This is a genomic window from Vibrio sp. 9-16B-A1, assembly GCF_056726165.1.
Map to the genome: position 1 here is coordinate 1 of NZ_JBSDZD010000001.1, position 115,070 is coordinate 115,070.

At 48.8% G+C, this 115,070-nt stretch carries 111 protein-coding genes and 3 pseudogenes; 68 read left to right on the forward strand and 46 right to left on the reverse strand.

Translation table 11 applies throughout. The annotated features are described in order from the left end of the window. Positions 1–179: 179 nt before the first annotated feature. Positions 180–791, reverse strand: coding sequence for a hypothetical protein (locus ACVB80_RS00005; RefSeq protein ID WP_481079200.1), 612 nt, complete (start codon positions 789–791; stop codon positions 180–182). Positions 792–1,426: 635 nt separating this feature from the next. Next, positions 1,427–2,461 carry an IS110 family RNA-guided transposase gene (locus ACVB80_RS00010; protein ID WP_481079201.1) on the reverse strand — a complete coding sequence of 345 codons (1,035 nt, stop codon included), beginning with the start codon at positions 2,459–2,461 and terminating at the stop codon, positions 1,427–1,429. 225 nt (positions 2,462–2,686) lie between these two features. Between ACVB80_RS00010 and ACVB80_RS00015 the strand changes: the two genes are divergently transcribed. The 4 genes from ACVB80_RS00015 to ACVB80_RS00030 all read left to right on the forward strand — a co-directional run bounded on the left by ACVB80_RS00015 (position 2,687) and on the right by ACVB80_RS00030 (position 7,012). Next, positions 2,687–3,487: a phosphotransferase enzyme family protein gene (locus tag ACVB80_RS00015; protein ID WP_481079202.1), complete on the forward strand. Its 801-nt coding sequence runs from the start codon at positions 2,687–2,689 to the stop codon at positions 3,485–3,487. A gap of 141 nt (positions 3,488–3,628) precedes the next feature. Further along, positions 3,629–4,711: an ABC-three component system protein gene (locus tag ACVB80_RS00020; RefSeq protein ID WP_481079203.1), complete on the forward strand. Its 1,083-nt coding sequence runs from the start codon at positions 3,629–3,631 to the stop codon at positions 4,709–4,711. Beyond that, a complete protein-coding gene (locus ACVB80_RS00025; protein ID WP_481079204.1) occupies positions 4,701–5,189 on the forward strand; it encodes an ABC-three component system middle component 2 in 489 nt (162 codons plus the stop codon). The genes ACVB80_RS00020 and ACVB80_RS00025 overlap by 11 nt, the downstream gene beginning before the upstream one ends. A gap of 32 nt (positions 5,190–5,221) precedes the next feature. Further along, entirely contained in the window at positions 5,222–7,012 is a 1,791-nt protein-coding gene (locus tag ACVB80_RS00030) for an AAA family ATPase (RefSeq protein WP_481079205.1), read from the forward strand. A 151-nt stretch (positions 7,013–7,163) separates the two neighbouring features. Here the strand turns inward: ACVB80_RS00030 and gcvP are convergent, their stop codons facing one another. The 3 genes from gcvP to ACVB80_RS00045 all read right to left on the reverse strand — a co-directional run bounded on the left by gcvP (position 7,164) and on the right by ACVB80_RS00045 (position 11,831). After that, the gene (gene gcvP / locus ACVB80_RS00035) at positions 7,164–10,028 is read right to left on the reverse strand and encodes an aminomethyl-transferring glycine dehydrogenase (RefSeq protein ID WP_481079206.1); all 2,865 of its coding nucleotides are present in this window, start codon (positions 10,026–10,028) and stop codon (positions 7,164–7,166) included. Positions 10,029–10,129: 101 nt separating this feature from the next. Next, a complete protein-coding gene (gene gcvH, locus ACVB80_RS00040) occupies positions 10,130–10,510 on the reverse strand; it encodes a glycine cleavage system protein GcvH (protein WP_481079207.1) in 381 nt (126 codons plus the stop codon). 25 nt (positions 10,511–10,535) lie between these two features. After that, positions 10,536–11,831 (reverse strand): serine hydroxymethyltransferase, encoded by a 1,296-nt coding sequence (locus tag ACVB80_RS00045; protein ID WP_481079208.1) that lies wholly within the window; start codon positions 11,829–11,831, stop codon positions 10,536–10,538. A gap of 346 nt (positions 11,832–12,177) precedes the next feature. On the opposite strand from ACVB80_RS00045, the gene ACVB80_RS00050 reads away from it, so the two are divergent. From ACVB80_RS00050 to ACVB80_RS00070, 5 genes are all read left to right on the forward strand, one after another. After that, positions 12,178–12,801 (forward strand): helix-turn-helix domain-containing protein, encoded by a 624-nt coding sequence (locus tag ACVB80_RS00050; protein WP_481079209.1) that lies wholly within the window; start codon positions 12,178–12,180, stop codon positions 12,799–12,801. Between the two features lie 266 nt (positions 12,802–13,067). Beyond that, positions 13,068–14,195, forward strand: a complete 1,128-nt coding sequence (gene gcvT / locus ACVB80_RS00055) for a glycine cleavage system aminomethyltransferase GcvT (RefSeq protein ID WP_481079898.1) — start codon at positions 13,068–13,070, stop codon at positions 14,193–14,195. Positions 14,196–14,319: 124 nt separating this feature from the next. Then, a complete protein-coding gene (locus ACVB80_RS00060) occupies positions 14,320–15,354 on the forward strand; it encodes a S1 family peptidase (RefSeq protein WP_481079210.1) in 1,035 nt (344 codons plus the stop codon). 115 nt (positions 15,355–15,469) lie between these two features. Continuing rightward, complete coding sequence (locus tag ACVB80_RS00065) at positions 15,470–16,483, forward strand: S1 family peptidase (RefSeq protein ID WP_481079211.1); 1,014 nt, start codon at positions 15,470–15,472, stop codon at positions 16,481–16,483. Between the two features lie 142 nt (positions 16,484–16,625). Then, complete coding sequence (locus ACVB80_RS00070) at positions 16,626–17,591, forward strand: S1 family peptidase (RefSeq protein WP_481079212.1); 966 nt, start codon at positions 16,626–16,628, stop codon at positions 17,589–17,591. 53 nt (positions 17,592–17,644) lie between these two features. Here the strand turns inward: ACVB80_RS00070 and fruA are convergent, their stop codons facing one another. Genes fruA through fruB form a run of 3 tightly spaced genes read right to left on the reverse strand, consistent with a single transcriptional unit; the run spans position 17,645 to position 21,507 of the window. Beyond that, complete coding sequence (gene fruA / locus ACVB80_RS00075; protein WP_481079213.1) at positions 17,645–19,387, reverse strand: PTS fructose transporter subunit IIBC; 1,743 nt, start codon at positions 19,385–19,387, stop codon at positions 17,645–17,647. 16 nt (positions 19,388–19,403) lie between these two features. Then, positions 19,404–20,360, reverse strand: a complete 957-nt coding sequence (gene pfkB / locus ACVB80_RS00080) for a 1-phosphofructokinase (RefSeq protein ID WP_481079214.1) — start codon at positions 20,358–20,360, stop codon at positions 19,404–19,406. Between the two features lie 10 nt (positions 20,361–20,370). Continuing rightward, entirely contained in the window at positions 20,371–21,507 is a 1,137-nt protein-coding gene (fruB, locus tag ACVB80_RS00085; protein ID WP_481079215.1) for a fused PTS fructose transporter subunit IIA/HPr protein, read from the reverse strand. Between the two features lie 248 nt (positions 21,508–21,755). On the opposite strand from fruB, the gene cra reads away from it, so the two are divergent. From cra to ACVB80_RS00105, 4 genes are all read left to right on the forward strand, one after another. Next, on the forward strand, positions 21,756–22,733 hold the full coding sequence (gene cra / locus ACVB80_RS00090; protein WP_481079216.1) for a catabolite repressor/activator: 978 nt from the start codon (positions 21,756–21,758) through the stop codon (positions 22,731–22,733). Positions 22,734–22,795: 62 nt separating this feature from the next. Beyond that, complete coding sequence (locus ACVB80_RS00095; RefSeq protein ID WP_481079217.1) at positions 22,796–23,272, forward strand: DUF3015 family protein; 477 nt, start codon at positions 22,796–22,798, stop codon at positions 23,270–23,272. Between the two features lie 61 nt (positions 23,273–23,333). Next, positions 23,334–25,079, forward strand: coding sequence for an Lnb N-terminal periplasmic domain-containing protein (locus ACVB80_RS00100; protein ID WP_481079218.1), 1,746 nt, complete (start codon positions 23,334–23,336; stop codon positions 25,077–25,079). A gap of 138 nt (positions 25,080–25,217) precedes the next feature. Then, the gene (locus ACVB80_RS00105) at positions 25,218–26,132 is read left to right on the forward strand and encodes a GFA family protein (protein WP_481079219.1); all 915 of its coding nucleotides are present in this window, start codon (positions 25,218–25,220) and stop codon (positions 26,130–26,132) included. Here ACVB80_RS00105 and ACVB80_RS00110 read toward each other — a convergent pair. The 3 genes from ACVB80_RS00110 to ACVB80_RS00120 form a co-directional block, all read right to left on the reverse strand. Continuing rightward, positions 26,121–26,525 (reverse strand): nitrous oxide-stimulated promoter family protein, encoded by a 405-nt coding sequence (locus ACVB80_RS00110; RefSeq protein ID WP_481079220.1) that lies wholly within the window; start codon positions 26,523–26,525, stop codon positions 26,121–26,123. The two genes, ACVB80_RS00105 and ACVB80_RS00110, sit on opposite strands and share 12 nt — an antisense overlap. 1 nt (position 26,526) lies before the next feature. Beyond that, positions 26,527–28,500, reverse strand: coding sequence for a diguanylate cyclase domain-containing protein (locus ACVB80_RS00115; protein ID WP_481079221.1), 1,974 nt, complete (start codon positions 28,498–28,500; stop codon positions 26,527–26,529). An 82-nt stretch (positions 28,501–28,582) separates the two neighbouring features. Beyond that, the gene (locus ACVB80_RS00120; protein WP_481079222.1) at positions 28,583–29,497 is read right to left on the reverse strand and encodes a DMT family transporter; all 915 of its coding nucleotides are present in this window, start codon (positions 29,495–29,497) and stop codon (positions 28,583–28,585) included. Between the two features lie 85 nt (positions 29,498–29,582). On the opposite strand from ACVB80_RS00120, the gene ACVB80_RS00125 reads away from it, so the two are divergent. After that, positions 29,583–30,401 carry an AraC family transcriptional regulator gene (locus ACVB80_RS00125; protein ID WP_481079223.1) on the forward strand — a complete coding sequence of 273 codons (819 nt, stop codon included), beginning with the start codon at positions 29,583–29,585 and terminating at the stop codon, positions 30,399–30,401. A gap of 179 nt (positions 30,402–30,580) precedes the next feature. Here the strand turns inward: ACVB80_RS00125 and pyrC are convergent, their stop codons facing one another. Continuing rightward, complete coding sequence (gene pyrC, locus ACVB80_RS00130; RefSeq protein ID WP_481079224.1) at positions 30,581–31,609, reverse strand: dihydroorotase; 1,029 nt, start codon at positions 31,607–31,609, stop codon at positions 30,581–30,583. 261 nt (positions 31,610–31,870) lie between these two features. Between pyrC and ACVB80_RS00135 the strand changes: the two genes are divergently transcribed. After that, the gene (locus tag ACVB80_RS00135) at positions 31,871–33,694 is read left to right on the forward strand and encodes an MOSC N-terminal beta barrel domain-containing protein (protein ID WP_481079225.1); all 1,824 of its coding nucleotides are present in this window, start codon (positions 31,871–31,873) and stop codon (positions 33,692–33,694) included. A gap of 5 nt (positions 33,695–33,699) precedes the next feature. Beyond that, positions 33,700–34,587 carry a LysR family transcriptional regulator gene (locus ACVB80_RS00140; RefSeq protein ID WP_481079226.1) on the forward strand — a complete coding sequence of 296 codons (888 nt, stop codon included), beginning with the start codon at positions 33,700–33,702 and terminating at the stop codon, positions 34,585–34,587. Between the two features lie 58 nt (positions 34,588–34,645). On the opposite strand, the gene ACVB80_RS00145 is transcribed toward ACVB80_RS00140, so the two are convergent. Next, positions 34,646–36,439, reverse strand: a complete 1,794-nt coding sequence (locus ACVB80_RS00145; protein WP_481079227.1) for an amidohydrolase — start codon at positions 36,437–36,439, stop codon at positions 34,646–34,648. Between the two features lie 221 nt (positions 36,440–36,660). Then, positions 36,661–37,491, reverse strand: coding sequence for an ammonia-dependent NAD(+) synthetase (nadE, locus tag ACVB80_RS00150; RefSeq protein ID WP_481079228.1), 831 nt, complete (start codon positions 37,489–37,491; stop codon positions 36,661–36,663). 125 nt (positions 37,492–37,616) lie between these two features. Between nadE and ACVB80_RS00155 the strand changes: the two genes are divergently transcribed. Both ACVB80_RS00155 and ACVB80_RS00160 read left to right on the forward strand, forming a co-directional pair. Continuing rightward, a complete protein-coding gene (locus ACVB80_RS00155; protein ID WP_481079229.1) occupies positions 37,617–38,138 on the forward strand; it encodes a nicotinate-nicotinamide nucleotide adenylyltransferase in 522 nt (173 codons plus the stop codon). Next, entirely contained in the window at positions 38,128–38,619 is a 492-nt protein-coding gene (locus ACVB80_RS00160) for a hypothetical protein (RefSeq protein WP_481079230.1), read from the forward strand. Before ACVB80_RS00155 ends, ACVB80_RS00160 begins: the two co-directional genes overlap by 11 nt. Before the next feature lie 84 nt (positions 38,620–38,703). Here ACVB80_RS00160 and ACVB80_RS00165 read toward each other — a convergent pair whose 3' ends face one another. Further along, positions 38,704–39,312: an AraC family transcriptional regulator gene (locus tag ACVB80_RS00165; RefSeq protein WP_481079231.1), complete on the reverse strand. Its 609-nt coding sequence runs from the start codon at positions 39,310–39,312 to the stop codon at positions 38,704–38,706. Positions 39,313–39,584: 272 nt separating this feature from the next. Between ACVB80_RS00165 and ACVB80_RS00170 the strand changes: the two genes are divergently transcribed. Further along, the gene (locus ACVB80_RS00170) at positions 39,585–40,685 is read left to right on the forward strand and encodes a 1-acyl-sn-glycerol-3-phosphate acyltransferase (protein ID WP_481079232.1); all 1,101 of its coding nucleotides are present in this window, start codon (positions 39,585–39,587) and stop codon (positions 40,683–40,685) included. Positions 40,686–40,800: 115 nt separating this feature from the next. Here the strand turns inward: ACVB80_RS00170 and ACVB80_RS00175 are convergent, their stop codons facing one another. After that, positions 40,801–41,397 carry a hypothetical protein gene (locus ACVB80_RS00175; protein ID WP_481079233.1) on the reverse strand — a complete coding sequence of 199 codons (597 nt, stop codon included), beginning with the start codon at positions 41,395–41,397 and terminating at the stop codon, positions 40,801–40,803. A gap of 78 nt (positions 41,398–41,475) precedes the next feature. Here ACVB80_RS00175 and ACVB80_RS00180 point away from each other — a divergent pair, with 78 nt between their 5' ends. Then, the gene (locus ACVB80_RS00180) at positions 41,476–41,742 is read left to right on the forward strand and encodes a DUF1496 domain-containing protein (RefSeq protein ID WP_481079234.1); all 267 of its coding nucleotides are present in this window, start codon (positions 41,476–41,478) and stop codon (positions 41,740–41,742) included. Between the two features lie 55 nt (positions 41,743–41,797). On the opposite strand, the gene ACVB80_RS00185 is transcribed toward ACVB80_RS00180, so the two are convergent. After that, entirely contained in the window at positions 41,798–42,106 is a 309-nt protein-coding gene (locus tag ACVB80_RS00185) for a YfcZ/YiiS family protein (protein WP_481079235.1), read from the reverse strand. Positions 42,107–42,634: 528 nt separating this feature from the next. On the opposite strand from ACVB80_RS00185, the gene ACVB80_RS00190 reads away from it, so the two are divergent. After that, entirely contained in the window at positions 42,635–43,096 is a 462-nt protein-coding gene (locus ACVB80_RS00190; protein ID WP_481079236.1) for a TetR/AcrR family transcriptional regulator, read from the forward strand. Between the two features lie 54 nt (positions 43,097–43,150). On the opposite strand, the gene ACVB80_RS00195 is transcribed toward ACVB80_RS00190, so the two are convergent. The 8 genes from ACVB80_RS00195 to ACVB80_RS00230 all read right to left on the reverse strand — a co-directional run bounded on the left by ACVB80_RS00195 (position 43,151) and on the right by ACVB80_RS00230 (position 50,090). Then, complete coding sequence (locus ACVB80_RS00195) at positions 43,151–43,912, reverse strand: hypothetical protein (RefSeq protein WP_481079237.1); 762 nt, start codon at positions 43,910–43,912, stop codon at positions 43,151–43,153. Positions 43,913–44,098: 186 nt separating this feature from the next. Continuing rightward, on the reverse strand, positions 44,099–45,247 hold the full coding sequence (gene yiaY, locus ACVB80_RS00200; RefSeq protein ID WP_481079238.1) for an L-threonine dehydrogenase: 1,149 nt from the start codon (positions 45,245–45,247) through the stop codon (positions 44,099–44,101). A gap of 312 nt (positions 45,248–45,559) precedes the next feature. Next, complete coding sequence (locus tag ACVB80_RS00205) at positions 45,560–46,333, reverse strand: heme ABC transporter ATP-binding protein (protein ID WP_481079239.1); 774 nt, start codon at positions 46,331–46,333, stop codon at positions 45,560–45,562. After that, the gene (locus ACVB80_RS00210; RefSeq protein ID WP_481079240.1) at positions 46,330–47,367 is read right to left on the reverse strand and encodes a FecCD family ABC transporter permease; all 1,038 of its coding nucleotides are present in this window, start codon (positions 47,365–47,367) and stop codon (positions 46,330–46,332) included. Before ACVB80_RS00210 ends, ACVB80_RS00205 begins: the two co-directional genes overlap by 4 nt. Positions 47,368–47,377: 10 nt before the next feature. Then, positions 47,378–48,220: a heme/hemin ABC transporter substrate-binding protein gene (locus ACVB80_RS00215; RefSeq protein ID WP_481079241.1), complete on the reverse strand. Its 843-nt coding sequence runs from the start codon at positions 48,218–48,220 to the stop codon at positions 47,378–47,380. Positions 48,221–48,241: 21 nt separating this feature from the next. Then, positions 48,242–48,655 (reverse strand): ExbD/TolR family protein, encoded by a 414-nt coding sequence (locus ACVB80_RS00220; protein WP_481079242.1) that lies wholly within the window; start codon positions 48,653–48,655, stop codon positions 48,242–48,244. Continuing rightward, positions 48,652–49,332: a MotA/TolQ/ExbB proton channel family protein gene (locus ACVB80_RS00225; protein WP_481079243.1), complete on the reverse strand. Its 681-nt coding sequence runs from the start codon at positions 49,330–49,332 to the stop codon at positions 48,652–48,654. The genes ACVB80_RS00220 and ACVB80_RS00225 overlap by 4 nt, the downstream gene beginning before the upstream one ends. Positions 49,333–49,334: 2 nt before the next feature. Next, entirely contained in the window at positions 49,335–50,090 is a 756-nt protein-coding gene (locus ACVB80_RS00230) for an energy transducer TonB (RefSeq protein WP_481079244.1), read from the reverse strand. Positions 50,091–50,200: 110 nt separating this feature from the next. Between ACVB80_RS00230 and hutW the strand changes: the two genes are divergently transcribed. The 3 genes from hutW (at position 50,201) to hutZ (ending at position 52,688) form a co-directional block, all read left to right on the forward strand. Continuing rightward, the gene (gene hutW / locus ACVB80_RS00235) at positions 50,201–51,559 is read left to right on the forward strand and encodes a heme anaerobic degradation radical SAM methyltransferase ChuW/HutW (protein WP_481079245.1); all 1,359 of its coding nucleotides are present in this window, start codon (positions 50,201–50,203) and stop codon (positions 51,557–51,559) included. 10 nt (positions 51,560–51,569) lie between these two features. After that, complete coding sequence (gene hutX, locus ACVB80_RS00240; protein ID WP_481079246.1) at positions 51,570–52,073, forward strand: heme utilization cystosolic carrier protein HutX; 504 nt, start codon at positions 51,570–51,572, stop codon at positions 52,071–52,073. Positions 52,074–52,163: 90 nt separating this feature from the next. Then, positions 52,164–52,688, forward strand: coding sequence for a heme utilization protein HutZ (hutZ, locus tag ACVB80_RS00245; protein ID WP_481079247.1), 525 nt, complete (start codon positions 52,164–52,166; stop codon positions 52,686–52,688). Between the two features lie 69 nt (positions 52,689–52,757). Here hutZ and ACVB80_RS00250 read toward each other — a convergent pair whose 3' ends face one another. Continuing rightward, complete coding sequence (locus tag ACVB80_RS00250) at positions 52,758–53,666, reverse strand: chemotaxis protein (RefSeq protein WP_481079248.1); 909 nt, start codon at positions 53,664–53,666, stop codon at positions 52,758–52,760. A gap of 324 nt (positions 53,667–53,990) precedes the next feature. On the opposite strand from ACVB80_RS00250, the gene ppiC reads away from it, so the two are divergent. From ppiC to ACVB80_RS00275, 5 genes are all read left to right on the forward strand, one after another. Beyond that, entirely contained in the window at positions 53,991–54,269 is a 279-nt protein-coding gene (gene ppiC, locus ACVB80_RS00255) for a peptidylprolyl isomerase PpiC (RefSeq protein WP_481079249.1), read from the forward strand. Positions 54,270–54,305: 36 nt separating this feature from the next. Next, on the forward strand, positions 54,306–55,826 hold the full coding sequence (locus tag ACVB80_RS00260; protein ID WP_481079250.1) for a recombinase family protein: 1,521 nt from the start codon (positions 54,306–54,308) through the stop codon (positions 55,824–55,826). Positions 55,827–56,441: 615 nt separating this feature from the next. Further along, the gene (locus ACVB80_RS00265; protein ID WP_481079251.1) at positions 56,442–56,957 is read left to right on the forward strand and encodes a hypothetical protein; all 516 of its coding nucleotides are present in this window, start codon (positions 56,442–56,444) and stop codon (positions 56,955–56,957) included. After that, complete coding sequence (locus ACVB80_RS00270; RefSeq protein ID WP_481079252.1) at positions 56,954–57,262, forward strand: hypothetical protein; 309 nt, start codon at positions 56,954–56,956, stop codon at positions 57,260–57,262. Before ACVB80_RS00265 ends, ACVB80_RS00270 begins: the two co-directional genes overlap by 4 nt. After that, the gene (locus ACVB80_RS00275) at positions 57,259–57,684 is read left to right on the forward strand and encodes a hypothetical protein (RefSeq protein WP_481079253.1); all 426 of its coding nucleotides are present in this window, start codon (positions 57,259–57,261) and stop codon (positions 57,682–57,684) included. Before ACVB80_RS00270 ends, ACVB80_RS00275 begins: the two co-directional genes overlap by 4 nt. A 193-nt stretch (positions 57,685–57,877) precedes the next feature. Here the strand turns inward: ACVB80_RS00275 and ACVB80_RS00280 are convergent, their stop codons facing one another. Then, on the reverse strand, positions 57,878–58,186 hold the full coding sequence (locus ACVB80_RS00280) for a hypothetical protein (protein WP_481079254.1): 309 nt from the start codon (positions 58,184–58,186) through the stop codon (positions 57,878–57,880). 51 nt (positions 58,187–58,237) lie between these two features. On the opposite strand from ACVB80_RS00280, the gene ACVB80_RS00285 reads away from it, so the two are divergent. The 13 genes from ACVB80_RS00285 to ACVB80_RS00345 all read left to right on the forward strand — a co-directional run bounded on the left by ACVB80_RS00285 (position 58,238) and on the right by ACVB80_RS00345 (position 69,335). Next, complete coding sequence (locus ACVB80_RS00285) at positions 58,238–59,374, forward strand: hypothetical protein (protein WP_481079255.1); 1,137 nt, start codon at positions 58,238–58,240, stop codon at positions 59,372–59,374. Between the two features lie 174 nt (positions 59,375–59,548). Beyond that, positions 59,549–59,884: a hypothetical protein gene (locus tag ACVB80_RS00290; protein WP_481079256.1), complete on the forward strand. Its 336-nt coding sequence runs from the start codon at positions 59,549–59,551 to the stop codon at positions 59,882–59,884. Further along, entirely contained in the window at positions 59,859–60,209 is a 351-nt protein-coding gene (locus tag ACVB80_RS00295) for a hypothetical protein (protein WP_481079257.1), read from the forward strand. Before ACVB80_RS00290 ends, ACVB80_RS00295 begins: the two co-directional genes overlap by 26 nt. Before the next feature lie 50 nt (positions 60,210–60,259). Beyond that, positions 60,260–60,733 (forward strand): hypothetical protein, encoded by a 474-nt coding sequence (locus ACVB80_RS00300; protein WP_481079258.1) that lies wholly within the window; start codon positions 60,260–60,262, stop codon positions 60,731–60,733. Continuing rightward, on the forward strand, positions 60,730–61,518 hold the full coding sequence (locus tag ACVB80_RS00305; RefSeq protein WP_481079259.1) for a hypothetical protein: 789 nt from the start codon (positions 60,730–60,732) through the stop codon (positions 61,516–61,518). The genes ACVB80_RS00300 and ACVB80_RS00305 overlap by 4 nt, the downstream gene beginning before the upstream one ends. 57 nt (positions 61,519–61,575) lie before the next feature. After that, positions 61,576–61,983: a hypothetical protein gene (locus ACVB80_RS00310; RefSeq protein WP_481079260.1), complete on the forward strand. Its 408-nt coding sequence runs from the start codon at positions 61,576–61,578 to the stop codon at positions 61,981–61,983. Positions 61,984–62,645: 662 nt separating this feature from the next. Then, positions 62,646–63,104, forward strand: coding sequence for a hypothetical protein (locus tag ACVB80_RS00315; RefSeq protein WP_481079261.1), 459 nt, complete (start codon positions 62,646–62,648; stop codon positions 63,102–63,104). Between the two features lie 136 nt (positions 63,105–63,240). Beyond that, the gene (locus ACVB80_RS00320) at positions 63,241–63,915 is read left to right on the forward strand and encodes a hypothetical protein (protein WP_481079262.1); all 675 of its coding nucleotides are present in this window, start codon (positions 63,241–63,243) and stop codon (positions 63,913–63,915) included. Positions 63,916–64,059: 144 nt separating this feature from the next. Then, positions 64,060–64,245, forward strand: coding sequence for a hypothetical protein (locus ACVB80_RS00325; protein WP_481079263.1), 186 nt, complete (start codon positions 64,060–64,062; stop codon positions 64,243–64,245). Between the two features lie 1,105 nt (positions 64,246–65,350). Beyond that, on the forward strand, positions 65,351–66,094 hold the full coding sequence (locus ACVB80_RS00330) for a hypothetical protein (RefSeq protein ID WP_481079264.1): 744 nt from the start codon (positions 65,351–65,353) through the stop codon (positions 66,092–66,094). 144 nt (positions 66,095–66,238) lie between these two features. Beyond that, a complete protein-coding gene (locus ACVB80_RS00335) occupies positions 66,239–66,748 on the forward strand; it encodes a hypothetical protein (RefSeq protein ID WP_481079265.1) in 510 nt (169 codons plus the stop codon). 101 nt (positions 66,749–66,849) lie between these two features. After that, entirely contained in the window at positions 66,850–68,352 is a 1,503-nt protein-coding gene (locus ACVB80_RS00340) for a hypothetical protein (protein WP_481079266.1), read from the forward strand. Further along, on the forward strand, positions 68,349–69,335 hold the full coding sequence (locus tag ACVB80_RS00345; RefSeq protein ID WP_481079267.1) for a baseplate tail-tube junction protein: 987 nt from the start codon (positions 68,349–68,351) through the stop codon (positions 69,333–69,335). Before ACVB80_RS00340 ends, ACVB80_RS00345 begins: the two co-directional genes overlap by 4 nt. A 131-nt stretch (positions 69,336–69,466) precedes the next feature. On the opposite strand, the gene ACVB80_RS00350 is transcribed toward ACVB80_RS00345, so the two are convergent. After that, complete coding sequence (locus tag ACVB80_RS00350) at positions 69,467–70,534, reverse strand: DUF3541 domain-containing protein (protein WP_481079268.1); 1,068 nt, start codon at positions 70,532–70,534, stop codon at positions 69,467–69,469. Positions 70,535–70,702: 168 nt separating this feature from the next. Here ACVB80_RS00350 and ACVB80_RS00355 point away from each other — a divergent pair, with 168 nt between their 5' ends. Next, positions 70,703–71,278: a sugar O-acetyltransferase gene (locus tag ACVB80_RS00355; protein ID WP_481079269.1), complete on the forward strand. Its 576-nt coding sequence runs from the start codon at positions 70,703–70,705 to the stop codon at positions 71,276–71,278. Between the two features lie 2 nt (positions 71,279–71,280). Here the strand turns inward: ACVB80_RS00355 and ACVB80_RS00360 are convergent, their stop codons facing one another. The 6 genes from ACVB80_RS00360 to ACVB80_RS00385 form a co-directional block, all read right to left on the reverse strand. Beyond that, a complete protein-coding gene (locus ACVB80_RS00360) occupies positions 71,281–71,841 on the reverse strand; it encodes a hypothetical protein (RefSeq protein ID WP_481079270.1) in 561 nt (186 codons plus the stop codon). A gap of 2 nt (positions 71,842–71,843) precedes the next feature. Further along, positions 71,844–72,383, reverse strand: a complete 540-nt coding sequence (locus ACVB80_RS00365) for a YaeQ family protein (RefSeq protein ID WP_481079271.1) — start codon at positions 72,381–72,383, stop codon at positions 71,844–71,846. A gap of 130 nt (positions 72,384–72,513) precedes the next feature. Continuing rightward, positions 72,514–73,302 (reverse strand): sensor histidine kinase, encoded by a 789-nt coding sequence (locus ACVB80_RS00370; RefSeq protein ID WP_481079272.1) that lies wholly within the window; start codon positions 73,300–73,302, stop codon positions 72,514–72,516. 10 nt (positions 73,303–73,312) lie between these two features. Beyond that, positions 73,313–74,602 (reverse strand): response regulator c-di-GMP phosphodiesterase, NosR family, encoded by a 1,290-nt coding sequence (gene nosR, locus ACVB80_RS00375; protein WP_481079273.1) that lies wholly within the window; start codon positions 74,600–74,602, stop codon positions 73,313–73,315. A gap of 9 nt (positions 74,603–74,611) precedes the next feature. Then, complete coding sequence (locus tag ACVB80_RS00380; RefSeq protein ID WP_481079274.1) at positions 74,612–76,246, reverse strand: HAMP domain-containing sensor histidine kinase; 1,635 nt, start codon at positions 76,244–76,246, stop codon at positions 74,612–74,614. A gap of 27 nt (positions 76,247–76,273) precedes the next feature. Next, positions 76,274–77,092, reverse strand: coding sequence for a phosphate/phosphite/phosphonate ABC transporter substrate-binding protein (locus ACVB80_RS00385; RefSeq protein WP_481079275.1), 819 nt, complete (start codon positions 77,090–77,092; stop codon positions 76,274–76,276). Positions 77,093–77,253: 161 nt separating this feature from the next. On the opposite strand from ACVB80_RS00385, the gene ACVB80_RS00390 reads away from it, so the two are divergent. Beyond that, positions 77,254–77,445: a hypothetical protein gene (locus ACVB80_RS00390; RefSeq protein ID WP_481079276.1), complete on the forward strand. Its 192-nt coding sequence runs from the start codon at positions 77,254–77,256 to the stop codon at positions 77,443–77,445. Between the two features lie 52 nt (positions 77,446–77,497). Here the strand turns inward: ACVB80_RS00390 and ACVB80_RS00395 are convergent, their stop codons facing one another. Beyond that, positions 77,498–78,574, reverse strand: a complete 1,077-nt coding sequence (locus ACVB80_RS00395) for a mechanosensitive ion channel family protein (protein WP_481079277.1) — start codon at positions 78,572–78,574, stop codon at positions 77,498–77,500. Between the two features lie 113 nt (positions 78,575–78,687). Between ACVB80_RS00395 and ACVB80_RS00400 the strand changes: the two genes are divergently transcribed. From ACVB80_RS00400 to ACVB80_RS00410, 3 genes are all read left to right on the forward strand, one after another. Further along, the gene (locus ACVB80_RS00400; protein WP_481079278.1) at positions 78,688–79,161 is read left to right on the forward strand and encodes a GNAT family N-acetyltransferase; all 474 of its coding nucleotides are present in this window, start codon (positions 78,688–78,690) and stop codon (positions 79,159–79,161) included. A 262-nt stretch (positions 79,162–79,423) separates the two neighbouring features. Further along, positions 79,424–82,195, forward strand: coding sequence for a CHASE domain-containing protein (locus tag ACVB80_RS00405; protein ID WP_481079279.1), 2,772 nt, complete (start codon positions 79,424–79,426; stop codon positions 82,193–82,195). Further along, positions 82,185–83,048 (forward strand): YdcF family protein, encoded by an 864-nt coding sequence (locus ACVB80_RS00410; RefSeq protein WP_481079280.1) that lies wholly within the window; start codon positions 82,185–82,187, stop codon positions 83,046–83,048. The genes ACVB80_RS00405 and ACVB80_RS00410 overlap by 11 nt, the downstream gene beginning before the upstream one ends. Positions 83,049–83,128: 80 nt before the next feature. Here the strand turns inward: ACVB80_RS00410 and ACVB80_RS00415 are convergent, their stop codons facing one another. From ACVB80_RS00415 to ACVB80_RS00425, 3 genes and pseudogenes are all read right to left on the reverse strand, one after another. Further along, on the reverse strand, positions 83,129–83,284 hold the full coding sequence (locus ACVB80_RS00415; RefSeq protein ID WP_481079899.1) for a DUF333 domain-containing protein: 156 nt from the start codon (positions 83,282–83,284) through the stop codon (positions 83,129–83,131). Positions 83,285–83,296: 12 nt separating this feature from the next. Beyond that, positions 83,297–83,425, reverse strand: a pseudogene (locus ACVB80_RS00420) (putative hemolysin); the annotation flags it as partial. A gap of 33 nt (positions 83,426–83,458) precedes the next feature. Next, positions 83,459–83,812, reverse strand: a pseudogene (locus ACVB80_RS00425) (putative hemolysin); the annotation flags it as partial. Positions 83,813–84,050: 238 nt separating this feature from the next. Between ACVB80_RS00425 and ACVB80_RS00430 the strand changes: the two are divergent. From ACVB80_RS00430 to ACVB80_RS00450, 5 genes are all read left to right on the forward strand, one after another. Beyond that, on the forward strand, positions 84,051–84,983 hold the full coding sequence (locus ACVB80_RS00430) for an exopolyphosphatase (protein ID WP_481079281.1): 933 nt from the start codon (positions 84,051–84,053) through the stop codon (positions 84,981–84,983). Between the two features lie 100 nt (positions 84,984–85,083). Further along, the gene (locus ACVB80_RS00435; protein WP_481079282.1) at positions 85,084–85,602 is read left to right on the forward strand and encodes an NUDIX hydrolase; all 519 of its coding nucleotides are present in this window, start codon (positions 85,084–85,086) and stop codon (positions 85,600–85,602) included. A 109-nt stretch (positions 85,603–85,711) separates the two neighbouring features. After that, the gene (locus ACVB80_RS00440) at positions 85,712–86,530 is read left to right on the forward strand and encodes an AraC family transcriptional regulator (RefSeq protein WP_481079283.1); all 819 of its coding nucleotides are present in this window, start codon (positions 85,712–85,714) and stop codon (positions 86,528–86,530) included. 14 nt (positions 86,531–86,544) lie between these two features. Further along, positions 86,545–87,246, forward strand: coding sequence for an AzlC family ABC transporter permease (locus ACVB80_RS00445; RefSeq protein ID WP_481079284.1), 702 nt, complete (start codon positions 86,545–86,547; stop codon positions 87,244–87,246). Beyond that, a complete protein-coding gene (locus ACVB80_RS00450; RefSeq protein ID WP_481079285.1) occupies positions 87,243–87,560 on the forward strand; it encodes an AzlD domain-containing protein in 318 nt (105 codons plus the stop codon). Before ACVB80_RS00445 ends, ACVB80_RS00450 begins: the two co-directional genes overlap by 4 nt. Positions 87,561–87,593: 33 nt before the next feature. Here ACVB80_RS00450 and ACVB80_RS00455 read toward each other — a convergent pair whose 3' ends face one another. The 3 genes from ACVB80_RS00455 to ACVB80_RS00465 form a co-directional block, all read right to left on the reverse strand. Beyond that, entirely contained in the window at positions 87,594–89,984 is a 2,391-nt protein-coding gene (locus tag ACVB80_RS00455; RefSeq protein WP_481079286.1) for a VolA/Pla-1 family phospholipase, read from the reverse strand. A gap of 18 nt (positions 89,985–90,002) precedes the next feature. After that, the gene (locus tag ACVB80_RS00460; protein ID WP_481079287.1) at positions 90,003–91,259 is read right to left on the reverse strand and encodes an outer membrane protein transport protein; all 1,257 of its coding nucleotides are present in this window, start codon (positions 91,257–91,259) and stop codon (positions 90,003–90,005) included. A 280-nt stretch (positions 91,260–91,539) separates the two neighbouring features. Further along, positions 91,540–92,319, reverse strand: coding sequence for a M48 family metallopeptidase (locus tag ACVB80_RS00465; protein ID WP_481079288.1), 780 nt, complete (start codon positions 92,317–92,319; stop codon positions 91,540–91,542). Positions 92,320–92,468: 149 nt separating this feature from the next. Between ACVB80_RS00465 and ACVB80_RS00470 the strand changes: the two genes are divergently transcribed. The 6 genes from ACVB80_RS00470 to ACVB80_RS00495 all read left to right on the forward strand — a co-directional run bounded on the left by ACVB80_RS00470 (position 92,469) and on the right by ACVB80_RS00495 (position 96,922). After that, positions 92,469–92,915: a hotdog fold thioesterase gene (locus tag ACVB80_RS00470; protein ID WP_481079289.1), complete on the forward strand. Its 447-nt coding sequence runs from the start codon at positions 92,469–92,471 to the stop codon at positions 92,913–92,915. Further along, entirely contained in the window at positions 92,899–93,135 is a 237-nt protein-coding gene (locus ACVB80_RS00475; RefSeq protein WP_481079290.1) for a DUF3389 domain-containing protein, read from the forward strand. Before ACVB80_RS00470 ends, ACVB80_RS00475 begins: the two co-directional genes overlap by 17 nt. Positions 93,136–93,212: 77 nt before the next feature. Further along, the gene (locus ACVB80_RS00480; protein ID WP_481079291.1) at positions 93,213–94,916 is read left to right on the forward strand and encodes an SgrR family transcriptional regulator; all 1,704 of its coding nucleotides are present in this window, start codon (positions 93,213–93,215) and stop codon (positions 94,914–94,916) included. A 124-nt stretch (positions 94,917–95,040) separates the two neighbouring features. Continuing rightward, positions 95,041–95,355, forward strand: coding sequence for an MFS transporter (locus tag ACVB80_RS00485; RefSeq protein WP_481079292.1), 315 nt, complete (start codon positions 95,041–95,043; stop codon positions 95,353–95,355). After that, on the forward strand, positions 95,352–96,575 hold the full coding sequence (locus ACVB80_RS00490) for an HlyD family secretion protein (protein ID WP_481079293.1): 1,224 nt from the start codon (positions 95,352–95,354) through the stop codon (positions 96,573–96,575). Before ACVB80_RS00485 ends, ACVB80_RS00490 begins: the two co-directional genes overlap by 4 nt. 95 nt (positions 96,576–96,670) lie before the next feature. Further along, positions 96,671–96,922, forward strand: a complete 252-nt coding sequence (locus tag ACVB80_RS00495) for a hypothetical protein (protein ID WP_481079294.1) — start codon at positions 96,671–96,673, stop codon at positions 96,920–96,922. 47 nt (positions 96,923–96,969) lie between these two features. On the opposite strand, the gene ACVB80_RS00500 is transcribed toward ACVB80_RS00495, so the two are convergent. Then, complete coding sequence (locus ACVB80_RS00500; protein ID WP_481079295.1) at positions 96,970–98,100, reverse strand: HlyD family secretion protein; 1,131 nt, start codon at positions 98,098–98,100, stop codon at positions 96,970–96,972. Next, positions 98,100–98,498, reverse strand: a complete 399-nt coding sequence (locus ACVB80_RS00505; RefSeq protein ID WP_481079296.1) for a DUF3302 domain-containing protein — start codon at positions 98,496–98,498, stop codon at positions 98,100–98,102. Before ACVB80_RS00505 ends, ACVB80_RS00500 begins: the two co-directional genes overlap by 1 nt. Before the next feature lie 152 nt (positions 98,499–98,650). On the opposite strand from ACVB80_RS00505, the gene cutA reads away from it, so the two are divergent. Next, positions 98,651–98,968, forward strand: a complete 318-nt coding sequence (gene cutA / locus ACVB80_RS00510; protein ID WP_481079297.1) for a divalent-cation tolerance protein CutA — start codon at positions 98,651–98,653, stop codon at positions 98,966–98,968. 37 nt (positions 98,969–99,005) lie between these two features. Here the strand turns inward: cutA and ACVB80_RS00515 are convergent. Next, positions 99,006–99,125, reverse strand: a pseudogene (locus ACVB80_RS00515) (DUF2238 domain-containing protein); the annotation flags it as partial. Between the two features lie 103 nt (positions 99,126–99,228). Between ACVB80_RS00515 and ACVB80_RS00520 the strand changes: the two are divergent. The 4 genes from ACVB80_RS00520 (at position 99,229) to ACVB80_RS00535 (ending at position 107,283) form a co-directional block, all read left to right on the forward strand. Continuing rightward, positions 99,229–100,824 (forward strand): recombinase family protein, encoded by a 1,596-nt coding sequence (locus ACVB80_RS00520; RefSeq protein WP_481079298.1) that lies wholly within the window; start codon positions 99,229–99,231, stop codon positions 100,822–100,824. Between the two features lie 725 nt (positions 100,825–101,549). After that, positions 101,550–106,061 (forward strand): hypothetical protein, encoded by a 4,512-nt coding sequence (locus tag ACVB80_RS00525; RefSeq protein WP_481079299.1) that lies wholly within the window; start codon positions 101,550–101,552, stop codon positions 106,059–106,061. 141 nt (positions 106,062–106,202) lie between these two features. Continuing rightward, positions 106,203–106,997: a hypothetical protein gene (locus ACVB80_RS00530; protein ID WP_481079300.1), complete on the forward strand. Its 795-nt coding sequence runs from the start codon at positions 106,203–106,205 to the stop codon at positions 106,995–106,997. 91 nt (positions 106,998–107,088) lie between these two features. After that, on the forward strand, positions 107,089–107,283 hold the full coding sequence (locus ACVB80_RS00535) for a hypothetical protein (RefSeq protein ID WP_481079301.1): 195 nt from the start codon (positions 107,089–107,091) through the stop codon (positions 107,281–107,283). 53 nt (positions 107,284–107,336) lie between these two features. Here the strand turns inward: ACVB80_RS00535 and ACVB80_RS00540 are convergent, their stop codons facing one another. Together ACVB80_RS00540 and ACVB80_RS00545 are read right to left on the reverse strand one after the other, a co-directional pair. Then, positions 107,337–108,017 (reverse strand): hypothetical protein, encoded by a 681-nt coding sequence (locus tag ACVB80_RS00540; protein WP_481079302.1) that lies wholly within the window; start codon positions 108,015–108,017, stop codon positions 107,337–107,339. Beyond that, positions 108,010–108,831, reverse strand: a complete 822-nt coding sequence (locus ACVB80_RS00545) for a hypothetical protein (RefSeq protein WP_481079303.1) — start codon at positions 108,829–108,831, stop codon at positions 108,010–108,012. The genes ACVB80_RS00540 and ACVB80_RS00545 overlap by 8 nt, the downstream gene beginning before the upstream one ends. Before the next feature lie 125 nt (positions 108,832–108,956). Between ACVB80_RS00545 and ACVB80_RS00550 the strand changes: the two genes are divergently transcribed. From ACVB80_RS00550 to ACVB80_RS00570, 5 genes are all read left to right on the forward strand, one after another. Further along, on the forward strand, positions 108,957–109,481 hold the full coding sequence (locus ACVB80_RS00550) for a hypothetical protein (protein ID WP_481079304.1): 525 nt from the start codon (positions 108,957–108,959) through the stop codon (positions 109,479–109,481). A gap of 4 nt (positions 109,482–109,485) precedes the next feature. Further along, positions 109,486–109,986, forward strand: coding sequence for a hypothetical protein (locus ACVB80_RS00555; protein WP_481079305.1), 501 nt, complete (start codon positions 109,486–109,488; stop codon positions 109,984–109,986). A 71-nt stretch (positions 109,987–110,057) separates the two neighbouring features. After that, on the forward strand, positions 110,058–110,876 hold the full coding sequence (locus ACVB80_RS00560; protein WP_481079306.1) for a DUF5677 domain-containing protein: 819 nt from the start codon (positions 110,058–110,060) through the stop codon (positions 110,874–110,876). 604 nt (positions 110,877–111,480) lie between these two features. Then, positions 111,481–112,980: a KAP family P-loop NTPase fold protein gene (locus tag ACVB80_RS00565; RefSeq protein WP_481079307.1), complete on the forward strand. Its 1,500-nt coding sequence runs from the start codon at positions 111,481–111,483 to the stop codon at positions 112,978–112,980. 638 nt (positions 112,981–113,618) lie between these two features. Next, entirely contained in the window at positions 113,619–114,338 is a 720-nt protein-coding gene (locus ACVB80_RS00570) for a hypothetical protein (RefSeq protein ID WP_481079308.1), read from the forward strand. Positions 114,339–115,070: the final 732 nt, after the last annotated feature.

Below are 115,070 nucleotides of genomic sequence, written 5' to 3' on the forward strand. Positions count from 1 at the left end.
GCACATCGCTAAGAATCTCTTTCTTATCTATCTGTGAAGGTGTGTTTTTGGCGAAATTCATTAGATCAGATAGGGCGATGTGCGTCTACTCATTGTTTTGAAAGGAAATTATGAGGGGATTCGTAAGAACAAAGCGTTAGCTGCTCGCACAAAAAATTGAACGTTGTGCGAGCTTATGATTATAGTTTCGAACGTAATTCTGAGCCTAAATTATTTAAGAACATCATATTGGGTTCTAATAAATCGTAGAAGTGAGTTGCAAATTTAGTAATCTTTTCTCCCTTGGTCCATTTTGAAGGTTCTAAATCCGCTAAGGTTTGATTGACTTCACCTGAATGCTTAAGGCAATTGTTCAGTAGTTTGAGTTCTTTGAACTTATCGAAGTGTAAAATTGACTCAACGTCAATTCCAACAGTATTAAAGTGTTCAATAAGTTTATCTGTAATATAAAGCTCTTTAATTTTTGTATTGCTGAATAACTTCGAGGCTTTAGCGGCTTTAGCGATTCGAATCTCAATGGTTTTATAAAGCCCAATAATAGCCAGCTCTTCAGCTAACTCCTGAGCCTCTTGAGCATAGTTTATGTCATCACTTAAAAATTCTAGCTGAATTTGCTTTTGATCTTCAGTCAGGGTTTGGTCATTCTCAATAGACTTTGCTGTTTTGATGGTATTTTGTTCTACATGCTGTGTGTAAACACTTGATCCAGAAAGAAGGTCCATCATTACGTTCATATCTAAATCAGTAAGCAGCATAATCTGCATTTTTTCTAAACTTTGTTTTTGGAACATTACTAACTCCTTATCTGTTACTAATATATGTGGTCAATATTGCTTTCTTTCAAGTAGTTAGGCGTGATGTAGCTAACAAATTGCAAAAGCGGACGCGTGTACAATCGGCGTGTTTGATTGCCAATGAGATTGGCAGCTAACACATATGAGCCTTCTCCCTGTCAATAGGAAATAGCAAACCCTTGGCTGCGCCAGCAGCCAATACAATTCGAACAACAAAGCCGTTTACTTCGCTTTGTCATCTGAGTTGTTAAGCATTGCTTACCACAAACACATATAGAAGGTCTCTTACTGCGGTCTCACCGCTGCCTGTCAAACGAGTAACAGGGCCATTAGACATTCATCGGTTAACCCAAGTTGGCGCTATTCAAACAGAAGGCTCAACCTCGCGTTTGGCAAGGATTGTCCAGTTATTTTCAGGCTCAAGTTGGGTGTAAGCAACTTTGCTGTTCGTGTTGAGTAATGCGCAACAACGGGGTGGCTAATCAAAGCAAAAGGGCTTGGACAACCAAACGTAGCAGGCCAAAAGCAGGCTCGAGTCCGGAAAGGACTGTCCTATTGGGTAATGGTCAGCAAGACGTTTCTACTCAGCACCAGTTAGACGTTGAGCTCACCCCGTTGTGCGACTTATTCAGTCAAAATCGTTGTTCATCAAAGACGGTTTTGTTCCTCAGCATAAAGTAAACACAGCGCCCGGGTTTATGGGCCAAAGCTGAGAGTGCTTTGGCTTTGCTCATGCGCCTTTGTAAACGTTGGACGTACTGTTTTGATTTGTCATTGCCCCGAAGGTGAAGCACAGCGGCTTCAGAGAATGCCCATTTGAGATAGGCATTACCAATTTTGTTGCCATTGGTTCCTTTTTGTTTGCCTGCCGACTCGGCTTTGCATTTCACTAAACGGGAATATGAGGCAAATTTTTGTACCGTTGGAAAGCGCTGAATATCACCAATCTCATACAGGATGGTGAGTGCCAGAATACGCCCAATTCCCGGTACAGTTTTCAGCAGCTGATAGTCCTGGGCATTATGTTGTTTGGCGTTTTGCTCGATAAAGTGCTCCACACGTGCCAGCTCATGGGTGTAAAAGGCAATGACGTTCAGGTCTAACTCGATATTGCGATTGACCGCGGGTTGTGGAAAGCGGTTTTTAACGGCTTCTCTGGCATACGGGTAGCGCAGTTGCAGATTAGGGGCGGGCAAATTGTACTGACTAAAAGTGTTGGAAACGTGGGCCTTCAAATCAGCTCCATGCCGCATGATTTTGGTTCTGCGGCGGAGTAAATCGCGGGTTGCGCGCATCGCTTTCGGGTAGGTGTAGGCCAGTGGAAAGTTTCCGCCTCTTAACAGAGATGCGATTTTGTACGAGTCGATACGGTCATTTTTGGTTTTTCCACCGTGAATGGCCTTCATATACAGAGCATGGCCGAGGACAAAATCAAAGGCGTAATCGAGGCATAAATCGCTGACCCAATACCAGCAGTGCATGCATTCCACACCCACGACAATTTGGTCCTGGTACGGTGAGAGTAGTTCGAGCAACGCCTCAGGGTTGGCATCAATCTTCTTGTGAAGGATGGTATTGCCAAGTGAATCAAGGATGCAGACATACAGAATGCGAGCATGCAGATCAATGCCACAGTAATAGTTATGCAGTTGGTTATAAAATCTCATTGAGTCTTCTCCATTTTGGTTTCGTCGCCTTCCAGCTTAGCCGATAGGTTAAGCTGGAGGAGAAGGCTCAATGAGTATCAAGTTGTCATAGCTGACAGCTAACCCGTGGTATTTTTTGTTCCGGATCACTGCGGTGTTTACCGTGGCTTAGTTGAGTTTCGGGGCATTAGCAGCCGTTAATTGGATGGTTTAAGTAAAATACAAATCACGCACATAAGGATATTAATGGAAGAACTTCAAGGTGGGCGCGAAGGTCAGATTTTCCGCTCTGAAAACAGGATTTATCGGCCACGCGGTAAGTGGTCTGAAACTGTACAAAGTTTGTTGTCACATATTGCTGATAACGGCTTTAATGCAGCACCTAAGCCTTATGGCTTCGACGATAAAAATAACGAAATTTTGTCTTATGTCGAAGGAGACGTTTTCAACTATCCGCTGAAAGGCGATATCGCTACGACTGAAGCACTGACGTCTGCGGCTAAACTGCTTCGCTCATACCATGACGCCTCCAGTTCGTTTCTTTCAAAGCATTTGAACGAATCTCTGGAGTGGATGCTGCCCAGTCGGGAGCCAATGGAAGTTATCTGTCACGGAGACTATGCACCATACAATGTCTCACTGATTGGTTCAGAAACCGTGGGTATTATCGATTTCGATACTGCGCATCCAGCGCCAAGAATTTGGGATATCGCTTATGCGGTGTACTGCTGGGCTCCCTTCAAAACACATGAATATGATGCAATGGGTGACTTAGAATTGCAATCTATACGAGCCAGGCAGTTTTGTGATGCTTATGGTTTGCCTGAAGAAGACCGTCAGGCTTTAGTGAAAGCAATGATGACCAGAGTTCAGGCCCTGGTAGACCATATGCACAATGAAGCCGCTAACGGTAACCAGGCATTTATCCAAAACATCAAAGATGGGCATCATTTGGCTTATTTAGCAGATATCCAATATCTCAGCAGTCATGAGCAGTATATTGCCGATGTCTTAGTGGGCAAAAAGTGCTTTGCCTCTACGACATGAGCTATAGGCAAGAGTATGATAAAGAGCACACTGTTTGTGGTGTCATTGTTACTAGTTGCATTTAAATTTGGTAGACTATTGGGTATCTAATGATACCTATTGCAAGCAAAGCGACATGATGTCGTATCGGTTTAAATGCAAATGTCACAATTTAATTTAGCTCAGGTCATGGCTGGTTCTCCAGTGCCTCCTATACAACGAATTAAAATTTTTTCTCCAGATGAATGGGAAGAGTTTGTTGAGGAGTGGTTAACGGTTAAGAAAGAAGAATTTCTTGATACGGACAGATTAGGTGGTGCTGGTGATAAAGGACGTGATGTCGTTGGTTATGTTACATGTCCAAAGCAGTATGCTGATTCTTATGTTTGGGATAATTTTCAGTGTAAGCACTATGATCATCCGTTAATGCCTAGTGATGTCTGGGCGGAGTTCGGTAAACTCTGTTATTACACTTACATAGGTGATTTCCCTGTTCCAAGAAACTATTTCTTTGTAGCTCCTCAAGGTTTGGGAACTTCATTGTCGGATTTACTTCGTAGACCTAGCGCTCTAAAAAAAGAACTTAAGGCGAATTGGGACAAGTACTGTAAACATAAAATAACTAAAACAATAAGTGGTGGTATTTCACTCGAAGGGGAATTACTAAAATACATTGACGAGTTTGACTTTTCTATTTTCTATAAAGTGAAGCCACTTACTCTTGTTGAAGAACATGCTAAATCGCGTTATCACGCAACAAGGTTTGGTGGGGGTTTACCTAATCGTCCTAATTTTGGTGATGTTCCCGCAGATATTGCGTCAAGTGAGTTGGTATACATTTCCAAATTGCTAGACGCTTATAGTGAAGCAGATGATGCTGAGTACTTGAAGGTTAGTGACTTACCTAAAGGGAAAGCAACGAATAAGCACTTTAAACGCGCTCGTAAAAATTTTCATAAAGCTGAACAACTTAAGCAATTCTCTAGAGATACATTACCCCCAGGTATATTTGAAAAATTCCAAGGAGAAATTTCATCTGGAGTCGTCGATATAGTAGAAGAAGATCATGAGAACGGTTTCGTGAGAGTGAAAACTGTAGAAAAGGAAGCTCGTCGATTGGCTATAACATCAAATCCTCTGACACTTTGCAGTGATGGTGAGGATAGGGCTGGTATATGTCATCACCTAGCAAATGATAGTAGTGGAGACAATGAGTTTGTATGGGTAGTTTCTGATGACGAATAAGACTAATCTCGCGTTTAATAATCATGTTGAATATGGCTTACGTGCGTTAGCGATATTGAAGTACCTCTATCCTTCATATGGTGATCTCGATAAGCTAGCTTGCATTGACTACATTGTTGTCCACTCTGGCGACTTTTCCAATTCATTAAATAGTTTACATGCCCCTATACCTCATAGAAGTAGTGAACTTTACATCAGGCGTTCATTAATGAGAGATGGCTTAAAGTTACTGTGTCAATATGGTTTGGCGTCAATTATTAACGATGAAACTGGCTTGCAGTATGTGCTTACGGAAGAGGGAGAGCCGTTCTTAGATATGCTTGGTTCTGAGTATGTAGAACATGTTCAAAAACGAGCCAAGTGGGCAGTCAGTGAGTATGGGATGCTTGATAGTGAGAGTTTAAGAAGAAGAATCCAACAGTCGTTTAATGGTACGGATGCTGAGATCGCATTCAGAACACACATTTTGAGAGGTTAGTTTTGACGTATTTGTATATTAGTGAGCTTCGATTGAGCAGTGCCGAGAATGCAGATGCCTCAATTAAGTTTGATAAGGGCGTTAACATAATTACAGGGCCTTCTAATACAGGTAAAACTTTCATTTTCGAGTGTTTGGAGTACATGTTAGGCAGAGGGGCACTGGAAAGGCGAATTACAGAGTCTAAATTATATTCAGAGATTTACCTTGAACTTTGTGACACTGACGGTGATACATTTACGTTAAAGTCAGGATTCAGCGGAGAAAACTTCGAGGTTTTCGAGTCATCAATAGATGAAATCGATAGTACCACCTCTTCTAGAGAGTTGAAGAGGAAGCACACTGCAAAAGCCAAAAATACTCTATCTTACTACTTGTTGGAACGTTGCGGTCTGACAGGTACATGGATTAGAAGCAATAAACAGGGAAAGAAAAACGAACTAAATTTGACCTCAATGAGGCAACTGCATTTAATCGATGAATTGAGAATACCTACAAAGTTATCTCCTTTTCTGTCGGGGCAATACACCGATGAGACCAAGGAAATTAACGTAATAAAGTGGCTTGTTAGTGGTGAGGACGACTCTCACATTACTGAAAAGCTTCCTGTGAAAGTGATCAATAATAAAACAGGAAAGCTCGAGTTGTTGGAAGAGCTGATCTCGTCACTAACTGAACGTATTCCCTCTGGGGCGACCAGAATTGAGCTTGAGGAGCAAGAAAGTAAGCTTACATTGGCTATTGAAGAAGTTGAGTCTAAACATCTCGCAATAATATCTAAGTGTGAGGTACTTGAAAGTGAGCGCGATTCGTTGAACCTTCAGTTGTTAAATCATGCTGAGCAGAGAAAAGAGCTACAGTCATTGTCTCAAAACTCGGCAATAGTAGAAAAGCAATACTTCTCAGATTTGATGAGACTTGAGTCAACGATAGAGATGGGATCCGCTGTTCAAGGAATAGAAACTAGGAACTGCCCAGTATGTGATAGTGTTCTGAATGACCTTAATCATACTGTTGTTGATGTGTGCCATAGTTCAAAAATAGAAATAGAAAAAACCATGAGACTAATCAATGAATTAAATGATGCTAAGTCTCAGTTTGATGATGAAATTGACGATCTTGATCTACTGGATGCTAGTCTTGCAGAAGAGCTAGAAATGAAAAAAGCTGAGTTAGATGGTTACGTTTCTAATGCTTTAAAAGAGCTATCTGTAAAAATGAGAGAGCTCGAAGATAAACAAAAAGAAGTGCAACACAACATTTATCTCATAGAGCATATTGAGGGGCTGCAACTGCAAAAAAATGACATAGAACAGGTTATAGAAGACTCCTCAACTTCAAGGCAGTTTGAAGTTCCAACTGTATTTATGATGGAAAGTTTAGCCAATCGGATAGGAGAATATCTTGATTTGTGGGGCTATCCAAATGTTGAATCAAGTAGCGTTTTGTATAGTGAGGATGACAGGGATTTTGTGATTGCTGGAGAAAGTAGGAACTTGGCAGGTAAAGGTTATCGTTCAATAACCTATGCTGCTTTTGCCATTTCATTGTTGGAACTATACAAAGGTCTAGGCTTTATGGTCATTGATTCACCTTTAGTTACGTACAAAAAGCCAGATGTTCCTGAAGGAGAAGATATTTCGGAAGACATGGCATTGAGCTTTTATGACTCGTTGAAGGGCCTTGATGAATCACAGCAATTAATAATTATCGAGAATGAGGATGTTCCAGATGATGTTAGTGAAGTGGTAAACCATATACATTTCACTAAAAGCAATAGGAAAGGCAGATACGGTTTTATACCTCTGAATCCTAACAAGTAAGCTTTTCTGAGTATCTCAGATAAATCTTACATACAAAAAGGCGAACCGAATGGTTCGCCTTTTGTTATTCAAGTTAGTTTCCAACTTAGTTATCGGTTTCCAACTCGGTTATCACAGTTTCCAACTTAGTTATCTGTGATCAGTTTCTGAATCACTCCTCGTAATTCTCAATCCCCGGGCAGGAACAAATCAGGTTCCTGTCGCCGTACACGTTATCCACCCGGTTTACAGCTGGCCAGTACTTGGCGGCCCTGGTTTGTCGGGATGGGAAGAACGCCAGCTCACGTGTGTATGGGCGTTTCCAGTCTTCTTCGGCCATGTCTGCCTGAGTATGCGGTGCGTTAACCAGCGGGTTGTTATCCAGTGGCCATTCACCGTTTTTCACCCTGCTCATCTCTTCACGGATGGCGATCATGGCATCGCAGAAGCGATCCAGTTCGGCCAGGTCTTCCGATTCGGTTGGTTCCACCATCAGGGTTCCGGCAACCGGGAAAGACATGGTAGGTGCATGGAAGCCATAGTCCATCAGACGCTTGGCGATGTCCTCCTCACTGATCCCGGTTTCATCTTTAAGCGGACGAATGTCGATAATACATTCGTGCGCGACGCGGCCGTTATTGCCACGGTAAAGAACAGGGTAGTGCGGCAGCAGTCGCTCCATCACGTAGTTGGCGCTAAGAATAGCCACTTTGGTTGCATCGGTCAGGCCGGTGCTGCCTGCCATGGCGATGTACGCCCAGGAGATTGGCAGAATGGATGCGCTGCCCAGATCCGCGGCAGAAACGGCAAAGTCGTCTCCCTGCAGGCCACCTTCAATATGGCCAGGCAGGAACGGTGCAAGGTGAGATTTCACACCGATTGGTCCCATGCCCGGACCACCGCCACCATGTGGGATACAGAAGGTTTTGTGCAGGTTCAGGTGTGATACGTCTGAGCCGATAAAGCCAGGGTTGGTCAGGCCAACCTGAGCGTTCATGTTTGCGCCATCCAGATAGACCTGGCCGCCAGCTTGGTGGACCATTTCACAGACCTGTTTCACATGCTCTTCGTACACGCCGTGGGTAGACGGGTAGGTGATCATGATGCTGGACAGGTTCTCTCGGTGTTTCTCAATCTTCGCGGCCAGATCGTTCAGGTCGATGTTGCCGTGATCGTCACACTTCACCACCACGACTTTCATGGAAACCATGGATGCGGTCGCCGGGTTTGTACCGTGCGCAGATGCCGGGATAAGGCAAACATTGCGGTGAGCATCGCCACGGCTCTGGTGATAGCGCTGAATCGCGATAAGGCCCGCGTATTCACCTGATGCGCCTGAGTTAGGCTGAAGCGAGAAATCATCATAGCCGGTGATCTCGCACAGTTTGGCTTTGAGGTCTTTGGCCAGCGCCTGATAACCGGCAGCCTGCGCCTTTGGTACGAACGGATGCAGTCCGCCAAACTCAGGCCAGGTGACCGGGATCATCTCAGCGGCAGCGTTGAGTTTCATTGTGCAGCTGCCCAGCGGGATCATGCCGTGGGTCAGGGAGAAGTCTTTGTTCTCCAGCTGCTTCAGGTAGCGCATCATCTGAGTTTCACTGTGGTGGGTATTAAATACCGCGTGAGTCAGGTATTCGCTTTCACGGCGCAAGTTCTCTGGAATGGCGGCAAACTCATTTTCTGCAATCGCTGCTGAAAGTATGCTGACGGAGTGCTCTGCAGAGAAAACGCCAAACAGCGCACTGATATCTTCTGTCGTTGTGGTTTCATCCACACTGATACCCAGTTTGCCATCGAGTTTACGCAGGTTGATACCGGCCATTTGCGCTTTCTGATACAGAGCTTCGGTCTGTGCTCCTGTATTGATGGTCAGGGTATCGAAGAAGGTATTGTGGGCCAGCTCATAGCCTGATTTGGTCAGGCCGGCCGCCAGCACTGCGGTCAGGTGATGAGTGCGGCGGGCTATTTTACGCAGGCCTTCCGGGCCGTGATAGACGGCAAAGAACGATGCCATGTTGGCAAGGAGTGCCTGCGCGGTACAGATGTTTGAAGTCGCTTTCTCGCGACGGATATGCTGCTCACGGGTTTGCATCGCCATGCGCAGGGCCTGGTTGCCTTTTGAATCAACCGAAACGCCAATGATACGGCCAGGCATGGTGCGTTTGAACTTGTCGCGGGTCGCCATGAAGGCGGCGTGAGGGCCACCGTATCCCATAGGGACACCAAAGCGCTGGGCACTGCCAATCACAACGTCTGCACCCATTTCCCCGGCAGGTTTAAGCAGGGCAGAAGCGAGCAGGTCGGTGGCTACGGTGACCAGGGTTTTGTTCGCATGGGCATCTTTGATGATGTCAGTGAGATCGTACACTTCACCAGTAGTTCCGGGATACTGGAGCAGTGCGCCAAATACATCGTGCTGTGGCAGCGAGGTTGCGGGACCAGTCAATACCTCAAAGCCGATAAATTCGGCGCGGGTTTTAACCACTTCCAGTGTTTGTGGATGCACGTCATCAGCGACAAAGAAAGCTTTGCTTTTGCTCTTACCGCCACGCTGACAAAGGGTCATGGCTTCTGCGGCGGCGGTGGCTTCATCGAGCAGGGAGGCGTTGGCGATCTCCATACCGGTCAGATCCATCACCATCTGCTGGAAGTTTAGCAGGGCTTCAAGGCGACCCTGGGAAATCTCAGGCTGATAAGGGGTGTAAGCTGTGTACCAGCCGGGATTTTCCATCACGTTACGCAGGATTACATTTGGCGTAAAAGTGTTGTAATAGCCCTGGCCGATAAAGGTGCGTTTGAGCTGGTTTTGGCTGGCGAACTTTTTCATTGCGCCCAGCATATCGGCTTCGCTCATCGGAGCGCCGGTGTTCATTGGTGCTTCCAGACGGATTTGTGCAGGAACCGTTTCTTCAATCAGTGCGTCCAGGCTTTGGGCGTTGACAGCCTCCAGCATGGTTTGCTGTTGTTTGTTGTCAGGGCCGTTATGGCGTCTGATAAATTCGTTATCCGTGCTCAGTTGTTGAAGTAACTCACTCATAATTTCTCTACCGCGATCGCTTAAAGGTATTACCGCCGCCCTTTTGCAGGCAGGGGAGGGCTAATGCACTCCCCGCCACTGAAGGTTTCTGATGCTGCGGATCACTCGTCTTCCAAAGAGGCTTCGTACTCTTCGGCGCCTTTCAGGTTTTCCAGCTCAGAAGCATCATCAAGTTTGACGCGTACAATCCAGCCGCCGTCATAAGACTCTTCGTTGATGAGCTCAGGGCTGTCTTCCAGCTCTTCGTTGATTTCCACAACTTCACCACTGACCGGTGCATAAATGTCAGATGCAGCCTTAACAGACTCAACCAGGGAGAAATTGTCGCCAGCTTCAATGGTGTCGCCCACGTCTGGCAGATCCACAAATACAACATCGCCCAGCATTTCCTGAGCGTGTTCAGAAATACCGATGGTTACCGTACCATCGCCGTTGTCACGTACCCACTCGTGGCTTTCAGTAAACTTCAGTGATTTATCCATTGATTGTTCTCCAGTCTTTCAGTTCTTACCGGTAAAGAGGGTAGTGACGACAAAGCTCAGCAACCTGCCTGCGCACGCGTTGCTCAACTTCCGGGTTGCCGTCAGGGTTTTCTGTTAACCCATCGAGCACATCACCAATCCACTCACCAATTTGTTTAAATTCTTCATAGCCGAAACCGCGGCTTGTTCCGGCAGGCGTACCTAAGCGAATGCCTGAGGTAATCATAGGCTTCTCAGAATCGAACGGGATGCCATTTTTGTTGCATGTGATCCCGGCACGCTCCAGCGCCTGTTCTGCCAGGTTGCCTTTAAGGCCTTTGGGTCTCAGGTCGACCAGCATCAGGTGGGTATCGGTGCCACCTGTAACAATGTCACAGCCTCGCGTCTGCAGGACTTCAGCCAGTATTTTGGCGTTGCTGATCACCTGTTCGGTGTAGGTTTTAAATTCAGGGCCGAGTGCTTCACCAAAAGCGACGGCCTTGGCTGCGATAACGTGCATCAGCGGCCCGCCCTGCAGACCCGGGAAAACAGCGGAGTTAATTTTCTTGATCGTGCTTTCGTCGTTGGTCAGGATCAGTCCACCGCGTGGACCACGCAGCGTCTTATGGGTAGTGGAAGTCACTACATCCGCATAAGGGATTGGGCTTGGGTGGGCGCCGGTCGCTACCAGCCCGGCAATGTGGGCCATATCGACCATCAGCAGGGCATCGACTTCATCTGCAATAGCGCGAAAGCGTGCAAAATCAATCTGGCGCGGAATGGCACTGCCGCCTGCAATGATCAGTTTAGGTTTATGTTCTTTGGCGAGAGCCAGAACATCGTCGTAATTGATTTCGAGAGTTTCTCTGTCGACACCGTACTGAACCGCGTTAAACCACTTTCCGGACAGAGCAGGACGAGCGCCATGAGTCAGGTGCCCACCTGCATCGAGTGACATTCCAAGAACGGTATCTCCGGGCTGAAGCAACGCCAGCATTACCGCGCCGTTGGCCTGCGCGCCGGAATGAGGCTGAACGTTGGCGTATTCGCAGCGGAACAGACGCTTGGCCCGTTCGATGGCAAGGGATTCAACCGTGTCGACATGTTCACACCCGCCGTAGTAGCGGCGGCTCGGGTAACCTTCTGCGTACTTATTGGTCAGGCAGGTGCCCTGTGCCTGCATTACCGCTTTAGAGACGATATTTTCAGAGGCAATAAGCTCAATTTGATCACTTTGGCGATGATGTTCTGCATCGATAGCAGCAAACACCGCGTCATCGGTGGCAGCAAGAGAAGTTGTAAAGAAATGCTCAAGTTTATGGTTGTGGTATGTCTTAGTCATTGCAGGGGACCTTTTTGTTGTCGGACGGGGCGGCAGTTCTTTTCATTGTCTGCTTTCGCGCCGTGCTTCCTTTTGCTGTTGGCTGTGCTGTTTCCCGTCTCTGCGGCTGAGCCGTCTTTTCCCGGAAACTCCGCTTGTTACAGTGTTTGCATGAAATCTTTCTGACTAACAAGTCGGTAACATAGCCCGACTGGCACGTTGATTCAATCCAAATGTTTCCGATAGGAAACAAGATTTCGCAAACTGTTACCCAGCGCACTCTTTATTTGCCCTGACTCCCTTTTAAGTTGGTGTCCCTGTGTGCACAATGAAATGAATACAGGAAGTATAAAAAATAAGAGGGTCCATGCCTGAAGATCTCTATGATGAGTACCCATCCCTGACGCTGGCAAAAGAAGCCGCGCAGGAAAACATCGAACCGCTGAAACTGGGCCAGCGACTGAAAGACATTCGCGCATCGCTGGGGATGACGCTTGAAGACGCCAGCCAAGCGACTGGTCTCGCGCGTTCGACCCTGTCCAAGATCGAAAATGAACAGATCTCACCTACGTTTCAGGCGATGCAGAAACTGGCAGTCGGTCTTAATATCGATATGCCGCAACTCTTTGAACCGCCAAGGAAAAAGGTGGCAACCGGGCGGCGTGATATTACCCGCGCAGGGCAGGGGAAACCGCACCCGACTCAAACCTATGAGCATGAACTGCTGGCAACCCAGTTATCCAACAAAAAGATGATGCCTTTTAAAAGCCGGGTCCGGGCCAGAAGCTTTGAAGATTACCCAGACTGGGTTCGTCATGATGGTGAGGAGTTTTTGCTGATCCTGGAAGGAGAAGTCGTCTTCTACTCTGAGTTCTATGAACCGGTTCCTATGGCACAGGGTGACAGCGTTTATTACGACGCGAACATGGGCCATATGCTGGTTTCAGCAAGTGTTCAGGATGCCCTTATTTTGTGGGTGACAGCCAAATAACAACGGTTTCCAATAATAGAGGCAAGCGTTTGCCTCTGTTTGTGACAGCGTAAACTGGCCCCGGTTTGCGCTGTTTTTGTATTTGCATTCTGGTCGCAAGCCAATAACAGGTGTGAAAAACATGTAAAGCGTCACACTCCGGGGGAAGAGTGTGCATCAGGGATTTCATTGCCAGTAAACATTGTCTACTATCGGAAACATTGTTGGTTTCGTGAAACAACCAAACACCTGAGATGAGTGACCAGACGGGTGACATAACGGGTGAGATGGAGACAGGTATGACAGAACTAAACAGAACACCGCTGCATGCACTGCATGTGGAAGCCGGGGCCAAAATGGTCCCGTTTGCCGGTTACGATATGCCGGTACAGTACAAACTGGGCGTAAAGAAAGAGCACCTGCATACCCGTGAGGCTGCTGGTCTTTTTGATGTATCCCACATGGGGCAGATCAGGCTCCATGGTGCAGAAGCCGCAAAAGCGCTTGAGGCGCTGGTGCCGGTGGATATTATCGATCTGCCGGTTGGTAATCAGCGCTATGCGTTTTTTACTAATGATCAGGGCGGTATCATGGATGATCTGATGGTCGCAAACTTCGGCGACTGTCTGTTCGTTGTTGTGAATGCCGCATGTAAAGAGCAGGATATTGCTCACCTTAAAACCAATCTGCCTGAATCTGTTGAGATTGAGATCATCGAAGATCGCGCTCTGCTTGCCCTGCAGGGGCCAAAAGCCGCGCACGTTTTGAGTCAGCTCAATCCTGCAGTAGCAGACATGGTATTTATGGATGCGCGTGAGATTGAACTGCTCGGTGAGACCTGCATGGTGAGCCGCTCTGGCTATACCGGTGAAGATGGTTACGAAATCTCTGTTTCCGCTGAGAATGCACCAACACTGGCACGTGCGCTGACTGAGTTTGAAGAGGTTGAATGGATTGGCCTTGGAGCCCGTGATTCACTGCGCCTTGAATGTGGTCTGTGCCTGTACGGGCATGATCTCGATACTACGACCACGCCGGTTGAAGGCAGCCTGTTGTGGGGTATCAGTAAAGTGCGCCGGGCAGACGGTGAGCGTGCAGGTGGGTTCCCAGGTGCAGATATCATACTGGAGCAGATTGCGACTAAGAACGTTGAGCGCAAACGGGTAGGCCTTATCGGCCAGACCAAAGCCCCGGTTCGTGAGGGAGCCAAACTCTTTGATGCTGACGGTAATGAAATCGGCATTGTGACCAGCGGTACTGCCGGGCCAAACGCTGGTAAACCTGTTTCCATGGGATACGTAAAAACTGAGTTTGCTCCGGTTGGAACGGAAGTCTTTGCCGAGGTACGGGGTAAGATGCTGCCAATGACGGTAGAGAAAATGCCGTTCGTTCCCCAGCGGTATTACCGCGGATAGTATGTTAGATGTCAAAAAACCTGCTTAGCGGCAGGTTTTTTTATGTTTATTAAAAGACAGATCACTGAACTAATTCCCCATGCGATCAATAGTGCCATGTAAAACACTGTTCAGGGAATGTAGTATGCGCAGGAATAGCTTAAGTATTTTAATTTCACTTCTTATAGCACCAACACTGGCCGTAGCCAAGGAGGAAGTCGAAGCAGAAGTGGTGCCAATGATCATCAATGGCCAGAAGGCTGACGTCGAAGATTATCCGTATTTTGCCAGTCTGTATTACGACCGGGAAGATGAGCCGGGGGGATATGCTTTTAATCGCTGCGGGGCAACCATTCTCGATTCCAGCCATGTTCTTACCGCCGCGCACTGTGTGAAGGACAACAGTTATAATCTGTTTACCACGGTGGCGATTCAGGTTCAGAATGAAGACGATTTTCGCGCTGTAGAGGCGGTGCGGGCGCGTAATTTCTATATCCATCCGGACTATGTTCACAGTTCACAGGCCCGTTACCCTAACGATATTGCGATAATCGAGCTGGAACGTCCGTTAAGCAAAGTTAGCAAAAAGGATTATGTGCAGCTGCCGTCCGCCGAAGATAAGTCTCAGTACCGTGCTCAAGATGGCACCCCGCTTGTGATCATTGGTCATGGCGATACTATCGATACGGGTACCTATCAGTTCGATACCAGCCCTTATCTTGAGTGGGCGCCGGTGCGTTATTACGAAAATTGTTCAGAACCAGGTGCGAAGGACGATGGTTCCACGCCAAGCAGGGCAATTTGCGTTGATGCTAAGGTCGTGGATGGCCGTTATTACTCCGGCTGTCAGGGAGACTCCGGTGGGCCGCTTTTGTGGCCAAGGAGTGGTAAAAACGACATGGTACAGGTCGGTATTACCAGTTATGGCGGATCAATTTGTGGAAATCCTGATTACTCCATCACGGGGGTTTATACCGAAGTTGCGACCTATACTGACTGGATCGAGAGCGTCCTGAACAACGAGAAGCAGCCAAACTTCGTGGCTACTGCACAGGCAAGGGCAGAGGCGAGAAGCAATAATCCGTTTGTTGAAGAGGCTGGTGCGGCCGGGTGGTGGTGGATACTCGCTCTGTTTGGTATTGGCGCGGGACGCACCTCAGGCAGGAGAACTCCAGGTTGATTTCTGCAATAGAAATCAATTGTATGAAAGCGTCCACAAATTTATAAATCAGCGTTGGGTGATGCTTTGGCTTGTGGTATTTATCCGTCTGATAAATGTAAGTTATGGATGGATTATGAAACCATTAGCAAGTGCTGTGTTTTTGTGTGGCGCAGTATCATTCGGTGTTTTGGCTGATACCGGTTTGGGTGGTGCCGTTGCACCTATGATCGTCAACGGCAATCATGCGGAGGTGAGTAACTACCCATACTTTGCCAGTCTGTACTTTGACCGGACCGATGATTCAACGCGCCGGTATGGCAATATGTGTGGCGCAACTATTCTGGATGAGCAGCATGTGCTCACGGCTGCACACTGCGTGGAAGATGGCTATGCCCGTGCGTTTACCACTGTTGCTGTTGGTGTGCAGTACGAAGATAACTTTAAAGAGAAAGAAGCGGTTCGGGCGGCTCAGTTCTTTGTTCATCCTTCCTATGATTCCAACATTGACAACGGTCTGCCCAACGATATAGCGATCATTAAGCTGGAACGGCCGCTGGCAACCTATGATGTTTCACAGAAGGTGGAACTGGTGCGTGACGCAACACCCGGCCAGGAGCCGTACAGAAATGTGAACGCAGAGCTGTTGATCATCGGTCATGGCAATACTTTGGCCGGGGTTGACTCAGCAGAGCAGCTGGAAAAGGCGGTCGTGACTTATACCGATGCCTGCCATCAGGCCTCGCAGGGGGGGGCTACCCAGAGCCAGATTTGCTTTGACTCTCCGCTTGAAAATGATCGCTATAGCGCTGCGTGCAGTGGTGATTCAGGTGGGCCTCTGCTATGGAAGACTCAGGGCGGATATAAGCAAATTGGTGTAGCCAGCATGTCTCTGGTCGATTGCGGAGCAACGAGTGCCAAAGTTAAAGGCGTTATGCGTGACTTTGACTGGGCTTCGATCTACACGGAGGTTTCGGACTACACTGCCTGGATAGACAGCGTCACTCAGGGAGGCGAGGAGCCGACGTTTGAAGTGAATGAAGCGGTGCGCGTTGCTATTCGTGCTCAGGAGGCCTCTTCTGGCGGCGGCTCACTCGGATGGCTGGGATTGCTGTTATTATCTGTTTTCAGTTTCTTCAGAAGACGTTGATTTCACAAGAGCCCGCTTTGGCGGGTTCTCATTTATCCCCTGACGTGATAACTTAATTTCATATCATCTGCGACACATTTCACATGTTTGCCTAAACTAAAGCTTAGAAAGGATTCCATTTCAGCCTTTCTGAGGAGGCTTCATGTTAAATGCATCATTGCTTGCCGTGACGTTACTCAGCAGCGGATTACCAGCGGCATCGGTCGCGCCCACCATAGTAAATGGCAATAACGCCTATATCTCTACCTATCCCTATATGGCCAGTTTGTTTTATGACAGGCGCCATGATCTCAACTTTTATGGTAATTACTGTGGCGCTTCTATCCTGGACAGCTGGCACGTGCTGACTGCGGCGCACTGCGTTCAGGACTTCACCTATAACAACAATACTCTTGTTGTGCTGCAGATGGAGCAGGACTCAGACTTTGAGTCCGTTGAAAAAATCAAAGCGAAGGCCTTTTACTGGCATGATGACTATATCGACAGTGGCACTGCGTTGTGGGTTAACGATATCGCAATAATCAGGCTTGAAAGCGAGATGCAAACCGTTAACTCATCCAGTTTTGTGCCTCTTCCACAGCCGGGTGATGACAGTAATTACCGGATTAACAATGCACAGTTTGTGGCAATAGGGCACGGGAATACGGCTTCTGGCGTAGATAACTCGACTCACTTACTTCAGGTTACGCTTGATTATGTTCAGCCAGCGACCTGTTCTTCGTTTGGGCCATTGGGCAATGGTCATCTGTGTGTGGAAGGGACGCTGGTTGGCTCTCTGAAAGGCGGGCCTTGTCAGGGGGATTCGGGAGGCCCTTTGGTATGGTTTGATGGCAACGTGTACCGCCAGGTGGGTATTGCCAGTTTTGGTCCGTCGTTGTGTGGTGACCCATCAGCTCCGGCACAGGGTGTGTTTACCGAGGTACTGGACTATAGCGGGTGGATTCAGAGTGTGATAGCCGGCAATGAAGTCCCAAAACATACGGTTGAAGGCAGCTCCGGGGCGGGTGGTGATGTGACGGTTACTGATGGTGCCGGAGCAGGCCTGTCGTTTGGTGGGCTGGCTATGCTTGTGCTGCTGATGTTGAGACGAAAAAATGGCGCCCAGTGAAAGGGCGCCCGAACCTTTGGGGGAAAAGGTTTCAGTTAATTAATCGTCGTTGGTCAGGCGGTTGCCTGCTGACCCTGCTCGCTGCGGTTTTTCAGGAAAGCATAGCCAAAGCCGGTTACCGCGGTACCTGCTGCAATCGCGGCCAGGTACATAAGTACCGGTGAGATAGCATTTGGAATAAGCAGTACGAACAGACCACCGTGCGGAGCCATCAGCTGAGCGCCGAACAGCATAGACAGAGCACCTGTCACTGCGCCACCTGCCATACATGCCGGAATAACGCGCATTGGATCTTTGGCTGCGAAAGGAATCGCGCCTTCAGAGATAAAGCACAGACCCAGGACAAATGAGGCTTTACCTGCTTCACGCTCGCCCGCTTCAAACTTGTTTTTCGCCAGGAAAGTGGCCAGACCCATACCCAGCGCAGGGACCATACCTGCTGCCATGATAGCGGCCATTGGTGCGTAAGTTTCTGATGCCAGCAGACCAACACCGAACGTATAAGCTGCTTTGTTTACAGGGCCGCCAAGGTCGAAACACATCATACAACCCAGAACAATGCCCAGCAGAACTGCGTTGGCGCTGCCCATGTTGTTCAGGAACTCGGTCATTGCTGCCATGATGGATGAAACCGGGCCACCAACGATGTAAATCATCACAAGGCCGGTAAACAGGCTTGCAGCAAACGGAATGATCAGAATCGGTTTGAGCGCTTCCATTGACTGAGGCAGACTCACTTTATCGGCAATCAGTTTTGCTGAGTAACCCGCGATAAAGCCGGCTGCGATACCACCAAGGAAACCTGCACCGGTTGAGCTTGCAAGCATACCGCCGATAAGACCCGGAGCAAGACCCGGGCGGTCAGCGATTGAAAAGGCGATGAATCCAGCCAGCACCGGGATCATCAGGGCAAAGGCCGAGCCGCCACCGATGGTCATCAGCGCTGAAGCAAGCGTGCCTTCTTCCTTAAACGCTTCGATACCGAAGACGAAAGAGAGGGCGATAATAAGGCCACCGGCTACGACGACAGGCAGCATGTGGGAAACGCCCGTCATCAGGTGTTTATATACGCCTTTTTTCTCTTCGGTTGCAGGCGCACTGTTCGCGTCAGCGGTATGCTGGTAAACAGTTGCCAGCTCGAACGCTTTGTCCATTTCCTCAGCAGTTTTCTTCAGCGCAGGACCAGTGTTGGTTTTATACAGTTTCTTACCATGGAAACGATCCAGTGGCACATCGATATCAGCAGCGATGATCACAAGGTCAGCCTGGGCGATTTCGTCAGCTGTTAGCTGGTTTTTTGCGCCGACAGAACCGCGGGTTTCAACCTTAATCTGGTGGCCACGTGCCTTGCCTTCTTCTTCCAGTGCTTCGGCGGCCATAAAGGTGTGCGCCACACCGGTAGGGCAGGCAGTGATAGCAACAATTTTTTTGCTGCCACTTTGAGTGTCGGCTGCCGGAGCCTGGAAAGTGGTAGCCTGAGCAGCCGTCAGCTCCGTTGCATTTTCAACACCGTTTTTAAGCCAGCTTTCGCTGTTTTTTGTCAGTTCATCAATTGCTGACTGATAGACTTTTTTGCCAATAAAACGGGTGGTATCAACAGGAGTATTCGCGGCGATCAGAATGGCATCAGCCTGTTCGATCTGTTGCTGAGTCAGCTCAGGACTGTCCATTACCGTAGAGTGACACTCAATGGTGACGTTCCAGTTAAGTGCTGAGGCAGCTTTCTGAGCCAGTCCGGCTGCGATTATGCTGTTTGCCACGCCGCTGGGGCAGGCGGTTACGATTGCGATATTCATATTGTCGACCTTCATGTCAAATGGCATGGCTTTGTGCCAGCTCTTGGATTTCAATCATTGATTGCAGGGATTCAATTTCGTTGATGTCGTTTGCACCCACACCAACCTGAGATACAGCAAGGGCAGAGAGTGCCGTCGCAAAAGAAAGAGTTTGCCCGCGGCTCCACTCCTGCATATGGCCCCAGCACATACCTGCGACCAGGGTATCGCCAGCGCCAACGGTACTGACCACTTCCATTTTTGGTGGTTTGGATTGCAGCCACGCACCTTCGTGACACCACATCACGCCTTCTGCTCCCATCGAAACCACAATGTTCTCAATTCCTTTTTCCGTCAGGGTGGCAGCGGCAGACTGGCATGCGTTGCGGTCTTCCAGCTTTTGTCCCAGCAGTTCACCCAACTCTTCCTCATTTGGCTTGATAAGCCAGGGGCGGGCATTAATACCGGCTTTCAGAGCGGCGCGGCTGCTGTCAAACAGCACCTTCTTACCACGCTGGCGCAGTGCTTCAATCCACAGTGCGCATTTCTCAGGGGATACGCCGGGAGGCAGGCTGCCGGCAAGAACGAAGAAATCGTGTTCTTCAGCCAGCTCAAACAGGGTGGTTTCAAACGCGGTAAGCGCATCCTCGTCAACCTGAATGCCCGGGAAGTTGATGTCGTTTACCCGGCCACTGCTTTCTACCAGCTTCACGTTGATACGGGTGGCGCCATGAATTCGAACGAAACGGTCAGTTGCGCCGATCTCGTCAAACAGCTGGCTGAACATCTCCTGGTTGTCGGTACCAAGAAAACCGGTCACCGTGACTTGTGCGCCAAGATCAGACAACACTTTGGCTACGTTCACCCCTTTGCCTGCTGCATGCAGGGAGGAGTGGTTTACCAGGCTGACCGAGCCCGGGTTGAGCTGGTCCATGCTGCCGGTCAGATCAAGGGCAGGATTAAGGGTAATGGTGACGACTTTTAAATCAGACATAGCTTTTCCCTTACGCTTCGCCAAGACCAGCTTCGATTGCTGCGCCAATAGAGGTCAGCGCATCTGAAGCATCCGGGCCGTCTGCGGTAAATCTCAGCTCATGTCCGTGTTTCACACCCATAGCAATGACTTTCATCAGGCTCTTGGCGTTGACCGGTTTGCTGTCACCATCCAGGTTTGCCACAAGGATCTTCGCTTCAAACTTTTTGGCTTCAGCGACCAGCATTGCGCCAGGGCGGGCGTGCAGGCCGTGTGCATTCTTTATTTTGAATACTGCGCTGTTGTCTGCATTTTGTTCGTTGACTGAAGGAACGGCTTCCCCTTTTAACAGGCTCATAAGCTGTGTCGCATCCGCTCCGGTCAGAACGTTTTGCTTTTGCTCAAACACGTGTTGAGTGATGATGTCGAGCATTGGCTGGTGGCAGTTTGAGTTAGCCGCTACAGCGAACAGTGCCTTAACTGGTTTATCTTCAAAGTTGCAGTTGTTAGCGGTAGAGACAAACGCAATACCGGTACGGTTGACATGCTGGTTTGAGGCAACCATCCACAGTCCATCGCCCAGATGAGACGGGGTTGCACTGATAAGGTCCGCGACGTATGCAGGTTCAGCGCAGCCAGAGTTTTTCAAAAGGCCACCGGCTACAGCGCACATTTGAAGCATATCGCTGGCCGGAAATGCCGTCTGAATAAGAGAGGCATCAAAGTCTGCTTCAAGCTGAAGTTCGCCGCTCAGCAGAGCGATGATTTGCGCAGCGCTGGTTGCGTTTTTCAGCTGGGTTTCAACGCCATCGGCGGAAAGCACTTTGGTCAGCATCTTAAGAATGCCAAGGTGTTCATCAGATTTGGCCGCGATACCGATAGCCAGGTAAACCGGGTTGCCATCACCCCAGTCAACGCCCTGTGGGTAGTGGTGAACCATAACCCCGGTTTTCTCGACAAGGTGGCGGGTATCAACAGTGCCGTGGGGGATAGCAATACCGTTACCAAGAAACGTGGAGTTTTGCGCTTCCCGGGCCAGCATACCTTCAACATATTGTTCACCAACCAGGCCAGCTTGTGCGAGGTCAGCGGCTACCTGGCGGATAGCGGCTTGTTTTTCAGCGGCACTGCGTTGCAGTTTGATGTTGTGTTCAGTCAGCTTGAGCATATTCGCCTCTGGATCTTCTGTTATGTGTGCCCGACTCAGTTGCTTTATGTTGGCTGAATCGGTTCAGCATTTGGTTAAAAAAATTCAGCAAATCCTGATTTGCCAGAAAATCCTCTGTTTCATCACATTTGCTGGTTTTGCTGAATCCTTTCAGCTTTTATACTGAATCGGTTCAGCGTATAATTCAAGTTCAGCAGGGATCCTATCGGTTGATATTTGATCCACAGCACAGAATTCAGAGACAAGATATGACACTAGATGAGGTTGCCAAGCTGGCAGGTGTATCCAAAACCACGGCCAGCTACGTCATTAACGGCAAGGCACAGAAATACCGGATCAGCCAGAAGACCCAGCAAAAAGTAATGGCGGTGGTTGAGGAGCATAATTTCCGGCCCGATCACGCAGCATCGGCCCTGAGAGCAGGCAGCAGCCGTTCACTTGGGCTGGTGATCCCGGATCTGGAAAACACCAGTTATGCCAGGCTCGCGAAGCTGCTGGAAGTGAACTCGCGCACTGCAGGCTATCAGATTCTGATTGGCAGCTCGGATGATGAACCTGAGCAGGAAAAGAAAGTTGTTGAAATGCTGGTCAGCCGCCGGGTAGATGCGCTGTTTGTTGCCAGCTCTTTGCCAGATGGCAGTGAGTTTTACAAAGAAGTACAGCAGCGGGGTACACCGGTCATCGCCATTGACCGTGCGCTGGATGATGAGTTTTTTGCCTGCGTGATCAGCGAAGACTTCGAAGGGGCGCGGCAACTTACCGGCTCAGTGATGAGTGATAAAGTAAAAAGTGTTGGCCTTATCGGCGCAATGCCGGAACTGTCGGTATCCCGTGAGCGTCAATTGGGTTTCGAAGCTGCGGTTAAGCAAAGTGGGGTTTGTTCTGAAATCAGCTATGGCGATCACTTTAACCGTCAGTCAGGACGCCGGGTATTTGAAGCGTGGCTGGAGCAGGGCAACCGGCCTGATGCGATTGTGACGACCTCCTATACCCTGCTTGAGGGGGTGCTGGATGTGCTGCTGGAGCGCCCGCAGGTAGCGGCTGGCCTCAGGATCGCGACCTTTGGTGACAATCGCCTGCTTGATTTCCTGCCAATCAAAATCAATTCACTGCCTCAGCAGTTTGAGCTGATTTCTGACAGCGCGCTGGCGCTGGCACTGAACGCGACGGCCAAACGTTATCAGCCGGGTGTTGAGTTTGTTCCCAGGAAGCTCAGGATCCGCTAAAAGTTATTCTTCGATTTGTTGCCTATACTGATTGAGAAGGATCATCAGTAACGGGCAGCAATATGAAAAAACTTATTCTGATCATCGGCCTGCTGTTTTCGGCACCCGGCATGGCAAATCTGTGGCAGCAATGTGGTATCGGTCACTGGATCGCGGGTCCAACCTGGAACGGTTATCTGGCCAGTACCACTAACGTCACCTTTGACCTTGGTACCACCGCTACCATTTCACATGTCTTCACGCCAGGCACCTGTGCCGGTCCGCTCTGGTCTGCGGCAAGGTTTATCAAAGACACTTATCCAAAGCTTGAAGAAGACACTGCTCAGGGTGGCGGTGAGCACCTGATGGCGATGCTGGATATTTTTGAATGTGATGCCGGTGTACGGCCGCAAGTAGTTACGCAGCTTCGAGAGCAGTTTGCTGAGCTGGTTTCTGCTCCTGACTATTCAGAACAGCCACAACTGATAAAGGCGGAATCTTATTACCTGCTGGTGGAGCAGACCATGCCTTCATTCAGCAGCCAGTGCACCATCAGTTAGATGATTAGGTGGCCAGGTGATTAGGTGGTTAACAGCGCTGATTTGTATCAGCGCTTCTTTTGTGTCTTTTGCACAAACCACGGTAGCGGCGCTGTCGCAGCATCCGCAGTGGCAACGTCTGCTGCATCTTGATAAAGGGCAGGCCGCCATACTGAGTGGTGACTTTTATCTGTCCGGTACAACCGACCCGGCCATAGAGCTGCAGGTCACCCTCTCAGGTCTCAGCCAGCCGGTTGGTGAAGATCCGGATCTGCATCCTCAGTGCCGCTATCCGGCCCGTACTCTCTGGCTTAAAACTCAGGTCCCGGAGCTGACGCTGCCTGATGTTGAATGTCCTCACCTCAATGCCTGGCGGGAAAAAAACAGCACTGAATCGTTCAGCCTGGTTTTCGTCAGTGGTTATCTGGGCAACCCGGCATCTTTTTTCGGTCATCTCCTGATCAAGTTAAACAACGGCCACGGCGGCGCTGATTTGCTGGATAACAGCATCAATTACGGTGCTAATGCAGACAGGGATGATAACCCGGTCAAGTACGTTACTTATGGTCTGTTTGGCGGCTACGATGCGAGTTTTTCTGATCAGGATTACTATCAGCTCGAATACGGATACGCAGAGAACGAGCAGCGTGAGCTCTGGGAGTACCGCCTTAGTCTGACCGACTATGAAGTCGCCCTGATTGAAGCTCATTTATGGGAGCTCTCTGGTGTTAAGTTCCGCTATCTGTTTCTTTCTGCCAACTGTTCCAGTCAGATGGCCAGATTGTTTGAAATTGTGCTCGAAGAGCCCTTGCTAAAACCCTGGCAGCCCTGGGATATGCCGCTGGATGTGTTTAAATCGCTGGAGCAGGCGAAGCATCGTGGTAAGCCACTGGTATCTGAAGTGAAAAAGCGCGATTCCAAATTCAGCCGGATCAACCAGAAGTACATGGTGATGGATCCGAAAGAGCAGGAGATGACCAAAGCTGTGATCAAAACACCAAAGGAAATCGACTCAGAGCGTTTTCAGGCATTAACAGAGGAGAGCCAAAAGCGGATTGTCGACCTTCTTTTTGATTACTATCAGCTTCAGATTGACTATGACGGTAATGAGCAGGCCAAAGCGGGGAAAAAGAAACTGCTGGTTAAAAGCCTGACTTTACCTGCCGGACGCGTCAGCTGGCCGGAAAGCAAGGCTGAGCCACCCCACAGGGCGCAGGATCCGAACAGGCTGAGCGTTGGTGCGGGCTATGCAGACGGTGAGTATCTCGCTTTGAGTTATCGGGCAGGATACTATGATTTTCTGTCCCGGGCGGCGGCCAGATATCGCAATTCAAATGCAGTGTTCGTGTCTGCCGAGCTGAAAGCAGACAGGCAGGGGGTATGGCTGGGTCGTTTCGACCTGTTTGATGTGACAACGCTCAATATTCTGCAGGCGGATCTGTTTGAAGACCGCCGCTGGGCCTGGCGTTCCAGGCTGACGGTCGAGCAGAAGGATCTCAGTACCCGGGACCAGGAAAGGGCGCGCTTTTATGTGGCCATGGGCTGGGCTGGTGAGGCGGATTTTGCCTGGTATGCGCTGCCGGGCTTAATGGCTGATTTCAACTATCCGGACGAGTCCAGGCTGGCTCTGGACTTTGGTTTACTGGTGAACACACCGGTGTGGAAAATGCACTTTGATCTGAGCCCCTGGGTTGATATTAACGGAGAGTATTCGGTTAAAGCGGCATGGGATAACCGGTTTGGTGACAGTCAGAGCTGGGATGTGAGGTTTAAACTCCTTTATGACAAAGTGCTGGATACCCGGGTTGAATACGCTTTTTACTTCTAGCCGTGCGCTGGATTCCATTTTTTACCCCGGTAGTGTGTCAGGTTTGATAATCCAGTCACTATATCCCTGGTTGCATAATGATAGATTGAAACTGAATGCTAATGTTGTAATCAGCAATAACGTCAGGGGGGACAGGTGATGAGATTTTTAAGCCCGGAACAATACCAGCCTCAGTGTTACCAGACTTTTCTCCACTACCTGGATACTCTTGCCAGTCTGTTACCTTTTGCGCGAATAGAACATATCGGCAGCAGCGCCATTCAGGGCGCGATAAGCAAAGGCGATCTGGACATTCTGGTCGCGGTGGATTCATCCCGCCATGCTGAAAGTGTTTCCCGCCTCGAACGATACGGTTTTTCCGTTTCTGCCACCAATGTGATGACCCGGGATCTGTGTACTCTCGACTCCGACGCAAGTGACGGCGTCACAATTCAATTGATCGCTGCCGGTTCCAAATACGAGTGCTTTGCCCGTTTCCGTGACTGTATGAACAGTAATCCTGAGCTGGTCGAACAGTTCAATCAGCTGAAAGTGGAGTGCGACGGGGGCAAAGAACACATCTATCGCCGCCGCAAGGCCGAGTTTATTTCTCAGGTTCTGTTGCAGTGTGACCGAAGTAAAAACCAGTGGCAGAAGCTGGCAATGGCGGAGCATTATTATGGCAGCTGTCTGTGCGGTGGCGTGACCTTTGAAGTGCTTGGAAAAATAGAGTCAGTCCTGCATTGCCATTGCTCTATGTGTCAGAAAGCACACTCATCAGCATTTGCCAGTTTTGGGATTTGCGATAAAGGGGCGTTTCATTTGCTGAGTGGTCAGGAGATGATCAAAGCGTATCGTTCCAGTGAGAAGGTCACCCGCAGTTTTTGCGGGCGGTGTGGTGCTAATCTGCTCTGGAAGCACGACGTGCACGATACCGATAAGACCTCTTTCAGCATTGCCCTTCTTGATACACCGTTTAACTCACCTCACCAGCAGCATATATTTTACGCCTCAAGAGCGGGTTGGCTGACGCACGAAGAGCAGTGCCCAAAGCACGACAAGCTACCTGTCTGAATGGCTCTTTTTTCTCTTTGCCCGGTTAGATGCGTCTTTTGGCGGCCGGGGATCAAACGCCCTGCGCTCTTTCAGAAGATGCCGAATTGACAGCAGCGGGTGGGGCAGCAGCATTCTCGGGCCGCTGTAGCGCATAACCTGTCGCATCTGTTCTTTGGGCTCTGGTTTATAACAGTGGATTGGGCAACGGTTACAGGCGGGTTTCTGCTCACCGTAAGGGCAACGGTCGAGTTTGGACTCAGCATATTTCAGCAACGTACGGCATTCCTCACACAGCTCCTGGCCGTCATGATGATCCCGGCACCAGATAGCGATCATTGCTGCTACGGTTTTGAACTCTGTGGCCAGTTCTCCGTGCAGGATGTCTGAGTTTGTCTCAGCAGTACTTTTCACATTACTCTCCCTGACGCCATTTGAACCGATCCCTGCCTTCCTGTTTTGCCAGGTAGAGTTGTTGATCGGCGCTGGAAATCAGTTGCTCCCAGCGTTCGTTTAACTGAGCCGGGCTTATCCCGCTGACTGCACCGGCTGACACGCTGACACTGATTTCTCCGGCTTCGGTCTGGACAGGGGTAACCCGCATAACGCTGCACAGCCGCTCCAGTACAGTTGAAGGGTCCAGGCCCTGGTCAAACAGGCACAGGAACTCTTCGCCTCCCCAGCGTATAAGCAGGTCGTTGTTTCTGAGTACCGAATTAAATCGGTTTGCTGTTTCTGTCAGCACCTGGTCTCCTGCCTGATGACCGTAAACATCGTTAATCTGTTTGAAGTGATCGAGATCGAGTACGGCAAGGGTATATTTTTGTTCACTGACAGGCTCAGCGGCGAGCAATGATAAATAGCTGGTAGCATAACGGCGGTTATGCAGACCGGTCAACGGATCGCGGTTCGCATCTTCTGACAGGGCGGTGTTGTCCGACAGCAGAGCATCGTTTTGCCTTCGCATTTTATGTACCTGCCGAAGCTGATACATAAATGCCAGCAGTACAAACAGGGCGAGCGCAATGATCAGTTTCTGACGGATTCGTTCCTGCGCTGCCTGGTATTCGGCCAGGGACATCTCGGCTTTCAGCAGTGCTATCTGGCTCTGTTTTTTACGCAGCTCAAAGTCTTTTTCCTGGCGTTTGAAACGCTCTTCTCTCTGCACCAGATTATAGGCGGCGACTCTTTTCTGATGGTCGCGCAGGTCGCGATAAGCCTGATAGAAATTGTGTTCAAGCTCTTCAAGCTGAGCTTTCAGAGCAAGTGTGTCGATGACCTCTGGCGGACTGCTGAGCTCAACAAATGTATCCATTGCGGTATTCAGTGAAGTCCGCGCCAGCGGGTACTGTTTCTGCTCAATGGCAACTTTTGCCAGCATCCGGTGACAGGAGCCGAACTGAAGCGGGTGCTCAGCCGCCTCTTTTACTTCAAGGCAGGCTTTGAGTTCAGACATCGCCAGTGACGGCTTGTGTTCAAACTGCGCAATACGGGCCAGGTTGAGGTGTGCAACCATTTTGATCCTGGAGGTCGCCGCGCCGGCTGAAGTGATTTCATACTGATGATAGCTTTGTTTGGCTTCATCAATCCGGCCGAGTTGGGTATAGATCAGGCTCTGGTTGAGATAGTGCGTTGCCAGGGTCTCTGGTAGTTTGGTTTCTGCGTTGTGGTACTGCTCAATGGCTTCGTTAGTGTACTGAAGTGCGTTTTGCCACTCTTCCATCTGGACATAAACCAGCGCCAGGTTACCGGTGATAAGAGACCGGATACGGGATGCCGGATTTGACCGGCTTTCTTCCAGACCACGGTGAAAATAGTACTGAGCCGTGGAGACCTGGCCTTCGATATTGCTGATCACCCCCAGAACGTTGTAAATCGACACCAGAAGATGACGGCAGTTGTTCTGACTGGCAAGTGCCAGGCTGCGGTGGGCGAGCTTGCGCGCCTGTTTGAGTTTACCCTGTTTGACTTTTCCCACTGCGATATCGTGAAGGGCGAGGGCTTTGATACAGACATGGCCGCCTCTTTGTCCCAGTTCAAGCAACTGGTTACTGAACTCCAGCGAATGGTCAAGGTTGCCACGCATCAGCCAGATCCTTGCTTTGGTACGCAGGACCATTACACGGTACAAAGGAGACAGGGCGTAATCCAGCTGGTTTTCCAGACGCGCAAGAGAGGACGCCGCGGCTTCAGGCTCAGAAGCGGCCTGCTGGTACAAACCGGCCAGTTCAGCGCCATGCGGAAACTGGTTGATCTCTTCGAGCGGAGTTTGTGGGGCATGAGTTTCTGGTGGTGTGATATCTGAGCCGGATTCAAGCACAAACCAGCCAAATGCGATGCTCATGGCAAGGACAACGATGACAGATAACACCGGCTTGATATATCGCATTTGAAAGTGACTCACGGGCAAAAAAACAGCCCGTCAGTATAAAAGAGCGCGGTTTAAGGGGTCAATGGTGAGAGCGGTTTTATCACTCGGGCTGATTGATGGCTTTGGCCACAGATTCTGACTCAAATGTCATTTTATGTTTACGCTTTAACTGCGCCAGCATGACGCCACTGATCACCATCAGTCCGCCAATCAGGTGAAAAACTGTGATGGTTTCATTGAGCATGACGGCGGCCAGGGCGATCGTCATGACCGGAAGCAGGTTCATGTACATGGCGCTGTTGTCAGCACCGATGGCGTCAATAGCCTTAACCCACAGCCATGGTGCGATAACCGAAGCGCCAAGTGAGGCATAAGCGATAAGAGGCACTGACTGGGCGTTGGGGATCAGGTTGTCGCTGGTTGCCCACAGGGGAGAGAGCATGGCAACGGCGAAAACTCCCTGCATGTAGATGAACTGCCAGTTGGTCAGCGGCATTTTCCAGCGTTTGATCAGAACACAGTAAAGTGCGTATACCAGAGCCGCAATCACCATCAGGCCGTCACCGGTCGTAACACTGCTGTGCATCAGGAACAACAGATCGCCCTGGCCCAGCATAAAGGCAAGCCCGGCAAGTGAGATCACAGCACCGGCGATACTCATCATCGAAATGCGTTTGCCAAGCAGGGGAACACTGAAAAAAATAGCCAAAAGAGGCACAAGTGAGATGATCAGTGCCATGTTGGATGCGGTGGTCGTCAGCGCGGCGTAATAGCCTAACGACTGGTTTAATACCATCCCAAGAAGCGCAAGTACGGCAAGCTTTAGTGTGTAAGGTTTGATAGTCTGCCAGTTTTTGATGATCCCGGGTAAACAAAAAGGTGTCAGCAGCGCCATGGCGAAAAACCAGCGGAAAAAGCTCATGGCACCAGGGTCAATGGCGCTGGCTGAGAGTTTATTTACGATGGAGTTGCCGCTCCAGATCGCCACTGTCAGTAGTGGAAACAGATAATTCATGTGAACTCCATCAAAGATTTGTCATGGCGGCAAGTATGTCACGTCGATATAATAATATGTATCGCTCATCGGACATTAATCGCTTATGGTCAGACAGGATATTCTATCTCCCCGAATACATCCTTCTATATCTATTGATGAATTGCCTTCTAAGGTGTATCTCAATTTTGATGCTTTCCGATCGAACACGGTCACCAGGGAGCATGCGCACAGCTGGGGTCAGTTGCAAATAATACGAGGTGGAATGCTTGAGCTGAATGCGGAGGGGGTCCGTTTTCTGGCACCGCCACATCTGGCTATCTGGGTTCCGGCCGGGGTAATGCATCACAGCTTTAACCGAAAGCCGGTTGATTACTGCTCTCTGAACATTCGCGCGGAAGACACCGGGCGGTTACCGGCGCATACCTGCCTGCTCGGAGTCACTCCAATTCTGACTGCTATTATTGATGATTTCAGGCTGAGGGGGATAAGCACAGCGACCAGCGAGCAGGATCAGCGCCTGGTGCAGGTATTGCTGGATCAGCTGGCGGTGGCAGGAATTGAGCAGCACTTTTTGCCCAGCAGCGACCACAAACTACTGGCTCCGATTTTAAAAGGGCTGGAAGAGGACCCGACCGATCACAGAACACTTTCAGACTGGGCCAGTGAAGTTCACGCTACAGAGCGTACCGTCGCCCGATACTGCCAGAGTGAGCTGGGGATGAGCTTTACCGAGTGGCGGATGCGGATCCGGTATTTGCACTCGATGGATTTACTGCAAAAAGGTATGTCGGTTAAGGAAACAGCTTTCCTGCTTGGTTATAACCAGGCAAGCCCGTTTATCACTATGTTTAAGCGCTATGCGGGGATCACACCGGAGCAGTACAAGCTGAACAAGAAAGGGGAAAAAAGCCGCCATTGCTGATGTGCTGCCGGGGGCGTATGTCATAAAGCTTCAGGGCTGTACATTATTTCAGGGACGCATGAATACATCCCTGTAGCTCTGACCTGCCATCCCTGGCAGGTAAGCCCTGAAATAATGCACACCCCTGAAGTATTAAAAAAGCCGTCATCTCTGACGGCTTTTTGCATTCGGGCGTTGGCTTATTTCACAGTCCAGTAAACAGTCTCGCCGCCACGGATAGGCACAACCACATCGCTGCCAAATGGCATGGTTTCCGCTACCTGCCACTCTTCTTTGGTCAGGGTTACAGTGTCGGTGTTACGTGGCTGACCGTAGAAGTCAGGGCCGTTGTGTGAAGCGAATGCTTCCAGGTGTTCCAGCTTGCCTTCGGCTTCGAAGACCTCAGCGTACAGTTCAAGCGCCGCGTGCGCGGTGTAAGAGCCTGCACAGCCACAGCATGATTCCTTCGCGCCTTTCGGGTGCGGTGCCGAGTCAGTACCCAGGAAGAACTTCTTGCTGCCGCTTGTCGCTGCTTCTACCAGTGCCTGCTGGTGGGTATTGCGCTTCAGGATTGGCAGGCAGTAGAAGTGTGGCTTAATACCGCCAACCAGCATGTGGTTGCGGTTGAACAGCAGGTGGTGAGCCGTGATGGTAGCCGCTACGTTGTCGCCGGCTGCTTTTACAAACTCGGCTGCGTCTTTGGTGGTGATGTGTTCAAGAACGATTTTCAGGCCAGGGAAGTCGTTTACAACTGGTGCCAGAACGTTGTTCAGGAATACTTTTTCGCGGTCGAAGATGTCAACGTCATGGGTGGTCACTTCACCGTGAACCAGCAGCAGCATACCCACTTCCTGCATCGCTTCGAGAACCGGGTAGATGTTTTTCGCATCGGTTACGCCGGAATCTGAGTTGGTGGTTGCGCCTGCAGGGTAAAGCTTGGCTGCGACGATTTTACCGGTCGCTTTGGCTTTGCGGATCTCATCCGGGGTGGTGTTATCGGTCAGGTAAAGTGCCATCAGTGGCTCGAAAGTCATACCCGGGTTCGCATCGAGAATACGCTCGCGGTAAGCCAGTGCTTTTTCAGTATCAGTGATCGGCGGGACAGTGTTTGGCATGATCAGACCGCGGCCATTGTAGCGGCTGATGTCGCGTACGGTGTCTTTCAGAACGTCGCCGTCACGCAGGTGTACGTGCCAATCATCAGGGCGTGTGATAGTCAGTGTTGTCATTGATAAGCTCCCACCAATAAATTGTGTATAAAACGGAGCCTAAAAACCGCGTATATCCAATACGCAACCGTTTAGGCGACAGGATGATAGTAGAAATCCCTGCCGGTTTCACGTTTTTTTTAAGATGCGGGCTTTTCAGGTAACAAAAAGTACAGCAGGCGTGAATTTGAACGCCACTCTGGCTAAAATAACGGACAGTAAATCTCCGGAATAAAAACGAAAACAGGCATTTACCTGTCCGAACAAAAAGTGAGTGATCCGATGCCCAAGTCCAACCAGGTTACCTTATCTCAAATCAACGTCTATCCGGTGAAATCGGTGGCCGGAATTGCCCAATCCACCGCCTGGGTAGAAAAGCAGGGGTTGTGTTTTGACCGCCGCTTCATGCTGGCTTTGCCGGATGGCAATATGGTCACTGCCCGCAAGTTTCCGCGCATGGTGAAAGTGACCGCCAGCCTGACACCCGGTGGAATGGTACTGACTTATCCCGGCAAATCATCCCTGCGCCTTGAGTATTCGTCTTTTTCTATGCAGCTGGCTGATGCTCAGGTATGGAAAGACAGGTTTGAAGCTTATCAGACTACTCCGGAAGCCAATCACTGGTTCAGTGAGATCATCGGCCAGCCGGTTCAACTGCTGTACAGTGGTGAACAGTCCAACAGGGTACGAGAGAAAATCGGCCACAATGTGAGTTTTGCTGATGGCTACCCTCTACTGGTGATAAGTCAGGCATCGCTCGATGAGCTGAATCGCCGCAGCAGTGAACAGCACCTGATGGAGCAGTTTCGCACCAATCTGGTGGTGACGGCCGGTGAACCGTTTGAAGAAGACAGCTGGAAGCGAATCAAAATCGGCGAGGTGGAGTTTGAGAGCGTGAAGCCCTGTCAGCGCTGCATACTGACCACTGTTGATACTCAAAGTGGTCAGTTCCGCCCCACTAAGGAGCCTTTGACGACCCTGAGCCAGTTCCGTGCAGATGAAAGTGGCGGTGTTTTTTTTGGCCAGAACCTTGTGGCTAAGAACGAAGGGATGATTCGCACCGGTGATGTGGTTCAGGTACTGGAAACCAAACCCAAAGAGCAGTATGAGGATAAAGCCGGGCAGTTGACGGAGCTGACCTGTGTGGATCGTGAATGGATCGCCCGTGATTTCGCCACCTTCTGGTTTGAGCCCGCTTCGGGTAATGTCCCAGGCTTCAAACCGGGTCAGTATTTGCCAGTCGAAGTCACCATTAATGGCAAGCGCTATACCCGTTTCTATTCTCTTTCATCCAGCCCGCTTCACCCGGGACGTTTGTCCGTATCAGTTAAAAGGGTAGAGCAGGGGTTGGTGTCGAACTGGATGCTGGATAACCTGCATATCGGTGATACGTTAAAAGCTGACCGGCCGGGTGGTGACTTCCACCTTGGAGAAGCGCATACGCCGCTGCTGTTATTGTCAGCAGGTTCGGGTATTACGCCTATGCTGTCGATTCTGCGCTATCTGGTGGATAACGACGAGCTGGAAGATGTGGTGTTCTATCACCAGTGCAGTACTGAGCAGGACATTCCCTGCCGGGATGAGCTGGAGAAACTCAACCAGCTTTACCCTCAGCTTAAAGTGATGATTGCTGTCAGTGGAAAAAACACCGGCTGGGAAGGTCTGTCGGGAAGACTGACACTGGGGCACCTCAAAAAGATTCCGGAAGTCACCGGACGCCAGGTGTTTGTTTGTGGACCGCAGGGTTTTATGGATAAATCGAAGAACCTGCTTTTGAAAATGGGCCTGCCGGAACAGCATTATCATCAGGAAGCTTTTGCTACTGAGATCAGCACTGATCAGGAAGAGCGTGAAGTCAGCATTACCATTAATGGGGCGACTTTTATTGGTAACAATCAACAACCCCTGTTACTGCAGGCAGAGCAGGCGGGTATTGAGCTTCCTTCAAGCTGCCGCGCCGGTCTGTGTGGGGTGTGTAAGGTCAGAGTGACCAGTGGTGAGGTATTGCAGCCGGATATGCCGGCGTTATTGCCTCACGATAAAGAGAATGACCTGGTGCTGGCATGTTGCTGTGTGCCACATTCAGACCTTGGTATTGAGAGCTGAACCTGATGTTTACTCTCGATCAGATCAACAGTTTTTGTGCTGTCTTTCAGCTCAACTCTTACAGCAAAGCCGCGCGTGAGCTTAAAAAGGACCGTTCTACCATTCGTGAGCATGTGATGGTGATGGAAGATCACATCGGCAATAAGCTGTTTGAGATCCAGGGGCGCAGCGCAGTGCCGACCGAACTGGCTCAGAAGCTGTATCCCAGAGCCCGGATCCTGGCGCAGCAAATCTTTGAGTTTAACCAGAATGCGCTGGGGGCGTTTGATACCGGGATGACAGAGGTCAACATTGCTTATGACTCTCTGTTACCGCCGGCAATGGCGGCCAGTATTGAATCTGAGTTTACCCGAAAATATCCCCATATTACGCTGAACTGGCTGCGTCGCCCCCGAAGTGAAGCCATGCAGGGGCTGGTCGATGGTGAGATTCAGGTGCTGATTGGTTCGGCAAAGGGCAAGGTGATTCCTGAACAGTTTGTGCTTTTTCGTAACCTCGGAACCGTTAAGCTGAGTGCGTATGTAGGGAAGTCAAGCCCGCTCAGGGAGCTGCCAGAGATCAGTCTTAAGCACCTTGAGCTGGAGAAGCAGTATGTGGCGGAAAGTCACCTTGATGTATTATATCAGAAGCTTCAGCTCTCACCCGGACGCCATATTGTCAGTGAACACATGCTGGTTCACTTACTGATGAGGCAGGGGTGGGCGCTGCTCAGTGAGGAGTTTGCCAGACCGTTTGTTGAGACAGGCTTGCTGTACCGGATCCAGCCGAGGGAGATGATGCACGCGACACGGAATCCGCTGGCGGTGTACTTTTCTGCCGGCAGCGAGCACCATCCGGTGATAAGCGATATGGTCAACTGGCTGGAAGTGTATGCCAGGGAGCATTTTGGCTGACAGCGTTACGCAGTAAAACAGCCGGCAGGCCGGCTGTTGTAATCTGGTTATTCAGGATTTACTGCGTATGACTGCTCAGTATCTCCTGCAGCAGGTGGTTGGCTTCACAGGAATCTCCCCGGCCATTCTTGTGGTCATGCATGTTCATGGCATTAAGCGTGAACTGTGCTTTTCCGTTCATCACCAGTCCCTGTGAGATGCGCTCAGCCTGTTGTGGCTGGCCATTGAATACTGTCCCCCAGACTTCGATGTCTTTAAGCTTTTTGGCGTTTATCTCGTAAGGATGCTGGTTCAGTACCGTGAAGTTAGCGCGTTTGCCAGGTTCAATACTGCCCACCTGGTCTTCCATTCTCACTGCGTAGGCGGCATCCAGGGTAATGGCTTTCATTGACTCTTCAACCGTCAGCTTCTCTGATGCACCCATCGTTTTGCCACTGAGTCCGGTCCGGTTTACCGCTGTCCACGCCAGAGCCAGAGGGCGGCCTGGTGCCATTGGTGCGTCAGAGTGGAATGACAGCGCTGCGCCTGTATCAAGGAATGAACGGCCCCGCGCCATGACTTCGCTGCGCTTTTTGCCTACGCCATATTGGCTGTATTGTTCTCCCAGTACGTGCAGATAGAACGGGTTAACGCTGAAGTTTGCGCCGGCTTTGGCAGCGCGATCAATGTCTTCCGGGTTTGTGTAAGCCAGGTGGTGAAAGCTCATCCGGTGGTCGGTACGGGCTTTCTCTGACTGCATTTTTTCCAGAATATCGACCGCTTTCTCCATGCCGTAGTCCCCGTTGGAGTGAACGACGATGGTGTAGTCGTTTTGCCAGTACGGGCGCATGCTGGCTTCAAGATCTTCAGGCGTTTGGAGCCATTCGCCTTTATGGCCGTCGAGGTAGCCGTCTTTCATCTGCATCAGCTGTGAGTATACCGCGCCGTCAGCAAACAGTTTTATCTGTTTGGGAAGCCATTTTACGTGCTCACCGTTGAGTGTCGGGTCACCGGCCATTGCTTCAGCGACTTTAAATGCTTTGGCTGCGTCTTTTCCGCTGTGGTCGTAAATTGCGTTGCCAGCCGGGATCATCAGGTAATCCAGGTTGTGAGTATCATCAAATACGTTGATCATTGCGTGGATCATTTCTTTAGGGACCACTACACCAGGATCTACGACTGTTGTGATACCGCCTGCCTGAAAGTAAGAGTTGGTCTTTTCAAGGGCGGTGGCAAATTTCTCTGGTGATGCGATCAGCTTCATCAGAGGGCCGGCGGCCAGATAGAGGCCTTTCTCCCAGGCGTGGCCTTTTTCCCAGTCCACCATGTCGTATTTTTCACCTTCACCGGTCCAGCTTTCTTTGGTGATGTTAAACATCTCCATTGCCGCTGTGTTGAAATAAACCTCGTGAACGCTGCGTTGCCAGACGACGATTGGGCGTTCTTTTGAAACCGAATCGAGCAGTTCCCGGCTCATTTCACCGTGGAAATACTGGTGGTAACCCCAGGTCACCAGAGGTTCTCCTTCAGGCAGGTTTTTTTCCAGGGCCCGCAGTTTCTTCATATAAGGTTCGTGCCCGGTCACGCCCTGCACATCTCCCCACGGCAGTTGCCAGTCAGCAGGAGTGATGAAGTGGGTATTAGCTACTGCGGCGAACAGCCAGGCGTGTGCGTGTGGTTCAACAAAGCCAGGGGTCAGCACTTTATCGTTGAACTGAGTGTTAACAGTGATTTTATCCTGACTCCTGTATTGCTCCAGAAGCACCGCAGAGTCACCGACGGCAACGATCTTATCATCCTTCACCAGCACAGAGTTGGCACTGGGTTGTTCCGGGTTCATGGTGATCACGTCTTTCGCGGTATAAAGTGTCATGTTAGCCGCTGCTTGAGTACAGGAAAGCAGAAGAGGCAGGGAAATAATTCGGGACAGGGTTTCAGGGCGCATAGAAGTCTTCGCTCATTTTGTTATGGATATGCTCAGACTACTGCTTGTTTTCGAAACAAACCAATCAGATATGGTGGGGATATTCCACCATAATGGAGTGGGACAAAAAAACGCCGGTCATTGACCGGCGCTTTATCCAGGTAAGGAGATTAGTCGTAAATCGTTGGGATCGGTTTACGTTTGTGCTGGGTCGCTTTATAGATAGCGATCAGGCGTTCTGAGACTTCAGCACCGACAGGCTTACCTTCCAGGAAGTCATCGATTTGCTCATAAGTCAGATTAAGGGCATCTTCATCCGCTTTTTGCGGGGCCAGCTCTTCAAGGTCCGCGGTAGGAACTTTCTTAACCAGCAGATCAGGTGCGCCCAGCGCGTCTGCGACCTGGCGAACCTGGCGTTTGTTCAGGCCGAACAGAGGCGCAAGGTCACAGGCGCCGTCACCGAACTTGGTGTAGAAACCGGTGATGTTTTCGGCAGAGTGGTCTGTACCCAGTACCAGAGCGCCGGTATAACCCGCAATCTCATACTGGGCGATCATACGCGCGCGGGCTTTGACGTTGCCTTTAACAAAGTCAATTTTGCCGTGGCATTCCGGCAGCAGGCCGGTGTTTTCCAGCGCCAGATGTGACGCCGCGTGCAGGCCATCTACGCCGGCTTTAATGTTAACCGATACAGAGTGCGTCGGTTTGATAAAAGAGAGCGCCAGCTGGGCTTCATCTTCATCCTTTTGCTCACCGTAAGGCAGGCGTACCGCGATGAACTGGTAATCCTGGCTTGCGCTTTCTTCATTGAGCTGCTCAACAGCCAGCTGTGCCAGACGGCCACATGTGGTTGAGTCCACGCCTCCGCTGATCCCAAGTACCAGAGATTTACATCTGGCACCGGTCAGGGTGCGTTTAATAAAATCGACACGACGGGAGATCTCAAACTCCGGGTCAATCTCCGGCAGTACGCGCATTTCCTCGCGAATTTGCTGTTCCATTCCTGTTCCTTTATCTGCAGCAGTCGAAAAACTTTGGTATATGATACCCAAATCGGTTGATTATGAAATACTGAAAACCTATCTTACACAGCGGTATTGATTCGGATTGAAGGTTTATTAAACGAATGAAGAAGACAGCAGTATTTGGCAGTGCATTTAATCCTCCCACGCTTGGACATAAAAGCGTTGTGGAGTCGCTGGCTCATTTTGACCAGGTGTTGCTGCTGCCTAGTTTTGCTCATGCCTGGGGCAAACAGATGCTGGATTTTGAGCTACGTTGTCAAATGGTTACCGAATTTATTCACGATCTGGCTCAGGACAACATTGAGCTGTGCCGGGTGGAAGAAGCGCTGTATTCACCGGGTGAGAGTGTCACTACGTGGGGAGTGATGTCACATTTACAGACAATGTATCCGGATTCGGAGCTGACATTTGTTATCGGACCTGATAATTTTTTCAAGTTCGCTGATTTCTATCGGGCCCATGAGATTACAGAGCGCTGGAGCGTAATGGCCTGCCCTGAAAAAGTAAAGATTCGAAGCACGATGATTCGTGAGAAGTTAGCGCAGGGAGAAAGGGTGAATGAGTTTACAACCCCTTCAGTCGCCAGGTTTTTAACAGAGCATTCGTTGTATAGTGAAAAGTAGTATTGGTGTATCTGTAGCTGCGGTGATGCTTTCTGCCTCAGCTCATGCCGGCATTTCGGTATGTCATCCGTTTGGAGGGAGTCAGTCTCTGGTTATCGTTCAACAGGCGGAGCAAAGTTTTTGTGACAAAGTGGCTGGCGGGCTCGACTCACTGACGCAGCAGCTGTTTAGTGCCAGTACGGATGAGGCGCAGAAAAGTACTTCTGATTACTGGAAAGCGTGGGCGATACAGAGCAGTGAAGAGCCTTTGATGACTTCTCACTACAAGAAAAACTATTTTGGACTGGGTGTCTGGCGGCCGTCTCAGTATGACGACCAGCTGGAAGATATGAGCTATGACGAGTATATCCGGGCTCACGGTCTTCAGTTCAGCATCGGAATGGGTGAGCCTGATGGTGACGAGCCGCGGATGCGGATTGACTACCAGTGGCACAAACTGGTAGACCCGAACGTCTCAATTCAGGTCGAAGTGCCGTTTTGAGCTATACCGCCTAAAGCCAGGCGGGCAGGGGACTTGAGAAGAGGGAATCTCGCACCTCGCTACTCCTCCTCTCTTTTCTGTCGTTTACAGAGTCTCACCCATCACCATGGCCGACAGTTGTTCAAACTCTTCGGCGCAGCCACCAAAGAACTCATCGATTACCGCTTCACGCTTGCCACCGGACTGCATGCGCTTTTTAGCCTCACGCAGGCTCAGCATCAGCAGCATCTCTTTACTCAGATCGCTGTCTTCATCCGGATTCCAGTTACTGATCTGTTGACTGAGTGAAGACATTTCCAGAAGAGGACGCAGGGTTTTGACTTCATCGCGCACTACCTGCAGCAGGTTTTGTTGTTCCTGCTCGCCAAGGCGAGTGGTCAGCAGTTTGTGCAAAATGACACGAGTGACGTCAGGCAGAGTCACGTAGCCCGCCTGGGTTTTGAACTTATCGGTCAGGCGAACAGAGAAATCGACGCGGGTGATCTTGCAGCCTGGCAGAAAGGTCAGGGAGGTAAGGCAATCAAAAGGCAGCCAGACACTGTTTCCCTGCTCAACGGCGTACTCATTTTTGCCCAGTCGCATCAGCATCATTCCCTCATCAACGGTGATCAGTGAATGCTTGTTGAGTTTTTTTCGTGGGGTAGAAACCAGAAAGGCGTAGCTTTCCGACTGAAATTCGACTGCAAAATTCATGGGTGTGGCTCAAGTTAGCTTAATACCTGTTAAGCATAACTGCGAAAGCAGCGGAAAGCCACTGACAACAAGGCGTTAGATGTAATTTCAACCAATGATTGTTGTGAGTCAGGTGTCAGTTTTCAGGTTGGGTCACTGCCGGACCTCTCACCACATGCTATAGTTCAGCTGTTTTTCTGGTCTGACCTTTGACGACAAAGCAGGATAGCTGCTGTGAAAAGATCTGACAATGCGTAGAATAGGCCGGATTTTTTTGAAAATGACTTACAAAAATGACCGACACAACTGACATTTATCAGGACATTCGTCCGTATAACGACGATGAGATCCCTGGTGCCATTGATCGCCTGATCAATGATGACGAATTTATTGACGCCATCCTTTCACACAAGTTCAAGAACAAAGCGCCATGGTTTAAAGCGCTGCTGAGCCCATTGGTAAAAATGTACCTTAAGTTTAAATGGGCTAAGTTCACCACGGTTGATTCTATTCAGGTGGAAGTAGAACGCTATCTTGGCAAAATCCTGAAGGAAACTACGGATGGTCTGACGTTTACCGGCCTTGATAAGCTGGACAAAAACTCGACCTACCTGTTTATCTCGAACCACCGCGATATCGCGATGGATCCGGCGCTGGTTAACTGGGGTCTGTTCCATGAGAACCACAAAACCGTACGCATTGCTATCGGTGACAACCTGCTGAAAAAGCCATGCGCTACCGAACTGATGCGTATTAACAAAAGCTTCATCGTAAAGCGCAGCGCCAAAGCACCGCGTGAGATGATGAAAGCACTGGGTCAGCTTTCTTCTTACATTAAGCACTCACTGGATGAAGGCAACTCTATCTGGATTGCACAAAAAGAAGGCCGGGCAAAAGACGGCAATGATATGACCGATCCTGCGATCCTGAAGATGCTACACGTAGAAGGCCGCAAACAAAAAGTTGCGTTCGCTGATTATGTCCGCTCGCTGAAAATTGTGCCGGTGTCTATTTCTTATGAAAACGACCCGTGCGATCTGGCCAAAGCGAATGAGCTGTACCAGAAGCACACATCAGGCAGCTATGAAAAAGGCGAGTTTGAAGATATTGAGAGCATTATCCAGGGCATCATTGGTTATAAGGGCCGGGTAAACGTGGCCTTTGGTGAAGTGATTGATCAGGAAGTGGAAACGCCGGAAGCGCTGGCTGCACTGATCGATGAGCAAATCCATAACAACTACAAGATTTTCCCGATTAACCAGTGCGCTGCGGGCGAACTGAGCGGTGATGATAAAGCCTGCCAGGCGCTGAAAGCTAAACTGGCTGAGCTTCCGGAAGGAGCGCACGAGTTTTTGACTCAGATGTACGCGAATCCAGTGAAAAACAAATCGTAAACAGAAAACCACCTTCGGGTGGTTTTTTTCTGGCAGCGGGATTCGTGGGACGTGGTTTGAGGATGTATTTGTTCACATGGCCCGCTCAATACCCTGATGGTGAAGTCGCGCCCACTTACCTCGCTACTGCGCCACCCAGGGTCAGGTCTTCGGGCCAGGAAGTGATCACATTGCCGCCCAGAAAAATATTGCCTTCAACGGTAAGTTTTTCGGGAAGGGTTGTCACTCCCGAACCACCAAGATACAGGTCTCCCTGAACTGTTAACGGGCTTGGCAGTTCTTTGAGTGGCGTGCGGATCACGCTCAGGTCGCCTTCCACAATCAGCCCGGGCGGCAGGCTTTCCAGTGGCGTGTCGGTAAAATTAAGATAGCCACCCACTTTAATACCATGATTCCAGGTTTTGATTTGCGCGCCAAGAAAGTTGGCAAAGCCTTTGATTTTGGTTCCTCTGGCAAGAAACTCCAGCTGGCTGTTGCTGGCATCCAGGCTTCCCTGTACGTCGAGGCCTTTTGGCAGTTTTTTTATGGCGGTCTTGGCGATATTTAGATTGCCTTTTACTACAAACCCGTCCGGTAAAGAGGTATAGCGGGTGTTGCGCAGGTTGATGTTGCCATAAGAATCAACGTGGTTGAGCAGATTGTACTCATCGAGCGGGATCGCTGAGACCGGCGCAGAAAGCAGGGCAACGAGCAGCAGGGGAGACCATCTCATGGGAAACCTGTTTATAATGAAGTTGTCTTAACGTTATATCTCAAGCTCAACCCGGGAGCAATGACATTGAGGAAAAGTATGATGGATATGAAGACCCGCTTACCGGTGATACTGACCGGCGCTTTGCTGCTTGGCTTAACGCAGGGGGCAGTGGCGAAAACAATCTCAACACCGGCCAAACCCGTAGTAGTGGTGGATGGTAACAGCGGGGCCAGGGTTTGTTACTACAAAGGTGAAGCCTATTCAGAAGGCGCGGTGCTGAAAGTCGGAGAGGTATTGCTTCAGTGCCTGCCAGCCAAAGACTTTGAACTCAATGGTGCGCTGAAATGGGTTGGGAAGAAATAACAAACACTAAAAAAGGCAGCCATGGCTGCCTTACTCATTCTCGTAGCTGATGTGTTTAACGGGTCAGCGAACGGGTTTTCAGTTCAAAAATCAGCTTCTCTGCACTGCAGGTGAACTTAAAGCGTGCAACCAGTGCGCGTGATTCATCGGTTACCGGAGCAACTTCGTGCTCCATTTCGTCGCTTACCTGTTTGGCCAGTTCCAGGTACTTGCCGAACTCGGCTTCCAGTGCTTCTTTTGATTCACCGTAGATGGTGATTTCAGCGACATCATCACCTTCTTTGATGATAAAACCGATTTCGCCGGCGCAACCGCAGGCTTCACATACTTCAACGTCTTTATATTGTTCTGGTTGGGTAGTCATGAGCATTCCTCTTACTTTCTTTGGGAGTATCTTACTCCCGGGGCTGCAAATAGGCCAGATAAAAGTGTGAGCTGTCGCTCATTATATATGCGGTTAAACCATAGTGTATGGCAACCTGATGGGGGAGTTATAATTCACCAGGACAGTTCTGGCAGTGCTTCATATCAGGACGTGATCAATGTCACGCATCCATAACTGAGGCAAAAAAATAGCAGGATTACTGATAGAACACCTTGTACAGCGCATGAATTTATAAGATGATTCGCTAAATCGAAAATATTCACCCTGATAATGATTGCTGGCGGCCTTCGCAAGTTAAGTTGTGGTCAGAGATGAATATAAGATGAAATAATTATCTGATTTTTTTGTTGTACTGGTGTTATTAAGTGGGGAATTAATAGTTTCTGGCTTTTTACACTGGGTTTTCTCATTTCTTGTGAGATTTGCAGTTTACGAATTTAATGCTGACAATTTGCCCATGGACGATATTAAAATCTGCGGGCGATGGATACAGAGAAGAGCCGTTTTATGCCTAAGCGTAGTAAAGAAGATACTGAAATTACTATCCAGACCATCATGGATGCAGTAGTAGATCAAATTATTAATCTCGGTTACGACAAAATGTCGTATACCACACTGAGTCAACAGACCGGGATTTCCCGTACTGGTATCAGCCACCACTTCCCGAAAAAGACCGATTTCACTGCGGCGCTGGATGCACGGATCTATAACATGTTTGTAGAACACCTGGATACCGCCGGGGATTTGAGTGTCTTCAAGCAAAGCTGGCTGACGGCTCTGGAAAACCGCGAATTTATGGCAATTCTGCGCCTGCTGTTCCACCATACCGTGGTGTCTGACAACACTCACGCTTTTGCCAAAGCGGGTCTTGAACGTCTTTACTCGCTGGTAGAATCCCAGTTTGGAGAGAGCTCTAAAGGTGAGCTGGATGCGTTGTTTGGCCGAAGCATTGTGAAGATGGCCAGTTAATAAGAACAGAAAGCCCGGTACCTGACCGGGCTTTTTCATTTCAGAGGCCGGCGATTAAGTCCGGTTAAAGCGGAAAGACTGAACCCGGCTTTCTTTTCCGCCAGCGTACACGTAGCTTTCAATAATCCAGATATCCTTGCCTGCAAATCTCAGTTCTGCACGGACATTGCCGGAGTTCACGCCTTCATAGATCACATCGGAAGGATTCAGAGGGTAGAAGTTATACCGGTTATTTTGCCCGGTTTGCTCACCAGCGAATTTTACTTCAATGTTTTTGGCATTATTGCTCAGAACCATTTGATAACCAGACTCTTTTGTATATGAAAAGTTCGCGGTGATATCAATGCCCTGTGGGTTTGAAAGAGCGACAGAAGCTTCGCTGGTGGTGTTGAGGCTACCTTTGGCCTCGACCGGTTCGACTCCCTGCAGGTTCTGTGCGTGGTTTTGAATGGTTACCTGCCAGTTGCCAACAAAGTTGTCCAGTTGCTGCCAGTGAGCGGGAGACTGTTTTGAAGCGTGGTCAGACCCAACCGATGCAATAGCGTCATCGCGGCTTTTACTGCGATTGTTTTCACGGTTGTTCTGGATATCAACGCTCGCCCCACTTACGCCTCCGGCCATACCGCCCGCAATGGCACCCTGCATAGCCAGTTCGGCATCACCGGTCAGTGCTCCGAGCGTGAGCCCGAGCAGGGCACCGCCGACAGCGCCTTGTTTTGTTGCTGCATTAGGGTCGTCTTCGCCCGGAGTAACACAAGCAGTTAATAGTGGAAAACAGGCGGCCAGCACAACAATTCTCTTTTTTGAACAGATCATAAATTTTAACTCCGAAACAGGGTTTTAAACTGCCGGCAAAATAGCAATCTAATGTCAGGGAATATTCAGTGGCGCTGATATAAGTGTTACAGATTATTAAATGTGTATCCTTTGAAATATTCGGAAATATAATGAAATAAAAAAGCCCGGTATTAACCGGGCTTTTATAAAGATTACTTCGCAGGATTACATTGCAGCTTCGAAAATAGCTGAAATTTCCTCGTGAGTAGCCTGTTTCGGGTTGGTGAAGCCACACGCATCTTTCAGTGCGTTCTCAGCCAGTACGGCAATATCTTCAGATTTCGCACCCAGCTCTTTCAGGCCAGCCGGAATACCAACATCTTTAGACAGGGCAGAGATTGCATCCAGAGCCGCCTGTGCACCTTCTTCTGCGCTCATGCCTTCAACGTTTACGCCCATCGCTTTAGCAACGTCTTTCAGGCGCTCAGGACATACCTGCGCGTTGTAGCGCTGAACGTGTGGCAGAAGAACAGCGTTACATACACCGTGTGGCAGGTCGTAGAAGCCGCCCAGCTGGTGAGCCATTGCGTGAACGTAGCCCAGAGATGCGTTGTTGAACGCCATACCCGCCATGAATTGTGCGTAAGCCATTTGCTCACGAGCTTCCAGGTCATCACCGTTTTCAACCGCTTTACGCAGGAATGCCTGAATCAGTTCGATAGCTTTGATAGCTACTGCGTCTGTTACAGGAGTCGCCGCTACAGAAACGTAAGCTTCAACTGCGTGAGTCAGTGCGTCCATACCGGTTGCAGCGGTCAGCGAAGCTGGTTTTGCCAGCATCAGCTCAGGATCGTTTACAGATACAAGCGGAGTAGTGTGCTTGTCTACGATAGCCATCTTAATATGACGCGCTTCGTCAGTGATGATGCAGAAACGGGTCATTTCAGACGCAGTACCTGCAGTAGTGTTGATTGCGATCAGCGGCAGCTGAGGCTTAGCAGACTGGTCAACGCCTTCGTAGTCAGCGATCTCACCACCGTTAGCTGCAACCAGCGCGATACCTTTTGCACAATCGTGTGGTGAGCCACCACCCAGTGAGATAACGAAGTCACACTGGTTTTCTTTCAGCAGTGCCAGACCGGCATTAACGTTGCCGATTGTTGGGTTTGGCTGGGTACCATCAAATACCACGGTTTCAACGTCACGCTCGCCCAGCATTTGCTGAACTTTGGTTACCATGCCAATTTGACTTAGTACCTTATCCGTTACGATAAGTCCTTTTTTGAACCCCTGTGCCTGAATATTATCTGCTGCAGTTGTAAGGCAACCAGCGCCCATCAGGTTAACTGTAGGGATAAAAAATGCACTCGTCATTGTCTCTTCTCCGTCTGAGTTTTTGTTTTATATTGAATTTTTGTCTGGACGAAAGAATGCGGGCAAAGACGGGATATTCAATTGATCTGGCTCAATTTCGAGAAAAATTTGAAAATTATCAGTAAAATTTTGCGGTCGCAATCGTTTAAACAAACAAATCCGAAACTAAGCGAAAATACGAAATCTGTTGAAAGTGCGATATTGCTCGCATGAGTGTTTTTACTGATAAAAACGAAACTAAACGAACATGTCGGGTGGGCGTATAAAAAATGACCATGCTCTCTGTCAGTTTGTGTGACAGAGAGCATGTTTTCAGGCAGCGATAACCAGAGGAAAATCGTGTCCAGGGTGGGGCAGGATCTGAACTTTATACTGGTATGCTTCGGCGATGTTTGCCGGGGTCAGCACCTCTTTCGGTGAGCCGTCTGCTATCAGCCTGCCGTCGTGCAGCATCAGCAGTCTGTCGGAGTACTGCGCGGCGAGATTGAGATCATGCAGTACGACAATAACCGTCGCCCCCAGTCTGGCCATATCCCGTGCTTTAGACAGACAACTGTGCTGATGCGCAGGGTCGAGTGCAGATGTGGGCTCATCAAGCATTAGTATAACATCTTGATATTTCGAGAGTTGTGTTAAAACCCGGGCAAAGTGAACCCGTTGTTTTTCTCCACCTGACAGAGAGGGGTAGAGCCTTGCAGAGAAATCCGGGATACCCAGCTGCTTCATTTTATCAGAGGCTATTCTGGTGACTTCGCTCTGACTGCATTCGAGGGGGATGCCCCCCATTTCAACAACTTCCTGTGCGGTGAAGGGGAAAGTGAGGCCGCTGTGCTGAGGTAAAATGCCAAGACGTAATGCCAGTTCGCGGGGCTCCCAGTGCTTAACGGCTTTGCCAAAGCAGAAGACGTCTGATTTGCTGTTGTGTTCACCGGACAGGACCTTCAGCAGGGTACTCTTTCCTGCGCCGTTAGGGCCGAGTAATGTCGTGACCTGACCGGGTTGAAACGAAACACTGATGTGGCTGAGAATTGTGCGTTTTCCGAAGGAAACCGAGAGATCCTGTACTGATAAGGAAGGTGTCATCATAGTGTTTTCCCTTTTTGTTGAAACAGTAACCAGAGGAAAAATGGCGCGCCAAACAGCGCTGTGACAATGCCTACAGGCAATTCTGCCGGAGCCACTGCGATACGGGCGATCATGTCAGCAAGGGTCAGCAGCAGTGCGCCCAGCAGAGCTGATACAGGGAGAAGGCGACGGTGATCCGGGCCAGTCAGCATACGGGTAATATGTGGTACCACCAGGCCGATGAATCCGACCGGGCCGACCAGGCTGACAGTAATACCCACACCAGCAGCAGTAGTCAGGATAAGGGTCTTCTTCATTTTCTGAACGTCGATCCCAAGGTGTCGGGCTTCAGACTCACCCAGCAGCAGAGCGTTAAGGGCCATCGCTTTACGGAAAAAGAACAGGCCAAGCAGTGTAAGTGTGGCAGCCGCAAGGGCAATACCAGGCCAGCTTGCTCCCGCCATTGAGCCCATTCCCCACAGGGTCAGGTCCCTGAGCATCTGATCGTCTGCCAGGTAGTTAAAATAGCCAATCGCTGCGCCGGAGAGGGCGCTGACAGCCACGCCCGCCAGCAGCATGACTGTGACAGAAGTGCCGTATTTACTGGTGCCGAGTTTATAAACCAGCAAAGTTGTGGCTGTACCTCCAATGAAGGCGAATACCGGAACCGCAAACAGGCTGAGCAGCAGCGGGTGTGTCAGATGAAAGGTGGCAAATACCATCATGGCAGAGGCGGCGCCAAGAGATGCGCCGGCAGATACCCCGATGATCCCGGGCTCCGCCAGTGGATTACGAAACAGCCCCTGCATGACAGCACCGCACAGTGCCAGCATAGCACCAACCAGTGCACACAACAGGGTGCGTGGCAGGCGAATGTTCATGATTACCATCTGAATATGCTCCGGCAGGCTGAACAGACCCGGAAACAGGCTTTTATAACTGTCTGTAAAACTGATATCCATCGGGCCGGTCGCGACCGAGTAGCCACTGATGATCACCAGCAGTCCGGCGGTCATCGTCAGCGTGCGCGATAGTGGTTGATTTCTGGTATGCATAATGGGTCCGTTACTGAGTGTAAAGCAGGGTATTGATACGTTCAGCTTCTGTCAGTGTTTTCAGGCCAACCCCACCTACGAGTGCTTTGCCGTCGACCGTGATAAAACGCTCGTTTTTACCGGCCGGAGTGGCGGCCAGCATCGGCAGTGCTTTGAGCAGTTCTTTTGCACCGCCAAGTGTTTCCCAACTGCGTCCGCTGACGAGGATCACATCCGGCTGCATTTCTATCAGGGATTCATTGGAAAGCGGTTTATAAGAGCGGATTTTTCCTGCGGCCGGATTGTTGCCACCAGCCAGGCTGATCAGCGCATCCGGTGTCGTATCACTGCCAGCAACATTAGCCGGGCGTCCCTGATGGATAAGCAGGAACATGACTTTCAGGCGTTCACTTTGCGGCTGGCGCGATTGGAGTGCAGAAATCTGCTCTGAAACCCGGCCCTTTAGTGTTGCAGCCTGTTCTTGATGGCCGGTCAGCGCGCCTATCTGGTCGATTCGGGTGTAAAGCCCCTGAACACTGGCGTCACTGTTAACCTTTTCGATTACTACGCCGCTGCTTTTCAGCAGCTTCAGGGCCGACTCCGGTCCCATTTCGTCAGAGCCCACGACCATATCCGGGGAGAGGGCGAGCAGACCTTCGGCGGAAAGCTGGCGATGGTAACCGACTACCGGGAGCGCTTTTCCCTGTGGCTGTTCGCTGGTGACATCGATGGCAACCAACTGCTGGTCTGCGCCCAGTTCTGTGATGATTTCAGTCACGGCGGAGCCTGCACTGATGATTCTCTCCTGAGCAAAAGAAAAAGGTGCGGTGATAAGAGAGAGCGCCAACAGGCTGTGTCGGAAAAATTTCTGCATGATTAATTCACTTTGTCAGTATTAATTGGGTTGGGTCAGTAGCTGAGTCGCTTCAATGTTCTGTTGTTGCAGCAGAGAGAGCAGTTTTACCATGTTCTGGATTTGTGCCTGCCTGTCTGCTGCGATGATGACCTGTGTTTTTGGGTTCTGGCTGACCTGCTCCAGCAGAGCCTGTTTAAAGTTAGCCCAGTCGATGTATTCGTTGCCGTTAATGGCCCAGAAGGGCTCAGCATCGAGAATATTGATCGTCAGGGTTTTCTGTTCCACGGCTTGTGTTTGTGCGCTGTCTGCTGTCGGCAGGCTGACATCGAGCGATTCCAGTTTGACTGACGCGGTAAGCAGCAAAAACACCATCACGATAAATATGATGTCCAGCAATGGAGTCAGGTCCGGCGTCAGCGTGGCTGACTGATGGTTACGGGACGCGCGGATCATGCAGGCTCCTGTGTCAGCGTGGTGTTTTGCTGAGCTGCCAGTTTTGATTGTGGCTCGGTTGCTATGCCTTCCAGCCAAAGGTTGACGTAGTTAAGGGTGTGTTCCAACTTGGCAACGATGCGGTCAGCCCATAGCCCAAGAAGCTGCGCACCGGCGATGGCCGGCAGCGCGATCATCAGTCCTGCTGCCGTGGTTTTCATCGCCAGCCCAAGGCCATCAGCGAGATCATTTGGCGTGATGCTGCCACTGGTTGCTGCGACGCCTTTAAACATTTCAATCAGACCAATGACAGTCCCAAGCAGACCAATCAGAGGGCTGATAACGCCAATCAGGCCAAGCAATTTAAGGCCGGCATGCAGTTGGTGACGTTTTTCATCCAGCCACATACCTGCAGCATCTTCACGGAGTGATTTTTCAAACCGGCGGTGAGCAATCAGCATGGCGACACCTTTACACAACAGAGGGCGACGGCTGACCAGTTGATCGGCGAGCGTATCCAGCTCTTTATCCTGAGAAGGGGACAAGCCTGCCAGCTGACGGCGGATTTTGCGCTTCCCCACACAGGTACTGAGCAGTACCTGGGTCAGTCTTTCTGCAATGATAGTAATAGTCAGTGCTGAGCAGATCAGCAGGGGCCAGGTCATCAGGCCAAGCTGTAGTTGTTCTAAAGATTCCATACTTAATCCAGTGTAAATCGAACGGGGACTTTCACCCGGTGTGCAACGGCTATGCCGTTCACCTGGTGGGGAGAAAACTGCCATTTCTTAATGGCTTTTAATGCGGCTTTATCCAGCATCTGCGTGCCGGAGGATCTGATCAGAACCTGTTTAAGTTGCTTTCCATCTTCATCGACCCAGATTTCCCAGGTTGCAGTACCTTCAATACCCCGTTTGCGGGCCAGGCGTGGGTAGCCTGGTTGTACGGGTTTAGTACGAAACTTTGGCTGATCGATGACAGGGATTTTATTGCTTGCTCCCTGGCTGGAAGGCACTGGTTTTGACTCATTCGGCTCTGCTTTTGTCTCTTCAGGCTGTCTGGCCTTAACAGGCTCAGGTGGCTGTGCCTGATGCTTTTCTTCAACTATCTTCGAGATTTTTTTTGGCTCAGGCTTTTTTTTCACGACTTTGTTTGCCGACTTTTTGGGCGCTTCTTTCTTTGGCTCCGGAGGAGGATTTTTTTTAACGATCGGCTCAGGGACTGCTTTTGGCGCTGACACTGGCTGACGTCTGCTCTGTGGCTGCGGTGCAGATATCAGACTAAGTGAAACGGATGAAGGACTGCTTCCTGCAGGCATGGCGACAGCCCGGTGCTCTGGTACGGACCAGAGGATAACGGCATGTAATGCCAGAGAAATTCCTCCAGCAATGACATAACGGGGCGTGTTCACGAAGGGCTCCGGTTTTTTTATGGGATGATGGGCCGTATTTAAAACCAATTATCAAATAAGATCAATTATCATTTGCATCTAAATTTTTTGACGCATATTATACGGCAAGTTTCGTTATCGACTTGAGCGAGAAAGCTCAAAATATTAAGAATAAAAACATGAAGTTAGATCTATCCTCTCTGGATCCTGAATGGCTGGGAGAATCCACGCCGGATCCGCTTCGTTTTGCTTTCAGAGCAAAAACGTCGGCCCATGCGGGCTCTGGTGGAATGCCTGTTGCCAGAGAAGCCCAGGCCAGCACGCTTGAAGGCTTGTTTTCGTCTGTACAAAGCATCAACACGCCGCGTTGCCTTTATATCCATGTTCCGTTTTGCCGGGTTCGCTGTACTTTTTGCAATTTCTTCCAGAACGCCGCAAGCCGGAGCCTGGTTGATCAATACTTTTCTGCGCTGATGACTGAACTGGAAGAAAAGGCGCGTCTGCCCTGGACTCAGGCGTCGCCGTTTCATGCTGTTTATATTGGCGGGGGGACACCTACTGACCTTTCACCACAGCAAATCAGACAGCTTGGCAGCGCGATTAAAAGCCTTTTCCCTCTGGCCCCTGACTGCGAAATCACGCTGGAAGGGCGGATAAATAAACTGAGCGATGAGTTGTTTGATAACGCGCTGGAAGGCGGATTCAATCGCTTTTCGTTCGGTATTCAGAGCTTTGATACAAAAGTACGCCGCAGTGCCAAACGTCTTGATGACCGGGAGGATGTACTGAGAAGGGTGCAGGATCTGAGTGCACAAAACGTCGCTCCGATTGTGCTTGATTTGCTTTATGGCTTGCCGTATCAGACCGAAGAGGTGTTTGAAAACGACCTTAATGATTACCTGGAAAGTGGCGCTCATGCGGTTGATCTGTATCAGTTGGTTGTAGGGGGCAGCGCGCCGATGATCGGTCTGGTTGAAAAAGGCCGGATGCCTGCCCCGGCGACCACAGCTCAAAAGGCGACTATGTATCAGATGGGCGTTGAGTTTATGGCCCGACATCATCAGCGCCAGCTCAGCGTCAATCACTGGGCGCGGGATAACCGTGAACGCAGTCTGTACAACAGCCTGGCCAAAACCAGTGCCGAGGTGCTGCCGGTGGGGTGTGGTGCAGGCGGTAATGTGAATGGCATCAGTATGATGCATCATCGTGATCTGAAGACCTATATGGCGTGCATAGAGTCAGGCGGGAGTGCGGCCGCAATGTTGATTCGCCAGCCTGCACAGGCTGCACTTTTTGCCGAAATCAAAGCCGGATTTGACCGGGGCGTAGTAAGCCGTGAAAAGCTGAACCAGGCCGCAGGCTTTAACTGCTATGAATACATTAAACCGGTATTTGAACACTGGCAGAACAACCAGCTGGCAGAAGTCACCCAGGATTATCTGAGCCTGACCCTGGCCGGCAGTTTCTGGGCCGTCACTCTGGCTCAGAGCACGATTCAAATTCTTCAGCAATACTACAAACAGCGCCAGGCGGCGTAATGGAAAAGACATGCAGGAACTAAAAATCAAAGTAAGTGAACTGTTGGCTCAGGAGCCGGGAATGCTTCCGGGTGCAATGGCAGAGCAACTGAATGTGAGTGAATGGCAGATTGTGGCTGCACTGCCTGATGATATGGTGACTACGGTTGCCGGAGAGCAGACTCAAAACATTCTGGAAGGTCTGACAGACTGGGGGCAGGTGACAACGATAGTCCACTCCCACGGTTCAATTTTTGAAGTAAAGGCCCCGTTTCCTAAAGGTAAATTTGCACGCGGATACTACAATCTGATGGGCAGACAAGGCGAGTTACACGGTCACTTACGACTGGATCTGGTAGCGAATGCAGCTCTTGTCAGCAAGCCGTTTATGGGCCAGGAGAGTCACTATTTTGCGTTCTTCACAGAGCAGGGTGATTGTATGTTCAAGATCTACCTGGGCCGTGACAAAAAGCGTCAGCTGCTTCCGGAGCAGGTAGAGCGATTCGCTGCTCTGAAACAAGTGCTCAGCCAATAATTAAATGAAAGACAGGCGGCAAAGACCGCCTGCGTATTCAAATAAGAACGAAAAAGCAAATAAGAAAGTAAAAGTCAGGAGATATAAATAATGGATCAATCGGTAAAACAGGAGCGACTGCAAAGTCGTCTTGGCCCGGAAATTCAGGAGTTTCGTGCTGAGCGCCAAACGCTTCAGCTTGCGACTGTTGGACAAGATGGTACGCCTAATGTCAGTTATGCACCATTTGTGCAAAATGAGTACGGCTATTTTGTGCTGATCTCTGAGATCGCTCGCCACGCGCGTAATCTGATGGAAAGCCCGCGCGCGTCCATCATGATGATCGAAGATGAAGACACAGCAAAGCAGTTGTTTGCCCGTAAACGACTGACGTTTGATGCATCAGCTTCGCTGGTTGAGCGTGACAGTGAGCTGTGGCTGCAGGTAACAGAGCAGATGCAGCAGCGTTTTGGAGAGATCATTAACGGTCTGAGCCAGCTTCAGGATTTCAAAATGTTTCGTCTGTCTCCGTCAAATGGTCTGTTTGTAAAAGGTTTCGGCCAGGCTTATCAGGTATCCGGTGACGATTTGGTTGACTTTGTCCATCTTCAGGAAGGGCATAAGAAAGTAAGCTGATAACTTATCGGCCTCCAAACAGAAAAGAGCCGCGATTGCGGCTCTTTTAATTTAAGGGGTTAATATGCGTTACAGTGCGCCGGTTTTGTTTTCTTCCAGCATTTTCGCGCCACGCAGCATAGCATTGACCAGCTCGGTCGCATCGAATTTGGTCAGGGCTTCGTGGGCACCTACCTGGTGCGCCTGGTCAACACAAATCTCACTCGACAGAGACGTATGCAGAATACGGTAGCTGTGGCTCAGCGCCGGATCGTTCTGGATTTCAAATGCCAATTCGTAACCATCCAGGCCAGGCATTTCTATATCACTCACAAGAAGATCCACCGGCCGGCCTTTAGCGGCATCGGCGCGCATCAGTTGCAGCGCATCGAGACCATTCTTACACACCTGATAGGCGATATTGATACTGTCGAGCGCATCAGACAGCTGTTTACGTGCGACAAAGGAGTCGTCGACCAGAAGAATACTCAGTGGTTTCAGGCGCTCGCGTTCCACATCGGTCAGGATAGGGATACGGGCGGATGCTTCTTCCGGGTAGATCTTAGAAAGCAGCAGTTCCACATCAAGCATCTGAACCAGTTTGTCATTATGGCGGGTAATACCGGTGACAAATACATTATGCCCTGCAGAGTCAGGGGCGGATTCGATAGAGCGCCAGTCACATTCGATGATTTTCTCGATGTCACGTACCATAAAGGCCACCACGGTACGCAGGCAGTCAGTGACGATCAGATAACTGTTTTTATACTCTTCAGGCGGAATAGGGCGAAAACCAATAGCTGCGGCCATATCGATCACTGGCACTGTAAGCTCACGGATAGGAACTGTACCAACTACATGCGGGTGCGAGTAAGGAATCTGCGTAGTTTGCGCATACGGGACAATTTCACGGACCTTCAACGTACCGATTGCGAAGCTGTGTTGAATGGTCAGCTTGAACATCAACATTCCCTGCGACTGGTTAGCTTTGCTTTTCATAAAGGCTCTCAAATAACGTTATACTTCTATTGTATAGCTTAATCCGGCTCAAAAGGCCTGAATTAGTTCAATTCTGTTAATTCGTACGGAATTACTCTGCCCAAAAGCGCAAACCACTTTTCTGCGTATTGTAAACAATTTATTTTCTGTACGGCTCAACTCAGGACTGCATAGTGTACAGGAAATCTGCTTCAATTGAACAGGGTTCGGGTGCCGATTAGTCTCACTGGTGTAAATCCGGCCCGGTAAACGGTCAAAACAGGATGCATCCCGCGCGGGGATCCGCTAGACTTCGCGTCCCGGATTTTCAGATTGAGAGACATCATGGCAAGAACAGCAGCAGCCCTTCACATCCTGGTTAAACACAAAGAGCAGGCTGAAGACATCATCAAACAGCTGAAAAAAGGCGCCAAGTTCCAGACTCTGGCCAAAAAGCATTCTACCTGCCCATCAGGCAAACGCGGCGGCGACCTGGGCGAGTTCCAGAAAGGTCAGATGGTCCCTCAGTTTGATAAAGTGTGCTTCTCCGGTGAGGTTCTGACTCTACATCTGGTTAAAACCAAGTTCGGCTGGCACGTTGTTAAAGTTTTATACCGTATCTGATACAATCAACTTGTATCAGATAGGACAAGACTTCCAGTGAAAAAAGCATACCTTTACATTCGATTCAGTACACTCAAACAAGAACAAGGCGACTCTGTTCGTCGTCAAATCAAAAAGGCTGAGCAGTGGTGCGAGTACAACAAAGCACAACTCTCAGACCTCACATTCGAAGACCTCGGCGTTTCAGCCTTTAAAGAGGGCGGTAAACGCCCTGCACTCGCAGACTTAATCGATGCCATTGAGAATGGAAAAATCGAGCGAGGTTCTTACATTCTTTTCGAAAACACAGACCGATTGACGAGACGTGGATACAAACACGCGCTTGATCTGGTTCATCACATTGTAAGCTTAGACGCTACGCTAATCATGGTCGATACTGGTGCGACTTATGACAGAAATACGATACATGACTTAGCTCCTATTTTGCCGTTGCTCCTTGATGCGGATCGAGCAAGAGCCGAATCGGAGCGTAAAAGTCAGCTAATCAAAGCAGCTAAAAGCAAAGTCCGAGAGCAGAATTTGTTACGAGGCAAGATGCCTTTCTGGATTGATTTGATCGACGGGGTGGCTCAGCTAAATCAAAGGGTCGAAGTCGCGATTAGGATTATCGATCTTAAGCTCAAAGGTTGGTCAAACAACCGGATTTCTAAAGACTTGAATCAATCAAAAATCCCGAGTGCTCAGTACAAACAATGGAATGCAAGTGCCATTCGTATCACTGTTGCCAATCACGCTCTATACGGTGCAAAGCAGTACAATGTCACCGAGGGTACAAAGCTCCGAGAAGTGAAAGTTGTTGACGATTTATTCCCGCCGTTAATGTCGAAGTCAGCTTGGCTCAGCATTCAGCGGAAACCGGAAAATGCAAAGGGTAGAACGTCAGTACAAAGCCCGTTTAGTGGTCTTTTGAAATGCTCTGATTGTGGATCAGGTATGATTCAACGCACTTCGGTGTACAAGGGAAAACGCAAGTTATACCGTAAATGCTCTAGAGCAGTGGACGGAGCGTGTGATAACACAGTTATGATGCGAGAACCTGACAGCATTTTGCTGGAATGCTTACAACATTTAAAGTTTGTACCTTTGGATAGAAAAGATACGGATTTAACGGTAGAGATTCAACAAGCTCAAGAGCAACTGACTGAGTTACGATGTGCAGTGAAGATGGTTAAAAACGCTTCTGCGTTAGCCATGATGTATGACGACTTAGCAGAGAAAGAAGACGCTCTCGAAGCTCTTAGGAAGCGTCAGGAAAGCGAACAATTGATACCTGATAAAGCTGACTTTGTAGCGATTATGTCGTTACCAACCGTTGTAGAGCAGCAAACCGAGTTGCGTAAGATCATTGATCGAATTGAGTTGTACTTTATCGATAAGAAAACTTGGGGTGTAGTAATCAGGATGAAAAACGGCCATAGACAGGCTTTCCAAGTGTTTTACCATCATTACGGTTGGCGAATCGGATTCAAATCTGATACTGAAAAAACTAAAAATTTAGTGAATGAATTGATGTCTGATGTAGAAGGGGACTGGGGAGAAATCTTGACAGATAACTGAATTTCACGCTAAAATAAAAAGTTTTCTGGACTTATAAGACTGGATATGCTACTCTCGCTTTGCGTTTTGACAAAAACGAAGCACTAGCTGACAAAGCGAGAGTAGCATATCCAGTCAAAAAGCGTTTTTTGTCGCTGCAAAATTTCTTTAAGTCATTGTTTTTAAAAGAGATTTTCTTAAATTTCTTTACCAAATTAGTCATTTTCATAGCTATCTATTCCTCATCTGATGGATCTGTTGACGGGTTCATAAGAGCCCTTATTTCAACCTTTATTATACCATACTTACTATCTCGAAAGTAGTATTATTGAGGCTGAATCTATAATTGAAAATAATAAAGTCTGTCGATAAGAATGCTCTAGTGAAATAATCACTAAGCCTGCGGCAGACTAGATTTTCTGTAAACTTTCGTGTACAAAATTATTTTCAAAAGTTTGTTTATCGTTTGTTTACTAGCGCTTACAATAACATTATCAACAATCAATCATAACTATTCAATACTCTATTCTTCGGTCAGAAAAGAATTAATTATCTGATTCTCTATCTCTCAAAAACAAGATTCGCGAAGCGAGGGCGCAGCCCTAATAAATACTCTCAAATCATACGAGGGTAAAAATGAAAACGAATCTACTACAACAAGCACTGGTGGAAAAGACAATCACCGAAGCTGCTAAAACTCCAGAAGAAAAAGCACTATTCGAAACTGCTGTTCAAACCGTATTCACTGTTTTTGAAAGTGAGTTCCAAGAATACTGTCGCCGTGGCTATCAAGATGCTTTGACAATGGGTCGCGATAAAATCTCAGAAGCGATCAAAAGCATTGAAGACAGACAGCCGAATGTTATTAGCCCAGAGTCTGTCCTAGAACGCTTACGCGCTCTTGAAAATAAAACCAGTAACAGTATTGCAGAGTTGATGAAAGATAGCGCATTTCACGCTGAGCTTATTCAGGAGCTTCAGGACTTTGTGATCGGGAATAAAACCATTGAAAAAGATAAGAAGCCAGAGGGCGAGATTAAGAATCTGGAAAAGCGTCCTCTTGAAAAAGCCAGAGACGAACACCAGAAAAAACAGAAAGTAAAAGAGTCACTAATGAGTCAGTACGTTAACGAAGCTAAGGTGATCAAATGAACATGGCAGTAATTTTAAAAGAAATCGAAAACCAGCATTGTTCAGTACTGGATAATCCAGAGCTACTGGAGAAGCTTCAGGAAGCTAAGGACGAGCTTTACTCTGAGCAAGTAGCTCAGGACATTGAAGGCAAGACAGAACAGCTCCTAAAGCACATGGAGCTTGTTTGGGCTGAAAACCTGATTGAGATCGAGAAAGCAGAGAAACTGGCTGAATCGGATCTGGATTTTAAAGAGATCCAGAAAGCGTGTGAGTTCAACGAGCTTGTATCGTGGTTTATTGAGCGACTGAGGACTAATGCATGATTATCGAGACGAAACACAATGCTGGTAAATGCAGACTGCATAAGGCGCATCTTGTTTTCATGAACAGGGAACAAGCTGTAAAGAATCCTGATCCCGCTGAATGCGTTGCCATGCTTGAGAATCAAAGATTGTCGCTGTTAGATGACCCCATGAGCAAGACGACAGCTAAAGCGCTCTGGGAAGTAGGGACACGCTTTAATCTGTATAAAGCTAAACAAGGTGCTAAAGGGTACTATCTGTCTGCTCCTAGTTGGGGAGGCGTTGAATCTGAGCTTGTTGAGAAACTTGGTCAGATTACTGAATCTGTAGAACCAGAAATCGTTGAGAGTGTTATCCCGGTTAACGATTGGATGTCTCAGTATTTGAGCGCTTCGATTGCAGTTAATAAGAACTGCACCAAACACGTGGCAAAAGGTCACTAAATACTATTAGAAATGACCTGTAGTCGGCTACACATTTCGATGACTGTGACCTAGACAATCGCAGAGCATTATTAATCCATGAGAAACCCCAGTTATTGCACACTGGGGTTTTCTTTTGCCTGCCGTCCAGGATGGAAGATAAAAAAAAGCCCCGTAAGGGGCAAGGCAAAATCAATGAGTAAAGAAAAAAGAATTACTTATCTTTATTTAGTCTTTTCTGTTCCGCTTTCACACCAGCCCATGTTTTCGGCTCAGTAGAAGCGTTTCTGATGTGTTCCATCATTTGCTCTTTGTTATTGCCGTAAATCTTAATACCGTTCAGTTTAAGGTATCGGGCAAACAAGGCCATTTCATTCAGAGATTCTTTCTCCGATTCCGTAATCGGATCGTATTTAAGGTTTCCAGCGCTGTCGATTAAACCACGGTGAAAAGCTCCCCATTCGTGAAATGGCTTTTCAATGAGTGTTTTAAGTCCAAGAATAAAGAATTGTGCGTCAGTCATGTTAGCTCCTTTTAAAACAGTATTTAGATAAATACAGAAAAAGGAACTACTATGTCACTACACAAATTATTAAAAGAATCCGCGCTTGCTCAAGTTGATGAAAACACCAACGTAGAGCACATGGCAATAACACGACCTAATCTTGTTGATATTCAGCGTAAAATCAACAGAAGTATGATTAATGCTGTCGTTACAAAACCAACCAACAGACCTGTTTCAACTATCTACGTGAAAAAAATCACGGCGAAACAAGGCAACACTACAACAGGTAAATACTCCCAAAAGGAAATCGAAGCATTACCTATTCTGGACTTTACTCAAGATCACGCTAAAGGCACAAAAGGTCGAATAAAAGGCTTTGACGGAGTTGTTTACGTGTTCCTGAAAGACTACACCAAAGATACAGCGAAAACGATGTTAGACCTGTACATGGGTGGTTACGTGCAGTCTGAGTCACTGGACGGCCAGATCAATGATGAACTAATGAACAACAAGCAAGTCGTTGAAGTTGAATTCACCATGCGTCGTGAAGACACCGAAGCACTGAGTCATAAAGTATGCCTGTTGTTCACTCAAGAGCTTTATCAAGACTTAGCTGCACAACCGGGTGTAGATGCTGATGAAGAACTAAAGCAAGTAATCGCAGAAACATTCAGCAGGGCGCTTAACAGCTCTATTGCAGATAAGAACCTGTTTTTCGCTAAAGCGCATAATGAGGTGCTTGATGTAAGCCAAGCGAAAGACGGTTTCAAGGCAAACTTATTACGTGAGCTTTTGACTCCCATTACCTCCGAAATCAGGAAAGCAACCCAATGCTGTACGAGTTACCTGCTATGTAGCCAGAACGTATACGACCTGTTTGTTAACTCTGGTCACGCAGAAGCTTTCGAAGACGGCGTTTTCTTGAAAGACAGTCAGATTTACCTTGTCGCAGATCCTATTGACCGAGGTGAGGAATACATTCTGGTAGGTCACACGTCAGATGATAACGCAACTGCACCAGTTTATTACGTGCCTTATTTAGGCGGTGTTTATCTGCATGAAGTATTAGAAACCAAATCAATGCAACCTGCATTATACGGTATTGACCGTTACAGCTTTGTTCTGAATACAGAGGAAAAAGACCCAGCAAAGCAAGCTGGTACAAGTCGTTTATCCACAATCGCAAAAGTGAAACTAAATGCTTAAAATAGTAGAGAAAGAAAATAACACAATGATCGCTTGTCCTCTTATGGTGGCAGACAAAGTACGATCTCTAAAAAACGATTTCATTATGAAGTTGATGAAAGAACGTGAACCAGAAAATGCAGAGTTTATCGAAAGCCTAGAATCCTTCATTGAGAGTTGTGAGGAGAAACTGTCATGACTATTCTAATAAATGATGATGATGTCCGTAATGTAAATAAATGTCTTTCTGTATTGAGAGAGTATGAAAGAGCCGTTGATAAATGGTGCACCTTATTATGTTTGAAAATGAAGGATAAGGAAGAGTATAGAAATACAGAAGTATACCTTGACCATATTTGTGAATACTTGAATGAGCATTTGCCGAAAGCTAGGAAATACGTATCCGAGAATAAATCACTTCTTTCTAAAGAAGAAAAAGATTTACTGAATGACTTTATGACTAACGAAGATTTTAAAATAATGCTTGATAACATGGATAATAAAAATGAAACCAGTAATACACAACATTAAAACCAACTTTGAAACTACAGTTGACGAAGGGCAGAGCTTTACTCTTGAAGTTATCGAAACAGGCGCTACTGGCTATCAGTGGGTTAAAGATAACAACGACATTCAAGGGGCAACACAGAAGACTTACACCGTAGCTAAGGCAGCGTTCCCAGAGCACGAGGGGCGCTATCGTGTGAAGTGTTCGAGCGTTGACGGTACTACAGAGAGTCACGACTTAACTGTTTTGATTCAGACTGGTTCTGGAAAAATGACAGCGGGTGACTATGCAAATAATCCTTATCGTGTTGCTATGGGTATCGCGCAAAACAGCGTAATCGTTATCTGAATAAATACCCCAGAAAGAGGGGTATTATGGTCAACAGATGTTTTATCTACATGATCGAGACGCCAGAGGGTTGCTACATCGGTAAAAGTATCAGCCCTCTGTGTAGATTTTTCGCTCACAAATACAGAAAGGATTTAAAGGTCGGGGAACTGATTGAGAAATACGATCTCAATCTAGATAATCTGGTCATTTTGTACGAAGACACAGAGGAACGCTGCCTTGTTATCGAAGGCTGGTTTGCAGATAAGTATAAAAGCTTTAATCAAGTCCCATTCAATTGCTATCAGCTAACTCAGTCGAAAGAGGCTAAAACAGATAAGCAGATTTTGAAGTTTCTCTCGCGAGATAAAACAACGAAGTTCAGCGCTAAAAACCTTATTCCTAAACACTCCAAAAATGAAATGAAACCGTTTGTCGATGAAGAGCTGAAACGTAATCAGGAACTTATGAAAGAACCTATAGAGCAAAGTTTCAGGAATAAGAAGAAATTTATAAATCTAACAACAGACGAGGTGATTTGGTGATTTTAAACACTTTCGCCGAAAGACTGAACAAGTTCGATTTCCATCGCGAAAACATGTTCAGCGTATACTTTGCCAGATTCATGACTGACAAATCTAACAAAACCTGGCAAGACCTAAACGAAAATCAACCACAGAAACCGTGGGAAATAAGTTCAGAGAAGTTCGAAAACGCTATCTTTGACACGGTGATGAAAAAATCCAAGTTAGCCAGACGTGTTATCGGTGCTTACAGCCCACGACTTATAGATACTCTGTTTGGTCAAACTGAGCTAGGTAATGTACTAAAGAAAATGGACGACAAAGCCAAACGAAACTTAGGCCTATCCATTCAGTCAGTACAAATACCAGAAAGCTCAATAGAGATAACTGTGGACTCTCACGATGCAAAACCAAAATTAAAACTCGGTGCAAAGAGCTATGAACCACTAACTATCGCATTTAGGCATGACAGTGACGGTTTCAACTTCAACGTGTTCCAGATGTGGCTAGAGAGCATTAGAGGCGATGATGGTCTGTACGCTTATCCAGACAACCTACTGGGTGAAATTGAAGTCTATAAGCACAACAGACAGGGTAAACCAACAGGCGTTCACAAGTTCACAGACGTTATACCAACGAAAGTCAGCGCACCTACGATGAGCTATGAAAACAACGGAATAAGCGTCTTTGAGGTTCAGTTCATGTACAAAAGCCATAATGTTGCTCCTGTTGAAATCAATGATGAAGACTGGTTCGAGACTATTAAAGGCTTTGGACAAGACATCGAAACGATTATAAGGGCATAAAGATGAATAAGATAACGGAGCCTGTGAAAACTCCTATACCAACGGGACAAACGACCAATGAACGAAGAACAAACGAATACGGAACAGCCCGCTAAACGAGACACCAGAATAGGCAAACACAACGCTAGCGAAATGGGCAAAAGGTCAGGTGAAGCCCGTCGAGCTAATAAAATAAACAAGCAAGGTTTCCCACTACAGGCTTTTGTAGTGGCAGGTCTACTCGGTGAAAACGAGATAAAAGCCCTTGAGATGTCCCCATTTGGACGTGACGAACTCAAGACACTACTATCAGACGGCCTTAAACAGCGTATGAACAACAGAGCGAAGCAATCAGAGTTACACGTCACTGACTATGACCGATTGCAAAAGGCAGAAGCAGAGGCGAAAAACCTTGCTATTCAAGTCGAAAGCTTACAAGAGCAGAAAGCAAACCTAGAACAACAGCTTAAGGAACACCGATGCTAACTTTAACGAATGCAGACACATTAACCCTAATGAACAGAGTGAAACATAATCCAGAAGCACGTAGCGTACTGGATAAGATGATCAACTCAGAGCACTGCTTTGACTCAAGCGAGATAACTGAGAACCTGAAAGCCGTCGGTTTCGATTTCGGCGCATTTATTGAGAGTAGGGAACAGGAAAAAACTGAACTCAAAAAGCTAAGCACTTTCAAATCGGACGTTGAATGTTAACTCCTTGTTACTTGACCAATCCAGTCAGATAAACGTGAAGCACCTTTAAATCTGGACTTTTGAGCAAAGGCTTTGTGTTCAGCTTTCAAGGAGAAAGCTGTGATAAAACACCTTAGTTCGTAATAAGGCCATTATGTTCAATAAGCTGGTTCTAATGTAAAAATGGTTATCTGGAAACGATAAGGGCCACAGAATAAAAATCTGTGGCCCTTTTTGGTTTCAGTAGAATCTGTATCGTCACTGACAGTGATAAACCTTGTGATTCCAGTGTGTTATCAGGAGGTTACTAGGCAAAAAGAGGTTCACAGACCGCTTACGTTGTCAATAATGGAATCGTAAGCAAAGCCCTCCCAGTATTGGTAAGCATTTCTGTTTTTCAATCCCTTGAACTATGTTGTTCGTTATCGTACCATCTGCATTTTAGGAGCCGTTATGTTCGAACCAGTTGAGGAACAGAAAATGCCGGGTCAAGTAGACCAAGACCACGAACAAGAGCTAATGACAGACCAAGAGTTATCAGAAGCACGTGAGAAACCGATGATCACGCAGATGTCGGAGGAATATCTTTACGACGTCCTGAAGCAGTTAGAAAGCAGTAAGCTGATGTCGTTTGAACAGACTGTACAGAAAGCTTTGGAGAGAGTACGCAACGAGCGCAGAACAGAAATTCTTGAGAAAGCTAAACAGATGCTTAAAGAGAATGGCCTTTCGTATAAGGACTTAGCACCAGAGGCACAAAGTGAACCAACAGAAAAGTCAAAGCAGTACAGCATTGTGATCGACGGGCAAGAACACCTGTTTTACGCGAAAGGTCAGATGCCTAAAGCTGTCAGAGAAGAACTCAAGCGATTAAATCTAACAAGACCAGAATACATTCAGAGCTTGAACTGAGTGATTGCCCGGGTAACTGGGTTTTTTAGGTTTCCAATCAGAGGTGAAAATGAAACACGTCATGGTACGTATTATGTAGAATCAATGCGCTCCAACGCACAGGCGAGCGCTAGTGATAATTTTTTGAGGTAATAAAATGAATAATATACAGAAAGGGCTGAGTTTGTTTAAGGAATTTCTTCAAGGTGTTGAGGAAGATGTCAAAGAAGCAAATAGAACAAATGACAATGCAGTTATCAAGGAACTGATGCTGAAACACCAAAACGCTTTTGGTGAGGTTCTTGGTCACAATTTCCTTGACGGATATGACGAATTTCAAATTCAATTTTATAAAGATATTGAAAGCGGCGAACGTTATATGGAAGAATGTATCCATGCTTGGTATTGTCACGTATTGGATATTATCAATGTTGATTTGCAAACGGCGCAGTTACTTTGCCCTTTAGCTCATCAAGTCGTTTCAATCTGGGAAAATGATGCGCGAGTGAGTGATCGAGTTTATTACGATGCGGGGGAATTGCTTGATATTAGCAATGCAATGCACTATCGAGCTAAGTACGATTCCAGATTCGAGTTTATAAAAAGTCTGGATAGAATGATTGCAATTTGCAATCAGAATGATGAAAACAAAAATGAGCTATTGGAAGTAGAAGAAAAAAGGCTCAAGGAATACGGCGTAGCTTTTAACAGCCGAATCACTTTTAACGATGAAAGCGAATCGGAACCTAAGTATGATGATACTTGGTTCAACAAGTTCGTTAAGGATAAAATTGAACTACTCAAAAAGCTCCGTAATTCAGAAGCACAATAAAGGTAATAAGAGCGAGGATAGCTACTGGTCTGGAGAGTGCCGGTTTACTAAATATCGTTAACTCATTGCAAATAATTGTGCTAACTAAGCCCTCCTCGGAGGGCTTTTTTAGGTCTATAGAACAGGAGACAAGGAGAATAGGAAATGTTCATACTGCTAATGGTATGCCTATCTGGTGATGTAGAAATCAAAGGAACAGCAGAGGTATCTGGAAATGTTCAAATCGGTTCTGGTCAGTGTGAAAATCTGGAAAGAGATCTGGACTCAGATATACCAGAAACGGGAAAGAATCTTGATCGAGATAAGACTCAGATGAACCAGAAGAACTGAAACGAGAAAACAGAAATCGAGGAGCGTAGCGACGAGAGGGCGCAGCCCTAATAACTCTATCATGAACCAGTTGGAACACCATAGATCATACAGTCTTGAACTCTATGATGAACCAGATTATTAGGTTGAACCAGATAGAGATCAAAACCAGATAGATCATACAGTCTTGAACTCTATGATGAGGGCTTCGCCCACGGCTTCGCCGTAATCTGGTTTTCTCGTTTGGTCTAAAGTGTTACGTACTCAACTTCTACAATACAGGCCTATTAAGATCTTGAGTTTTTATCACTTTACAGAGTCGCATTTAACGCATTCGAATTCCATCGAGGAGCGTAGCGACGAGAGGGCGAAGCCCTAATAATTCTATCGTGAACCATCTAGAACATCATAGACCATACAGACTTGATCTCTATGATGAGGGCTACGCCCACGGCTTCGCCGTAATCTGTTTTCTCGTTAATGAATACTGAATCACTATCTGATCTGATGCCTTATTATTATTAACACACGAAGCGCTGTCCTCCTTGCGCTCATCGATACCAAAGTGTGAAAAAAAGCGAGCAAAGTGTGAAAAAAGCGATTGTTGAAAAACTCAAGGTGATTTGCTATTCAGTTTGCTTGCATAATTAAATTTATTAAAAAGTGCTGAGATATTTCGAAAAAAGTTAAGTTTTTGTTTACTTCCATTAGCTTTGACGCATATATAATCCAGTAATAAATACTAATGCGAGAGAAAAGCAGTATGTGAAACCTCCTAAAAAAAATCACAGGTCGCTGTTTTTCTCTCGCAGTTTGTTTACTCTCTTGCTACCTGTGAGATAATAAACATACAAGACGACATACAAACATTTTTGTGTCTAACAGCAAAGTGTAAACTCTCAGACATTCTTTCGAGAATGTTTGTATGTCAGTTTTGTGACCAGAACAAAACAGCTTTCTCAGCTATACAGAGAACTCACCAGAGCTTTGTACACATAAAGATAAGTATCTCCTACTTATCATTTCATCGTTATAAGTTTTGAGCATTAGACGGCAATCTGATGCTTATCTTTATGTGTACAACTTGTTTGCCGACAAGACAGCTCCATAACTTATAACGAATAAAATGAAAAATCTACTAACGAACTATTCTTTATTCCTAAATGGAATTCTATTCACTGAAGTGATCAACGGTAAAGTTATCAAAGCATACGGAATCGATCCAGTTATCAGAGATAACAATAATCAGACCGACATTAGACCTATTGATCTAAAACTAACTAAGCAACTTAAAGAGCTTGGTTATGAGTCTACGGATAAAAAGATAAAAAGCCTTAAGCGCGCTGTTAAGCGTTTTTACGATGACACCTTTACTACAGAAAAAGATTATAAAATCGCTGTAGTGAATTCTGGCAATCGCCTGAAAGTGTTTCTAATTGACGTAAGTGTTGATCGAAACGAAGTGTACGGAGTTGTTACATTATTCCTTGAATGTCTAAAAGGATCACAAACAGAGTTTGTGCGCTACGAAACTGCTATTGAAGACAAACACGGACGTTCAAGATTCCATTCATTCAAAACTGGGAACATGACACATCACATGGAACTGCAAAGAGTTGAAAAGCGCGGAGGCATTCGCAAGCTAAAAGCTGATGCTACTCCTGAAGAACACATTGAAAAAACCAACGAAATCATTGAAGTGATTAACGATTTAAAAGAAAACCATGTAACTAAAGAGAAATACGCCAACGAGATCGAGAGTTTAAAAAAGCGCGTGCGTGAACTTGAAATGTTACGTGATTTTGATAATCAGCTTAACGGGGTAGCACCCACAACTGATTTTGACCTGGATGAATTTTTAAAAGAATGATCCAAGTGTTTCAGTCTCTAGTAATAGCTCTCGGAATTGCCATAGCTTTATCTGTTCCAGTGCTATTACTGCCCATGTATGGTCACTGGGCACTTTCACTTTACCTTACATACGGTGCCTTATCGTACCTTACATGGAAAGAAAATGTACATAAGAATTAATAACAAAGTCCAGCTAACTGCCGGACACGACTGCACGTACTTTACGGCAGCATACACAAACGTTCGTCAATCCCTGATTGACGAAGTGAATCACTTCTACGGTATAAACGTAGAACACCATAAACCCTATAAAATCAGAAAGAATGGTCAATCGGTCTTTGTTTTTGCGGGTGAGGAAGTCTACGTTTATAACAAAGGTATGACAGAGTTGTTCAGAGCTGATAATAAGCCTGTTTTATCTAAACTGTTTAAGGTGCCTAAACTATCCATAAAGCCTGAAAAACTGGAATCGGATGAACCAGAACCTGAAAAACTGGAAAAGTTTCAACCAAAGAATCTGACTCCTATTCAAAAGATGCATAAAGCTGCTACTGAAAATCGTCTAAAGGCGACAAAAAGGATGAAATGCAGTAGCAAGTTCAGAAAGCATGAGCTTGAACTTTGTAAAGCTCTTAACGGTGAATTGAATAACCCATTACAGATGTTCAGCTAAATACTTTCAATTGAGGTAGTTAGTTCTACACCTTAAGGTTCCCCAAGTGGGAACCTTTTTGGTATCTGCCGTTTGGATAAATACCATAAAAAGGAGAAATTATGGACTTAGCAAACTTTGCAGGTTCTTTCGCTGAGCGTCTTGGGCTTTCAGGAGATAAGCACCAAGCGACACCAAGTAGTCCTTTACAGATACATAGCAGGACAACGAACGTTAAGATTGCCGAGCTTGTGGTGAATCGCTTAGAGGCAAGTGAGACAACAAGCTCTATAAAAACGGTCACACAGACGATTGAAAAACTAATGCCTGTGCCTGAATCAAAGGCAACCGTTAAGCTGCTTAATCGTATAGCTGATGGTCTGACTACAAAGAAGAAAGAACCAGTTATTTTACATTCAGTCGAAAGGTCGATTGAGAAGTCGGAGAAAACCGAAAAGGAAAAATCGGAGGAGAGTAAATCGGAAGCTCGATTATTCACCAAAGAGAAAATCAAACAGTTTATTCCATTTGTGCCAGTGCAAAAGCCAGTTGAAGCTGAATCTGAGCCTGTACAAGTGCAACCTAAAGAGCAAAAGCCTGAACGTAATGAAACTGGCCTAACGCATAAAGATCCGTCTCTTGAGGGGATTTCAAAGCTGTTTAAGGCACAAACAGCTTTGATGCAAGCTGGTAATAAGATCGCGACTAAAGGTTTTGGACTCGTGATGAAAGGCCTTACAAGATTTATGTCAATGGCAGCGCTGAAAATGACAGCGATGGTAACTGCAATTACAGCAGGTCTTATCGGCTTTGATGTGTTTCAAGCGTATCTCAGAACGAAGTATGAAGCATTTGATCAATGGGTGCGCAGTATTCCAGACGCAATGGGAAACCTAGCTGATGCACTATTGGGTGCATGGGAGTCGGTGAAAGTTGCTTTCGGACATTTATCAGACAATTTCGATTCTGTATTGGAAATCTGGAAAAAGATTTTTAGTGGCGATTTCAGTGGCGCATTTGAAGACTTCAAAGAGTACGTGAAGCGTTTACCGGAACAGTTAAAAGATGTGTTCATGAGTCTTCTGGATAATGTATCGAGCAACGTGATGAAGTTCTTTTCCACGTTAAATCCTTTTAAGCCTGTAACGGATGCCATTTTTGCACTTGTGAGAGGTTTAACTCATGCACTAGGCGTTATACCGGGTCTTGATACTGGAGAAATGCAAAAAGCAATTTTCCAAGGTGAGCTGGAGCATAAAAGGTCATTCGAATACATTGAAAGTCCAGAAGCTAAAAAGCGCTATCAAGAAGAACATGGTCTTGTAGTAGGACAAACAACCAGCGCAGAAGACAACACGAATCTACCTGCACCAGATTATTTCAAACCTACCTTTGCGCAAGCAGAAATCAAGTCTTTAGAAAATACCGAAAGACTTATCGAACAGCGCGAGAAAAAAGAGAGCGAAAGGCAAACAACGATTATCCATGAAACGGTAAAAGCTGTTGCCAACGAAACTCAAAAGAACATTAACCAGATGAACGTAGGCGGTAATACTTACAACTACACACAGATGAGTAACCCATCTTCTACGGCACCGAAATTATCAGGATTAAGTGAGCTATGAGAGTAACAGAAATAAAGGAGAAGAAGTCCGTTGTTGATACATTTGTAAAATCGGTTTCTGATCCTTCAAAGAAAAGTCAGTCGGGATGCTTACAAGCTGAGTATCCACTTGGCAGAAGTAAAGCAACGCGCAATGGTTCAAACGTTTATAAAAATGGACTGTTAATCACCGCTCATGCGTTGACCAAACGAACAAGAGATTCGATGAGAGGAAAACGCAAGGAGACGCAAGGGAACAAAGTTCTTTTTGCCAAGACATCTACAGACATGCTTGCAGCTATTCTGCTGCCTAGAAGCGGCTCAGAAGCTCATGCGAACAGCCATCGATACAATGACACAACAGACAGTTTGATCACTCAGGCTTTATCTGGTCAAGGTATGGGAGGCATGGTCAGTAATCAGATTTTCAGCCTGATTAACCAAGTATCTGGTGGATCTGTTACTGACTTATACGGTGAGACTATCGAGAAAGTTCAGAAAAGCTCATTCCAAGAGAGCGATAAACGTCAGCGAACGCTTTACTATACAATGACTTTTCAGAGCAAAGAGGAGCTACAGGAGTTTGCGAAAATCTATACTGTCTTCACAATGCTAGGCTATGCGTCAAAAGGTGGGCGAAGTGCTGGTAAGGTTAAGCAAAAGCTGAAAGATCTTGTCGAAAAAACATACAGCTTTAAAAACGAAGAGGGTGAAACAGTATCTACTGTCGAGGCTAGCAATGCTATGGGTGTGGTTGAAAGTCTAGAGTTCTGGACAGTTACACAACCTCCAGTGTGGTTCATTCGTGAATGGCAAGATGCAGGTGGACGCTCGTTACCACACAGCACTTTTGGACCAGCAGCGCTTGTCAGTTCGCGATTTGAAATGAGTCCAGATCAAGCTTTCCGAGCTTTTGCAGACAGTCCTAACGATCCGATCTCTGTTAACATGGAGTTAACATTTAGGGAGCTGATTACATTACGTCAGGACATGTTGTTTGATTAATGAGCTGTTGGCTGTACTGGTGAGTTTATTAGATTGAACATAGCACGAAAGTGCTGTACCGTACCTGATAAGATTTAAATGATAAACGCCGCTCACTGAGCGGCGTTTGTTTTTATTGCACGGCCTGAAAACTACTTCTTAACCAGCCCGTAAGGCAGTGAACTCAGCATTTTCGGGTGTGCTTTAATATTTGGCACGTCGTTCGGCCCTCTCCAGTCGAGCAGCATGATGGCCAGTACGTTGCGGTGTTCACCGTATTCCAGCGCCGGGTCGCCGGTGACAGACGGGATCATACCGTGCTCTTTGTTCATGGCTGCCTGAATGTGACGTCGGGTTTTCTCTACCACCGGATCTTCTTCCAGACCGGCCAGCAGAAATGAGATACCGACTTCGGCGATTACGTCTTCTTTTGCGCGCTCCAGAATGGTATCGATATTTTTACGGAAGTAGTCGTAGATCCACTGGTGCTCTTTTTCATTCACGGCATGACGGTAATAGCCGGAATCGGCAAAGATGATGTGGGTCATGCCGTAGATCTTATTACCGTATTGCTGGGTTGAAAGCCGTGCATCGACTTCGTCCGGGTAGGTTTCACGGAAGGAGCGCATAAACGGTTCAACCACATCCTGCTCACCAAGTTGCTGCAGCCAGTAGACCTGGTTTGCCAGCTGCGCAGCCCAGGCCTTGATCATTTCCGGACTGGTCACATATGGTTCAAAGTCGTAGCGCCGCAAAATACCACGCAGTTTTTTATCCTCAGTATGCTTCAGGCCATACTCGTCGGCCCGGGCCATTGAACCCAGCAGGGAAACCCCAAGAAATACATATTCCGGGTTCTTGATGGTGGCGTTAAAGCGTCTCAGGCTGCGCTCGTCGGTTTCGTCGAGATAGCCGGAAAGACGGTTAATCGAATACTGATGGATTTGCTCTTTGGTATATGTTTGTGCAGCGATGCGGTTGAGGTTGCTGGCAACCCGGGCAAGATCGGACCAAATTGCGGCTTTGTATTTCGGGTCCTGGGTCTGGCGGTACATTCTCAGCCCGTAGTGGCCTTCTTTAAATGCAGACAGGGTGTAAAGCTGAGTCTCGTAGGTATGTTTAATCACCTCTGCTGTTTGGGAGTATGAGTTGCTGGTTTCGGCGTACGCGCCGTAGCTGAGGGACAAAGCAATAATTGTCGCCAGTGATACCTTTTTCATTTTTACCCCGCAAACAGAATGAATCGAACGAATCTACCCCGATGTCGCGCCGGTTTGGTCATGGCAGTGTCAGATTCGTCAAAAGTGTTATCCGGTTCAGGTTGCCGGTGCATAGCAGGTGAATTGCCTGCCGGAACCCATAGAATAGCCACTTTTGGGAGAGACGTAATGAAAACAGAACTGGAAAAAATGCTCGCCGGAGAACCGTATCAGGCATGGGATGAAGAGCTGCTTGGTATGCGGGTTCGCTGCCGTGAAGTACTGCAAAAGCTGAATAACAGCATTCCGAACAGTGAAGAGTGGACGCAGGCACAGCAGGCACTGATCCCGGATGCCGGTGAGAACCTGTATCTGGAGCCGCCGTTTCGCTGTGACTATGGCAGTAATATCAAGCCGGGTAAGAATTTTTACGCGAATTTCAACTGCGTGATCCTCGATGTAAACACGGTAGAGATTGGTGATAACGTCCTGTTTGCACCGAACGTTCAGGTTTATACCGCCGGGCATCCTCTGGATGTTAAGGGCAGGGTAGAAGAGGGCGTCGAGTTTGGCTATCCGATAAAGATTGGACACAACGTCTGGGTAGGGGGCGGTGCGATTATCTGCCCTGGCGTGACTATCGGTGATAACAGTGTGATTGGCGCAGGCAGCGTGGTGACCAAAGATATTCCGGCTAACGTTGTCGCCGCCGGAAATCCGTGCCGGGTGATCCGGACCATAGATAATGGCCAGGACGAGGCGTGAGATCAGGACTGATCTGACAGAGGCTTACCTGCCATAAAGTGCAGCAGCCTTGAAAACCAGCCCGGTTTTTTCGCAGGTGCCGGGCTGTGTTGCTGACCAAGTGTAAAGCACTGCATGATCGAATCCTGCAGCACCGCCGGGTCGGCCCCCAGCAGGTGATTGACCAGGGTTGCGCTCTGCGCAGCGTGATCATTGGCCAGGCTGAAGTCCATTCTTAAATATCCCTGTACCATCACCCAGAGCCTGGTTAAAAGCAGTAACTCCTCAGGGCCGGCAGGGCGAAAACGCTCGCGGTACTCTTCTTCAAGACTCTCATCGATGACCCTTTTCATATTGAGCAGAGCTTCAAGTTGTTCCTGAAGCATACTGCTCAGTTCAACGTGTGCGTGAGTCAGGGTACCAAGCAGCATATGCGAAGGGGATTTCTCAGGGTGCCGGTTGCACGCGTTGTCAAACAGCGTCTGGTATTTATTGCAAAACTCTTCAAGCAGCAGCTGCTCCTGAGGAGTGAGCCCGATGTCGTTTACGCCGGCCAGTTCCAGTTGCTGGTACAGGGAGGTCATTCTTATTGTTTTTCCTTGAGGGTCTCAAATACGATTTCGCTGTCACCCTGATCAGTATTAACGAAAATCGAGGTCCCGGTGATCATCACTGACATATCCATGGTGCGCGTCACATATTGCGCGAGTGTGTCAATGCCTTCCCAGTCAAGGCGTGTGACGGCGGCATCAAGCATTGAGAACTTGCCTTTGTTTTGCTCCCACCAAACGTTGCTTTTGGTGTTGAAGGTGTAAACCATCACCTCTTTTGCCATGCGGGTCGCTTTTTTCACCCGGTCCACTTCCGGTTCACCGACTTCAATCCAGACCAGTTTCTGGTCATCCAGACTGATTTTCCAGATATCCGGCTCATCGGTGGAAGAGAGCCCTTTGGTAAACTCCAGCCCTTCCTGATCGTTAAGGCAAAGTGCCAGCACGCGGGCGAGCATTCGCTGATTGTTTTCAGACGGATGCTGAGCCACGGTCAGGTTCAGGGAGTTGTAATGATCACGGTTCATATCAGTCAGGCTGATACGAAATTTATGAATGGTTGGTTTTAGCGCCACAGTGGTAATCTTTTAATGAAAGTTATCGCCATTGTACGCGCTATCGGTTGAAAAGAAATGAAAAAAAGGCCAGACCTGCTGCGTCCCGATACAACCAGGTCCCGATATAAACGGGTCTGATACCGGCAGGTTACGGGACCAGCGGAAAGCTGAGTGTGAAACGGGTGCCGGTAGCTGCATCACTTTGAAAGGAAATGCTGCCACCATGTTCTTGCATTATTGTGTCACAAATCGACAGCCCGAGACCGGTGCCGTTTTGGGCATCCTTGGTGCTGAAGAAGGGTTTGAATATCTGGCCTGCGATCTCATCGGGTACCCCATGGCCATTGTCTGTAACGCTGAGAAGGATGATTTCATTGTGATGATCCAGCGTGGTGGTCACGGTGATTTCTCCGTTATCGGTGCAGGCCTGACGGGCATTGAGCAACAGGTTCAAGAGCGCCTGCTGGACTTTGACCGGATTGATGATAACCGCGGGTAAACTCTCATCCAGGTGGGTATGCAGGGTCAGTCCTTTTTTCACGTCTGCCGAAAGCATACTGCATGCAGATAACACACACTGATTAAGGCTGGTCTTGGTTTTATTTTGGTCTGCGTGGCTGAGATTGGTTTTGAAGTTTGTCACTACGGCCAGAATATGGCTGAGTCCTTTTTCAATATCAACGGCGACTTCTGTCAGTTCGTTAAAGTCCGGATCGCTGGCGCAGGCCGGATGTTTTTCGGAGAAACTGGCGATGAGCTCTTCGAGCAACTGATAATTGGCGTTGATCACCGCCAGCGGATTCTGGATTTCATGAGTAATGCCTCCAGCCAGCAATCCGATTGAGGCCATTTTCTCTGCTTCATACAGTCGCTGCTCCAGATTCTGGTTACGTGCTTTTTCTTTTTCCAGTGCCTGCTTAAGCTCTTTTTCTGTCATACAGTCTCCGTCAGATGAAGTAGGCTAGCGTGGTGCGGTTGTCCCGTTCATACGCTTTGAGCTTTTCGAGGACGGGGACTGTGAGTTCAACGCCTTTGGTCAGCATTACGGTGCCGTTTGGAAGAACAAGATCGCGCCGGATGACGTCGCCCGCTTTCAGCTTGTTCACGCTGACGCAATACTCAATATCGTGTAAGTCGTCTTTAGGGTGATCGCGCAGCACCTTTCGAAACGCGGTGACTACCTCACAGTCATAAATTGTACCGCAGTGATCGGTCAGATAACGGATGGCGCTCTCCGGTGATTTGATCCGCGAAGGATCTTTACTGGTTACCAGAAAATCATAGTCTTTCACCACGCGGATAATGCGTGATATGACCGGAATGTCATCCAGTTTAAGGTGGTCAGGATAGCCAGTGCCGTCAACATTCTCATCCTGATGGCGCACGTTCTCAGCAAGGCTCCTGAACCGGCTGAGCTGTTCAATCAGGGAGGCTGCCATCACCGGATTGGAGGATGGTGCGATATGGCTCTGGGTAAAATTCTGGCCCAGAGGGCGCTCAAACTCGCCGGAAATTAATCCCAGTTTGTGCATTAGTGCGCTGAGGTAGGTATGCTGAATCAGGGTGTCACTCAGTCCAAGTTCAATGGCAACCATCCGGCTCTGGTGAGAGACGCGTTCTATGTCCTGGGCGTCACTCTCAATTCGCTGGGCGATCAGGGTAGTGATCAGGGAAAGGACATCTTTAAACAGTGCGGAGCGGCTGTGCATGGTTTTTTGCAGTCTGGTATAAGAATCGCGAAGCTCGGTGGTGCGCTGAGTCACTTTTTCTTCCAGTGACTGATTGATGAGTTCAAGTTCGCGGTTCTTCACCTCCAGTAGGTCGCTGAGCCTGGCTTTTTCGTGGCTCAGCTGATAGTGCTCCTGGGCCTGACGCAATACCAGCCGCAGGTGTTCGTTATCCCAGGGCTTGGATAGATACCCGTAGACGCCGCCTTCATTAATGGCTCTGGCAGTGGCGTCTATGTCAGCAAAACCGGTCAGCAGTATCCGGATGGAGTCCGGGCATAACTCACGCGCCAGTGCAAAGAACTCGGCGCCATCCATTTGTGGCATCCGCATATCAGACAGCAGAACCGGAACCGGGTGCTCAGCCAGAAATGCGAGCGCTTCCTGTGGGTCGGTAAAGGCACTGATATCAAAGTCACGGCGCAGGACGCGCGTAAGAGCGCGGACGATATCCGGTTCATCATCAACAATGAGCAGCTTTGGTTTTAGCAGCTTATCCGTTACATCCATATTACCTCCTCAGGAGATCCCTTTTACTTCCCGCACATCTGCGATTTCGCTGGCAGGGAAAGTAATCCGAACTTTTGTGCCCATTCCGGGCTGACTGCTGACTTCAATATTTCCTTTATGCTGGTCGATAACATTCCGTGCATGGGTCAGGCCAAGGCCCGAACCCTGGCCTACCTGCCGGGTGGTGTAGAAAGGATCAAATATTTTCCTGATATGAGCAGGATCCATGCCAGGCCCATTGTCAGATACGGTAATACATGCCTGTGAGCTGGTGGCCACCAGTTCTGTGCTGATCACGCCATCCCTGGTACCACTGACGGCCTGGCAGGCGTTCTTCATGATGTTGACCAGTGCCTGCTGGAGCTCTGCCCGGTTGCCTTTTTTGAGTGAGGCGCTGTTCTTTACCTCTGTTTGATAGGCTGCACAGTCACACAGTACCTTACTTTCGGCCAGCGCACTGTTGAGGACTTCTTCAAGAGAAATCAGGTTTTCCTGCTGCTGACTTTCAAAATGAGAATAGTTTTTCAAACCGTTAATGATGGTCTGCACGCGCAGGGTGTTGTTTCGGGCATCGGTCAGTGACTCAGAAAAATCCTGCTCCAGGAAGGCTAGTTCGTCCCCGGACAGAAGCTGGGTGAGCTGAGGGTGTTGCTCCGGGCTGGCGGCCGTAACTTCTTTTATACGGGCAATAAGCTCCTGGTATTGGGCAAGGTACTCTTCGCACAGCTGAAGGTTGCTGTCTGCGGCGCCAAGGGGGTTGTTAATTTCATGGGCATAGCCTGAGGCCATAGTACCGATGGCAGCCATTTTCTCTGACTGGATCAGTTTTGCCTGGGTGTTTTTCAGTTCCAGATTGGTGTGTTCAAGATTCGCGTTCTTCTCGTGGAGTTCAGCGGTACGCTGGCGGACTTTGTTTTCCAGCGAGGTGTTCATCTGTTCAAGGCGGTTCTGATAACTGACGGTGGTTTGCTCAGAGCGCTGGAGTTTTTGCACCATGTTGTTAAACGCAGCCGCTACTTTGGCTACTTCGTCCTGACCTTTGTCATCCAGCGAAACATTACGCTGACCGGAGGCGATAAGTTCGGTTGCTTCCTGCAGTCTGCCAAGACGCCGGGTCAGGAAGGTTCCGAGTACATAAGAAAAGAGGGCAACCAGTGTCATTTCGCCAAATACAATGAAGGCACTCCACTTCTGTGCCTGGTTGATTTGCTGGTTGAGACTCGTCATATCGAATCCGATCTGTACCTGGCCATAGTTGATCCCCGACTCACTGATAGGGTGCACCACATCAAACACGCCATCGGTGACTTCTGCGGCTCCTGGTTCCGGTTTGTGGAATACCGCTGCATGGCTGGCGTCACCGCGCAGGGAAAGTGGCCGGCCCTGTCCGTCGATGACCCGGACGTAGAGCAGGTCAGGGTTTGTCATCAGCTCGGCAGTAAAGGCTTCCAGTGAGGCCAGGTCATAGCTCAGGACCGCGTCCTTTACCGTGCTGGCAAACAGGCTGGCGGTTGATTCTCCCCGCCGGGTAAGACCTTCAAAGTTGGTGGAACGCAGATAGCTCAGAGTCAGTGTCACCAGCACTGCCAGCAACACCGCCTCGATAAGCGCAACGCCCAGTATGGTTTTGAGTTTAAGTGACAATGTAACCTCGCTTGCCTGCGTACAGTGCTAGTTCGCCAGTAAATGGTCGAGCAGCGTGATGTTCAGTTCCCTGATATCATCCCAGTCTTTGTTCTTCGCCGGTTCAATCCCTTTGAAATTAATGCTTTTCAGCAGAGCCTGACCTTCAGGATCATGGTTCATTTGTTCCATGGCGGAATAAACTGCTTTCACCACCTCCGGGGAGACATTAGGGTGGGCGGCAAAGGCGTGTGGGGTATACTTCGGCGTTTCCCAGAGCACGCGCAGTTTTTGTTGCACTGCCGGGTCCGTATTACCAAAGGTACGGTAGACGCCGCCACCGGCGACAAAAAAATCCTTGGACACCGACAGGTAAACAGAATCATGAGAAGAGACATAGCTGGGTTCAAAGTCAATCTTGTCACTGGTCAGTTTTGCCCGGGGTAATACGCTGGCGGCAAAAGCTGCCGGGGACGGGAAGGCGAGCTTCTCGCCCTGCAACCGGGCAAGGGACTGTATCGGGCTGTCTTTTTTCACCACTATGATGCCCTGAATAAACTTGTCTTTCTGTTTTGCAAACGCCTGGTAGCCTGGCTTTTCATGGAAAACGGTGTAGTGGTAAGGGTTCATGTACGCCAAATCATACTCGCCGTTTAATACCCGTTTTTCAAAGGTCGGGATGTCCCTTGCTGTGGCAAAAATAATTTGGTGGCCGGTTTTGTCGCTGAGGTATGCGAATATTGGGCCCCATTTGGCCGCGAGCTTTTTAGCCGATTGCTGCGGCACGATACCAAAGGTCAGCGACTCAGCCGCAACGGAGGTGCAATAAAGCAGAGCAGCCAGAAAAATGCCAATCGTCCTTGTCATTGGGTTGTCCTTATCAGGTGATAAACATTCTTGTTTATAAAGTGTAGTTCAGATTTTGAGGATGACCGCAAAATCACCGGATAAGGATGTGTTTTGACAGCAGTTTTGCATTGTTTTGGCCAAAGGTGATAAGCTGCGCGGCCAAAGAAAGGAGAGAGATTATGTTTCGATTGATTGCTGTGGCGCTGATTGGCCTGGGCGTATTTGTTGGTGTGACCTACAGCGATGAGATTAAAGATCTGATCAACGGCGACCCGGTTGATAACGCGAAAGAGCAGCTGATTGATGGTGCAGAAGACCTGGCTGACAAAGCGGGTGACCTGGCAGGTCAGGTAGCGGAAAAGTTTAACTAAGCCTTCTGCTTATTACCGGCAAGTGCCAATATGGCACTTGCCGGTATCAGTGTCAGTTTGGATCGGTTATCTGCTCGACCTTTAGCGTCTGGGTCGGGTAGGCAATATCGGCCTGATTGCGCGCAATGATCGCCATGATTTCCAGCAGGACGGCCTGTTTGACTTCGTGGTAGCGGATCCAGTTTACCGTTTTGGTAAAGGTATAAACGAAGAAGTCCAGTGACGACGGACCGAAAGCATTAAAGTTCACGATCAGAGTCTGATTGCTGTCAATGTCAGGATGGTTTCTCAGCATCTCCTTTACTTCACTGACGATGTTCTCCATCGCCTGATGATCGCAGTAGCGAAGTCCAATCGTTTCGTAGATCCTCCGGTTCAGCATCCGGGACGGGTTTTCTACCACAATATTACTGAAGACTGAGTTTGGCACGTACAGCGGACGCTTATCGAACGTTCGGATCACTGTCATTCGCCAGCCAATCCTTTCAACGGTGCCTTCAATCGAGCGGTCCGGAGAGCGGATCCAGTCACCGACCTTAAACGGACGGTCAAAATAGACCATCACGCCACCAAAGAAGTTAGACAGCAGATCTTTTGCAGCCAGACCGGCAATCAGGCCACCCACACCACCAAAGGTCAGCAGACCGGACAGGCTCAGCCCGTAGCTTTGCATCAGGGTCAGCACGCCCAGAACTGCGATGAAGAGTTTGGCAATTTTGGCTACCGCCTGGACGGTGGTTTGGTCGTATTTGTGTTGTTCCAGTACTTCCTGCTCAAGGTTGTGGATCAGGCGGAAGACAACCCAAATGGCAATAGCGATGGTGAGCAGCGTTTGTACTGAACCCAACCAGCCCAGATCGCGCTCAAAATAGGTCTGAATGATCAGTTCAATGGAGGAAATTGCCGGCCAGCACCAGATAAGGGTGGTTAACGGGGTTTTCAGGGAATGTACGATTGCGTCATCCCAGCGGTTTTGAGTCTTTCCTGTCAGTGCATCAAGCCGGGTATAGACAATTTTCCAGGCTATCCAGGCGATGAAACTGCCGGTGGTGATAACCAGCACGTCGGTAAACCAGGACTGCTGAGCCAGCGGTATATGTGAGCGCAGGTAATCGATAATCGAATTCATGTCGGCATAACTTATTAAAAGGAAGTAAAACCATAAGTTTAGGGGCAAATGGTCGCGGGGACAATCGCCTGGCAGGTTGAAATCTGCGGCTTTTCAGCAAGTATTAGATAAAGATGTCCGTATCAATACCGGAGAGCAGGGTGGATCAGAGCGCGATTTTTGTCAGGGATCATAAACTGGCGGCTTACCGGCATGCTTTTGCTCATGAGGGCAAAGTGTGTCATCAGCGCTTTGCCGAGTCTTTGCAGGATGAACTGTTTTCTGTGTTTGTGCTTACCGATATTAACCATCAGCCAGCTGGTTATTGCGCGTACTGGACCGATATCGTCAGCAGTGGCCGCTGTGAAGATCTGCCGGTGCTCTTCTATCAAATCCATTATGTTTATCTGCGGCCCGAATACCGGGGCCAGGGTCTTGGGACCTATATGGCCGAAAAACTGGCAGGCAGGGTGATGCAAAAGCTCATGCTCAGGCCCGGTGTTTGCGCGTTTTGCGACAAGTCGGTTTATGTCAGTAATGAAGGGGCGGTATTCGGGCGTAAAGTGCGTACAATTCTTAATCAGACCAGGCGGCTTCCGTTTGTATAGCCCATTATTACAGAGTATCTGTGCTACTCTTCCGCTGTGCCGTTTTTGTTATTTCTGCCATAGTTTTTGACGCTTTACTTACAATAAAACCAATAAGAGTTTATACACTGTGCCATCATTTTGATAAAATTTGATGCGCCTTTTAAGAAAGCGCAAAGGCTTTGTTTTCCCGGTGGTTTATATGTGCTAAAAACTATCAGTACGCCGTTTTGGCACAGGGCAATACACGATTCAGCAGTATGTAAGGGGCAGGAAGGCCTGAATGATAAATCCGTCATCGAGAAATTTTGTCCTCTGGTACTGGGGACTGGCGTTGGGCTACTTTGGAACGGGATACCTTCTTTCCAATTTTCTGGTGCAGTCACAGGTGGTTTCCGTCTGGCTTCCTGCCGGTATTGCGCTGTTTGGTGCTTATATATGGAACTGGCGTTTCGTACCCGCCGTGTTCGTTGCGTCGATGCTTTTCAATCTCTCCAATCATGAGCTTACACAAATATCTCCCAATGTCTGGCGTGAAGTCTTTGTTATTGCAAGCGGTGCTTCTCTGCAGGCGTTTACCGGAGGGCTGATCCTCAGAAAATGGCTGGGCAACCCGCTCGATTCCAACTCTGACTTTAAGTCGCTGGCATTCATCGTTATTGTTGGCCTGCTGGTTAACCTGATTTCATCAAATATCGGTGTACTGGCGCTGAGTCTCTACAGTATGGAATACAGTTCTGAGCGCCACTGGTACAACGTACTGAACTGGTGGATGGGCGATTCGCTGGGAGTGTTGCTGGCTACACCGCTGTTGTTTTGTCTCCACAACCTGACGCGCAAGCCTCACCAGGTGAAGAAGGCGAGGGGCGCGATTATGCTGACAACCATGATTCTGTTCCTTTCTGCGACCATGACCAGTCACTACCTTTCGTCAAGCAGTCAGACTGCGACGCGGGCGATGGTGAGCCATGAACTTAAGCTGATTGAAAACAGCCTGTACCGGGAGATCAACAAAAGCCTGGCGCACATTCAGACTCTTTCGACCTATCTGCAAAACACGCCGGGGATCACCCGGGAAGATTTTGAACATTTTGCGAAAGGGCTCATGGCAGAGCAGTCAGCCATTAAAGGCATGTCATGGAACCCTATTATTACTGCCGGTGAAATTCCGGAGTTTGAGCAAATGCTGAGCGGGCTCTACAGCAGTCAACAGCAGGTGCGTGGTATACCGCTGGTGCCGGACGATCATCTGGTAGTGGTGAAATACATTACTCCGCTTGCCGGCAATGAAGCTGCGGTCGGATATAACGTTTACTCTGATCCGGGGCGTAAATCGGTACTCTCTTCGCCGGGTTCTACTTTTAAGCCAATCGCGACACCGATCATTCAGCTGGTCCAGTCTGAAAGCAAAGAACCTGGGTTCCTGTTGTTTGCACCGGTATTTGCCGCCCAGGAGCATGATGTTTATACGGCCGGCCGTCAGGCTCAGCCAAGATTGATTGGTTATGCGGTTGGGGTATTCCTTGTGCAGCAGATGCTGGATGTGGCGATGGATAATGTCCCGCCGGGACTGTTTTTATGGGAAATTGCTCAAGAGGGAAGTGACAGCGCGTTTCTGTCGAATACCGGTACAACAGATATGATCCTAAACAGTGGCCAGCTTGACAATATTAAAGTCAACATGGCCGGGCAGACCTGGGAGATGCATCTGGCGCCACGCAGCAATTTCCTGCTTCACTATCAGGAAAAGTCCACCCGCATCATGATGGTTCTCCAGTTTACGGTGATCAGCTTTTTGATGCTGTTTATCTTTGTGTTTAACAACCGCCGGGCAGCACTGGACCTGATGGTGATGGAAAGAACATGGGAACTCGAAGACGCCCGTCGCCAGTCAGAGCAGGCCAGTGAAGCGAAAAGCCGTTTTCTGGCTAACATGAGCCATGAAATCCGCACACCGCTTAACGCAGTGATCGGTTTCTCGTCTCTTGTGAAGCACTCCTGCGATCCAAATGAAATCGCGCTCTATCTTCAAAAGATCGAGCTTTCTTCCCGTTCGCTGCTCAATATCGTCAATGATATTCTCGATATATCAAAAATTGAGGCAGACAAGCTGGTACTTGAGAACATTCCATTCGATCTGAACCAGATTTTGCACCAGATTCAGGTCATGTTTGAGTCCAGCGCCGCACAAAAAGGGCTGGAATGGACGGTTCACTCGGATGTAACCCGTTCCTGCTGGTATAAAGGGGATCCGACACGGCTGGAGCAGATCCTGATCAATCTGTGTGGTAATGCATTTAAGTTCACCAGTGAAGGGGAAGTGACCCTGCATGTGTCTGAGCTGGAAGCCTCCGGTAAAGAGAGCGTGATTGAGTTCGTTATTCTGGACACCGGGATTGGCATCTCTGAACTGAATCAGGAGCTGTTGTTTGAAGCCTTCAGTCAGGCTGATACATCGACCTCGCGGCGATTTGGTGGCACCGGTCTTGGTCTGAGTATCTCCCGTGAGCTTGCCAGACTGATGAATGGCAATATTGCCGTTCGCAGTGTTGAAGGTGTGGGCTCAGAGTTCAGGGTGACCTGCCGGTTTGAACAGACCGAAGCTCAGGCCCTGCCGGAAGTCAGAAAGGTAACCCATGATCTGCATGGATTGCGGGTGCTGGTTGCTGAAGACAATTTGGTCAATCAGATGATGATTCAGGCGATCCTTAACCGGGCGGGCGTTGAGCCGGTGGTGGCTTCCAATGGTCAGGAAGCCTGCGATTATGTACGGACCATGAAGTTTGATGTGGTGTTGATGGACTTTCAGATGCCGGTTATGGACGGTTATGAAGCCACCAGGCAAATCCGGACAGTGTATTCTGCGACGGTTCTGCCGATCATCGCACTGACGGCAGATGCGATGCCGGAAGACAAAATCAAAGCCATTGAATGCGGATGTAATGATCACATGGCTAAGCCGATTGAAGTAGACAAACTGCTCCAGCTACTGGGTGAAATCGCTGCAGGTAAGAAACAGTTTGAAAAATGGCAGGGACAGGTAAATGAAAATTGATCACCTTGTGGTAGTACTGGGCAAGCGGTTACAGGGGAACAAACTGACGCCGGAAGGTCGCAGCAGAATCGAAGCCCTGACTGAATATCTCGACAGTCATGCCACACCGGGTATGGCTGTGGCTTTTTGTGGTGGCGTGACGGCCCATCAAACGGTGTCAGAGGCATCGAGGATGTGGCAATACTTTCGTCGCCTGCGGCCGGAGGGAAGCTATCCTCTGGCTGCTGAACTGCTTGAAGAAAACTCGACCAGTACAGTTGAGAATTTTCGTATGCTGGCCAGAGAGTTGCTCTCTTCCGGGCTGGCTTCTGAGCAGCAGACGCTGAAAGTTACTCTGGTATCCAATGACTACCATTTGCAACGAATATTTGAAATTCAGTCTCTGCTTGATGAGCAGGGTCTGCTGAGAGTGCTCAAAGCCCGCTGTGAAGAAGCCGGACTCAGGCTTGAACTCTCTTATCAATTGCATGATCACGTTTGTGCGCCATATCCTCATGACTCTGATGAAGCCAGCCTGTTTCTGGCCATTGAGGCATTGACGACATACCGCGTATATCTGGAAGGTATGGTGGCAGGCGTTTTTGAACGCGAAACGGAACAGGTTCGTTCGCAGCCTTATCTCATTGCCCGGAAAGCACTGGATCAGGCTGAGAGCCTGTGTCGCAGCGGCGATGACAGCGGCCTGGCCGCAGGATTACTGCCGCTGTTAAAACAGTGTGTGGAACAAACAGGTCCGGAGCGCAGCCGGGAGGAAATTATTCCGTGGCTGGCCTGCTTTGACACCAACCTGACCATGCTGAATCGCTTTCTCGACCCGGAAACGGATGGCCGGGTACGCTGGTGGAAGGGTTGAGAGAGTCAGACTTTAAAACGAGACATTAAAAAAAGGCCACAAGTTGTGGCCTTTTCCTGTTCCAATCCGGGTAATTGGTATTACTTGTTGTGAGTGCGGTAGAAGTCCCACTCTTCGACTTCAGTGTCGTTTGGCAGTACGCAGATACCGATCTGGCCTTCAGCAGTGTCAGTGATCTTCACGGTACCGCCTTGCTCTTCACAAAACACAGACGCCGGGTTTGCCATTGAAGGCATGTCAGCCTGTTGGCTCTGACGGTAGTATTCCCACTCTTCAACGCGCTCACCACCAACGGTTACACAGATGTTCTGGTCGCCTGACATTTCCAGAGTACCACCCTGTTCTTCACAGTACACAGAAGCCGGGTTCGCCATTGATGGCATGTCGGCCTGCTGGCCTTGACGGTAGTATGCCCACTCTTCAATACGCTCGCCGCCTGCGGTTACGCAGATGTTCTGATCGCCTGACATTTCCAGAGTGCCGCCCTGTTTTTCACAGTATACAGATGCCGGGTTTGCCATTGATGCCATCGCTTCTGCAGGCATAGATTCGTCATTGTTGTGTTGACGGAAATATTCCCATTCTTCAACCTGGGTACCATCACTGAACACACAAACGCCGTACTGGCCGTCTTTGCCTTCAACGATCTTACTGCTGCCGCCTTGCTCTTCACAGAATACTGACGCAGGGTTTGGCATCGCGTGAGCCAGTGATGAAGCCAGAGCCAGTGCGCCAAGTGATGCAACAAGTACAGTTTTTTTCATTGATAACTCCTAATGAGCTGAAAAATCAGCAATATCGGTCATATTTTTTAGACGAGTAACGGACTATTTTCTGTTACCTGACTATAGTTAAGGAACAGAGGCAAGTCGAATGACACCGGCTTCCTCTTTACTGTTGGCGTTACTATAGTCGGTAAGGTTGCTCAGTTAAAGAGGTATTATGTCAAAGTTGTGTCATTTTGGCGGTGAATAAAAGGCTTAACAAGGGTAAAGGTTTCTGATGTCAGAGAACAAATTTCGATTAGTAACACGAAGTGACTTTGATGGGTTGGTTTGTGCGGTCCTGTTCAAGAAAATGGATATGATCGATGAGATCACGTTTGTACATCCCAAAGATATGCAGGATGGCAAAATTGAAATCACCGGCAATGACATTGTGACGAACCTGCCATACGTCAAACAGGCACACCTTATTTTTGATCACCACCTGTCTGAGGTGATCCGTAATGACGGCGAACGTCCGAATCATATCATCGATCCTGATGCGCCATCGGCGGCAAGGGTTGTGTGGGAGCATTACGGTGGCTTTGATACTTTCCCGCTGGAGTGGGGCGATATGATTGAAGCGGTCGATAAAGGGGACTCCGCGCAGTTCAGCCGGGACGAAGTGCTCGACGCTCAGGGCTGGAATCTGCTGAACTTCCTGATGGACGCCCGTACCGGTCTGGGCCGCTTCCGTGAGTTTCGTATTTCTAACTATGCTTTGATGATGGACCTTATCGATTACTGTAAGAATCACACTATTGATGAGATCCTCGCGCTGCCCGATGTTAAAGAGCGTATTGACCTGTACCGGGAGCACTCGATTAAGTTTGCCGAGCAGATCCAGCGCTGCGCTAAGGTATACGATAATCTGGTTTTACTAGACTTAACTGAAGAGGAAATCATTTATGCCGGTAACCGCTTCCTGATCTATGCGCTCTATCCAAACTGCAATATCTCGATTCACAAACTTTGGGGCTTCCAGAAGCAGAACATTGTGTTCGCTACCGGTAAGTCAATTTTCGACCGCGGTTCAAAGACCAATGTGGGTGAACTGATGCTGAAATATCACGGTGGAGGCCACCAGGCGGCGGGCACCTGTCAGGTCGAAACAGAAGATGCCGACCGGGTTGAGAAAGAGTTGATTGCGAGAATTACCGCAGACGGCTAAATCTGACCGTTAAAGCAACATAATATTGAGCCCCAATCCGCTGGATCTGGGGCTTTGCTTTGTTTACACTTGCGCGTTTTCAACTCAGCGAAAGACCAGTATGAGACATCTGCGCATTACCACCCATCCCGATATCGGCCATCTTGATGACAAAACCGTCTTCCAGCGCAAAGCCGCCCGTGCTATTGCCCTTGATGGTGATAACATTCTGATGCTGTATACCGAGCGATACCACGATTACACCATCCCGGGTGGTGGTCTTGACGATGATGAAGATACTATCGCAGGTATGGTTCGTGAACTGGAAGAAGAAACCGGCGCACGTAACATCCGCAACATCCGCCCGTTTGGTATTTATGAAGAGTTTCGCCCATGGCACAAAGACAACGCTGACGTGATGCATCAGATCTCTTACTGCTACGTGTGCGAAGTTGACCGCGAACTGGGTGAAACCAACTACGAAGACTACGAAATCAAAAACGGCATGAAAGCGGTGTGGATGAACATTCACGAAGCGATCGCTCATAACGAAAAGACCATCGCCGAAAGTGACAAGAAAGGCATGAGTATCGAACGTGAGACTTACCTGCTGCATCTTATCGCGAAAGAGCTGATCTGATCCTGCCCCCGCCAGCAGCGCGTATTGCGCAATTTCGTACAAAACAAGTATTGCAACCTCTGGTACTAATTATTAACTTGATGAATAGTTACCAGAGGAATGTCTATAAATGGATAAACAGCGTGAGCTGGCAAAGTACTCGGTGGCTGAGACCTTAGGTGGTCTTGAGCTGCTTGATGCCCGCTACGAAAAACAGAACTTCTCCCGCCACAGCCATGAAGGCTACACCGTCGGCGTGATTGAAACCGGTGCCCAGCGTTTTTTCCGCACCGGCAGTAATCATGTTGCCCCGCAGGACAGCATTATTCTGGTCAACGCTGATGAAGTGCATAATGGCCAGGCGGCAACTGACGGTGGCTGGTCTTATAAGGCCATGTATCCTCTGCCTTCGCAGCTCGACAGTATCTCCCGGGATATGGGACTGAATGGCGCGCCTTACTTTCCCGAGGCTGTCGTACATGATCCGGAGCTCGCCCGCCAGTTGAGGCTGGTATTTGGCCAGCTTGATGTATGCGAAAACCGGCTCACCCGCGAAAGCCTGGTTTATCACTTCCTTTCTCAGCTGATTACCCGGCATGGCAAACGCCGACGGGAACCTGGGCAACTCTCGGGTGCTCGGCGCAGACTGGAACTGGTCAAAGAGTTTCTTGATGATTATCCGCAGGCGGATGTTTCACTCGAAGATCTGGCCAGAATGGCGATGTTGAGTCCGTATCATCTGGTCAGAAGCTTTTCCAAAGCATTTGGTCTTCCTCCTCACGCTTATCAGATTCAGTCCCGGCTGCGGGTTGCAAAAAAACTTCTCAGGCAGGGGTACAACGTGTCGCACGTAGCTCAGGAAACGGGTTTTCACGATCAGAGCCATTTGCACCGTCATTTTAAAAAGGCGCTGGGCGTAACTCCCGGCCAGTTTGCCTCTCTTCAGTAAACGGAACAACTACAATGGACGAAACACTTACCATTAGCCGGGGCCAGCTATTCTGGTCCGGTACGCTTAAAATGCTGCCTCTCAGTATTGCCGTGGTGCCATGGGGTATTCTTGCCGGCTCATTTGCTATAGATTCGGGGCTGACGCCGTTTGAAGGGCAGGCGATGTCGCTCATTCTGTTTGCCGGTGCTGCTCAGTTAGTGGCGATGGGAATGATCAAAGCGGGCGCAACGTTAAGCGCAATGCTTGTCGCAGTATTTTTTATCACTTCACGCCACTTTCTCTACAGCATGACCATGCGCGATAAAATCAGTCCGTTACCTTTGCGTTGGCGGCTTACTTTAGGTTTTCTGTTAACTGATGAATTGTTCGCGTTTTGTGGTCATCAAAAGCCGCAGGATTTTAAACCCTGGTTTGCACTTGGTGCCGGTTTCAGTTTCTATCTGATTTGGAACGCGGCGACGCTGCTCGGTATCGTCGCGGGCTCAGCGATACCACAACTCAATGATTTTGGACTGGAGTTTGCCGTAGTTGCGACATTTATCGGGATCGTCGTTCCTTTGGTGAAAAACCTGGCGGTTGCCGTATCAGTCGTTGTGGCTCTGGTTCTTTCGGTCATTTTTGCCTGGATTCAGCTCGAAGCCGGTTTAGTTTTGGCCAGTGTTCTCGCTATGCTTGCCGGTTACATAAAGGAAAGAGCAGGAGGGATACAATGATATATCTGACTATCTTTGCGCTGACAATGGTGGTTTTCCTCAGCCGGTATCTTTTCCTTGAACCCAGACTGCCTCTTCGCCTCAGCCATCAGACGCAGCGGATCCTGGCGTACTCCACGCCTGCAGTGCTGACATCCATTATTGGGCCGCTAATCTTTTTACCTCATGGAGAACTGGCGCTTAGCCTGAACAGTACATACCTGTGGGCTGCATTGTTTTCTGTGGTGGTAGCGCTGTGGAAAAAAGACCTGTTGCTGACGACGGTTGCTGGTGTGGTGTGTTTTATGGGGCTGAAGATGTTGGGAATTGGATAGAAAGAGAAAGGAGCCCGAAGGCTCCTTTTTTAGTTACTCAAGAACTGAGTTACTGTTATCGACAGTATTCAGATTGTTGTCAGTAAAGAAGTCAACCAGCTGGCGCTGCATCTCGACATGGTGGTTGTAATCCAGCGGCAGTGGCGTACTGGTATCCTGAGGAGAGATAACCGTACTGTGTTTCGCTGTCGAGTTGTAGCGGACAAACAGACGCGTACCATTGCTGCCACTTGACGCAGTGGTCAGGTTTAACTTGGTGGCCAGCGGTGTTGTACCTGCAAACGGTGCGCTCGCTCCGGCAGAGTTTGGAACCGTGTCATCATTCAGGGCCTGGAACACTAGCGTAGGCAGCGACGCATAATCAGTACTGCTGTGAACCATGGTATATGGATCCAATGTATCGATTACGGTTTGTGCGGCGTAGATAAAGCTGGTGAAGCCAGCTGTCAGTTTAGCAAGATCAGCGGCTCCGGCGTTGGCTTCAAAGGTGTTGTAGCAGTCCTTATCAGAAAGGCTTGCACAGGTTGCAGCAGCAAAAGCGGCATAATCAGTGCTGGCGGCCTTAGCAAGGCTGTGTTTAATAACCGGACCGTACTCATTTGATGCAAGCAGAAGGTTACCTATCTGGCTTCCCGCATTTGGAAAAGCGCCGGACGAGAACTTAAACAGCGCGTCCCCGTTCACATCGCCAATGGTTGCATTCGCAGTACCAATCGCAGTGACACCGGTAATACCGCCAAGCGAGTGGCCCATCAGACGTGGTGGGTTAGTCGCCGTGTTATCGAGGATTGCAAGAGGTGTTCCCCCAAAGCCAGCGCCGGACTGGCGGGCAGTGATGGAGGCTCTGAGACCAAGCGTATCCAGAACACTTTGGCGAATATTATCCCGGGCGACAGGCAGGTAAGACAGGTTCAGATAGTAAAGAATATTTGCATTTGCTGAAAGCGCATCGCTGATCGAACGCTCGCCGTGAAGCGGGTGGTCTATTGCGATCACCGCTATGTTGGCACTGGCGAGGTTAGCAGCAAACGCGTAAGCGTTTTCCTTGGCCGAAGTAATGCCGTGAGAGTAAATTACAAGCGGCACTGCTCCTGAAGGATTTGTTGGTGTAAACAGCAGGAACGGTACGTCATTAAGTGACTTGATCTTTGGTACAGGCGAGTACTGGGTGATTACGCGTTCCGGATCAAGCTGACTGCCATCGGTTTTGGTCAGTGTTTCACCGATCAGCTTTTGTTGCTGTACAGGATCAGTCAGGTCAGTAATTTGCAACGCTGCCAGTTGAGCCTGAAGGTGTGCCGTTTGAGCGCTGTCTTTCATTGTATTTGAAAGGATAGCGAGACTTGGCATCGCAGCTTCAAAAGGTGTGGTGCTGAATGTCAGTGGTGCAGATTCCAGGAAGTATGGGAGTTTCACACTGCCTTTAGTTACCGTGACACTGTTCGCCGTATATCCATTGAGGATCGCAGCACGTTTAGCTGCAGCGTCTGCAGTACCAGTAGTCAGGTATTTTTCGAAGTTGGTATCAGCGTTAAGCGCCGTAGCAAAATCAGAACTGGTTCCAAAGGTCAGGGAGTAAGCCTGGCTCAGGTCAGCATTGCTGACATTTGCCGCTTTTTTCCAGACTTTACCAATATCCTGCTGGCCCAGGCCACTGGCGATGGCCGCTTTTGTAGCATATAAGGAATCACCGACAGACTGTGTAGTAAACCAGGCAGAGTAAACGATTTTCTGTGGGTTTATACTGCCGCCCCCGGCGATATATTTTTCAACACCCTGAACAACATCTTCTGCAGAACCCAGGTCGCCGCCATCATAGCTGATATTGGTCGATTTAAGAGCCGCATAACTGGAGGATGTGCCTACAGGGTTGTTGTCTTTGTCCCGGATATCATCGGTCAGGGCAAATATGTAGTTAGATTTTTCATCAAGTGGAGCCCGGAATACGATGTTGATGGAATCACTGGTGGTCACAACATCAAAATCGGTCTGGTTAACCAGCGCAGCGCTGATTGAAGGCGCAGTTTCATCGGTCAGTTTGCCTGACAGTTTAAAAACATAAATACCCTGAGTAAGAACGGTATTAGCTGTAAAACCGGCGCCTTTAAAACGCAAATTGACAGGCATTGTCAGTGCCCATCCATCGGCAGTGTTCATGGCGGCTTTTGGATTCGAAAGCGAGTTATCCGTTCCGGTTGGCAGCTTCAGCGTACCATCCAGAGTATTCATTAACAGAGCACTCGGTGGCGGTACCCACGCGTTACCCCCCTGCAGGGTGAAATCGATGGTGGTTGCACGGGCCTGCATGTCGATGAGGTATTGTTCAAACTTTACCTTTGATTCGCCCTCGGAAGAGCTGCCATTCCCGCAGCCAGCAAGGATCAGTGCTGATGCAAGAAGCGTTAGAGATTGTTTCTTCAACATAATGTTATCCCTGATGACTTAGTTAAATGTGTAATTAACCTGGAAGGCAGTAATGTAGGCATTGCCTTCACTTCTGAACTCAAACTCCTGCTGGCCGGCATTGGTTTCGGTAAAGGTACCGGCTTTACTGGCAACCAGCGCGAAACCAGCGTCAAAGCTCAGGCTTTCGCTGTAAAGCCAGGTAGCACCAACTGTGTACCAGTAGCGGTCAGAGTCAGGGATACTCAGGGTTGCTTTACCTGCCTGTTCATCAAAGGCAAAACCACCGCGAAGTGTCCAGCTGTCATTAAGGTAGTAGGTTGCACCAACAGAATAACGGTTGTTGTCATTGTAGTGCTCTTCTTTGAGGAAGCAGACGCCGCCTTTGAGGTCACATTCACTGCTGGTTGCTTTCAGCTCGGTGAACTTGCTCCACATGGTGCGCTGCCAGCTGTAGTGTACCGCCCAGGTATCATTAAGCTGATGGAAACCAGACAGTTCGAAGATATCAGGCAGCTCAATATCCAGATTACCTTTGGTCTCACTGCCTGCACCAGAAGACATAATGGCACCGGTATGATCGGTAAAGTCACCTTCAAACTTGAGCATGACAGGGGAGCGGTAACCAAAGCCAAAGCGGTGGTTTTCGTTTACTTCATAAAGGGCACCGAAGTTCCAGCCAAGGCTAAATGTTGTGCCTTTCATGGAGATTAGCTTGTCTGCTGGCGAGCCACCAAAGAATGGGTGCAATGCGCCTTTATGTCTGTCGAGTTCCGCAATGGCATACACCAGGTTGATACCGGCACCTACGCTGAAGCTCTCGTTAATCCGGTAAGCAAATGCCGGGTTAAAGTTGACTGAGGCAAGGGAGGTATTACCGGCCATATCACCTGCGTCGATGTCGTCCGGATAGTCGGTTCCCACACCGTAAGTGGTAAACAGGCCGATCCCGTATGCCCATTTGTCATCGACAGGGCTGACAAAGTAAGCAGCAGGAACGAATTGCATCGGCGCGATGTCGTTTGATTTTTGTGGGTTGCTGGTGTCGGTAATATCCGTCACATCCACTTCCGGATCCACAATCGAAAGTGCACCGGAAAACTGTGCTTTATCGAACAGTGTCATGGCTGCAGGGTTGCGTGCCAGAACACTGGCGTTATCGGCGACGGCAGCTTCGCCGGAGAAGGCGCGTCCGAGGCCTGAGGCAGAGTGCTCTGCAACCTGGAAGCCTGCAGCGTTTACGTTGCACGCTAACATAACCGAGGCTGTTAGCAGAGAGCTGTGCTTTAGTTTCATCCTTGACCCCCTGGGGTTTGGTTTTTATGGTTTTGAGTTGCCTGAGTGAGCATCAGGTTACGCCATAGCATAGGTGAATGTAAGTTATTTGTTAAACGCATGTTTAATTTTATTTTCAATAATGAGATCTCTCAGCAGTTACAGAAACGCTGAAAATAATTCGGAGTGAATGGTAAACCCCTTTGTTATCATGACGCTATATGAAAATAAGAATCAGGGCCGAGGTTAGACCAGTGAGCGTGTCGGCTCACTGGTTTTAAAAGAGTGGAAGGTGTTCCGGTTAACGGCAGGAAGGGGCTTTGTTTGTATATGCCGGAAGAGTGGCAATTCTGGCAGTCAGATCGTTGATCCGCGTGCTGTGAGAAGGGTGCGTCGAGAAAAATTCAGGAGGCTGGTTGCCACCGGATGCCTTTGCCATGTTCTTCCACAGCTCAACACTCTGCTTTGGGTCAAAACCTGCTTTCGCCATTAAGTCCAGGCCCATAATATCGGCTTCCGATTCGTGGGTGCGGCCGTACGGCAGCAGGACCCCGTACTGAACGCCCATCCCAAGGGCTGCCATGGTCATGTCATAGTTTTTGGTATCTTTTAGCGCAATACTGCCAAGCTGAAGTCCGGCAGAGGCAAGTTGGTTGCTGGAAAGACGCTCGTTACTGTGGTCAGCAAGCACATGTGCGATCTCATGGCCAATTACCGTCGCAAGTTGATCCTGGTTCTCAGCAACTTTCAAAAGGCCGGTATACACACCAATCTTTCCGCCCGGCAGGGCAAAAGCATTGATCTGATCGCTGTCGAATACCACAACTTCCCACTGTTTGAACTCTTTTTGCGGTGGCACGTATTGGGTGATGCTGTCGGTAACACAGCGGACATAGCTGTTGATCGCTGGATCTGTTGAAATTTTTTGCTCTTTCTTCATCTGTTCAAAAGATTGCGACCCTAATCTGGACATGTCCTGATCAGAGAACATAATCAGTTGCTTCCTGCCGGTGGGAGAGGTGGCGCACGCGGCGAGAGTCACTGCCGTCAGGGTAAACAGGGCAGCTTTTTTCAGGTTCATTGATAATCTCCTCTCAATGTCCCGGCTTCCGGGCTGGGGTTTAAACGGGGATCGTGTAAAATAACGGTCTGTTTTAGCTCGCATTCTTCATGGCTTTGCCTCAACAAAAGCATAAGGAATGCGGGCCTTTGTTATTATAAGGAATGTGAATGAGTATTTGGAAGAGAGAGATCGATCTCGCGCAGCTCAATCAAACCTCCGAAAACACCCTGATGGAACACCTCGATATTGTGTATACCGCGTTTGACGATAACTCGCTATCGGCAACCATGCCGGTGTGTTCTAAAACCCATCAGCCGCTGGGCATGCTTCATGGCGGCGCATCTGTTGTGCTTGCTGAATCGCTCGGTTCACTGGCAGCAAACTATGCGGTAGACCATTCGGCATACTGTGTTGGGCTGGATATCAATGCCAACCATATCCGGGCGATGCGCAGCGGCATGGTTACCGGCACAGCCAGGCCAATGCACCTTGGAATATCAACTCAGGTGTGGCAAATCGACATTACCGACGAGCAGGAGCGCCTTGTATGCACCAGCCGGTTAACGGTTGCAGTTAAACGCAGAAGGGGGAATCAGTTTGGTCGTAAAGTTTAGCGCAGGAAAGGTGATCATTACCGCTTTTGAGGTGGTGGTTCGCCTGGAAGGAGAGCATCACGTCACCCTCCAGGCACAAAACGATGCCCTGACACTGATAGGCAGGGGCGCTAATGTACTCGCCGCCCACGATAATGAAGTAAAGTGGTCAGTGAAACTGGATAACGAAGAACAGCTTAAGCAGATTTCTGACGAAGCGGGAATTGCCGTTACCGGTTAATCCCGGCTTCTTTCCTGTCAAAACTGCTGATAAAATGGGAAATTAATAAAAGGAATTTACCTGGAGCATTTCCCCTTATGAGCAGCCCACGCCTTCGGATTCAGTTTGAAACCCTGTTTGAACACTACGGTGGAGAAGACAGTGATGTGCAGCTTGAAGATATTACGGAAGTGCTGTTCTGTACCCGGCGTAATGCCCGGATTGTACTGAACAAACTGGCGGAAGAGGGCTGGATTGAGTGGCATCCGGCCGCCGGCCGCGGCAAACTCTCCAGACTGAACTTTCTTCGTAACAAGCAGGATGTCAGCGAGAACCTGGCCAAACGCTACCTTGAAGAAGGTAAAATTGGTCAGGCGCTGAACGTGCTTGAGCGGGATCCGGGGCGCCTGACTCAGGTGATCCAGGACTATCTGGGCCTACAGCATCAGCAGGGCCAGCAGGTCATTCGTCTTCCTTATTATCGTCCGCTTGCCAACCTCAACCCGCACAAGCCAACCCGTCGTTCTGAAAAGCACATTATCCGCCAGGTGTTCAATGGCCTGACCAAGCTGGATGAAAACGACCATATTCAGGGTGATTTGGCTTATGAGTGGGAAATGCTTGATCCCTGTCACTGGCGCTTTTACTTAAGGGCCGGGGTACGCTGTCATAACGGGAATCTGCTTCAGCCAGAACAGATTATTGCCAGTTTACGCCGTTCGGCAGAGAGCCCGCTTCTGGCGCACATGACAGAGTTTAATCTTCCTTACACCGGCGTTCTTGATATTCACCTGACCCAGCCTGACTACCATTTGCCGCTGCTGCTGTCAGAAACCAACGCCAGAATTGTCCCTAATCCGGATGTGTCCGGAGACAGTGCAGACCTGACGCCAGTCGGTACCGGCCCGTTTAAAGTCGTCAGCAATGATGACAAGCGTCTGGTGCTGGAAGCGTTTGATCAGTACTTTGGCTACCGGCCGCTGCTGGATAAGGTGGAAGTCTGGGTAGTCGATGAAGCCTTTTCCACACTGGTTTATCCGAGCCTGCAGCCACCGGTGCATCATACCGCTCATGCGCCTGTGGAAGATCACCAGGATGATCTGGTTGAGCTGGACCCGGGCTGTACTTATATGCTGCTTAATCAGAGAAATGGTCTGGCGGCCGATCCGCGCTGGGCAGATTATTTTGCCTCTACGCTGAGCAGCTTTGCGATTTTTGAGCGCCTCCCCAAAGAGCAGATTGGCGAGCTGGGCCTGCTTCATGCTCATGGTCTTAAGCCGGGATGGTTCCATACCACGCCAACGCCACGCAGATTGTTGCCTCCGGGTAAAGAGACCATTCATATCGCTTATCATTGTTACCACCCTGGATTCAAACTTCAGTCAAAAGCGGTAGAAGCGCTCTTAAATGAAGACGGCCTGGAAGTGAAGTATATCCGTTATGATGTGGATCTGCCCGAAGATGAACAGGTAGACATCTGGCTGAAGCCGATGGGGCTCAGCTCCAACCGCGAAGACGGACTGGCAGGCTGGGTGCTTGGCTATGGGGATATCGAGCGCATGAGTAAGCCTGAGCAGTTTGAGAAATGGCGCAGCATGGTCGATGGCTGGCGGGCAGAGCCGAACCAGCCATTCCCCGGCAAACAGCTGGGCAGAAGCCTGGTGGAGGCCAAACAGGTGATCCCCATGTTTCACTGCTGGTTGGGTCTGAGTAAGGACCACTGTGGTTCACTGCAAAATGCCAAAGCCAACGCCCTTGGCTGGTTCGATTTTCACCGGGTCTGGGTGAGACCTGAGCGTTAAGCTTCCATCACTAATCGACAGGTCTAATCATTTATCATTGATTAATGAATTGATCTGTCGGAAATCTCCGTAATTTGTGACGCCGGACTCATTATTGGCTCATCTTGTTAAAAAGGTGAGCGTAATGAGTATGTTAAGTGTTCCTTTCGTAGGTACCGGAGCTGATACCGCATTGCATGTGGTCGCCGGTGTTATTCTTCTTGCCTCTGTCGGTGCTGCAGCATTTGGCTTCTGGAAAATCCATGAAATGCCGATCAACAAAGCGCACCGTACCCAGCACCAGCAACTTGGCCTGATCACCGCGCTGACCTGGATAGGTTTTATCTGGCACTGGGTATGGGTTATGGCGGTGATTCTTGCATTTGTGGATGCAGAGAAAGCCATTCTTCGCGTACGCGAGCTGTGGAAAGGCGACATTAACGCGGAGGAGCAGGCATGATTGAAGGATTAGCGGTATGGGGCCTGTTTATCTACCTGCTGCGCATGGTGGGTATGCCGTGGAACAAGTTCACCCAGGGTTTTGCATTTCTTGGTGGCGGTGCCTGGTTGCTGTTTGTTTGGGTGGGTCTGCTTAATTTTACTCCAATGGACATTTCAGGTGGTTCGGTAGTGCAGTCACCACACATTCAGCTGCGTCCGGGTTCTGCAAACGTGAGCGGAAAAGTAAAAGCCATTCATATTTCGCCAAACCAGCAGGTGAGCAAGGGGCAGTTGATTTATGAGCTGGACGATGAGCCTTACCGAATTGCGGCAGACAAAGCCAGAGTTCAGGTGGAATCCGCACGTGTTGCACTGGATGTGGCAAAGCAGGATGTACTGCTGGCTGAGCAAAAACATCTGTCTGCTGGTGAGTCGGTTTCCATCGCAGAAAGTGACCTGAGTGCAGCCCTGTCGGATCTTAAGCTCAAACAGACCACGCTGAAACGCTACCAGGAGCAGAACCGGGTTGTTGCCCATACTGTGACTGAGAGTCAACTGGACGAACAGAAAACAGCCGTGACTCTTGCGAAACAGAAAACTGTTACGCTGGAAAATCAAATCGAAAAGCTGAGAGTGGATCAGGACAGTGCACGTCTTGGCATCGAAAAAGCAAAGCTGATGGTGGAAACCCGCCGCAGTGCGCTGAATGCTGCAGGACAGGATCTTGAAAAAGCGAACTGGGACCTGTCTCAGACCAAAGTGTACGCACCGGCAGACGGCTATGTGACGAACTTTATGCTGAGGGAAGGTCAGCTGGTGGGGCGCCTGCCTCGTATCCAGATGTACACTGAAGAAAAATACGTCCTGATGCGGGTAAATCACCAGGCGATCCGAAACGTTCAGGTGGGCAATATGGCTGAGTTCGCATCACCTGTCTATCCGGGCAAGGTATTTGCGGCTGAGGTAGAGGGCATTATCGAAGCAACTGGTGAAGCGCAGGGTAATTTGCTGGGCTTCGAGCAGTCTGTTCGCGGAACTACAGGGCAGAACCTGGCAAACAAGCACCACTTTGTACGCCTGAAACTTCACGAGCCGGAAGGCTACGATATTCCGGTAGGTTCAGTTGGCCTTGGTTGGGTAAGCGGAGAGAAGCCGGTTGGATTCCTGGCATTCCTGGATGTTATCCGTGGGATCATCATCCGGATGAAGTCGCAAATCTACTTCTTCTACTCGCTGTAAAAGTTATACTGGAAAGAGGCCGCCACTGTGCGGCTTCTTTTTTACATCTGCAAAAGTTACACTGTCTCTTTCCAAAACTTATCTTCCGGGCGGATATGGCAAAACCAAATAAGAAAGGGCCTCAAAAAACGGTCGACATATTCTGCGCTAAGTGCCGAACGAAGCTTTATCGTTATCGTAAAGGCGGAAAGGGCGCACTGGTGAAATGCTTTGTTGAACGTATCAGTGAGGATTACACCAGCAAAGCCTGCACCTGTCCTGGCTGCGGCCAGGTGTTTGCACGGGAAACCCTTATCCGGGGCGTCCCTGCGTACAAGATAGTGGGTGGAAAAGTGACGATGAAATAGTGTTTCCCGATAAAAAACATCCCGCCAATTGGCGGGATGCTGTCGTTTTAGTGGTCAAGGTAGAGATAGTTTTGCCAGCTCTTCATTCGTATCAGCACTTTCCGCATGATCGAAACATGAGTAAAGCTGTCTGAGTAGACAGCAATCTCGGCATTGCTGCCCATCGGCAGATGATATTCAGACAGATCATCAGTTATGCGCAGTTTGACCATGGCGCGACCGTTACTGCGCAGCGCACTGGTGGTCAAAAGGGTACCGGATGCCTGGATCTGACCTTCACCAATAGCCGGGATCACTTCAACAATTTCCCCTTTAAATACTTTCCCTGGCAGGGCCCGGAAAAGGAACTCAGCTTCAAAGCCGGCTTTGAGACGCTGAAGAGAGTTCTGACGGAATGCGCCAACAAAGTATTTCTCTTCGGTATGCACAAAGGTCATTACCGGGCGAAGGGGCATAGGCACTGCCATCATTCCCGGACGCAATGCCATTTGGGTCACGTAGCCATCGGTCGGGGCGCGTACAGTAGTTTCATCCAGATTGAATTGTGCCTGGTCGAGCTCGGCTTTCATGCGTGCAACCGTAGTGTTTTCACCATTGATCTCAGAGGTAAACGCGAGTTCGGCCTGACGTGCTTTGGCAATAGCAGCTTCCAGTGCGGCCTGTGCGGCTTTAAACGCCTGGCGGCGTGTATCAACTTGTTGCTCGGTAAATGCGCCTTTCTTAAAGCCTCTTTCGTAACGTTTAAACTCCCGTTCGGCTTTATCCCGGTCTGCTACTGCTTTGATTTCACCGGCCTGGGCTTCTTTAAACACCGATTCGAGCTGAAGTACAGCCTGCTCGGCTTCAGCCAGGGCTGCCTTGCGGCGCACCAGATCGGCTTCAAATGGTGTCGGGTCGATTTTAAACAGCACATCGCCTTTTTTCATCGGGGTGTTCGGTACGGCTGTGACTTCGATAACTTTACCCCGGACACTCGGTACAATAGGGGTCGTAGTGTAGTACTGGCCACCAAACTGAGTGAACGGGTGGTTATAGTTCATCAAAAGGATCAGGGTGCCAATCAGTACCACGCCACCCAGTACAGCAGTAGGAACCGTCCATTTGTTCAGCGGGATTTTGAAGATTTTAAATATCGCAATACACAGGGCGGCGTAGGTGAGGATAAGTAATAAGTCCATTATTGTTCTCCCTCATCAGTGGCGGCTGGTTTCTGTACTTCAGGCTTAATGGAAACAGTGGCGTTTGCCTGCTTGAGCTGGCTGACCTGTAACTCCAGACTGCGCACCTGATCAATCAGCGCATCAACCCGGTGGTGGATGTCATGCTGCTCTTCCTCAAGTTTGTGAAAGCCCCAGCCACGTTCTTTGCGCCACAGGGTTGCCCAGATCCACAAAAACGGCCAGATAGCGTGAAGGGTAAATAGGCTGACCCAGCCTGAAACATGAATGGCATCCTGATGAGGGTGGTCGCGTTCTTTTGCGATTTCATAGGGGATGTCATGGATCACGATAATCCCGTAAAAAATCACCAGGGCGACAAATATCAGCAGCCCAAGTGCAAAGTAATCCAAAAACATAACCACTCCTTATTAAACGTCATGCATTTAACAATAGGCCAACTGATTTGTATTTTAAAGCTCATAACAGGTTGGTTTTCTGGCTTTTTTACATTTGCGACAAACGGATCACGCTTTTATACTCACAGCAATCAAAACGACAGGAAATCACTATGACCACCCCATACTGCACCGTTCTCAGTACTTACAATGATGACGCAAACGGAAAGGAAATCATTGCCGCGTTGCTGGAGAAGCAACTGGCTGCCTGTGTTCAGGTGATGCCGGTGGAGAGTCACTATTTGTGGAAAGGCGAGATATGCTGTGACAGCGAAAAGCTGATGATTATTAAAACTACCGCTGCACTATGGAAGGAGGTGGAGCAATGTATCCTGAGCATACACGCTTACGAAGTCCCGCAGATTGTACAGTTGCCCATCGCCGATGGCCTGCAGGCTTATCTGGAGTGGATAAAACAGAGTACTAAATAGTAAAACGCCGGTAATCAATACCGGCGTTTGTTTTAACTCAGGCTAAGCCAATTACGGGTAGCCTTTTGTTCATCCAGGCAAACAGCGTCAGTGAGGTGAGGGCACCCAGGGTGTCACACAACATATCTTGTTGGGCATCCCAGATATCACCTTGGTTATCATGGGATATAAAAATTTACTCTTTTTTATGGATGCTGCGACCATAACCCTTGCTACGATATTCCCACAATAAGCAAATGTTCAATGCCGTGGGAATTCAAATGAAAAACTGCTACCTGTACCGTCGATACTCCACTTCCAAACAGTCAAAGGGAACATCCCTAGAACGTCAGCAAAATCTCGCGGAGCAATGGTGTGCCCAGCACGATGGCAGGTTGATTGACGTCATAACAGATGAGGGCTATTCAGCATTCAAAGGCGACCACATATCGCAGGGTGCTTTTGCCGGTGTCCTAGAAGCCATCCGAACAGGCCAGATTGCCGCTGGCAGTTATTTGTTGGTGGAGAACATTGACCGTCTTAGTCGCCAGGCTATCGGTGACGCACTTACTACTTGGATGAACATATTAGGTGCTGACATCAATATTGTTACCCTAATGGATGGCAAGGTGTTCACTAAGGCGTCGCGGGATGACCTTGGTTCAATGCTGACTTACTTGGTTACGCAGGAAAGAGCATGGAGTGAAAGCCATGCCAAATCTGTCCGTACTTCGAATGCTATCAAAGCAGCAAACAAGCGGTTGCTGAATGGCGAAGTGGCGAGGGTCACCAAACCTGCGTCATGGGTCGTCTTCACTCCAACAGGATACGTGTTCAATGAAAAAGCTGATGCTGTTAAGCGCCTGTTCGAGATTTATCTGTCTGGCTTAGGGCAGGCCAGCACGGCAAAACAGCTCAATGATGAGGGTATTCCAACCCTTAGCGGCAAATCGGCAAAGTGGTCATCAGCAGCGGTTCGAAAAGTCATCCTAAATGAGAATGTGACAGGGATTAAAACTATCGAGGGCCAGCCTGTGGCCGTTTATCCGCCGGTAGTGTCACGGGATGATTGGCTCAAGGCAAAGCAGCAGATGACATCTAAAGGCGTCGGGGCATCTATTACAGTCGGGCAGGTCGCGAACCCGTTAACAGGGCTTTGTTATTGCGGAGTGTGTGGCGAAACCATGCACTATTCATCTTCCACCAGTACAAAGGGGAAGAAATACCAGTATTTAAACTGTTCATCACACCGCCGGGCTGACAAGTGCGGGAATCTTATGTTCCGGTTACCTCATTTGTTTTCAGTGGCTAAATCACTCATTGGTTTACTGTGTCAGGTGCCGGTATCGGATGACGACAGCGCTAGACTCACTGCACATTTGGATAGCTTGCAGCGGGAATTGGCTGATACCGAGCGGCGGCTTAATGCGGCGAGCGACCTTGCTGTGAAATACCCATCAGAGGCTGCGTTTGCGGCTCTTGGCCGGATAGAGAGTGAGATTGCGACCTTGCGAGAGGACATTGAACGCGCAGAGCTGGACATGGCAGAGGCGACAACTGCCGGTCGCGGTTGGCTTGACCAGATGGCGACCGTACACCGAATCTCCATTTCTGAATATGAAGACCGGAAACAAGCGGCAAAGATATTCAGCGACCTGTTTAAGCGCTGGGTGTTCAAGGCTGATGGCACAAGCGAATTACATACCAAAGGGCACGGCACTATCTATTTTGACGGTGCAGGCCGAAGTGGCGAGGTTAGGGTTCAGGGTCCAGCGTTGAACGGCCTTTTACCGAGGGTGAAATCTGTGCCGCTAAAAGGCTGTACAGAGGATGGTCAGGAAGTACCGATGATGGTGTTAGATGCGATGGATGTGTGACGCTTAGTTTTTGAAGATAGGTTATTTGGCTCAAAACTTGGGGCAATGCCTGATTATTGGAGTCGGATAACAAAAAAGCGTCTTATTGCCTCAGAATGCGGAACACACTAACTACTTGATACAGTAGTAAATGTTCCGTTTGATCCGAATGGGACAGCAATTTCAAAAATTTTCACCTGACAAAAACTTTCTAGAAATCACTCTTTTTTGGCGTTTTCGGTACTTTTTAAAAATCCCTAAGTACGGGACACCTCTACTTGGCTCATTGCCTCAGTGCCGTCACACGGCTAGGTGATCGCTTTTATCGATCGATTGTTGGTTTTTGATCGATAAAAGCCATGACCTGTCGTCTGAAATCAAGGGTTATTAACCCGTATTTTTGATATAATTGTCAGCGACCGGATGGCACCTCCCATCATTGTCCAAGAACGAAGAACAATTTAATCGCCGTAGAGAGCCTTTCTCTCTGCACGTTGTTTTTAGTATTTCTTGGACAGCCTTATGAAAGCCAAAATACCTTACAAACTCCTTTTCAAAGCCCTGCTTTTAGTGGAATCGGGGCAGACAACCCACTTCACTGTAGATGGTTCAACCGATGTTAGGCACATACGGAAACGCTTAGACGGTATCAATAAGTCGCACGATGTAGCTCCGTACACGTCTGTGATTAGCGGTAACAAGTTATATATCATGCCGAGGTCGGCACTTGCGTCGGAGGCTGTGTGATGGACTTCAACATCCTTACTGTGCACCCGGCGGCGAATGAGGCCGCGGGTAAACGGTTCTATCTGAAAGACGGGCGCATCCAATCTGAAGCAGTCGTTACCGTCCAACGTGGTGCGTGGGGACAAACCCGCATCCAGTCATTCGAGGAACTGCGTCAGGTAGTGGAGAACAACGTCATCTGTTCTGGTGTACTGGCACCTGATACACAGGCAGTGTTTGACAAACACGGGTATCTGGAAGTAACGACACAAGGTTCCAATCTCGCTAACAAGAAACTGGCACGTAACAAGTTCGAGGGGAACATCGTTTACCCTGAGACACAGGGTTTCTTCCTGATTGACTATGACGGGGACGACCCGCTCACAGCGGAGGAGATTCACCAGAGGCTGGTGTCCATCTGCTCCAACTTCGAGACGGCCGGTTATGTAGCTAAACCGTCATCATCTGCCGGTGTTATGTACCCCGATGGCACCCCCAAGGGCGCTGATGGATGGCACCTGTATTACGTGGTAGATGACCTGTCCAAAGTCCCGGAGTTCACCGGGGAGTTGAAAAGGGCTGCATGGGGCAGTGGTTTTGGCCGCATTAAAATCTCAAGCAGCGGAACCCAACTCGTGCGCAACGATGTGTTTGACGACATTGCTATCGACGCCGCCCGTTATTCGTTTGAGAACGCTCCTGTTCTGGAGGACGGTATCACCCGCAATCCACCAGAGTCATACGCCGTAGAGGGTACGGTGCTATCAACCGACTTTACCAGCCCGGTTACTCACGGAGAGTATGCAGAGCTGATTGCCGCGGCGAAGTACGCTGTCGGTGAGCAGGCGGAAAAGACAAAAGCTCAGTGGAAACGAAGCAAAATCGCAGAGCACATGGCTCGTGGTGACGACCGAGAAACAGCTGAACAACGAGTGGCGCGTTTCGTCAGTACAGTAGACCAAGGGATTGTGCATGACGACCATCTGGTGACAGTGAAATCCACGCCGCATATCACCTACCAAAAGGCAGGCATTAAACGTGGGGAAACTTACACCCTGCGTGAGCTGCTGGGACTGGCTAATGGCGGGAGAGCAAAAATCACCTGTTATGACAGCATCCACGACGTTGACGACAACCTAGAGGTTTACCCGTCTTCGAACTCGGTGGTGACTTATAAATACACGGGCGGTCGGAAGTGGGCGATTCACTCCCATGAGAAAAAAGAAAGGCGAGACAACCTACTGACGGCACTGGCGGGAAGCCAGCCAGCGGATACTGTCAGCAAGCAGACCGATACCGGTAACGACCAGCAGGTGCCGACCGAAGCAGACGTGCTGGGGATGACAGAACAGGAGGCTCTGCGTTACGCGCTACAAAACCACCGCTCTGTGTACGACGCCCTGATGCACATCATCCCCGAGGTGCTGACTGCGGCTGAGGTTATCAGAATCCAACACGCAGTCTACAACCTGCTACCGGACAAAGCGGCCTATATGCTGATGAAGCACTGGCTGCCGTCAGGGGTGTACGGAGAGTTTAAGGAAAAACCAGCGCACCCAACGAACGCCGGTTTCCAAACAATACGTGACATTGCGTTGGATTTTACCACGCCTGAGTTTCTCGGGAAACCGAACCCGAGCCAGGCACTGACCGATGAAATGCTGCGTTACCCTGAGCTGGGACTAGAAAAACTACCGGGGCGACTGCCAGACCTCCAGAAATATCTGACGAAGCACAAAGCGGGTCTGTCAGAGGATGAGGATAAGGCAATGGCTGTGGTTAACGCTATCTGCCACAGGCTCCGCAGAACAGTTTTCATCGGCGGGTTGTCTGTGGATGCTCTGGCGACGTACCTGCTGGTGCGAATCCCCAATGTGTCGCGGGACTTTATCCGTATGACATTGGCGCATCACGTAGAACGCCAGCGGTTGTCAGTTGAAAGTATGCTGACCATACATTCTGGCCGTCAGGCGCCGGAATGGATTGTTCGCGAAATGACGAGTTTCCAGCAGGCGCAGTTCGACCCGGACAACCTGATGCAGAAAGAGGTTAAGTTTATCCGTGCCCCTATGGGATCAGGTAAAACTCAGGCGATGATCGAGCAAGCACAGCACCTGATGTCTCTAGGCTGCCGGGTGGTAATAATCACACACCGTGAGCGCCTGTCGCGTAATAACGCCATACACTTCTCGCTAGGGCGGGAGCCTCAGAGTTGGGATGAGTATGAGCGGCTGGTTGAGAACGGCGAGCAGGTAGTCGTGTCCTATAAAGAGGACTGGGTGAAGTCGGCGATGGCAGAGGAGCACTGCCGTGACCAGATTCAAGGACTTGCGGTTTGCATTAACTCGGCGTTCAGCACCCACTTCATCGACTTCACGATGAACGCCGATGTGGTAATCATCGACGAAGCATCGCAGGTGTTGGATGCGTTTACCAATGAGACCACCATGGGAACCAGTGCGCGGATGATTATGAACCAGTTAATGTCCCTGCTGTACAAGGCTCCGAAAGTCGCGCTGCTTGACGCTGGTTTGTCTGCGCGTGACATCCGACAACTGGTAAACCTAGAGGCCAGCGACCAAAACCCGATTGCCGTTCTGGAGAAAAAAGACGTAACCGTATTCGAAATGCTACCGGGCAAACCGAACCCTAAGCTGAATGTTATCGGCACCGACACCAGGATGCTCCAGATGGTATCTGACCAAGTGCAGATGGTGGTGGACGGTGACCCTAATGGCCGCTTTATGATGGCGTGTGACAGTGTGGCTAACGTATGGAACCTACGAAAAGCATTTATCGACCGTGGAGTAGCGGCGGACAGAGTGTTGACTATCACCAGCCGCAGACCGAAGAACATCAGCGTGGCGCACGAGCTGGGTGACACTTGCACTGTCAGGGAGTGGGAGAAAGCCATGGAGGACTTCACCGCACAGCCTAACGTCCACGACAGTAAATATGACATTGTGATTTTCTCGCCAGCCATCGATAGCGGCATATCGCTCACCAACGGGCACTTTAAGGCGATGTTCGGCTGGTTCACCGGTGTTATTCCAGCACCCAGCACGTTGCAGATGCTGCGCAGGCTACGAACCGTACCGGAGTCTCACGTCTTTGTGACGGCCGGCGCGGAGCAGTTACCGCTAAACGTGAACCAAAAAATAGCCGAGGATGCGTGCCCGATTTACAAAGCGATCATGGCAGGCCGCATCGACCGACTGAACAAACTTACCGCATTACAGGCATCAACTATGACTACAGCAGCAGAACAAATGGGTTTCGACGTTAACGCAGTACAGGAACCGCACGAGGTGTTATCGCAGATTGTCGGGGACACTGACCACAATGGTGAGGACAGCGAGGTATCACTGGTGCTAAGGCCACGCTCCGAGATTACGGCCGAGTACCGTGAGGCAGTGGCAGCGGCGCGGGACATTGAATATCTGGTGGCTCGGAACGTGATGAACCAAGAAAACAGTGACCACGACGCTATCATGGCGGCGACCAAGGCATTCGTCCGGGACTACAACGGTTTGGGTATCGAGCAGCCGGTGACGCCGGAACACGTAGCGAAGTTCCACGACCCTAAGCATCGCAAGGCTATATACCACGTCGAGCTTCTTAGTGGTTTCCGTAAGGCGGAAGACCCAAGCGCGGACGATACCCGCCCGCCAGAGCTGAAACGCCGTGAGCTGGAGCGGGGTATCGAACTACAGATTCTGGACGCGATGATCAACGACGGGCTGGAGACGGAAGCCAGACGCCTGAAGAAAGTGTCCAAGAAGACCAAGAAGAAAGACCGCTATTTCCTACACCACTCACTGCCGTGGGTACAGGAGCTGGTAAGCCACATGTGGGACAACAGAGACGAGCTGGTGGCGTTGGGTATTGCACCTGCCGAGTGGGGCAAGAAAAATGCTAAAGAACCATCAGGGACGGGCATCACCCGGGTAGTCGCCGATGTAATGAAGTCTCTAGGGCACGCTATGAGCCGCAGCAATATGGACGCCGACGAGTTCAGCGAATGGCTTGATGCTGACTATTCTGATGATTTCGACGGAATCGAGCCAGAAAAAAATGCACTTTTCGCGATATGTATTAATAAAAATAGCGAAAAGTGCATTAAAACCGCCTCGCCACTGCCACCAACAACCGAGCGAGTGATGGTAAATAAGCTCAAAACCATCGACAACCAGCGGGCACTCCTGACCATCGCCGCTGCCCGCCAGAAGCTGCGAGCCAAAGATGGTCGCGACAAGGAGAACAAAAACGGCATCGACCTAGCCGCCACCAAGGTTGAGCTGCGCTTCTACTCAACACCTGATGAACTGGAAGCCATCCGTGAGGAGCAGAAGCAGTTACACAAAAAGGCGAAGTTCACGCAGAACCACAAGCGCTTAGTCGAGTGTCACAAGCCGCCAAGCGACGAGAGTCAGGCCAGCCGTCAAAAGCGGGTAGGCCAAGGCTCTGAGAATGTCGGGATGAACGATGTCGAAGCGCACAAGGTGACCGGAGAAATGCTAATCGCTGGTTAACAATCTCCAAAGGGCTACCGTTTTTGGTAGCCCTATTTGTAACTGTCTGTTAATAAAGGCTCTTTTTGATGAAGTTTTAGCGTTTTTTAGTACGGCATGCGGGACAATAATCCTTTAAATCAATAAACGAGGATATACACAGTGGTGCGGACAGGTTTGTTAGTTTCATCGATTTTGTTTAGTGCGGCGGTGGTTGCCAAAGTGAACTATAGCAACGGATGGAATACATACGGTGATAGTAGCATTATGGCCAGCTCTAAGGCCCAGCAAGGCGATAAGGGCTTTATCACAGCCACTTATACTGAGGCCGACGGAAGCTACCTATTTACTCTCCGGGAATACTTCATGGAAGACCCCAAGCACGCTGACTGTGCAAAATACGCCAAAGGGAATCTCTTGAAAAGCACAGAAGTAGTCATTAATGGTCAGGTTCGAACTATGGCCGCTATTTGCTCTCCAGCCTCAGCCAATAATGTTGCAATGTGGCAGTATTTTGATGCGGAGGGAGATGATTTTCTGATTAGTGAGTTCAAGAAAAGCAATACCGTCACCCTGAAATTACCTTATTCACAGGGCACAGTTACAGGAGCGGGCTTCACAAAACATTTCAACACATTCACCGGCCAAACTCCTGTAGAACAGAAAACAGAGGCGGGTGGCGGCCTGAGCGAAATTCATAAACGCGAGCCACTCTGTAAGCACACTCAAAACGCGGACATCCATAATTTGATTTCACTGGCAATTAAAGCTGATTTACTGAAACCCAAACTAGCCAAATATGGCATAACGATGGATGAGTTTCACGCTTGGGGCTACGGTGATAAAGAGGGAGTAAGACTTACATTTGAACGTCTTGAAGCCGAGTGTGCTGCGAAGCCATGGAAAAACTTCCTCGCCACCTACGCAGCCATGGTAAATGCACGGATGAACAACTAACAGCCGTATCAATATGGTATAATTCAGACTGTGTTAAAAAGTCATATCCTTTTGTTCTTGTTGGGGTAAACAAAACCTAAAGGTGATACTTATGACCACTGAAACGCACCCTGTGTTAGTCACTCTTGGACTAGATTCGCGCAAAGGTGAACAGTTAATCTCGGCGATAAAGGCCAAAATTAACCACCTTGAACAGACCGAGCGGCAATATACTCCTGACAATCAGGAAATGCCTCATCCGGTAATTGATGAGCTGAACCAAGTCCTATACGAACTGACGCACTAAATAGAAAAACCACCAACATCACGTCGGTGGTTTTTGTTATCTCTGACCCGGAACTACACGTAGTCACCCCGGTCGATGGCCCGCTGCATTTCTTCTCGGCTATTAAACCCATTGCTCTGCCAGTCGGCAGAGGATACCGGCGCGGGCTCACCGCCAGCACCAGAAAACCCACCAAAGAAGTCGCCACGAGCCGCGGCTAGAGCATCTGTCGACTGTTCCTCAAACTCTGACTCCGGCATTTCCAGCAGTGAGCGCGCGGCGGGTGTGGCTGGCTTGCGGCCAGTTGCCTTGTAACCATCGCCACCATCCAGACCGTACTTTCGAATTACAGTATTAGCCGCATCCTGCAAAGCGTCACCGTAATTGTCGAACTTGCCCATTTTCATGTTCAGGTCGCGCATCGCCACAACCTCATCAGACATCGACTGGTCGAAGTTCGCATGGTCTTGGTTCAGTTCCGGGTACTCTTTGGCAATCTTCTCCGCTACCGGCCGCATACTGTCGAATGCGCGTTCAGCAAAAACTCGCTGGTCGACCTCTTGCTGGATTTCCTCTTCCCGTTTACGTGCAGCCTCTGCCGCTGCTGTACGTTCAGCATCACGAACCTGTGCCGAGTATTCCATGTTCGCTCGTTCAGCAGAGCTATTCCACTCATTAAAAGTTGACTGCTCACGCGAAGAAATAAAAGCCGCTCGGTCTTCTTTCGAGCCATCGAATTTGAACTGGTTAGTCATGGTAAAGCTCCTTAAACACTGTCACAAAATCAGCGCCTAACATGTATTCGTAGTCATCAATATCCACGTTGTTTTCAGCCAGCATCGCACCGGTGACCGGTGGATAGCCTTTCAGTGACATTGAGATATTTCGGTAACCGAAGTCGACAGCCACGAAGCCTTGCGGTGACTCAGTCTTATAAGGCGCAGCATCACAGGTACGCAGCGCATGATTAACCGCTCTTTCAAACTGTCCAGTGCGATCATTCGGTGACACGTTTTTACCGCCGAATGTGTACCAAGCGATTTTCAGGGCATCCACCAATTTATCGTCAGCAAACGCCGTCCGTACACGTTCACGAGCCGCTGCAATTCGACGTTTATCCTGTGCTTCCTGCTCTTGCTGGAGGGCAAGTTGACGCTGGCGTTCAGCCGCCGCAAGTGCATCCTGCTCATCGTTATAGGTTTTGAACATCTGACCAAGTTCTCCTGTATAACGGCCGCTTAAACCATCATCCAGACACTCATCGAGAGCTTTTGCCGCCCGGCGAACCGCGCCAACACTAACCCCAACCGCCAACAAAGAATCTCGAATCTCCAGCGATTGTTCTACACCGCGATTTAGAATCAGTTGCCCACCGTCAACTTGTCCAAGACAGAACAAAGCAATATCCGTCAGTTGGCAATCGCCTTTGAACATCGACCAAGTGCTATCAATGACATCACTGGCCTTAACCGAAAATCCAAAGTCCTGTAATAGTCGGTAAATCTCTTTATCCGTCGCCACCGAACCGCTACCAAAATCCTCTACAAAGAGGCTCAAAATCTTATCCATCGTCGTTAACTTTTGTTACGTTGTAATGATAGGTTTACTCTATCAAACTGGCTTTTAACTGGCTACAATAGCTATCAAATAGATTGTAACAATAGGTAATACCTATCATGAGTACACAGAGAACGATGGCCGCGATTGTCTTGGACGACGGCACAAACCTTGAATTCCCAGCGGATACGCATCCCGGGAACAAAAGAAATTCGGTGAAGACTCGACGCTATGCAGTGTTGCAGCTAGTTGCTCCTGAACGAACCGATAAAGCTAATGCGCTCTTGGCCGGGTACAGCGATAACTGCGTGACCGCCGCAGCGACAAAGGCCAAGAAAACCAAACTCTATCGTGAAACACAGGCTGCCTTTCGCAAGCACCTTATCGACTACTCAAGTTTCAACGAACGGTCGGCACTGGACGCCTATCTGGAAGCGCACAAAATGGCAGTGGACCAAGGTGACGCGAGAGGGGCGGTAAAAAGTATTGATTCAATTGTTAAGCTGCTGGGTCTTGCGTACCGAGAAACCGCACACCTGCCGGAGCCCGAGTCAGTCGACGATGTGAAAAAGCTCCCGGCCTCAAAACTAAAGCAGTTAGCGAAAGGTAAGGACATCAACCACACAGATCACTGCCCGACATGCGGCGCGAGACGAGGATAAACCGATGAGAGTAACCGTTGAGAACATCCAGACTTTAACTCAGGAAGTTAATACGAACTGGACGACGCAAGAGTGCCGGTTTTTATTTGGTTTGCTGCACGGGATGACCCCGCATGACGCTGGTAAGGCGGCAGGGTACAAGGACGCCGAGGTAGCTCTGCTGATGAACCGTCCAGACATCACGGCAGGTTTTGATGTGCTGACCGAGTACCAAGAAAAGGAACGGGCAAAATACAAAGTCGGGGATACGTTCACGAGAGCTGACGCTACAGCGATGTACATGGACGCTTACGCACTGGCCGCGACATCCACCGAAATGAAAAACGCTGTCGATTCGCTGGTTAAACTGCACGGATTGGCCGCGCCAGAGAAGCAGGAAATTGCGATCACCAGCGCTCATCAAGCCAGAGCTGCAACTGAAGAACAGCTACTGGAGCAGATTGGTAATGAGATTGGCGGCCGGGAAATTATCCTGAACCCAGCAGACTACAAACGGATAAATTAATCGCCTTATTGACTGAGATTTTGATTAGGTCTACTGTGATTAGGTGTAACGTATTGAAGTAAGGGAATTTAATGGTTGTTGTTGACCAAGATGACTATTCACTGTTCTATAAAACGGCTTGTAATATTTTTGAGTCTAGTTTTGAGTTTATTAATGAAACTGATGATAGGTATTACTTCTTAAATGTTGCCGCTATTAAGTTCCTAAAGCACATCAATACGACCGAAATGCTGATGACAAGCGAGCTTGATCTGAATCACGTTGACAGTGGCTTTATTTATTACGATACGTCTAGTGTCGTTGCTCTATTAAGGGTTTGCTATGAGAATTTAGTAGCTATTTCTTATCATTATTTCGATGGTGAGTTGGACACTGACAGGCTTGATTTCTACAAGTTATGCGGCTATCGAAATCGGGCAAAAAACAAACTACATGTCACAGAATCGGATTTAGTTACGAAAGTTCAGGAAGAGCAAGTGATTATTGACGAGCTATCAGAGAAACTAAAACAAAATGGATTCAAAGAGCCATCTAACCGAAAGGGTGAGTGGAAACCCGCATCGTGGTTTCAGTTGGGGCAAAACTTAGGTATCCCAACATTTGTTTGCGACAAGTATTCATACTGGTCATCCCATACCCACACAGGTTTTGATTCTTTGTTGCAAGTGAACAGTGCCCATAAGATGCACCCGAGCGACGAAAAAGAACGCAACAAAATTAACTACTTATTTATATGCAGTGTTTTGGTGTATTTTATTGAGGGGTATGTTGCTGTACTGGAACGGTTAGGCTATCCGCACATATCGGACTTGGAGATTAGTGATATACAAGCTTTTTCTCGGTTTATGAAATCACTAGATAGCTCACTAGAGTCCTTCAAGAACAGTTAGTTATATACCCTGCATGGTTAACACCCAAATCGGCACAACAAAAAGCCTCGGCACCGAATGTGTTACCGAGGCTTTTCTACGACCACGTTATCATCGCAATGACACCCATGGTTCATGTGCTAATTATACCATCGCCATGGGGACTCTCAAAGCGCCATAGGCTACCTGCCCAAGGCGCGCGCCCAGAGGTCATTCGGTAACTGTGGCAGGTTGGCCTTGGGCACAATCGCGAATCCGTTACGCATTTCCTGTGACACCTGTTCATTATGCCGGTGTCTATCCCTGACGGTACGATGCCGCATTTTTAGTATCTCCGCTTGTGGCGGCTCAGGTTTAGCGAGTCGTTCACGGTGCAGAGCAATTTCTGCTTTTCTCTCGCTGGTGGTAAGCCTGTGCCCCTCACTGCCGTTGAAAGTGAACAGTAAATCAAATGTTGCTGCGTTCCGCATAATGCCTCCCTTGATGAGTGACATTGTAACATTTGGGCGGCCGGTGTTCTGTTTTATCCAATAACTTGCCACAGATCACAGCGTTACGAGGGCGGTTGGCTCTAGCATGTTTGCCATTCTGAAAAAATTCCATAGAAACAGGGATATAAATACGAATGACAGATAGCATCATTGAGTTCAATTGGTCTGAGCCATCATCAGACGGAGAGTTCCCTGCCGATACGCTAGGCCGGGCGAAGTACGCAGCATTTCTTCACAATTACCTAATCAACAACGCTCACGATGGCGGGTATGTCCTGAACCTGAATGCAAAATGGGGCGCAGGGAAAAGCTACTTCATCAACCGCTGGATAGACAGCATCAAAGACAGCCATCCGGTGGTCTATATCGACGCTTGGAAACAAGACTATTCGGATGACCCGATGCTAACAGTCGTTTCTTCTTTGATTAATTCGTTCAGTGGGCACCTGCCGGAAACAAATCAAAAAATGACTGACATATTTCAAAAGTCAGCTCAGTTTATGAAGTCTCTCACCCCTGCTTTGATAAAAGGTGCGGTGAAAAAGGCTACGGGCCTGAACCTTGATGACATATCAGTAGGTGAGGGGGAAGTTCAAACACAGCCTGTTGACGGTGATAGTTCTGACATTCTGGCCGAATCAGCAGGAGCACTCGCCAAATGCTTGATTGATGACCACAACGCAAAGCTAGAGTCCGTGCAGCACCTCCGCAGGGAGATTAAACAACTGGTCGAGGCCGTCGTTGCACTTGATAACAATCTGACCGCCCCGGCGTTCGTTTTTATTGATGAGTTAGACCGCTGCCGTCCGAGCTACGCTGTGGAAATGCTGGAGGTAGTTAAGCACTTCTTCGAGCTGGATAACATCGTTTTTGTTATAGCGACGGATACAGAGCAGCTGCAACACGCGGTTAAAGCCGTTTACGGAGAGGGATTTGACGCCCAGACATATCTGGGACGATTCTTCCGCCGCCGTTACTCATTATCAGAGTTGAGCAGATATGATTTCATTGACAACATAGTGCAGGCCCGAGTTGAAATGCGATCAGATTGGGAGGGCCACATCCCGACAATCACTATGTTGGAGGATATTAGCCATGTTGTATCAAATGTAGCGAATCATTTTGAGCTGTCATTACGAGAAACGGAACAGTTGGTTGATAGATTTGTTGCCACACTGAACAACACAACTAAAACACTGAATACTTATTTGTTGCTAATTCTCTTTGTCTTGAGGGATAAACACTACAGCACATATCAGGATTGGATAAACGTAGATACCCCGAGCATTAGTTTTTCAGGAACAGGATATAAAGTCCAAGATGCGAAAAGGAGCTTCACATTCTTTAATAGAGGGGAGAACCGAGGTTCATACGCCTCTGATGACTTAAATCGTCGAGGCATCGACGTTCGATATACACTAGGTCAGATACTAACGGATATGAATAAGAGCACTTTGCCTATGGAATATTCAGAACGCCAGCATCAACTATCAAACTTGGATAGACAACTGCAAGATTCATTAGGCGTGTTCGATAGAATGGACGCTCTCCATAAGCAATACTATCTGTACCTTAGTGCTAAGAAAAACGATTACAAAAACTGGGTCGAACTGGCGGTGTCATTTGACGAATAGGTGTAGCAAAAAGCACCCGGCTAAATTTTAAAATTTTTCTGAGCAACTTTTTGTTTTAAGACCCACCCCCGTCTGTTCTTTTTTATCTACAAGGGACTTTTTCTGTAGCCCGCAGGAAAAGTCCCTTTTCTTTTAGCTGGGATTAACTGTTGGAGAAAAGCGACTGGAGATTAGAGGGCAGGGAGCCTGTGTGGTTATGTATGTGCCTTTCTGAGAGAGGGGCACCCGGTTCTTTTTTGGTTTCTGGGTTACGGATTTGAATTCGAGTCTGGTGAACCTACTGCCTGAACCTAAAAAGATACATCCAACCAACCGCACAGGAGCAAAAACGATGGAAAACTTCAAACCAACACTACAAGTAATCAATGGCGAGCCGATGCTGGATATTCTGTATCGCAGCCATACAGACAGAAGCAAAGTGGTCGTCTTCAACTTTAAAGTAAGAGAAGTACAAACGTGGTCTATGAGTGGATTACGGACAGCGCTCAGAAAGGGATTAACAGTATGCAATCAATGGATAATCGAATGAAAGCCTCATCAGAAATGACGAGGCTTTTTTGTAAACACCGCAAAGTGATTCACATTAGGTGTCGGGGCGGCAACCCCGACGCCACTGATTATACACACAGGAGGACACGATGAAACTCTTAACCATAGAGTTAACAACGCAGGTCACGTACCAAAGACGCCCGGCGAAGACCCAAAAGCCCGAAGCACCAAAGCAAAAAGCCGCGGCAACGCTGTATTCGTCGATAATCCGCGACCTGCGTGAAGTCGAGGTGATAGATCTTGCTACCGGGGAGTTCAACAAGCAAATGCTTCATAAGCTGCCGGACAGACCAACACCGGAAGATTACGACGAGCCTATGACCCCTGACGAGATTGCAGAGGCAGAAGCCATTTATCAGGAAGCCGAAGACCGGTATCAGCAGCACCGTCGTGGAATCTATAAAGGCTTACCCCCGGAGCAAGCGGCAAATGTCGTGAAGATGGGAGCGAGGAGGCGAAAGCGACTTGGCTTCAAAGACCGGAACAAGATGCCACCAACACCTGAAATGGCTAGTGAAATGGTTAAATTCTCTCGACTGGTTGCAGAGAAAAACCAATTGGCTCGCGAAGTGGTAGAGCCGTTTTCGGCTTGCCCATGCTGTGAGGGTACTGGTATTTGGAAAGGGACACTTGCACAAGCCATCTGCGTTCGGTGCCTTGGTACGGGACGGATGACGACCAAAGACTGGCGCAGGTTCCATAACTATCAGGACATGAAAGCCAACGGCCGGCTGACCCATACCAACGAGCATCACAAGTACATCGCTCTGGCCGCTGACCCTCGTAGCCTCTACGCAACGGTGCATTAAGCTGTAGTCGGCAGGATAAACACTGACACTCGCCCCGAAATCCACAGTCTTAACTGACGCTATCGAGTAGCATACATCACAGTCATCTTTTAACTTTAGGTGAACAATCACCCGGAACTCTATACCCCTACGGGATGGCGCAGAAGTGTGTTCGCGGCAGCAGAGCAGTGAACACGAGCCCTCGTCAGGGGAGAAGCTATCGCATCTCCCCATCCTCGTCCTCGACGCCAACAAGTTGTCGAGTGAGCGCAACACTCCCGAAGAACAACAAACAGCTTCCGGGTCTTCCGGTTCAGTCGTTCGGGCTGCGCTATCAGAAAACCAAGCCCCCTAAAGGGGCGGAACTGAAGTTCCGGATTTCTGAAGACTTGCCCTCTCTTATTCACCTCCAGCTTCCGGGTCTGTTTGCTGTTCTTCTACCATCGGAGACAACCGTGAACCCCCGCTCTAGTTTGGAGGCAACAAAATAATGCGGATTGCCCTAGACGTCATGCGCTTGAAAGACGGCTTACGGTGCTACCCAGAAAATTGCTGGCGCAATTTTCCGGGACCCGCGCACCTCCAGCCTGCAAAGAATTCGTCCGCCGAGCGCGCACGCTCGTCAGCCTGAATACTGTGCTCTTTCAAGGCGCAATACGTCTAGGGTAATACGAGCAATCCGATGATTTTGATTTGGGAAAGGTATTTATGAATCAGTGAGATAGGGCAAAAATGCGGTGCATGGTTATGCAA

Coding starts and splice junctions, on each gene's coding strand:
- gcvH (WP_481079207.1), bottom strand. CDS start 10,510: ATGGATAAATCACTGAAGTTTACTGAAAGCCACGAGTGGGTACGTGAC.
- ACVB80_RS00400 (WP_481079278.1), top strand. CDS start 78,688: ATGTCCGTATCAATACCGGAGAGCAGGGTGGATCAGAGCGCGATTTTT.
- ACVB80_RS00390 (WP_481079276.1), top strand. CDS start 77,254: ATGTTTCGATTGATTGCTGTGGCGCTGATTGGCCTGGGCGTATTTGTT.
- ACVB80_RS00145 (WP_481079227.1), bottom strand. CDS start 36,439: ATGACACTTTATACCGCGAAAGACGTGATCACCATGAACCCGGAACAA.
- ACVB80_RS00435 (WP_481079282.1), top strand. CDS start 85,084: ATGAGACATCTGCGCATTACCACCCATCCCGATATCGGCCATCTTGAT.
- ACVB80_RS00275 (WP_481079253.1), top strand. CDS start 57,259: ATGATTATCGAGACGAAACACAATGCTGGTAAATGCAGACTGCATAAG.
- ACVB80_RS00125 (WP_481079223.1), top strand. CDS start 29,583: ATGGTCAGACAGGATATTCTATCTCCCCGAATACATCCTTCTATATCT.
- ACVB80_RS00450 (WP_481079285.1), top strand. CDS start 87,243: ATGATATATCTGACTATCTTTGCGCTGACAATGGTGGTTTTCCTCAGC.
- ACVB80_RS00395 (WP_481079277.1), bottom strand. CDS start 78,574: ATGAATTCGATTATCGATTACCTGCGCTCACATATACCGCTGGCTCAG.
- ACVB80_RS00115 (WP_481079221.1), bottom strand. CDS start 28,500: ATGCGATATATCAAGCCGGTGTTATCTGTCATCGTTGTCCTTGCCATG.
- ACVB80_RS00065 (WP_481079211.1), top strand. CDS start 15,470: ATGAAACCATTAGCAAGTGCTGTGTTTTTGTGTGGCGCAGTATCATTC.
- ACVB80_RS00190 (WP_481079236.1), top strand. CDS start 42,635: ATGCCTAAGCGTAGTAAAGAAGATACTGAAATTACTATCCAGACCATC.
- ACVB80_RS00535 (WP_481079301.1), top strand. CDS start 107,089: ATGACCACTGAAACGCACCCTGTGTTAGTCACTCTTGGACTAGATTCG.
- ACVB80_RS00320 (WP_481079262.1), top strand. CDS start 63,241: ATGAATAATATACAGAAAGGGCTGAGTTTGTTTAAGGAATTTCTTCAA.
- ACVB80_RS00175 (WP_481079233.1), bottom strand. CDS start 41,397: ATGAGATGGTCTCCCCTGCTGCTCGTTGCCCTGCTTTCTGCGCCGGTC.
- ACVB80_RS00290 (WP_481079256.1), top strand. CDS start 59,549: ATGACTATTCTAATAAATGATGATGATGTCCGTAATGTAAATAAATGT.
- ACVB80_RS00345 (WP_481079267.1), top strand. CDS start 68,349: ATGAGAGTAACAGAAATAAAGGAGAAGAAGTCCGTTGTTGATACATTT.
- ppiC (WP_481079249.1), top strand. CDS start 53,991: ATGGCAAGAACAGCAGCAGCCCTTCACATCCTGGTTAAACACAAAGAG.
- ACVB80_RS00025 (WP_481079204.1), top strand. CDS start 4,701: ATGACGAATAAGACTAATCTCGCGTTTAATAATCATGTTGAATATGGC.
- ACVB80_RS00020 (WP_481079203.1), top strand. CDS start 3,629: ATGTCACAATTTAATTTAGCTCAGGTCATGGCTGGTTCTCCAGTGCCT.
- ACVB80_RS00270 (WP_481079252.1), top strand. CDS start 56,954: ATGAACATGGCAGTAATTTTAAAAGAAATCGAAAACCAGCATTGTTCA.
- ACVB80_RS00135 (WP_481079225.1), top strand. CDS start 31,871: ATGCCCAAGTCCAACCAGGTTACCTTATCTCAAATCAACGTCTATCCG.
- ACVB80_RS00015 (WP_481079202.1), top strand. CDS start 2,687: ATGGAAGAACTTCAAGGTGGGCGCGAAGGTCAGATTTTCCGCTCTGAA.
- ACVB80_RS00560 (WP_481079306.1), top strand. CDS start 110,058: ATGGTTGTTGTTGACCAAGATGACTATTCACTGTTCTATAAAACGGCT.
- ACVB80_RS00460 (WP_481079287.1), bottom strand. CDS start 91,259: ATGAAACTAAAGCACAGCTCTCTGCTAACAGCCTCGGTTATGTTAGCG.
- ACVB80_RS00120 (WP_481079222.1), bottom strand. CDS start 29,497: ATGAATTATCTGTTTCCACTACTGACAGTGGCGATCTGGAGCGGCAAC.
- ACVB80_RS00050 (WP_481079209.1), top strand. CDS start 12,178: ATGCCTGAAGATCTCTATGATGAGTACCCATCCCTGACGCTGGCAAAA.
- ACVB80_RS00565 (WP_481079307.1), top strand. CDS start 111,481: ATGACAGATAGCATCATTGAGTTCAATTGGTCTGAGCCATCATCAGAC.
- nadE (WP_481079228.1), bottom strand. CDS start 37,491: ATGGAACAGCAAATTCGCGAGGAAATGCGCGTACTGCCGGAGATTGAC.
- ACVB80_RS00295 (WP_481079257.1), top strand. CDS start 59,859: ATGAAACCAGTAATACACAACATTAAAACCAACTTTGAAACTACAGTT.
- ACVB80_RS00415 (WP_481079899.1), bottom strand. CDS start 83,284: ATGCCTTCAATGGCAAACCCGGCGTCTGTGTTTTGTGAAGAGCAAGGC.
- ACVB80_RS00545 (WP_481079303.1), bottom strand. CDS start 108,831: ATGGATAAGATTTTGAGCCTCTTTGTAGAGGATTTTGGTAGCGGTTCG.
- ACVB80_RS00540 (WP_481079302.1), bottom strand. CDS start 108,017: ATGACTAACCAGTTCAAATTCGATGGCTCGAAAGAAGACCGAGCGGCT.
- ACVB80_RS00140 (WP_481079226.1), top strand. CDS start 33,700: ATGTTTACTCTCGATCAGATCAACAGTTTTTGTGCTGTCTTTCAGCTC.
- ACVB80_RS00285 (WP_481079255.1), top strand. CDS start 58,238: ATGTCACTACACAAATTATTAAAAGAATCCGCGCTTGCTCAAGTTGAT.
- ACVB80_RS00310 (WP_481079260.1), top strand. CDS start 61,576: ATGAACGAAGAACAAACGAATACGGAACAGCCCGCTAAACGAGACACC.
- ACVB80_RS00440 (WP_481079283.1), top strand. CDS start 85,712: ATGGATAAACAGCGTGAGCTGGCAAAGTACTCGGTGGCTGAGACCTTA.
- cra (WP_481079216.1), top strand. CDS start 21,756: ATGACACTAGATGAGGTTGCCAAGCTGGCAGGTGTATCCAAAACCACG.
- ACVB80_RS00550 (WP_481079304.1), top strand. CDS start 108,957: ATGGCCGCGATTGTCTTGGACGACGGCACAAACCTTGAATTCCCAGCG.
- ACVB80_RS00005 (WP_481079200.1), bottom strand. CDS start 791: ATGTTCCAAAAACAAAGTTTAGAAAAAATGCAGATTATGCTGCTTACT.
- ACVB80_RS00170 (WP_481079232.1), top strand. CDS start 39,585: ATGACCGACACAACTGACATTTATCAGGACATTCGTCCGTATAACGAC.
- ACVB80_RS00465 (WP_481079288.1), bottom strand. CDS start 92,319: ATGAACCTGAAAAAAGCTGCCCTGTTTACCCTGACGGCAGTGACTCTC.
- gcvT (WP_481079898.1), top strand. CDS start 13,068: ATGGAGACAGGTATGACAGAACTAAACAGAACACCGCTGCATGCACTG.
- ACVB80_RS00330 (WP_481079264.1), top strand. CDS start 65,351: ATGAAAAATCTACTAACGAACTATTCTTTATTCCTAAATGGAATTCTA.
- ACVB80_RS00470 (WP_481079289.1), top strand. CDS start 92,469: ATGAGTATTTGGAAGAGAGAGATCGATCTCGCGCAGCTCAATCAAACC.
- ACVB80_RS00485 (WP_481079292.1), top strand. CDS start 95,041: ATGAGTATGTTAAGTGTTCCTTTCGTAGGTACCGGAGCTGATACCGCA.
- ACVB80_RS00350 (WP_481079268.1), bottom strand. CDS start 70,534: ATGAAAAAGGTATCACTGGCGACAATTATTGCTTTGTCCCTCAGCTAC.
- ACVB80_RS00250 (WP_481079248.1), bottom strand. CDS start 53,666: ATGAAAAGCAAAGCTAACCAGTCGCAGGGAATGTTGATGTTCAAGCTG.
- ACVB80_RS00525 (WP_481079299.1), top strand. CDS start 101,550: ATGGACTTCAACATCCTTACTGTGCACCCGGCGGCGAATGAGGCCGCG.
- ACVB80_RS00335 (WP_481079265.1), top strand. CDS start 66,239: ATGTACATAAGAATTAATAACAAAGTCCAGCTAACTGCCGGACACGAC.
- ACVB80_RS00500 (WP_481079295.1), bottom strand. CDS start 98,100: ATGGACTTATTACTTATCCTCACCTACGCCGCCCTGTGTATTGCGATA.
- ACVB80_RS00220 (WP_481079242.1), bottom strand. CDS start 48,655: ATGATCCGCGCGTCCCGTAACCATCAGTCAGCCACGCTGACGCCGGAC.
- ACVB80_RS00105 (WP_481079219.1), top strand. CDS start 25,218: ATGAGATTTTTAAGCCCGGAACAATACCAGCCTCAGTGTTACCAGACT.
- pfkB (WP_481079214.1), bottom strand. CDS start 20,360: ATGTCTGATTTAAAAGTCGTCACCATTACCCTTAATCCTGCCCTTGAT.
- ACVB80_RS00195 (WP_481079237.1), bottom strand. CDS start 43,912: ATGATCTGTTCAAAAAAGAGAATTGTTGTGCTGGCCGCCTGTTTTCCA.
- ACVB80_RS00355 (WP_481079269.1), top strand. CDS start 70,703: ATGAAAACAGAACTGGAAAAAATGCTCGCCGGAGAACCGTATCAGGCA.
- gcvP (WP_481079206.1), bottom strand. CDS start 10,028: ATGAGTGAGTTACTTCAACAACTGAGCACGGATAACGAATTTATCAGA.
- hutW (WP_481079245.1), top strand. CDS start 50,201: ATGAAGTTAGATCTATCCTCTCTGGATCCTGAATGGCTGGGAGAATCC.
- ACVB80_RS00520 (WP_481079298.1), top strand. CDS start 99,229: ATGAAAAACTGCTACCTGTACCGTCGATACTCCACTTCCAAACAGTCA.
- ACVB80_RS00060 (WP_481079210.1), top strand. CDS start 14,320: ATGCGCAGGAATAGCTTAAGTATTTTAATTTCACTTCTTATAGCACCA.
- ACVB80_RS00490 (WP_481079293.1), top strand. CDS start 95,352: ATGATTGAAGGATTAGCGGTATGGGGCCTGTTTATCTACCTGCTGCGC.
- fruA (WP_481079213.1), bottom strand. CDS start 19,387: ATGAATATCGCAATCGTAACCGCCTGCCCCAGCGGCGTGGCAAACAGC.
- ACVB80_RS00455 (WP_481079286.1), bottom strand. CDS start 89,984: ATGTTGAAGAAACAATCTCTAACGCTTCTTGCATCAGCACTGATCCTT.
- ACVB80_RS00045 (WP_481079208.1), bottom strand. CDS start 11,831: ATGACTAAGACATACCACAACCATAAACTTGAGCATTTCTTTACAACT.
- ACVB80_RS00265 (WP_481079251.1), top strand. CDS start 56,442: ATGAAAACGAATCTACTACAACAAGCACTGGTGGAAAAGACAATCACC.
- pyrC (WP_481079224.1), bottom strand. CDS start 31,609: ATGACAACACTGACTATCACACGCCCTGATGATTGGCACGTACACCTG.
- ACVB80_RS00445 (WP_481079284.1), top strand. CDS start 86,545: ATGGACGAAACACTTACCATTAGCCGGGGCCAGCTATTCTGGTCCGGT.
- ACVB80_RS00165 (WP_481079231.1), bottom strand. CDS start 39,312: ATGAATTTTGCAGTCGAATTTCAGTCGGAAAGCTACGCCTTTCTGGTT.
- ACVB80_RS00505 (WP_481079296.1), bottom strand. CDS start 98,498: ATGTTTTTGGATTACTTTGCACTTGGGCTGCTGATATTTGTCGCCCTG.
- ACVB80_RS00300 (WP_481079258.1), top strand. CDS start 60,260: ATGATCGAGACGCCAGAGGGTTGCTACATCGGTAAAAGTATCAGCCCT.
- ACVB80_RS00095 (WP_481079217.1), top strand. CDS start 22,796: ATGAAAAAACTTATTCTGATCATCGGCCTGCTGTTTTCGGCACCCGGC.
- ACVB80_RS00315 (WP_481079261.1), top strand. CDS start 62,646: ATGTTCGAACCAGTTGAGGAACAGAAAATGCCGGGTCAAGTAGACCAA.
- cutA (WP_481079297.1), top strand. CDS start 98,651: ATGACCACCCCATACTGCACCGTTCTCAGTACTTACAATGATGACGCA.
- ACVB80_RS00280 (WP_481079254.1), bottom strand. CDS start 58,186: ATGACTGACGCACAATTCTTTATTCTTGGACTTAAAACACTCATTGAA.
- hutZ (WP_481079247.1), top strand. CDS start 52,164: ATGGATCAATCGGTAAAACAGGAGCGACTGCAAAGTCGTCTTGGCCCG.
- ACVB80_RS00010 (WP_481079201.1), bottom strand. CDS start 2,461: ATGAGATTTTATAACCAACTGCATAACTATTACTGTGGCATTGATCTG.
- ACVB80_RS00205 (WP_481079239.1), bottom strand. CDS start 46,333: ATGATGACACCTTCCTTATCAGTACAGGATCTCTCGGTTTCCTTCGGA.
- ACVB80_RS00480 (WP_481079291.1), top strand. CDS start 93,213: ATGAGCAGCCCACGCCTTCGGATTCAGTTTGAAACCCTGTTTGAACAC.
- hutX (WP_481079246.1), top strand. CDS start 51,570: ATGCAGGAACTAAAAATCAAAGTAAGTGAACTGTTGGCTCAGGAGCCG.
- ACVB80_RS00225 (WP_481079243.1), bottom strand. CDS start 49,332: ATGGAATCTTTAGAACAACTACAGCTTGGCCTGATGACCTGGCCCCTG.
- ACVB80_RS00370 (WP_481079272.1), bottom strand. CDS start 73,302: ATGACAGAAAAAGAGCTTAAGCAGGCACTGGAAAAAGAAAAAGCACGT.
- fruB (WP_481079215.1), bottom strand. CDS start 21,507: ATGCTCAAGCTGACTGAACACAACATCAAACTGCAACGCAGTGCCGCT.
- ACVB80_RS00360 (WP_481079270.1), bottom strand. CDS start 71,841: ATGACCTCCCTGTACCAGCAACTGGAACTGGCCGGCGTAAACGACATC.
- ACVB80_RS00405 (WP_481079279.1), top strand. CDS start 79,424: ATGATAAATCCGTCATCGAGAAATTTTGTCCTCTGGTACTGGGGACTG.
- ACVB80_RS00210 (WP_481079240.1), bottom strand. CDS start 47,367: ATGCATACCAGAAATCAACCACTATCGCGCACGCTGACGATGACCGCC.
- ACVB80_RS00215 (WP_481079241.1), bottom strand. CDS start 48,220: ATGCAGAAATTTTTCCGACACAGCCTGTTGGCGCTCTCTCTTATCACC.
- ACVB80_RS00180 (WP_481079234.1), top strand. CDS start 41,476: ATGATGGATATGAAGACCCGCTTACCGGTGATACTGACCGGCGCTTTG.
- ACVB80_RS00555 (WP_481079305.1), top strand. CDS start 109,486: ATGAGAGTAACCGTTGAGAACATCCAGACTTTAACTCAGGAAGTTAAT.
- ACVB80_RS00155 (WP_481079229.1), top strand. CDS start 37,617: ATGAAGAAGACAGCAGTATTTGGCAGTGCATTTAATCCTCCCACGCTT.
- nosR (WP_481079273.1), bottom strand. CDS start 74,602: ATGGATGTAACGGATAAGCTGCTAAAACCAAAGCTGCTCATTGTTGAT.
- ACVB80_RS00410 (WP_481079280.1), top strand. CDS start 82,185: ATGAAAATTGATCACCTTGTGGTAGTACTGGGCAAGCGGTTACAGGGG.
- yiaY (WP_481079238.1), bottom strand. CDS start 45,247: ATGACGAGTGCATTTTTTATCCCTACAGTTAACCTGATGGGCGCTGGT.
- ACVB80_RS00570 (WP_481079308.1), top strand. CDS start 113,619: ATGAAACTCTTAACCATAGAGTTAACAACGCAGGTCACGTACCAAAGA.
- ACVB80_RS00325 (WP_481079263.1), top strand. CDS start 64,060: ATGTTCATACTGCTAATGGTATGCCTATCTGGTGATGTAGAAATCAAA.
- ACVB80_RS00185 (WP_481079235.1), bottom strand. CDS start 42,106: ATGACTACCCAACCAGAACAATATAAAGACGTTGAAGTATGTGAAGCC.
- ACVB80_RS00430 (WP_481079281.1), top strand. CDS start 84,051: ATGTCAGAGAACAAATTTCGATTAGTAACACGAAGTGACTTTGATGGG.
- ACVB80_RS00070 (WP_481079212.1), top strand. CDS start 16,626: ATGTTAAATGCATCATTGCTTGCCGTGACGTTACTCAGCAGCGGATTA.
- ACVB80_RS00340 (WP_481079266.1), top strand. CDS start 66,850: ATGGACTTAGCAAACTTTGCAGGTTCTTTCGCTGAGCGTCTTGGGCTT.
- ACVB80_RS00495 (WP_481079294.1), top strand. CDS start 96,671: ATGGCAAAACCAAATAAGAAAGGGCCTCAAAAAACGGTCGACATATTC.
- ACVB80_RS00385 (WP_481079275.1), bottom strand. CDS start 77,092: ATGACAAGGACGATTGGCATTTTTCTGGCTGCTCTGCTTTATTGCACC.